The sequence below is a fragment of the Corynebacterium sp. HMSC063G05 genome, from assembly GCF_001810555.1.
Taxonomy (GTDB): domain Bacteria; phylum Actinomycetota; class Actinomycetes; order Mycobacteriales; family Mycobacteriaceae; genus Corynebacterium; species Corynebacterium jeikeium_D.
The window spans coordinates 115344-230686 of record NZ_KV801865.1 but is presented as its reverse complement, the minus strand read 5'-3'; the positions used below and the strand labels follow the sequence as shown (position 1 = coordinate 230686).

Genomic DNA, 115343 nt, shown 5'->3' with positions numbered 1-115343 from the left:
CAAAACGGTACCCGCGCCAAAGCCGTGCGCTATTTGCCGGCAATTTTCACCGCATGGAATCAGTTGCGCAAAAGCCCGCCACAAATCACCGCAACTATCGACGGCACGGAGTTTGGCCGTGATCTCGCAATGGCCGTGGTGTCCAACTCCAATCCCTGGACATTCCTCGGCGACCTCCCCATCGTCACCAACCCCACTGTGTCCCTACGCAGAGGCCTGGGCTTTTATGGCTTCACTTCCCTGAGGGGAGTGACGGGACTTGTCGCCGCAGCCAATTTGGCCGGTTTCTTCACCCGACTGCGTTCCCCCTTCCACGTCGAAGCCCGCGAACGACGCGTCGACAACGCCCAGCACATCGAGCTCACCGCTACTGCCCCACTTCGTCTCCAGTTGGACGGCGAGTACATCAATCAGTGTGAGTCCCTCAACATCCGTGTTAAGCAAGGCGCTATCAGTTTTGTGGCGCGTGCCGACGATTACACCGAGGACCAGTTCACCAAGAAAGTCGCTACCCGCCCCGTGGACGAGCGCTTGCTCGTTGTGGTGACCAAAAAGGTCATGGATCGCACACGCCGACTGTTCAGTACTAGCCAAAAGACCGAGACAAACCCGACTTAAGCTGCAACTGTTTACTGACAAGCCAACAAAAATGCGCCATACACCCTCACTACTGCAATTACCAAAACTAAAATCACCCCCACAAGGGGCTAGTTTTGACCTGGCGTTTTAACCAAAACTTCACTTTTCTGTGAGGTTTGGCACTTTTATTCATTTTGCTCTTTACGAACCGCCCCAGTCGTGAAAACATGTAAATCGTCAGCGAGACAGGCACGCAGTTCACTGGTTGTGTAACCATGCAAGTCTCGCCTTTTTAGGCGCAAACTCTTTGGTGAGTCCCCACTACCTTTCACGTCGTATAGGCGATGGAACAGGTGGCCCCTCCCAAGATGCCTAATACCCCTGGGCAACCGGGAATGAACCCCAACCTTCGTTGAGATACGGCGATTTGTCGTGTCTGACGAAATCCATTTCCGGAGCTGCCTTCCCGCAAGGAAATTTAACCCTGCCCTCACCCGGGGCTCGTAATGTTTTAGGAGTTTGTCATGGATTGGCGTCACAAGGCCGTTTGTCGTGAAGAGGATCCGGAGCTGTTCTTCCCGGTCGGTAACTCCGGCCCGGCCCTCGCCCAGATTGCTAAGGCCAAGGTCGTTTGCAACCGTTGCCCTGTTACTGCTCAGTGCCTGGCCTGGGCACTTGAGACCGGCCAGGATGCAGGTGTCTGGGGCGGCATGAGCGAGGATGAGCGTCGCGCACTGAAGCGCCGTCGCAACCGCGGCCGCACCCGTCGCACTCGCACCAGCACCACGGTCTAATTAAAGGACTTACCCTCGTACCGTGTAATCTATACCGGTTGATACCTGTTTAACCCGATAGAAAGAGAGCCCAGCTATGAGCAAGCGTGGCCGTAAGCGCAAGGACCGCCGTAAGAACAAGGCTAACCACGGCAAGCGTCCGAACAGCTAAGTTGCCCTTAGTTGCAGCAGTCTTAGCCATCACCGGCTAAGACATCTCACTCCACTCCAGCACAACTCGGTATTGCACCGAGGGACGGGGTGGAGTTTTTTATGCCTCCAGCGGATACCTCAACGGGTAGCAGATTTGAAAGTGACTAGGTTTATGACACATGAATTGAATTCACCCGCGGTTTTTTGTCATAAACCTAGTCACTTTCAACACCTTTTCGATGCCTCGTCGATACCGCATCCTCGCTTTCCGGATTAACGATCCGCCGGAACCTTACCAGCGAGTTTGGAGCCCAAACCCCACCGGAGTAACGTCTGAAAATAGAGCTTTTACAGCAGCTCCAGCTAGGTTGCTCGAAAGCAATGGGGCTATAGCTCAGTTGGTAGAGCGTCGCGTTCGCAATGCGAAGGTCAGGGGTTCGATTCCCCTTAGCTCCACAAATAGCTCCACAAAAATATCCCAGGCCACATCACCGTGACCTGGGATTTTCCCATTACGCATTACCGCATTACCGTATTACGCAACATCGCATTAAGCATCAAAGGAATACGCGCCAAAAGATGACGCACCAAAACCTAGCCGCCAGCAGCTACTTGCGGTACTCCACCCGCGTATAGGACACACGAATCCGAGTGGTAATGCGCTGACGGAGGTCCTCAGGGGCAGGTTGCTGGCAGCACCGGCGCAGCAGCCGTCGTATAGCTTGCTCGGAACCGAACTCTTCCAAGCACTGAGGGCATTTGTGAATGTGTTCCTCGAGAAAGCGGCGTTCCTCCGAATCACACTCTCCATCCAAAAATGCGTGTAGGCGCGAGTGGACATCCTGACAGAAAGCATCTTCACAGGCGTGCCCGCGCTCTGGCGTCTGCTCCATATCTTGGCTCGACTCTCGGCTCATCGCGGAGAATCTCCCTTCTCTTCTTTCAAGAATCCACGTTCCACGGCTACGTTGTGCAACGCGTCTCGGAGCTGTTTTCTTCCACGGTGGAGCCGACTCATCACAGTTCCGATGGGCGTGCCCATGATTTCGGCGATTTCCTTGTAGGGCAATCCCTCGACATCGGCGTAGTAGACCACCATCCGGTAGTCCTCTTTGAGGCTCATCAAAGCGTCACGAATTTCCTCGTCAGGAAGCTTTTCCAGCGCTTCAACCTCAGCAGAGCGCAGCCCTATCGAAGTGTGCGACGCGGTTTCCGCGATCTGTGAATCCGTGATGTCATCGGTGGCGTACTCGGCAGGACGACGCTGCGCCTTGCGGTAGTTGTTGATGTACGCATTCGTCAGAATGCGGTAGAGCCACGCTTTCAGATTCGTGCCCGGTTTGTAGGAGCGGAAGCCCTGAAAAGCCTTGATATAGGTCTCCTGCACCAGGTCTTCGGCATCGGCGGGGTTGCGCGTCATCCGCAGCGCCGCTCCATAGAGCTGATCCAAAAGCGGCATGGCGTCACGCTCAAAGCGCTGCGCAAGCTCCTCATCCGACTCATCAGTCCGGATGGCCGATGTTCCTGTCTGATCACCTGACATGCTACCTATCCTAAAACATCCGCACCCACGAGTCGGCCAGACCCCCGTCACCAGGCATTTCGTCGCGTAGCTGCACTGGTGTGCAACGATGGGAAATTATGTCGAAGAAGTCCGCCAAGAAATCCGCTGCCGCCACCCCGGCAATCGCCGTCTGTCAGAACGCCGGAATCGACTTCCACGTTCACCAATTCCCCCACGGCAGCGACAACTTCGGCGAAGAGGCCGCCTCTTGGCTACTAGAGCATCTCGGAGTCGAGCCCGAACGCATCTTCAAAACTCTCATTATCGAGCTATCCGGCAAACGCACTGGGCTGGCCATCGCCGTCGTCCCCGCCACCGGAATGCTCAACCTCAAGGCCGCTGCCGCGGCTGTCGGGGCTTCCAAGGCCACGATGGCCGACCCCCATGACGCGTCACTTGCCACCGGCTACGTTCCCGGCGGCATCTCCCCGCTTGGCGGTCGCCGCAAGCTCCCCACCGTCATTGATGAGACAGCCACTCTCGCCGACACTGTGTTTGTCTCCGGTGGTCGCCGCGGGTGGGACATCGAACTGTCACCCGCTGATCTGGTTTCGCTTTGCGACGCCACGGTCGCCGACATCGCCCGCTAACCCTGCGGCTACTCCTGCAACCTCCCCGCTGATACGGCCTTAAAACAGCTCCTCGTTGTGGCCGGGTGCTGCTCCATCGGGCCCATTCAGCAGGTGCGGCCCTTCATTCGCAACATTGCCGACGGCACGGTTGACCGGTCGGATGGTCAGCTTGTCCACCACTTCTGCGCTGGTCATGCCAACATCTCCGTCTGCTGCCCAGGCCGAGAGATCCAACCAGTCACTGACTTCGTCGTCGGCAAGCACGCGCGGCATACGATGATGAAGATCCGCGAGCTGTCCCACGGCGTCGGTGGTGAGAATTGTGGCGGAAACGATATCGCCCCAGCGCGCCCACAGCCCCGCGACGGTGAAAAGCGGTGCGTCATCGCCGAAGCTGACGAAGTAGGGCTGGCGATTCTTCCACTCATACCAACCGTTCATGGGGATTGCGCAGGGCAGGCCATCCCGGAAAGTCGGTTTGGACTGCCAGGTTTCCGCACGAGCATTGAAGAAAGGTGTTGTTGGCACTTCGCGGGCCCACTGCGGAATTAAACCCCAGCGCACGGTGGCAGCAATGGTTCCTGTGCGGCCGGGGTGCTCGCGGGCAAGAGCAACTATTGGCATGGTCGGTCCGATGTTGTAGCGGGAGGTGGGCAACGGGCCGTCGGCACGCACGGGCGCCAAACCGGGAATCTCAGCCGTGGTGCTGAGCAGTTCTTCGGCGACTGTGAAATTGACGAAACGACCACACATACCAACTGATTGTGCCGTTGACTCCCCCTCTAGTCGAGGTATGGAGTGAAAGTGTTCCATAATTGGTTGTGTGTGTTCCCAAAATCAGAATTGGTCCGCCCCTACTGTAAGTGTCGACGGTGCCGAGGCCGGTCGACAGCCTTTTAGCGCCACGGTGCAGATTGCCGGCTCGAAGTCGATTACGAACCGTGCCCTTGTCATCGCGGCGATATCTTCGACACCATCGGTTATCCATGGTGCTCTGCGCTCTCGCGATACCGATCTTATGATTCGCGCACTGCAGGCCCTGGGAACTGACATCAGTGCCGACTCGACATATTCGGGTGCCCCGAACCACACGCTCCGCGTCACTCCACGCATGCTTCGCGGTGGTGTCGTGGAATGTGGTCTCGCAGGTACGGTTATGCGCTTCGTGCCACCTATCGCAGCTCTTGCGCAGGGGTCGGTGTTCTTCGAAGGCGACGTAGAAGCCAAGGCTCGCCCGATGTCGGCCGTGCTGGATGCCCTGCGCAGCCTCGGTGTGAACATCGCGGGCAATGGGCTTCCCTTCACGGTCAATCCGCAGGGTCCGAATCAGGGCAACCGCCTCGGTGACTCGGTCCAGGAGCAGGATCTGCCGGACATCGGCGGCGAAGTGGAAATTGACGCTTCGGCTTCGAGCCAGTTCGTCTCTGGTCTGTTGCTGTCAGCACCGCGCTACGGCCGTGGCCTGGTACTTCGCCCGACCGGTGAGATTCCTTCCCGCCCGCACATTGACATGACCCTGGACATGCTTCGCGAGGCCGGTGTGCAGGTCGAGGAGACCACGGCCGACACACCTGAGGGACCACGCACAACGTTCACCATTCACCCGACCGAAATGATGGGTCGTACTTGGCAGGTCGAACCCGACCTGTCTAACGCCGCCGCTTTCCTGGCCGCTGCGGCTGTCACTGGTGGCAGCGTCACCGTGCCCGACTGGCCAGAGCACACCACGCAGCCGGGCGACCGCATCCGCGAGATCCTCACCGCTATGGGCGCTACCGTGACGTTGAACCGTCTCGAGAGTGACCGCACCAGCCTCACCGTCGTGGGCCCAAAGCCGTCGGAGCTGCGCGGAATCACGATGGACATGTCCGAGATTGGCGAGCTGACCCCCACCGTCGCGGCCATCGCCGCCTTGGCCACTACCCGCACCGAGCTGACGGGTATCGCACACCTGCGCGGTCACGAGACCAACCGTCTCGCCGCGCTCACCACGGAAATCAACCGTCTCGGCGGTCGCGCCACCGAGCTTGACGACGGCATTGCGATCGACCCCGTTCCGCTCCACGGTGGTCTCTGGCACAGCTACGCCGACCATCGAATGGCCACCGCTGGTGCCATTGTTGGTCTGCGCACGGAGGGCGTGGAAGTCGAAAATATCGGTACCACTGCTAAGACCATGCCTGGATTCGATCTGCGCTGGCTGGAGATGCTCGGACTGGCCTCCCCCAGCCCTAGTTCGTTGGAAAAGTCAGTCGAAGCTCGACTTGATGGTGTGGACAACGGAACCGAGGCAGGGAAATAACAGTGGCGGCACGCAGGCGTGGACGGCAATGGGACGAGTCCGATGTACGCATCCGCCCCGGTAAAGGGTCGCGGCCACGGACGAAGGATCGCCCCCGCCACGCCGATGCCCACTGGGGCATGGTGGTGACCAAGGATCGTGGTCGTTGGGGTGTAGTCCTCGATAACAACCCTGATGTTGCAGTGACATGCATGCGTGCCCGCGAGCTCGGCCGCACCAATATCGTTGTCGGTGACCGTGTCGGTGTCGTAGGCGATGTCAGCGGCCGTGCGGGCACACTGGCCCGCATCGTCAAGCTGGCAGAGCGCAGCACGGTTTTGCGTCGCACCGCCGATGACAATGACCCGTATGAGCGCATCGTCGTGGCCAATGCCAGCCTGCTGCTCATTGTGTGCGCAGTCGCCGATCCTGAACCTCGCACCGGTTTTGTCGAACGCGCGCTGGTCGCGGCCTACGCCGGCGGTGTCCGCCCCGTGCTCTGTCTGACTAAATCCGATTTGGCCGACCCAGAGGAATTTGCCGGGGAGTTCTCGGCACTCGGAGTGGATGTCGTTGTCTGCGGTATCAACGATGACTTGGCTCCCTTGTCAGAGCTCATCGATGTCCCCGGACGAGTGACAGCTTTGGTTGGGCATTCCGGTGTGGGGAAATCGACCCTTGTCAACCGGATTGTTCCTGAAGCCAACCGTGAGACCGGCGAAGTTAGTGGTGTGGGTAAGGGCCGCCATACCTCCACGCAGTCGGTGGCGCTGATGCTGCCGTCGGAAAGCGAAGACAGCGCGACGTCGTGGATTATTGATACCCCGGGCATTCGTTCCTTTGGTCTGGCTCATGTGACACCGGAGACGCTGCTGGCGGCGTTTCCAGATATCCAGGCAGCGACAGATGAATGCCCACGTGGTTGCACCCATTTGGGGCCGCCCGCGGATCCAGAGTGCGCCCTCGACAAGCTGGAGGGAGTTCAGCACCGTCGAGCGATGGCCGTGCGTCGCCTGTTGAGCGCCATCAGCGACAACGAGGATTGGGAGCTGGACATTGAAAGAGACTAGCCACACCGATTCTGTGGAGACGCCCGCTGAAGCCTCGGCTGGAGCTGAGGCGGACAACGCGGGCTCCGGTCTCTACCCCGCTCCCGGCAGTTGGATTCGGCTGTGTATCTACACGCTTATCGTGGGTCTTGCGACAGGACTCGGCGCAGCCGGCCTCGCACTAATAATGCACGGCATCGAGTACGCGGTCTACGGGCAGCACGAGGGTGACGTAGCGGTCGTAACCGATGGCACCACTGGTTTACAGCGCTTTGTCGGAATTGTGTTGGCGGGGCTGATTGCAGGACCAATCTGGGCAGCTCTTCGCACAAAGGCGAAGCCTGTTGAAAGCGTTGAAGCGGGCATGCACGGCCGCCCCATGCCTGTGTGGTCAACTCTTGTCAATGTGTTTTTGCAGATGGCGACCGTCGCTGCAGGTGCATCCATGGGACGCGAGAATGCCCCGCGTGAGCTCGGTGCAATGGTGGCCTCGCAGATGTCGCATCGACTGCGCATCGATCCGCTACACCGCCGTATTCTGGTCGCAGCAGCAGCCGGTGCCGGCCTGGGGGCGATTTATCACATCCCGTTGGCTGGAGCGGTTTTCTCGTTGGAGATTCTGCTGGGCTCACTGAGCATTACCGCGGTGATGGTGGTGCTGGCGTGTTCAGCCATCGCCACGGTGACGTCGGGCATCGTGGTCGGCAGTAGCCCGCTCTACAGCCCAATAAATCTCTCGGACGGCTGGGGCAACCTCGGGGCAGCACTGCTCATCGGTGTTATCTGCGGTGCCATCGGCTACGCATTTCGCATTCTCAGCTCGCGGATGTCGGACACAGCACCGACTGGCTGGCACTCTGCCTGGGCCATCCCCCTCGCATTCACACTGGTTGGTGTGATTTCACTGTGGGTTCCAGAAGTGTTGGGCAATGGCCGTATCGCTGCGACCACAGTTCTCATGGATCGCCCGCTGCTGGGTTTTGCAGTCATCCTGCTGATTGCGAAAGCTGTCGCGGTTCTCGTTACTTTCCGTTCGGGGGCCGTCGGTGGGCTCTTGACTCCCGGCTTTGCCCTTGGCGCGCTCAGCGGTTTCATCGTCGGCTGCTTCGTACAGCCATTGATGCCCTCAGTTCCGCTGAGCGACTTTGCGATTCTCGGCGCGGCGGCCTTCCTGTCGGCGTCCATGGCAGCTCCACTTTTCGCACTGATCGTGACAGTGGAGTTTACCGGCCAGAATTCCTCGGCTTACTTAGCGCTCTTCCTCGCTGGTGCAACTGCGACGCTGACCGTGACCATGATTCGCGCCTGGCTGCGGCTGCCCCACAAGCAATCAATGCCATGGAACCGCGAACCGGCAGTCGCGGCTGCGGTCCGCAAGCGGGTCGAGGACTAACCGCGCGCAGCAGTGTGCGTCGAGCGACCTGTGTAGGCCCGGACAATTTCCCGGACACCTGGGCGAAGACGGCGGAGCATTCGCAGGCCCGTCGCTAAGCCCTTGCGTTGCGGGGAACTGGACTGGAGCTCCGCTTCAACCTGCGGATATTTCTTGAACGCCGCCTCCGAACGTACCTCTGGGGCGTTGTCCGGGTCAGCGACTAAGAAGCGATCCGGCAGCGACAACTTCAGCAGCGTGCGCTGGACCTGGAAGAACTGCTTCGGGAACGACCCCGTGTTGTATGGCAGGTCGTATTCCCGGCAGATCTGCTGAACCTGCTTCGAAATCTGCGCGAGCCTGTTGGATGGCATGTCCGGGAACAGGTGGTGCTCAATCTGGTAATTCAGATTTCCCGAGAGCACCGACAGCGCCAGCCCACCGTGGAAGTTCGCCGAGCCCAGCATTTGGCGCAAATACCACTCGCTCTTGTCCTCGGTGTTGTACTGCTCCTTGGTGAAAGTCTCGGCATCATCCGGGAAGTGTCCGCAGAAGATGACGGCGTAGGCCCACAGATTACGGGCTAGGTTGGCCATCATGTTCGCAAACGCCACTTCGCGGTAACGCGAACCCGCCATCGCGGGGAAGAGAACGTAGTCTTTGAGCACCTGGCGCCCCGACTTGTTGAGCACCTCCATGAGCTGCGGTCGGGCCTCATCCCAGGATTTCTTACCTGCGAACACGCGCCCGAGCTCGACGTCGTAGAAGGCCACTGCCCATTGGAAAAGGCTGGCCAACACCACGTTTGTCACCGGCTGCAGCAGCGTCGATGGCTTCCAACGGCGGTCACGAGTCACCCGGAGAATGCCGTATCCCACATCGTTGTCCATACCGAGCACGTTGGTGTACTTGTGGTGGACAAAGTTGTGGGAGTGCTTCCACCCGCTGGATGGGCAGGAATTGTCCCACTCCCAGGTGGCCGAGTGAATCTCGGGGTCATTCATCCAGTCCCACTGACCGTGCATGGTGTTGTGTCCGATTTCGAGGTTTTCCAAAATCTTTGCCAGCCCCAGCGCTGAGGCACCCGCCCATTTGAAACCCCAGTGCGCGGTGTTCTTCCACGACTTCGGCAGCATCCCTAATTTGTTTAAGGCCATGCCTGCCGTCGGCACCATCAGCAGACCTCGACCAGTCACCTCAAGGGTGCGCTGAATGCGGATGAGCGTGCGGATGTAGCGAGCATCCTTCTGTCCCAGCGAATCGCGGTGTTGCTTTTCGATTTCCTCAAACCGACGCCCAATCTCTGCGACGTCTTCTTCGCTCAAGTGCGCATACGATGCGATATCGGAAATTGCCATGGGAAGGGTCCCAACTCCTTTAGGTAGTTTCTCCTGGTTAATGCAGGTTGAGATAGATGTGGGGCGAACTTACAGTTCGATACGCGCGTGCCCCGCCGGCGCACAGACGCACGTTCGGACCCGCTCCCCCGCCACAAACGTCGCACCGGTGCGGATGTCCCGTGCTGCGCCGTCGGAGAGCTGCTGCACACACGTCGCACAAATTCCCATCCGACAGCCGTACGGCAGGTCAACCCCGACGCTCTCTGCCGCCTCCAGGATGGTGGTTGCACCGTCTACGCCGATATCGCCTCGGCTGCCGAAACTCACCGTGCCGCCGATCTCCCCCGCCGCCGAGCGGTCAACGGTGAAACGTTCCGTCCGCAGCCCGGGAAACTCCGGCTCAAGGTTTTTCAGCAGTTCAACCGGACCACAGGCATAGGCGCTTGCCGACGATGCCAGCGCTCCAAAGTCAGCAATGATGTCGGTAACCGCCGCAGCGTCAATCCGCGGCTGCGTCTCCGTATTCCGGGCATGCAGGCGATACTTCAACGCGCTAGTAGCACTGCGCTGTTCCAGCTCGCGAAGCTCATTGACAAACACAGCTTCTGCCTCGCCGCGGTAGGAGTGAATGTGCTCGACTTCCACTGAGGCATTGCGAGCTGAAAGATCACGCAGCATGGAAATCACCGGAGTTACGCCGGAGCCTGCGGTAACAAACGCAATGCGGGCTGGGAGCGGCTCCGGAAGATGGAAATCCCCAGCCGGGGCAGCCAGGCGGACGACAGTACCCGGCTTGACATTGGCGACGAGGTGTTGGGACACGTAGCCGTCGTTGAGCGCACGGATGTTGATAGTCAGCAGCCCGTCATGAGGCCGCGGCGCATTTGTCAGCGAGTAGGAACGCCACAGGTATTTCCCCTTGACCTCTACGCCAAGTCCGATGAACTGGCCTGGCTTGAAGTCTGTTGGCATCCCCCAACCCGGACGGATTATCAACTCTGCTGAAGTAGGAGATGTGGGATTGATGGCCTCAATCTGACCGCGCAGCTCGCGACTTGACCACAGCGGATTTAGCAAATGCGTGTAATCATCGGGCAAAAGTGGCGTGGATAAATGCTTGAATACCCGGGAAACTTTGGTCTTAAGCCCCATTTTTGGCCCTCCTGACTGTCACGGGCGAACAAGTAATAACGCTGTTCATCAGTAGGCATGCCCCACCCGATTCATTATTACGTGTCCGTAGGTTACTTAGACGTAGACTACGGAGCGGTAAGTTATTGGTCAAGAGAAACAAATGATTTTGACACAAATAGCGAAATTGTCATTACCCCCACTCCCGTGCGAAACACCCCCTTTGACATGGAGCTTATCCACACAAAACAATCCCGTCTTTTATACCCCCACTGAAAACACTTGTGCCATACAAAAAAGGGGCTGGGTTCCTAAACCCAGTCCCCTTCTTTAACGCCGAGCACGCGCTACTACAGGAAGTCGACCACCATGCCGAGCTCAGCTACGTCGTACCACGCCAGCGGGATCTCCAGCGCATCGCCGACAGTGAGCTCCGCATCCTCGTCACCGAGATCTGCCTTATCGACGGCATCAATCGCAGCCTCAACCTTGCTTTCCGCCTCTTCCACATCAATGTGGAGAGCTGCAACGTCGGCAAGCGAAATTGGGCCGCCGACCTTAACCACAGCATCTCCCATATCCGACTGCGGCTCCGCCTCCACATCAACGGAAATGACCACTCGACGGTGCGGGAACTTCTCTTCTGCGGCATCGAGCAGACGGAGCGACGCACGCGCAGCCTCATCAAAGGCTACGTCTGCCAGTTCCTCATCATCGCCCTCAGTAAAGAAATCGCGCAGCGCTTCAGTGACAGCAAAGCCCCAACCACCGCGGGCGTGGAAGAGCTCATCCTCCTTAAGCGCCTCAAGCATGGAGAAAGTCGCTGGGATATAGACGCGCATTAGAACTCGCCCTCGAGACCCAGCAGACCGGCAATCTCGACCACTGCGCGGTCGAACTGCTGATAGAAGACTCCCACCATGCCGTTAGAGACGGCCGCATGGATGTTCTCAATCGAATCATCTACCAACACGCAGTCCCGTGCCGGCAGTTCAATAGCCGCAGCGGCTGCATTAAAAGCCTCTGCCGAAGGCTTCTCATGGCCAATTCCACCAGAGAGCACAACTGCGTCTACCAGGCCCTCATCTTCGAGCTTGCGAATCGGATCCGCCGATGGGCCACCTGGGTCATTCGACAGGACTGCCAGGCCAACACCATTTGCACGCGCCTCTACCAGCAAATTACGCCAACGTGCCTGGTCTTCATCCGTGCCGTCAAGGACACCACAGTAATCGATAATCATTCCGCGCATGGCCTGTAGTTTATCGCATGACCTGCACGTTTGCCTTTTTTCCAGTTCAGCGTGTTAATTGGCTGTTCGTTACGCCCATTTGTAGACGACCAGAACGGCCTTGACGGAAACCGATAGGACCATTAACAGCGAAACACTCAGCCCATTTCGCGACTGCGCCTTCTCCACAATCCCCCCACGCCGGCCGTGAATTCCCCTTCACAAGCTGCACACTTAAAGCACTTGTAGGACAATGGTCTTCAGCAAGGGGGAACTTGCCAATGGAGAGTTTTTAGGGGGATTAATCCATGGCACCAACGTCTCACGTACCAAAATCTCAGACACCGATGCCTTACGCGCTGTCGCACGCCGCTGAGCACCGCTCCAGTGGCAGGGAATCCATTGAACCGGCAACGGGCTTTTCGCTTCTCCACACAATTCAACTCGGCCAGTCAGCTAATGCCGCCGCCTCTCAAACCGCAAAAGTGGCACCGACCTACAGCGGATGCTCGGCTGCCACCGGAGCCGCTGTCATGACGGCATTACCGCCCGTCGCGGCCGCTCCTGCTGCAAAAAAGACGCCGCAAACACCGCACGTCGTCCAGCACTGTGAACAGAATCTGAGACAGGAGCTTGGCACGATTACTCGCCGCGTCTTCGACATCATCGCGGGTCGCAGGCGAGTCAACGATCTACGTCGCATCAATATCGACCCGATTATTCACGCTGCGATACTCACGCTGTCGAAAAACACCAGCCTCAAGGGTGTCGCGTTGCAATCCTTTCACGCCAGCGCTTCCGCGGACAGCAAGAAGGTCGAGTTCCTGGGTAGTTGCCGTGTCGGTCCGCGCGTTCGCGCGTTCACGGGCACTTTCCGCCGCGGAACAGCAAAAACGCGGCCATGGACCATGACCGCGTTTCGGGTGCTTTAGTGCTTAGCGACGGCGCTTGCGAGCCGCCTTCCGACGCTGCGCTCGGTTGCCCTCAGACTCTTGATCCACGCGCTGCTGCTCTGCACTGCCGTCCTCGCTGGGGCCGGAGTAAGTCATCTGCTGATTTTGCTCAGCAGCTTCCGTTGGCAGAGCTGGAGCCTGGTTCTCCTGCCCCTCGGCGTTTTCCACTGCGGGCATAACCTGCTTACGGATCAGGAACAACTGACGAACCGATTCTTCCTTGATGCCGTCCATCATCGCGGTGAACATGTCGTAGCCCTCACGCTGGTACTCCACCAGCGGGTCAGCCTGGGCCATGGCGCGCAAGCCAATGCCCTCCTTGAGGTAGTCCATCTCGTAGAGGTGCTCGCGCCACTTCTGGTCCATGACGTTCAGGATGGTGAAGCGCTCGATGTTGCGCATCTGGTCGTCGCCGCCAATTGCGGAGACCGCATCCTCAAGCTGGTCGTAGCTGGCCGAGATGTCCGTGTGCAGAGCCTTGGACAGCTCATCGGCCGAGAGGTCACCTGGGGTACCGAAGTCAGAGCCATCAATAAGCTCTTGCGCCGTAAACGTCGGGCTGTAGAGCTGCTCAAGGGCATTCCACAGCTCGTCGAGGTCCCAATCCTCCACGTAACCGTCAGCGGTGGCACCGTTGACATACGCATCGACGACGTCGTCCTGCATGTCACGGACCTGAGTCTTCAAATCCTCACCTTCGAGGATGCGACGGCGCTCAGCGTAGATGACCTTACGCTGCTGGTTCATAACCTCGTCATACTTCAGAACATTCTTACGGATTTCGAAGTTCTGGCTTTCCACCTGAGCCTGAACGCTCTTAATGGAGTTGGAAACAACCTTGGAGTCAATAGGAACGTCATCCGGGACATTCAGAGTGTTCATCAGCGCTTCCATGCGCTGACCGTTGAAGCGAACCATGAGATCATCGCGCATGGACAGGTAAAAGCGGGTAACGCCCGGGTCACCCTGACGACCGGTACGACCACGCAACTGGTTGTCAATGCGGCGTGACTCATGACGCTCAGTACCCAGGACGTAGAGGCCACCGGCCTCACGTACCTTGTCAGCTTCTTCCTTCGACTGCTGACGAACACGCTCAATCTCAGCGTCCCACGCCTCTTCGTACTCTTCCGGAGTTTCCACCGGGTCCAGACCACGAGAGCGCAGATTCAGGTCAGCGATAATGTCCGGGTTACCGCCCAGCACGATGTCAGTACCACGACCGGCCATGTTAGTTGCCACGGTAACGCCTCCGAGACGACCCGCCACTGCGACAATCTCAGCTTCCTTCTCGTGGTGCTTAGCGTTCAGCACAGAGTGAGGAATACCTTCGCGCTGCAGGAGCTTGGAAAGGTACTCGGATTTCTCGACTGACGTCGTACCAACGAGAACTGGCTGCCCCTTTTCATGGCATTCGCGGATGTCTTCGACAACAGCGGCGAACTTTGCCTCCTGCGTCTTGTAAATCAGGTCGGGCAGATCCTCACGCTGCTTCGGGCGATTCGGCGGAATCGCCATGACATTCAGCTTGTAAATCTGGTGCAGCTCAGCCGCTTCAGTCTCAGCCGTACCGGTCATACCGGACAGCTTGTCGTAGAGGCGGAAGTAGTTCTGGAGCGTAACGGTTGCCAGCGTCTGGTTCTCGTTTTTAATCTCCACCCCTTCCTTGGCCTCAATTGCCTGGTGCATGCCCTCGTTATAGCGACGGCCTGCCAGCACGCGACCGGTGAACTCATCAACGATGAGAATCTCACCATTACGGATAATGTAATCCTTGTCGCGGGTGAACAGCTCCTTGGCCTTCAGGGCATTGTTCAGGTAACTGACCAGCGAAGAGTTTTCCGGAGCATACAGGTTGGCAATGCCCAGCTGATCCTCAACGAATTCAACACCCTCTTCACGAATACCGATGGTGCGCTTTCGCTCATCGACTTCGTAGTGAATATCGCGCTTCATACGCGGCACAATCTTGGAGAACGCCAGGTACCAGTGCGGATCGCCATCTGCCGGACCGGAAATGATTAACGGAGTACGGGCCTCGTCAATCAGAATCGAGTCAACCTCATCGACGATGGCGAAGTGGTGCCCACGCTGCACCAAATCGTCGAGCGAATGCGCCATGTTATCGCGCAGGTAGTCAAAGCCGAACTCGTTGTTCGTGCCGTAGGTGATGTCGGCAGCATAGGCCTTGCGGCGCTGATCCGGGCTGAGCTCAGAGAGAATCACGGAAGTCTCAAGCCCCAGGAAGCGGTGGACTCGACCCATCCACTCCGCGTCACGCTTAGCCAGGTAGTCATTAACCGTAACGACATGAACGCCCTTGCCTGCCAACGCATTGAGGTATGCGGGCAGCACACAGGTCAGGGTCTTACCTTCACCAGTACCCATCTCGGCAACGTTGCCGAAGTGCAGTGCCGCACCGCCCATAACCTGGACGCGGTAGTGCTTCTGCCCCAGCACGCGCCAGGATGCCTCGCGCGCCGTGGCGAAAGCATCCAGAAGCAAATCGTCTACATCGGCACCGTCAGCCAGCTGCTTCTTAAACTCCTCGGTCTTGGCACGGAGTTCATCGTCTGAAAGAGCTGCGTACTCGTCTTCCTTGGCGATGACCTGATCTGCAATATTGCCAAGCCTCTTGACAGCGCGGCCTTCACCAATGCGGAGCAACTTGCTGAGCGAAAACACTAAATTGGGACCTTTCCGGCCGATTCACGTCGAACTTTAATGTGCAACGGTTGATTATACGACGAACCCGCCTTCCCTTCTAAGAGAAGACGGGCTCATGTGAGCAATTACTTACCAATACACAGCTCTGCGCGGTATTGCGTGCTCTTTTTGGTGAAGACTTACTTCTCGTCTTCGTCTGCCAGCTCAATCAGACCGTAGTCGTATGCGTGACGACGGTAGACCACGGACGGACGAGAGGTTGCCTCGTTAACGAAGAGGTAGAAGTCGTGACCGACGAGCTCCATCTCAGACAGAGCATCTTCCACCGTCATCGGAGTTGCGGAGTGCTGCTTGGTACGCACAACCTGGCCCGGGGTCACGTCCTCAACCAGATCCTCGTACGGATCAGCCTTTTCCGGAGCCGCTGCCTCAGCCTCTGCAACCAGCGAAGCAGTTGCCTCGCCGACGGACATCGGTGCACGGTGGCCAGAACGGCTAATCTTGCGGCGAGCCTTCACCTTACGCAGGGAGCGCTCCATCTTGCCCAGAGCAGACTCCAGTGCAGCGTAGAAGCTATCTTCCTTGGCTTCCGCACGAGCCAGGTGACCCTTGCCAGTAGCGGTGATCTGAATACGGTCAGAGCGGTCTGCACGGCGCGGATTCGGCTCGTGCTGGAGCTCCACGTGGAAGAAGGTCAAAGTCGGGTCGAGGCGCTCAATCTTCGCCAGCTTCGCCTTAACACGATCTGCGAAGTGCTCTGGAACCTCAACATTGCGCCCGGTGATGGTCACCTGAGCGTTCGGGCTGAGTACCTCGTTGTTGTCAGCAGGTGTGGACACTTGCTACCTACCTCCCGGTATGGCCACCGCCCTTCCGTGAGCGGGATTACTCACGGCGTCTACGGTGACGAGTCTTTCTGCACCCCCAGGATACAGTTCCGGGGGTAACCAATGCCACGTTCCCCTCGTTTATTTTTCGCTTGCCGACGACACCCCCTGCGTCTACGCCCGGGCGAGCACCAACACCATGTCGATGCGAATCCCCAATGACGCTGCCACCAACTCGGTTTCCGCTGCAGTGGCACCAGTGGTGGCCACATCATCAACCAGAATCACTGTCGCCTGGGTACACCGTTGTCGCAGCTTGTCACTAATTCCGTGCTTGAATTGCGTCAGCGGCACAATGTGGCCAGAAAGGTTTCGTCTGCGTTGAGAAGCCCCAAGCTCCGCGGAATCCCGCGTGCGCCCACCAATGCGCACCAGGGGCAATACCGAACTAGAGGGGAGCTGACTGCAGGCAAAGTCGCAGGCAACTGTTACCGGATCCCCACCCCGTTGTCGACGGGATGACAATCTTGTCGGCGCGGGAATCAAAATGACGGGGGTAATTTCCGGGGGCATTATATGGCCGTCTGAGGCCAGTCTTCGTACCGCAGCGGCGAACACGGCCCCCATGATTCGTCTGGCTTCACCACTGCCCCGTTCTTTGGCCGACAAAATGAGATGTCTCCTCGCACCCGAGTACGGACCGCAGGTCCACGCTGCTGCGCGTAACGCAGCCCGCGGTGAAAACCGCACTGGAGGTTGCTGAAGATCGTCCTTGCAATCGCGACACAGCGTCCCGGAGCAGCCGCACACCGGACAGGTTTCCGGTATCACGAGGCCGATTGCGTCGCGAGTGACGTCGTAAAGCGCGCGCAGTAATTCCTGCGATGTCCTCCCCTGCGCCATTGATCCCCTCCCCGATTTGCGCTTATTCCACAGACACCGGAGCCATTCGACCACGCGCACCCGGAACCTGGCGCCAGAACTGCTGCTGCCCCTCGCTGGAGATCAGCTCCATAACACCGGTGGCATCTAATGCGTAACGCTTCGACGAGGTCGCGGTAACCACAGGAATTGGCGGTGTCAGGTTGAGCTTCGGCAGAACAGAGCTGGTCGCACCGTCCGGGAAGGCGCTCCACATCGGGGTGTCCCCGCTGTAACCGCCCACCGTGACCGTTTGATTCGGCGACCACGTCAGCGACACCGGGGAAACGTTTTCAGGGAGCGGCAGAGCACGCGGGTGCGTCAACTTCCACGGTTTATCGTCATGCCTTTCGATGGTGGCGATATAGACTTCACCAGCGATAATCATCGCTACCTGCGTGCCTGAAGAATCGACGCGGAATTCAGAAATACCGGCGCTCGGGCGCCCCGTGCCTGCGCCGCCGTCAAGAAGGTGATTGAGCTCAGAGGTATCAACCTCCTCCTGCTGAATCCGAGATGACGTCGACTGCCGAACCAGGCGTACGACGGTTGTACCGTCCTTCACTGTCCAGACCGCCTCGGCGTCTGGAGACCATGTCGGACGGGTGAGACTCTCGCCAGTCAGCACAGGAACCGGCTGATCTTGTATTCCGCCGAGCATCAATGTGGACTCCCCGAGGTCATACGACCCAGCACGACCATCCACGGCCGAGCGGAACACGGCGGCAATGAGCTCGCTGCCATTGGGGTTGGTGCCCACTGCCGCGGAGAACACCGCGGTGCTGCCGCTGGCGGTCCAGCCGCGTCCCACAGGTGTGGCGTGGCCGTCAGCGATCTCGTAGATACCGCTGCGGTCGACCGTCCGTAACGGTGCGTTATCAGCCGGTAGATGATTCGGGTCGTAGAGCTGGATTGTGTCGGTGTCCTTCGTCCACGGCTCGTCGTGGCTGGCAACTAGTGGTTCGCCGTCGGCCATGAGGATCCACGGACCACGGAAATCTGCCGAGTCGAGAGTCCAGATAATCTGCGCCGCGAGCATGACACGCAGTTCCTCGGAAACATCACCCAATCCGGTGATTTCGACCCTGCGACCGTCCGCGTTGGACACAGGTCCTGCTTCCACCGCAATTGAGGCATTGGGCTTGAGCACGGTGGTGACGCCCGGCCGCAGTGGTGCTGATGGGCCGTTCTTCAGCTTCGTCAACAGATTGGTCGCGCCATCGGTGACGCCACGATAGAGCCAACGACGATCTGTGACCAAATGATTACCCGCCGGATCGAGGAAATAGATATTGCGAGGCACATTGTTTTCCAGGAATGCCTGACGCTCCATGACAACACCGTCGGGCAGCGAGGAAATGCGCCACTGCCCATCCGAACCAAGCTTCATCTCCACGGTTTCCTCATAGTCACCGGACTGGGGCTCATACGCACCATCAGTACCGAATTGACCAACGCTGCGACCTCGGGCAACGAAGGACTGTCGCGATCCTCCTTCATCCCTCTGGGCGATGAGGTTGACACCGTCGAGAATGCGGGCACTATCCTGCGGTTTCCAACTGGCCGCAAGTTCCGGGGTCATGAAGGCACGCATAGCTTGAAAATCATCAACCGGATGCGCGGCCGCGGCGAAAAAGTCGCGCAGGACAATGTCTGCATTGACATTCGGTCGTGGCTGAGGAACTTCAATACGAACTTGGGGCGGCTCAAACGGACGCAGCACCTGGGGGCTGGTGTTTCTCGGAATGGTGGTACATCCTGCGGCCGTGCCCAAAATGATCACTGAGCTAAGCGCCACTGTCTTACGCAGGACGCGACGAGCCTTTGACTGTTGCTGCGCCGTCATTTAAATATCCTCCTCTCGTGCCTGTCGGGATTCGCTATCGCTAGTCGGCTGCCCCTTACCCTGATCCTGGCTCTTGACTTGCGGTGCAATCGAATCCGATTCCAACTCCCGTGCACCAATTTCCTGCTGATGCGGAATCTGATCGGGCAGCGGCGGAACTTCCAGGCCGAGCGGATGCTCACCGAAGCTCGCATCAGGCTCCAGTGGCACAGTCAGGCGGAAACAGCTACCGACCGTCGGCACGCCAAATGCCTCCAGTTCCCCACCATGCAATTGTGCGTCCTCACGCGCGATCGCCAAGCCAAGTCCGGTCCCGCCGGTGCGTCGGACACGCGAGGGGTCAGCGCGCCAGAACCGGTTAAACACCAGCTCTTGCTGTTCCGGCTTTAGCCCCACACCGTGGTCAACGACCGTAAACGAGACCGCGGAATTGCTCGCCCGCACTGTGACATCCACCGGATTGCCCTCACTGTGGTCAACAGCGTTGGCCATAAGGTTGCGTAGCACGCGCTCGATACGACGCGAGTCGACTGTTGCCATTACCGGTTCATCGGGCAGGTGGAAGCGGATGGGTGTACCGGTCTCCTTAGCCACGACCGTTACCTGCTGATAGGCAGCATCCACGCAGCGACGGACATCGACCTTTTCTGCGGACAGATCAGCAACGCCGGCATCGTGGCGTGAGATCTCAAGCAGGTCATTGAGAAGCATCTCAAAACGCTCAAGCTCCTCATTCATCAGCTCAGCTGCGCGGCGAGTCGCCGGATCGAGGTCCTCAGCGCCGTCAGCAATAAGGTCGGCGGCCATACGCACCGTGGTCAGAGGCGTCCTCAACTCATGCGAGACATCGGAGGTGAACTGTCGCTGCAGACTGCCGTATTCCTCCAGCTGTCTAATCTGCGTCGACAGCGATTCGGCCATCTTGTTAAAGCTCATGGCCAGTCGCGCCATGTCATCTTCACCCTGCACGACCATGCGTTCGCGCAAGTGGCCGTCGGCAAAGCGCTGGGCAATCTGGGCGGCGGAACGCACTGGTGTCGTCACCTGATTGGAGAAGAACCAAGTAATACCGCCGAGAAGCGCCATGATGATTACTGTCGCACCGGCGAGGAGACCACGAACCAACTTAATAGTCGATTCCTCTGCAGCCATAGAGGTGACCAGATAGAGCTCGAGCCCATCAACCGAGGTAGAAGTAGGGCTACCGATAATTAACGCCGAGTACGTATCGCCGCGGTTATCAGTGACTTGGCGTACCTGATACGCAATTTGCCCTTGTCGGACTACTTCATGCAATCGTTCTGGAACATCGGCCTTAATCGGCGATGAAGCCAACACCGTGCCTCGTGGCACCGGCGCCACGAGCAGCGGTTCATAACTTGTCAGTGGCGCAGCACCGGAACCGGCTGCACGGTTCACAAGGGCATCGCGCCCCACGTTGAGAAGAGCTTGCAGCTCGTTGGACGAAGAGTTCTCAATCGCCTGCTCCACCACCGCGCGAGCACGGTCAATTTCCTCGTCGGCAGCGGTAACCTTTGCGTCGATAAGCCGCTGGGTAACAATAGTCGCCAGCGCGAAACCGAGTACCGCAATCACCATCGCGCTCAGTACCACCACAGAGGTCAGAATGCGCGCTTGGATAGACGTGCGCCAGAGCGTAACCGCCCAGGTCACTCCCCTGTTGGTGAAGTCTCGAAGCTTCGTTATTAATCGACGCAAGAATCGGCTCCCACTAAAGCTGACTGACCTTGATTAGTCACCCGTCTTGTACCCGACACCGCGGACGGTCAGCACAATCTGGGGGTTTTCCGGATCCAATTCAATCTTCGAGCGCAGACGCTGAACGTGAACGTTGACGAGTCGGGTATCCGAGGTGTGCTGATATCCCCAGACCTTTTCCAACAACTCATCACGGGAAAAGACCTGCTTCGGACGGGAAGCAAGAGTGTGCAATAGGTCAAACTCCAACGGGGTCAGAGAAATCTCCTTGCCATCGCGGAACACGGCGTGACCGGGCACGTCGATAGTCAGGTCGCCGACCTCGAGGGTCTCACTCGGGCTGTCCTCTTGACGACGCAGCCGAGCGCGCACACGCGCCACGAGCTCCTTCGGCTTAAAGGGCTTCGTGACATAGTCATCCGCACCGGATTCCAGGCCGAGGACCACATCGACCGTGTCGGTCTTCGCAGTCAACATGATGATCGGCACCGCCGATGTCTCTCGCACAGTGCGACAGACATCGACACCACCCATGCCCGGCAACATGAGATCCAGCAGAATCAAATCTGGATTCTCCCGCTCTGCTGCCTTGACAGCTTCGAGGCCATCGTCGACTACTACTGTGTCGAAGCCCTCGCGCTCCATCACCATCGTGAGCATTTCGGCGATGGCCGGATCATCATCAACAACCAGGATTTTTGAGCTCATGCGTCATATTCTAAACGTAAAGCTATCTAGTTCTGTAGTTTCCGGTTGAGGTGGCTAGCGCAGGCGTGCACTGATCCATTCCACAAGACGGTCCGCCCCATCATCCCCCGTAAGCATCAACCATGGTGACTGCCACGAGCCCCCCGCGAACTTCTGGTACGCCGCCAGCGTGCGCTCCTGCAAACCCGAGTCCTTTTCGTAGGTATCCCTAGTTCGCTGCACATCAGCGGCTTCCCGATTGCGTGCGCGGTCGGCTGCCACTCCCACCGACGTGGCCAGACAGACCTGAACGTCGGGAAGCGGAAGCTGGAAATCTCCGAATTCGGTCTTCTCAATCCACTCAACGATCGCCGAATCCTGTGTGCGAGCCAGGGAGTAGGCCGCGTTGGACGCGACGTAGCGGTCGATAATCAGAACATCGTTCTCGCGCGCTGCATCAACAATCGCTTGACGACGTTCTTTGCGGTCCAGAGCGAACAGGAGTGCCATTGCCCAGGCGGAGTCCGCAGTGTCGCCGAGCTGACCGTGCAAGGCTTGATCGGCGAAATCAGCGAAGATTGTCTGCCGGTACGCCGGAAAGGTCATCGATGAAACGGAGTGCCCTTGACTTCGGAGTTGATTGGTAACAGCTGTGACAAGCGTGTTCTTGCCAGCACCGTCGATTCCTTCGACTGCGATAATCAAATTTTTCTCCTCGCACACATGGCTACGGCCTAGCCTTGCTTAGAACTAGTAGCGGTAGTGCTCTGGCTTATACGGGCCCTCGACATCAACGCCGATGTATTCGGCCTGTTCCTTGGACAGCCGGGTGAGCTCGCCGCCAAGTGCCTCGACGTGAATGCGAGCGACCTTCTCATCCAGAATCTTCGGCAGACGATGGACAGAGTTGTCGTACTTATCACCGTTGCAGTAGAGCTCAATCTGCGCGATCGTCTGGTCGGCGAAGGAGTTCGACATTACGAAGGACGGATGTCCGGTGGCATTGCCCAGGTTGAGCAAACGCCCCTCGGAAAGCACGATCAGAGAGCGCTCTTCGCCGTCTGCATGCGGAAAGATGTACTCGGTGACCTGCGGCTTGATCTCCACACGACGGACATCATCGCGATGGTGCAGGCTATGCATGTCAATCTCGTTGTCGAAGTGCCCGATGTTGCCCAGCAGCGCGTGGTTCTTCATCTGCTGCATGTGCTCGAAAGTAATGACGTCCTTGTTGCCTGTGGCGGTGATGACAATGTCGACATCTGCGATGACGCTCTCAGTAGCGACAACGTCGAAACCGTCCATCAATGCCTGCAATGCGTTAATCGGGTCGGCCTCGGTGACCTGAACGCGAGCGCCCTGGCCAGCCAGTGCCTCTGCGCATCCCTTACCCACGTCACCGTAGCCACAGACCAGTACGTTCTTGCCGCCAACCAGCATGTCGGTACCGCGGTTGATGCCGTCCAGAAGGCTGTGACGGGTGCCGTACTTGTTATCGAACTTGGACTTGGTGACCGCATCGTTGACGTTCATGGCCGGGAATGGCAGCACTCCCTGCTCTGCGAAGTGGTAGAGGCGGTGGACACCAGTGGTGGTCTCCTCTGTGACACCCTTGACCGACTCTGCAATTCGGTGCCAACGGCCGGCATCCTTCTCCAGGCTGGCGCGAAGCATGTCCTTGAAGGCAATAAACTCATCCGAATCCGACTCTTCTGCAGGCGGCACCAGGCCAGCATCCTCGAATTCCATGCCCTTAATGACAGCCATGGTGGCGTCGCCGCCGTCGTCCAGAATCATGTTGGCATCTTCATCGCCCCAGTCGAAGATGCGGTCGAGGCACCACCAGTACTCTTCCAGTGTCTCGCCCTTCCAAGCGAAAACCGGAACACCCTGCGGGTCCTCCGGAGTGCCGTTTCGCCCAACGACGACTGCCGCAGCGGCCTCATCCTGAGTGGAGAAGATGTTGCACGAGGCCCAGCGGACCTGTGCGCCCAGCGCCGTCAACGTCTCGATGAGCACTGCGGTTTGAACCGTCATGTGAATGGAGCCGGAAATACGGGCACCGGCCAGTGGCTGCTGCTCCGCGTACTCTTCGCGCAGCGCCATTAGACCTGGCATCTCGTGCTCAGCCAGACGAATCTGGTGACGACCGGCCTCAGCCAGGGAGAGGTCTGCAACCTTGAAATCAATGTTCTTCGAGGACATGTAACGCTTTCTCTAGATTCTTTGACGTGAGATTCTTCTTAAAGAATTACTACTGGGGACGCGAGAGTTACTCTACCGCTTCGACGCAGTTTTCCAGCGCCGCCTGGTCAGACTCACTGAGTTCCCCCAGAAGACTATCGAAGACCTCGGATGCGATAGCCAACGCATCTTCCTCGCTGCCGTGCGCCTCGGAGATTCCCTCCCGGATGAAGCTGTAGTCCTCCACAATGTCACCGCCGCTAAATGGCGCACCATTCCAAATTGCAATGATCACAGCCGCCGCGAGTGCGCATGCTTTCTCATCGCTATTTTCGGAATCCACCCCAATGCGGCCAGCATCAATCAATGCACCAACACGATCCTGTGAGTCGAGATCCTGAACCTCATCGAAGAGTTCAATGACCGAATCGCTACCAAAAATCTCAGTATCCCAGATGGACATGATAGGTGGCCACGCTCCTTTCGCGCTTCGAACCAATAGCCAGTTTTCGCCTATCGACGAGCGCTTTCCAAAGAGCGCTTTTCGACGAGCCCACGGTAATCTGGCCGCCGACCTAAAAGCTGTCGCCTGCACGTACCGCTAGCCGGAAAACCGCATGTGGCCTTACCGAAGTTCTACCCGACTTTTCGTCACTTTTACAGTTCGAGAGACATATTTAATCCCTTCAACACAATTTTCACCCTAGAGAGAAGATAACGGGCATGTTAAGTTAGTTCCCAGACCTCGTAATGCAACTGTTATCTTTTTCGTTACAGGGCGACCTCACGCATGACACGAAAGGAGTACCTACCATGGTGAAGAAGGCTTTTGGAGCTCTTCTGCTTGCAGCCCTTCCCCTGAGCGCTTCGCTCGTAGGCTGCTCCGATAGCAATGCCGCCAAGGGTGCAAATCCGGAAAACGCCGGCTCTCAGTCGGAAATGGAGACCTCTGCTCCACTGCCTCCAGTTCCTAGTGATGCCGAGCTGCAGCAGACCACTGAACCGAATTCAGATTCCTCGCTGACTGAGACGAACGACAGTCTAGTATCTCGTCCGACCACGTCATCGAGCACCGAGATCGTTGAGGATCCGTACCTGCCACCGCAGGCGTACATCCCCCCGACTTCCACAAGCTCAAGTGCGACAACTCCGACGTCGACGACATCGACACCTCCGACGACCACGGAGACCACAGAGCCCACCTCTGACGACGTTTCTTCGCCGACGCCCAGCAAGCCGGTGCCACTGCTACCGGAAGATAACTCGGAAAAGCCGAACGACAGTCTTCCGGAAGGCGATGGTGGTGCAGCAGCTGAGCCGAAGCCGCCTTCATCGCAGGCGCAGTCCCAGTCGGGTACGCAAACCACAACTCCGTCCGAGACTCCTCAGAAGACTCCTTCGAAGGAGCCGACATCCCCGAAGGAGCCGACACCTCCGAAGGACCAGACCCCTTCGACGGAGAAGGACACCACTGGCGGCAATGGGGCTAGCAATAGCAAGATTTCCCCAATCCCGGAAAAGCCGAAGGACTCCGGATTCCTGGGAAATCTCTTCGATAACGACGAGGACTAACCCACCCGCGGGACGGTCGCGACAAAGACGGTTGCCCCGTCTTGGCGCGCAGTCAGCTCAATATCGACTGCGTCGACAGCCGGAACCCAGGCCGCATGGCCGCTGGGAACCTCAACCACGGAGTCGTCGTGACGCAACGCCACCGTGCCCGCTGTAGACAACACAACCGTGGCGGATTCTTCGTCGAGCAGAACATGTTCGCCCGGCTCCAGATCCCGCGAACGAAGGCGAAACTCGCGCACCGGCGCGTCATAGTCATTCCAGCCATCATCGGTCAGCCGCGACTGCAGCACCGGATCTGGCAGCGGTCGGAAAGAGAGCACGCGCAGTAGCTCCACGACATCGACGTGCTTAGAGGTCAGCCCTCCGCGCAGCACGTTGTCGGAGTTGGCCATGATTTCCACGCCCATGCCATTGAGGTAAGCATGCAGCTGTCCAGCACCAAGGTAGATGGCTTCGCCCGGCTGTAAGCGAAGGCGATTAAGCAGCATCGACCCCAGGACTCCCGGGTCCCCCGGATACTTTCGAGCCAATTCGCAAGTGGTCTCGGCTACTCGCGAGAACTCCTCGTCATCGCCACTGTAATCCGCGCACTTGGCAGCCACGGCCTCGACCAGCTCATCGAGGACATCCTGGGGCAACGTCAACCACGTTGTAAACAATGCCCGCAGAGCACTCTCGTCATCGGCGGCATCGAGCAGTCCCATGTAATGGTCGAGCTCCGGTACCGCCAGCGTCGCGAGCAACTCCTTCGTGCGCTCCACCGGGCGGAATCCGGCCAACGCGTCGAAGGTAGTCAGGGCGACAATAAGTTCCGGCTTGTGGTTGTTGTCCCGGTAATTTCGGAAATGTGCAGTGGCCGGAATGCCCTCCGCATTTTCGCGTGCAAATCCCTCCTGAGCTTCTGCCAAGGTGGGGTGTGCCTGCAGCGATAACGGCTCATCGGCTGCGAGCAGCTTCAACAGGAACGGCAGCCTGCCGTTGTCGGTGTCAATTGCATATCCGAGCGCAGCTGCCGGATCCTGCGCAATGAGCTCATCCAGCGGCGTGCCGGCCACCGTGGCCGATGCCAGTGCATGCGCACCAAACCACAGTTCCGCCCAGGGCTTCGATGTGGGAGCGTCCGCACCGGTGATTCTCGCCAAATGTGTACGAGACCCCCAGGGGTACGACTGCAGCACGGGGTCCAACAGCTCCATGCCCGTATCACTCCTCTAATAGTCACTTCTGGCGCGAGCACGCCAATCTCACCGAAGGCCCAAAAGCCTTCGGTGACACCCGGCGATTACGCAGAAAACGCCGCAATCGCACCAACTCTGGCTGCAGCAACACATACTTCAACCAATGGATGATGAGTCTCCGCATCGAGCGCAGGGCACTCCACACGAGCCCATCCAACCTCGCCGTAGTGGTCCCGGTAGTGGCCCACATTGTTCGGCGCAGCTAAAACAATCGCCCCCAACGGTAGCACTGTCGCCCCTTCATCCCCACCATCAATAAACGGGTCATAGAAAATATCGCGGCTTTCCTGGGGTTCTGCAGCGAGCAACGCGCCCACACTAAGAGACAATTCGCTTATCGACGACGCTGCCGAGACCACGCCTGCCTCAAGCATCTGTAACGATGCCAGTTCCGCTACCGGCGCCAGCGCCGAGGTCGTCGACACTGCAAGCATTCTGCGGCCTGCCACCCACTGCGCTACCTGCCGCGCGGGGTTAACTGTTTCATCTCGCTGCGGAGCACAGGCGGCAATATCGGCGTCCACCGCATCAGCGACTTCCTCCACTACCCCGGCCGGAGCCAGGGTGGTGGCACCGCATTCGGTGAGCGCGCTGGCGATGGCACCGACATAGGCGGTAAAGGACGCGGACTCCGCCATCGCCGGGCGCGGAACCACAACCGTATCGGGGCTACCGGCGGCACGCAGTGGCCCTTCACCGGGATCCACCACGACCGTGGCAGCACCTCGCCTATCAGCTTCAGCCAGAGCTGCCCCCAGTGGGCTGCCGGGGTTGTCGTCACAGACGATGACCAAGTCGAGGGCACCGACATAACTGGGCAACTGATGCGCAATTACCACCGGACAGCGGATATCGTCGGCAAGCGCGCGCACGGATTCGGCAGCGAGCTGCGCCCGACGATTTCCCACGAGGATGACCGCACTGCGCGGCAGTGAAAGTTGAGCAAACGCACCCCCGCGAGTCGCGGAAGCAGCAGCTCTGAGACCTGCACCGGCAGTGGCCATACGATAGAACAGGGCCTCTTGGCGCGGGTTATGGGAGGAGTCGAATGACGAGGTCATACTCCCAAGCATGCCTGAAAACGGGCGCGTGGGGTTGATTAACCGCGGATGATGCCGAGAACTTCGTCGACAAGAGCGTCGACCTCAGCACGCGTCGGAGCCTCGACGTTCAGACGCAGCAGCGGCTCCGTATTGGAGGCCCGGACGTTGAACCACGCCTTGGAGTCCGCCAGCTCAATGGTCAGCCCATCCATCCAGTCCGAGGACTCCGTGCGATCGGCAAACGCGGCCTCGATTTCCTTCTGCTTGGCCTGCTGCTCCTCGGCACTACCCAGGCGGGAGTTAATCTCACCGGAGGCCTCGTAGCGGTTGTACTCGGCCATGAATTCACTCAGCGGCTTATCCTGCTCGGCCAGTGCGGCCAGGACATGCATGGCAGCCAGCATGCCGGAGTCTGCGTTGAAGAATTCCTTGAAGTAGTAGTGCGCTGAATGCTCGCCACCAAAAACAGCACTGTGCTCGGCCATTTGCGCCTTAATAAAGGAGTGCCCAACACGGGTACGAACCGGGGTTCCGCCGTTTTCCACAATCATCTCCGGCACGACGTGCGATGTGATCAGGTTATGGATGATAGCCGCGCCCGGGTTCTGCTCCAGGTAGCGGGTGGTCACCAACGCACAGATGGCCGATGGGCTGACCGGGTTGCCCTTCTCGTCGACGACGAAGCAGCGGTCAGCGTCGCCATCGAAGGCAATACCGATGTCTGCGCCCTGCTCCACCGTAAACTTCTGTAGGTCAACGAGGTTGGCGGGCTCCAATGGGTTGGCTTCGTGATTCGGGAAGTTGCCGTCGAGCTCAAAGTAGAGGTCAGCAACATCCATGTCTTCCCCGAGCACTGCCGGGACTGTCAGTCCCCCCATACCGTTACCGGCATCGACTGCGATCTTCAGGCGACGGCCAGAGCGGATGTCGACCAGCCCATGGAGGAACGCCGCGTAATCCTGCAGAACATCCTCGTGATCAATTTCGCCCGGAGTGCCGGTGTACTCCGGGATTCCGTCGACAAGCAGATCCTTAATCTGAGCAAGCCCTGTCTCCTGCCCGATCGGGCGGGCGAGCGAACGGCACATCTTGATGCCGTTGTATTCAGCTGGGTTGTGGCTGGCAGTGAACATCGCGCCCGGGCATTCCTTTACTCCGGAGGCGAAATACAGCTCGTCCGTAGAGGTCAGGCCGAGCAGGGTGACGTTGAGCCCCTGCGCTGCCGCGCCGTCGGCGAAACTAGCCGCCAACTCCGGTGAGGACTCACGCATATCGTGGCCAACTACGGCACGTGTTGCGCCCTCTGAACGCATGATGTGTCCGAAGGCGGCGCCGATGGCTCCGACAAGGTCCGCGTCGATGCCCTCACCGACAACACCGCGCACGTCATAGGCCTTGATGACAGCATCCAAATCGGAACGATTGTAAGTGCCCACGAAAAACCTCTCTGGGTAAGTATCAGTTTTGTGAAAAATGATACTAGCCACAGAGAGGCTCTCACAAAGAAATGCCGCGGCAAGATGGCATGAGCTGGGGCACGGCGCCCGGCCCGTTAGTCGTCCGAATCCTCCGGATCGCGAACTACATGCAGGTGACCGCGCGCGGATTTCCGCGTCGACGGGTGACGACTGGAATCAATCTTGTAGGTCTGAGGACGGTTGTCGACCTCATCCCGCAGCACCAGGCCAGTCGCGTTGCGGCCAGCTTCACGGACGGCTTCCGCCAGTGCGGTCAAATCATCATCGTCCTGGGCGGGCGTCGGCACGTCGTAACGCACGAGCTCCCACCCCAGCGGTGCGGTGATAGAACGCGCGTGCTTCTCACAGAGATCCCAGCTATGCGGTTCGGACGCGGCGGCGAGCGGACCCACCACAGCCGTCGACTCCGCGTAGGCATACGTCAACGTAGCTACGGCAGGTTTGCCACAGCCGGGCCGGCAACAACGTCTAAAAACACTCACGGCATCAAAGTCTAGACCCTAACTTTAAGTTTCGATAGTTTTTCTCCCACTCGGGCGTTTTTCGCTTTCCGACGCTCCCCCGGGGCACCCCAGCCTTACCCAGTAAACCTGCGACATGGCCGGAAGCTGGCCTCACCCACGTTGACGATCCGACCGATTAAGCTCAACAAATATGAATTCATCGGCTTATACTCCGCGCTCTTTGCGACGCTCACTGCGACGCGGTCGCGGACCTCGGGGACCTCTGTTGCCGCCGGAGGTACCCCGCTGGAAGAGCCGTTCAGAAGCTTTTGACCAGGCGGTTATTGACGCCTACGCCCCATTGGATCAGCGCTGGTCCCGACAACTGTCACACCTGGACATCGCCATCGACACGATTCCTCGCATGCAGTTACGCCCGGACATGTATTTCCCGGAAGAGATTGTCGCTGACGGACCTATACCGCTGGGACGGCTTATCCCCGCTGGCATTGACCGCGTAGGCAACCCCACCCGCCCCTGCGTAGTAGTGTTCCGCCGCCCCATTGAGCGCCGTGTCTCGGGCCGAGTGGAACTCGACCAGATGCTGCAATATGTACTGACCCGCCTGGTAGCGGTATATCTGGGCATTGACCCGGTTGAGGTGGACCCTAGTTTCAACGAGAACTTCCTGTAGAAAGCTTTCTCCTAAGGAGCTCCCTAGAGACCGGGTTAATAGACAAACAGTGTGTGATTCTCAAGATAGTAACTGGTCAGGCCCCATAAATTACCGGCTGCACGCGTAAATATGGGCTGCAAATGTGAAACTGTGTGAGTTTATGACACTTTCAGGCCATTTTTCGGGCGATTTTTGTCATAAACGCAGTCAGTAACTCGCATTAAGAACTAAGCGACAAAAGGGCCCACCCAGCGACATGCTGAGCGGACATATTTTCGTCTATTAACCCTAGAGAGCAGGAAAAACTCGTTCACCGAAAAATCCCCCAGGGTATTACCCAAGGGGAAACTGCGAGGTCGAGCGAAGGATAAAATACAGACCCGGCTGCCCTAGCCAATCTGCCGCTTCAAACGGCGGCGCTCACGCTCAGAGAGGCCACCCCAAATGCCGAAGCGCTCATCATGCTCGAGAGCAAACTCCAGGCATTCATCTCGCACACCACAAGCACGACAAATACGCTTTGCTTCGCGAGTGGATCCACCCTTCTCAGGGAAGAAAGCTTCTGGATCGGTCTGGGCACACAGAGCTTGCTCCTGCCAGTCCTGATCGACGGCTTCAAACAACCCCGAAAGGTCATCTGCCCACTCTGTCAACGGCCGAGGCTGGTTTTCAGAGGAGCTATCATTCACAGCGATGTCACCCGCATTCGTCTCACTATCCACAGCAGAGCCGCCATCAAACATGCTGGACTTTTCCATGCCGAGGGCCTCCTGATGGTTGTTGCTGCGGGTCTTTAAATTGGGCTTAGTGTGCGAAACACACATTTGTGATTACACACGTGTAACCCACCATCGGTCAAGCCGAATAGAGAATTTGCCCCAATACTTTTCATTGCCCCTGAAGCCCCTCCCCCCGCGTTGGGGATTAAGTTCAGGTTGAAGGATGGCGCCCGAACCCTAAACCTGCCACCTGAACTCAATCACATTCGCCACATGCCTCTCACCAGCAACTTTGACGACACTTCGGCAACTCTAATCAGATATTGCCGACAAAAGTCTGACACGCCGAAGGCTGCAGACTAGACATCCGTCGAAAAACGTACTCCGTGATCGGGGATCTGGACGCCCGGCCACACACGGATACCGTTGATCAATTCACAGCGAGCACCAACGACGGCACCCTCGCCGATAATGGCATCACTGATGACCGTTCGCGGGCCGATATCGGCGCCATCGGCAATCACAGAGCGCTCGATCACAGCACCGGCACCGATGCGTGCGCCGTCGAAGATCACCGATTGATCAATCCGAGCTCCCGCACCAATCTCCGCCCCACGGCCGACAACAGAGCCACCGTAGAGAAGAGCACCGCCACCGACCGACGCAGATTCGTCGACAAGCGCTTCGCCGTGCTTACCCTCTAGAAGTGGTGACGGCGCGATACCGCGGACCAAATCGGAGGAGCCGCGGACGAAGTCACCCGGAGTCCCCATGTCACGCCAGTAGGCGTAATCAACGTGACCGTAGACGTTCATACCGCGGTCAAGCAGCGCTGGGAAGATTTCACGCTCAACGCTGATGGGGCGACCAGCCGGAATCGACTCGATAATCTCGCGGCGGAACACGTAGATACCGGCATTAATCTGATCGGTCGGCGGATCCTGGGTCTTCTCCAGGAACTCCAGGACGCGCCCATCCTCATCGGTCGGAACACAGCCGAACGCGCGTGGATCCGGCACACGGACGAGGTGCATCGTGACGTCCGCATCCTTCTCCGCGTGGGTGCCCAACACCGCGCGCAAGTCGGTACCGCCGAGGACATCGCCATTGAAAATCATTGCGGTGTCATAGCGCAGCTTGTCTAGGACGTTTCGGATACCGCCACCGGTACCCAGCGGCTCAGCCTCAAAGACGTATTCAATTTCGAGACCCAAATCCGAACCGTCGCCGAAGTGTTCTTCAAATACTTCAGCTCGGTAGGAGGTGCCCAATACCACGTGCTTCATACCTGCTGCACGAATGCGGCCAAGCAGATGCTCCAGGAATGGATGCCCTGCCGTGGGCAGCATCGGCTTCGGCGTATTCACGGTAAGGGGACGCAAACGCGTACCTTGCCCGCCAACCAGAATGACAGCGTCAGTCTGTTCAGCCAACGTGGCTCCCGCCTGCTGTGCAGCATCCGCTCCCGGCTGGAAGGCGGAGCCATGCCCAGCACTCGGACGAACTTCGGTAGTCATGAAATCGGTAACTTTCTTCGATGGATCATTCCAACAGTTAATTAATTCCTACGCTTTTTGACCGCGATTATGACTTTGCCACGCAGGAACAGCCCCAAACGCAATGCCAGTCGCACAGGTGCCAGCGCCGGCCCCGGCAGGCGATCTGACATAAAACGGTATGCCGACTCGTGATGGGCCTTTACGGTAATTTCCGGGTGCTTACTGGCAGAATGTCCCTGCGCGTGACGTATCTCTGCACGGGGACAGAAAACATTGCTCCAACCGGCCTTGCCCAGTCGGTCACCCAAATCCACGTCCTCCATGTACATGAAGTAGCGGGTATCAAAGCCATCAATCTGGTCGAACGCATCCCACCGCAGCAGCAGGCATGCGCCCGACAACCATCCCGCCGATCGCTCACGATCCATATCCGTGTCATCCCGGTAGTGACGTGAGAAAGGGTTAGTAGGCCAGATATCGGCAAGCAGCGCGTGTCCGATACCGCTGACAAGTTTAGGAACCGCGCGTGCCGACGGGTACACGCTGCCATCCGCCTCGCGAATCAGCGGACCAATCGCTCCAGCTTTGGGATTGCGCTGCGCGCATTCCAACAGAACATCGATTGCGCCAGGGGCAAACACCACGTCAGGGTTGACCAGCATGACGTAATCAGGATTGATTTCACCAGCACGGCGAGCCCGCCCCAGCTCCGCAATGCCACGGTTGGCGGCCGCGCCATAGCCAATGTTGCCGCCGGTGCGCAGAAGCTGAACATCCGCTCCGGTCTCCTTGGCCCGAGCTTCTTCCTTCTCCACGGAACCATCCGTCGAGCCGTTGTCGGCCATAATCAGACGCGTGGAGGCACTGGCGGCGGGGCCCAGCGAATCCACCAGCTTGCTCAGGTGCTCACCGGGCGAAAAGGTCACGGTGACCACACCGAGCGGAAGCTGCGAGGGTTGCGGGGAATTCGAGGTTTCAATCACAAACCTAGACCCTAGGTCAGGACTGCTCGCAAAGTGTCCTGCCACTCCGGAAGTGCATGTAGACCTACCTCACTCCATGCCGAACCATCCAACACGGACCAGGCCGGACGTGGGGCCGGACGTGGGAACTCACTGCTGGTACAAGCCACCACACGCTGCGGATCGTGACCGGTGAGCCGAAACACTTCGCGAGCCACCTCGAACCATGTCGCCTCACCGCTGCCCGTGACATGGAAGGTGCCGGTCGGTGCGCTGCTCGGTTCAGACAACACACGTTCGGACAACTCCCAGATAGCCCCGGCGAGATCACCAACAAAGGTGGGGTTACCGTGCTGATCGTCAACGACCTTAATAATTGCCGGGTTGCCCTGGTCGTCAGTCGCCGTCTCTGCCAGACGAATCATCGTGGAAACGAAGTCCTTGGCCTCCGGCTGTGTGGGCCCCGACCAGACCCACGCCGTGCGCAAAATAGCGAAACGCGCACCCGAATCATGCACATTACTCTCCCCCACTAACTTGGTACGTCCGTACATAGTCCGAGGCGCGGTGAAATCATCAACTCGCAGCGCTCGACGCTGCCCCGTCATCTCATCGATTGCTACATCACCAAAGACATAGTCGGTGGAGATGTGAATGAGATACGCGTCTTCCTTTTTCGCCCGAGCCGCCAAGTACTTCGGTCCAAGTGCATTGATAAGGTGCGCCGAACCGGGATCGGATTCTGCGCCATCGACATCGGTCGCCGCTGCCGCGTTAATGATGATGTCGACGTCGTCAAGCAGAGGCGTTGCCTCCACAGCAGCCGAATCAGTGATATCCAACTGTGCCCGAGTGAGAGCGCGCACCTCAACATCGGCGGCAAAAGGATCACACTGAAGCGCAGTACCCAGCTGTCCCGCCGCACCAGTTATGGCGACAATGGGACGCCGCGAGTTGCTGTGGGTTGGTCCAGGAGTGGCGAAATGCGAGACTGAAATTTCGGACATATTCTTCTTTATCACTATCGTAGATACGATTGACACTGTGTTGAGGTGTAACCGGATACGGATTGACACTGTGTTGAGGTGCAACCGCACACGGTTGGACGGTTAAGGTTTATGTAGTTTCCGCAGCCGCTTACTGCCCTCCACGATGTGTGGAATGCCCACGCAGACATGCAGCACAAATTATATTTTCGAAAAACGGTTTAAGAGGAGCCCCGGTTTGAGCAGCCACACGCCACGCGCGCGTCACGCACGCGATATTCAAGCGCCACCGTCCTCTGCAGAGAGTACAGCCCAAGCTTGGCCGCCGATGCTGCGCAATGCGCTTGTGCTGCTCTCAGCCATTATCCTGGTTATTTCCGCAGTTGGCTGGTGGACACTTGGTAGGACCACCGACAACTTGGGTTCGGGTGGCGACTTCGGTCTAGGCAGTGAGAAGGACGGTGCAACCGATATTCTGCTCGTCGGCTCCGACTCCCGCACCGATGCCCAGGGCAACCCGCTGACTCCGGAAGAAGTTGAGCTTCTGCGTGCCGGCGACGAAGAAGCCACGAATACAGACACGATTATTGTGATTCGTGTTCCTGCCGATGGTTCTTCAGCGACGGCAATTTCCATTCCGCGCGATACCTATGTCCACACCAATCGTCTAGGCAACACAAAGATTAATGGTGTCTACGGCAACACAAAGCAAATGGTGGAAGAGGAACTCGCAGGAAGCGGGGCCTCGCCGGAAGATATTGAGCGTCGCTCGACTGAGGCCGGGCGCAGAGCTCTGATTGAAACCATTAGCGACCTCAGCGGTATCACCGTTGACCACTACGCAGAAGTTGGCCTGCTCGGCTTCGTCCTGCTCACCGACGCCATCGGCGGTGTCGATGTATGTCTGAATGAGGCTGTCTACGACGAGTTCTCGGGTGCAGATTTCCCAGCGGGCTCACAGACGTTGAAGGGTGCCGACGCGCTCTCATTCGTCCGCCAGCGCCACGGCCTGCCCCGCGGTGACCTCGACCGAATTACTCGCCAGCAGGTCTTCATGGCCTCGTTCACCAATAAGCTGCTCGGCGCTGGCACGCTGTCTAATCCCGCGAAGCTGTCTGAACTGGGCAACGCCGTCCAGCGCTCGGTGGTGCTCGACGACAACTGGGATGTCACCGGATTTGCCACCCAGATGCAGGGCCTCAGTGGTGGCAACGTGAAGTTTGAAACTATCCCGGTGACCTCGATTGACGGTGTCGGTGACTATGGCGAGTCGGTGGTCACAATCGATAAGGGCCAGGTTCACAAGTACTTCGAGACCCTGCTGGGCACCAAGGAAGAAAAAGCTCCGGCGAAGGAAGAAGACGAAAAGAAGGCTGACCCCAACGCGGCTGAAACTACAGTCAGCGTTTACAACGCCACAGGCATTGAAGGTTTGGCCAGCGGTGTCTCAGGCTTCTTAACGGAAAAGGGCTACACCCAGGGAGAGGTCGGCAACGCTGAGTTCGCCGGCGTTGCCTCCAGCCAGATCAATGCGGCTGACCCAGAGGATCCGGCAGCGCAGGCCATCTCTGAAGCACTCGGTGGCGTACCGATTGTCCACGATCCATACCTCGATCCGCACCACATCTCAGTGACAATTGCCGGTGACTACGAAGGCCCGGGATTGACATCAGAGGGAATGGCCGCTGATTCGGGCGACGGTGCCGAACCCGCGCCTGAAGTCGAAGATGGTTCCAATGGCGATGTCATCGGCCAGGAAGGCGGGGCAATTCCGCAGGAAGATCGCCCCGCTATCGACGCCGCCGGCGTGACCTGCGTGAACTAGGCCCGTCCCTTCGGGGAGACCTCAGCGACATGTTCGATGAGGTTATATTCCTCAATTGCGGCCAAGGCCTCCTTGGCCTCCTGTTCGTCCAGCACGTTCATGATGAACCCGTTCTGGACGAACACCCAATCACCTGCCACCAGCTCAGGCACGTACATTGCCGAGCATTGCCGCTTCTGCCCCGCCATATCCACCGTCGCCATCGGCAATGGACCATCGGCGATTGCCAAAACCCGGGCAGGAATTCCAAGACACATCGTGTTACTTCGTCCTCTCCACTACAGTCGGGGCGTCCGCCGAACCAGGGCTATCCGTTGTTATATTGTCCGCAGGTGCACCGGCATGTTCCTGCATCGTGAATGTCATCACTCCCGCAGGTACCGAACTACACGGTAGGCACGGATCAGCGGCCCAAATCGACTTCTCGACCCCCGCAGTCTCCCCGCCACCGCACAGCTGCTCGGTAAGCATACGCGTCAGCCAGGGTTCATTCTGCGCAGTCGGTGTCATAATCTGACAATCCGTAATGATGCCGTCAGCTCCTGCCGTATAACGATGCACTAACAGCCCACGTGGCCCGTCAATCATCCCGACACCGCTGCGAGGTTCTTCAAAGTCAGCATTCTCAATCGCCGTCGCAGCATTCGGATTGCACACATGGTCGCCGAGCAGCTCCCCGTCGGCAAGCACCCGCTTCGCCCAGGCCACGGTGTCGGCGAGAAGCTGGCGTTGGGCGTCGCGTGGGCTGATTCCACGCTTATCGACGACAACCTGCCTGGAGACCGGCCCCACCCGGTAAAAATCTGCCCGCTGACCTTCACAACCATCCTTGCCCAGCTCCTTCGAGGCATCAAACACCGGCCTGGGAGCGGCATCGCCCGGACGGGATTCCCGAACACGTGTAGGCCAATCAGCAGCCGGGAAAATCTGCGCTGCGGTATCGGTGTCGTGCCGCGCGACTGCCAGGTAATTTCCCAGCGGAGCAAGTTCACCGTCAGCGTCGACGACTGCGACGTCGAGACCGTCAAAAGTATCCGTCCAAGCACCAGAAGCATCGGGGGCGGCAAGAAGCTCCACTTCCTTGATTACCGCCGTCTCAGCCAGCGCCTCCAGAGCACTTTCGGCCTCAGAAACAAGCGTCTTATCCACTGCCGCGCGCACACCGCCGGGGACGGCGACATCCGGGAAGTGCGACGGTGCCCCCGCTGCACGCATCAGAGCTTTTCCCGCACGCTTCATTGCCCGCGCCCCCTCGCGGTCGGCGGCCACAAACTTGGTCGCTAGATTATCCAAGGTCGACCCGGCCGCCAGCAGCTCTCGAATCAACTGTGCGGTGCGGGGAATATCGGAAATCCCGTAGAGGTCCTCCACCGCCCGTACACCTGCAAGATGATGCACAACCGGGCACAGGCCACACAGCCGCTTGGTGATATCTGGCACATCTAATGCCTGCTTGCCCACGAGCATCCCGTCGATACGCGGCAGCCCTGAAAGGTCGAAGGACACCTGTGTGATGGCGCCGTTGTCATCGCGATAGACATCCAGTCGTGCCTCGAATGGGTCAACAAGCTCATCGAGCTGGATGTGCTGGGTAACCGGAACGGATTTGGATGACATGGTCCGCCTGCGCCTCCTTCGCGCTGAGTGCTTCGCCATAATGGTATCTGTGCATGAGCTTGGATTGTTGACCAGCGTGGTGGAAAAGATTGCCGAGGTCTGCCCGGGACGTACCGTGACAAAGGTGTCAATGCGTGTGGGCGACCGCTCCGGGGTCGTCTACGATTCCCTCATCGCCGCATGGCCTGTGGCCAGTGCCGCGACGCAGTGTGAGGGCGCCGAGTTAGATGCCGAGCTCATTGTCTCGACGGTCTACTGCCCCACCTGCGAGGCTGAGCATGAAATTGATGAATTCTATGCTCTAACCTGCCCTGTCTGCGGCACCCCAACTGCGGATTTGCGGCACGGCCGCGAGTTTGAAATCTCCAGTATTGAGGTCAGCGCTGAGGGCGAGGGTTAGACGTCACTGTCGCGCTCGTCGGCAAGCCAGCTGTCGATGAGCTCGCGCGCAACCTCAGTCGCCTCCTCAATGCCGCCAAGTGCCGTGTTGCTGAGCCCCACCACCATGTCGGCAGACTCGTAGACCACTCCCACCACACCGACGCGCTCAGGCTCCTGCCCCAGCAGTCGCGCCGCGGTGAGCAAATCCAGCAAGCCGACCTGATGCGCGGACAGCTTTGCCGCCAATAGTCTAGGGATCTGGTCACCGACGAGCTTGACGACGGTACCGGGATCCCCCGGACCAGCGAGAGCGTCGAGCAACAATAGGTTCTTGGCCTCCTGCACGATGGGCAGCAACTCCATACCGCAGGTGCCACCATCGATGTAGGCAACCGCACCCGTCCATTCGTCCCCTCGCCCGGCGAGGTTCGCAGGATCATCGAGGTTGGAGGGCGACCAGACCAGATGCGCAGAATCCCCGGCCTGCGTTGTCTGCCCCATGCCTGCAGATTCCAGTTCTGGGGCAAGGCGCCTCAGCAGCTCGAGACCAATGCCGTCGTCGCCCATGACGGGGTTGCCGATGCCAAGAACCGTCACCAACGGAGTGCCAGCATCAGCACCGGTGACTGCGTCGGACACCTTATCGTTACCCAATGATCTCCTATCCAATGCGTGGAGAGTCAACCGGTTGCGTGCCGCGCGGTAGCCAGACAGAGCCACCAATCATCGAGGACAGACCACCGTGGTTGTGTACCGCATCAGAGCGGATAACCAGGTAGACGTGAATGATGGCGAAGAGCCAAATCAGGTACATGATGATTGTGTGAATCAGGCGGAAGTAGCCGATGCCAATCCAGTGCGTGGGCATAGCCAACAGCTGGAAGAACCAGTTGGACTGGTCCATCATCGCGTATAGCGACAAACCTGTGAGCATCTGGATGAAACACATCGCGTAAATGCCGGTGTACGCCAGCTGCTGCAGCGGATTGTGTGCGAAGTAGAACGGCCCTTCCTTGCGCAGGAAGAGGTAGTACTGCATCGTGTGCCAGAGGTCTTTAACATCCTGCTTGTTATAAATCGGCCATAGCGCACGCCATCGTGTTTGTCGGTCGTGGGTAACAAACAGCAGAATGACACGCCATAGCCCCACCGCGATCCATAGGAATCCGGCTAAGAAGTGCGCGAAACGGACATATCCCATCGCGAATCCCGCGGCCGAGCCGTCATAGGTGCGCTCAGTCAAATAGGGCTGCATGATGTACCAGCCAGTAAAGGTCATCACCAACATCAGCGCCAGGTTCAACCAATGTTGAACGCGCAGCGCCCATCCCCACAGGTGAACCTCGACCCACGAACCGGAGCCCTTCTTGTTCTCCGCAATGGCCTCGTCGAGTTTCCGCAGCCCCATTGCCACGAATCCTTCGAAGATGAACTCTCCGATGATATTTCCGTCTTTGTCAATGGGCGCAAGCGCGACGCCCATGCTGCGGTGCCCGCGACCATGATGCATGTTCGCGTTACGACGAAGTAGAACGCCTTCCTCACGGGACATCGTGGATGCCTCAACGACCGCATTCAATTCACCGCGCATGATGGCGACATCGACCGTTTGATCCGCAATGTTGAGGCCGTGCACCTTGGCAATGGAGTAACGGCGGTCAGGCGTCGCCGGGTCGTAGGAATCCGGGGTCAGTTTCATCAGTGGCGTGCCGTCGAGGTGGAAAAGATCGTCACGACGACGACGCAAGCTGACCTTTAGCGCAAGGTCGACAGGATCGCGGGAGTCGTCCGGGACAATTGCTGCGGCCTGAATGACCTCGGATGGCGACAACCAGTGGCTGGTGTGTGCGTCAATAACCGCAATAACCAGGGGGTTGCCCTTGGAATCTTTTAGTCGCAGTTCCGGATTTTCACTCACTGGGGGTGTCATGCCGTCGTCACCTTAAACATTTCCTGACCAGCCGGATCCAAAATGTGGACTGCGCAGGCCATACATGGATCGAAGGAATGAATCGTGCGAAGTGGTTCAAGCGGCTGCTCGGGATCAACCAGCGGATGTGTGCCATCGCCAGCCAGCGCGTGCTCGTATGGGCCAAGCTGCCCCTTCGAGTCACGGCCACCGGCCAGCCACGTGGTGGGAACCACGGCTTGGTAGTTGGTCACCTTGCCATTTTCAATTTTGACCCAGTGGCTGAGCATGCCACGAGCGACCTCGAGGAAGCCCACGCCCTGGCACTTTTCCGGCCACGTGGTCGGCTCCCAACGGCTGTTGTCGAAGACATCGATGTCGCCGTTCTTCAGGGCCTCAACGAACTCCGGGAAAATGTGATCTGCCAAGTAATTGGCGGTGGTCACAGACTCCACAGCACGTGCGTAGGTGCGTCCCGCAGTGGAGTTCATCTGCTCAATGCGCAGGTCGAGCTTATCCATGACCTCGTCGACCAGGCGCATTGTCTCCGGCTCCTTCTGCAGGTATGCCAACAGCACACGAGCAACCGGGCCAACTTGAACAGCGCGACCGTCGTAACGCGGCGCCTTCGACCAGGTGTACTTTTCATTGTCCGACAACCACTCGTACGGCGGCTTCGGGCCGGTGTAGTTCACAGTTGTTTCGCCGTCATACGGCTTGAGGCCGACATCATCGCCGGCTTCCTGCGTATACCAGGCGGAGTTGATGAATTCCTCGATCTTTTCCGGCTGGAATGGGTGGAGCTTGGTGTAGTCACCGTCGAGAATGACACCGGGCTTGATGTCTGGATGCACGGTCTGGACACGGGACTTAGCCGGGTCGCCGGAGTAAGTGGCGCCGGCCATGCCTACCGCCAGGAAGCTGTCGGAGGAGCGACCGATGTCGAAGTAGTCCTTGTAAACGCTCATGATGGCGACTGCATCTGGGTAGAAGCAGTCATTGACGAACTCCACAATCTCGTCGATCCAGGACTTGATCTGATCAATGCCGACTTGGTTGACCGTCTCAGAGCGTTCCGGGTCGATGGAGCACGCCATGCCTCCGACCAGGAAGTTCGGGTGTGGATTCTTACCGCCGAAGACGGTGTTAATGCGGATGATAGAGCGCTGGAAAGCCAAGGCGTCGAGGTAGTGCGACACTGCCATCAGGTTGGCCTCAGGCGGCAAGCGGTAGTCCTCATGTCCCCAGTAGCCGCCGGTGAAGATGGACAGCTGGCCGGAGTCCACAATGCCCTGCACGGTCTCCTTGACCCGGGCGAAGGTTTCTTCGTTGTTGCCCTTCCACGTCGAGCCGATCGACTGCGCGAACTCAACGGTCTTCTTCGGATCTGCCTCGAGAGCCTTCGTGACATCAATCCAGTCCAGACCGTGAAGATGGTAGAAGTGCACGACGTGGTCGTGAATCTCCTGCGAGCCAATCACCAGGTCGCGAATACGACGTGCCTGCGGGGGCGGTGTCGAGCCAATGGCATCTTCGACAGCGGCAATGGACGCCACCGAGTGAGTACCCGTGCACACACCACAGATACGACCAACGAATGCCCAGACATCGCGAGGATCGCGGTTTTTCACAATGGTTTCGATACCGCGGAACTGAGTAGTCTCACTCCACGCGGTTTTGATCTGGTCTCCCTCGCGTTCCAGCTCAATGCGAAGGTGTCCCTCGATTCGGGTAATCGGGTCGATTACAACTTTTTCCGTAGCCATGTCCTATGCCCCCTTAGTTGTCCTTCGAATCGGATGCTGTCTCGCTCTGCGTGCCTGGTGCGTTTGAAGGAAGGTCGACCATCGGTGGCTTCCGGCCTTCCACACCACCAAACGCAGCCAACACCTTTTCTTCGCCGTTGGAGCGCCTTATCTTCAGTTCCTTCACCAGTGTGAGTCCGCCATGGACCGCGGCACCTGCGGCAGTGGCAGCCAGCAGTCCAACGCCGACCGTGTTCACGCTGGACTCCACTCCAATACCCGGGATTCCCGGCAGCTTGTCGTAGAACGGAGTGAACTGGTCGAAGAAGTCCTTCTCAGTACAGCCAATACATGGGTGACCAGCACCAATTGGCCAACCGGACTTAAGGTTCCACTGCACGATTGGGCATGGGCTAAACGTGGATGGCCCCTTACAGCCGACCTCGTAAAGGCACCAGCCGTTTCGTGCGCCTTCGTCGTCGAAGGTTTTCACGAACTGACCGGCATCGTAATGCGCGCGACGCGGGCAGGAGTCGTGAATACGCTGGTCATAGGCAAACTTTGGCCGCCCCTCAGCGTCGACCTCCGGTGTCTTGCCATAAGTGAGTACGTACGTCAGGGTGGCCGTAATCACCTCACCAATCGGCGGACAACCAGAGACGTTAATCACCGGCTTGTCCTTGATAATCTCATCGACACCCTTGGCACCGGTCGGATTCGGCTTAGCAGCCTGGACAGAACCCCAGACTGCGCAGGCACCAACGGCCAGGATTGCCGTGGCCTTCTCAGCAGCCTCGAGCAGCACCTGTTCTGCCGACTTACCGCCAATGGTGCAGTACGCACCGTTCTCGCCGGTCGGAATCGAGCCATTGACCACCAGAATGTGATCCTCGGCATTCATGTCGTCCAAAGCCTTTTCAGCCGCATGCCCGGACGGTGCCATGAGCAGCTCGTTGTAGTCCATCGAAACCAGGTTCAGCACCACATCTTCAGCAGTGGTGCCTCCGGAACGCAATACGGATTCCATACATCCGGTACATTCCTGCAACTGCAGCCAAGCCACCTTCGGCTTCTTTACAGCCGAGAGCTTATCTGCGATTTCCTCCGCCGAGGGAGTCAGTGACTGCGCCGCAGCCTCACCGACATTCGGAGTTCCGGCGGCAAAAATTGCCGCCATAGTGCCACAAAACTTCATGAAACTGCGCCGTGAGACACCAGCTCTAGCGAGGTTTTCGCCGAGGGTCCCTTCCTGCCAATTCGCGCCACTAATCATTTTTTCGCTGCGCCTTCTGCTTAGTTATTAGGAATATTGGTTTCGAGGTTTTACAACTACCAAGGCCCATTGCCTATACATGGCCAAGTATAGCGACCTAAGAACAACCTGAATAATGGTGCTGCGCTGCGGTTATAACAAAATAATATGCAAGATAAATGTTGCGTAAATATAGCTCCAGGTACAGGTAGTGAACGTGAAAAACCGCCGCAGATTACAGCGGGATATCACCTATCCCCCACTAAGGTGGAGCGAAGCGAGGGGGGGGGTAACGGGGCCGTCGTCAAGCATGCCGTGACGCCCCCATTGCTTCACGACGGCCCCCGGCGCGCGCTTAATCAACCAGCGCAGGGTTGACCCAACGGAGCCATTCGTCGATGCCCTCCCCGGTCTTAGCGGAGACCTCAATCACCTTCACGCCTGGATTGACCTTTTCCAGGTTGGCGCGGAAGAGCTCCATGTCGAAGTCAAGGTACGGGGCAAGGTCCATCTTGTTGATAACCACCACCTGTACAGAGCGGAACATCACCGGGTACTTGACCGGCTTATCCTCCCCCTCGGTGATGGAGTAGACCATTGCCTTGCGAGTCTCGCCGACCTCAAACTCAGCCGGACAGACAAGGTTTCCCACATTTTCAATCATGACCAGGTCAAGCGTGGCCAAATCCAGCCCCTCGAGCGCGCGGGAGACCATCGGGGCGTCCAAGTGGCATTCACCACCGAATCCGTTGCCCGTGTTCAGCAGCGAAATCTGTGCCCCGTAACCCTCCAGGCGGTCGGCATCGAGAGCCGTCTCAATATCACCCTCGATAATGCCGACGCGCAGCTTTCCCTGCGCAGCCGCCAGTGTCTTCTCCAACAGCGCAGTCTTGCCTGAGCCCGGGGAGCTCATCAGGTTGATGGCTTCCACGCCATGTTCAGCAAGCAGCTCGCGATTATGCTCCGCGCGATGGTCGTTTTCGCTGAAGATGTCCTCGAGGATGGTCACGCGTTCCACGCCGGTTTCATAACCCGAATGGTCGCCGTGGCTAGTGTCATCGGGATCGGCGAGATGAACGTGGTCATGGCCGTGATGGTGGTCATGGTCGTGGTCATGATGATGGTGGTGATGGTGGTGTGCGTCATCGCCGTCATGCCGGTGGAAACGTCCCATGATAAAACCGTCTTTCCTACTTGTGCGTGTCGACGTCGATGTCGACGATTGTGAACTCTTCCCCCGAGATTACGCGTCCTGGCTTTCCGCACGTGGGGCACAGCAGGCCATCGAGTGGCCCCACCTGTTCGCGATGCCCGTGCGCGCATTCGACAACCGCAGGTACCCAGTCAATATCCAATTTCGCGTCCCCCAAACCGGTATCGTGACTGACGAAATCCCACGCGTATGAAAGGGTTTCTGGCACAACCTGCCGTAGAGCGCCTATCCGCAGGTGCACAGTGCGTACAGTTCGACCTTCGGCTGCTCTCGTGACAACCTTCGCTAACTGCATGCTCAACGCTACTTCGTGCACAATCTCCAAACTAGCAGTGCGAACGGACCCGAGCCGCTTACGTAAAGTTGAATGCATGGAAAAGGCAGGCGCGACCGGGGCGGGGATGGGTACGAGTATTCAACGCATTCGCTGGCGTATCGAAGGTATCGTCCAGGGGGTCGGATTCCGCCCTTTTGTCGCCACCATCGCCCGGCGCGCGGGTCTCGTCGGCTTCTGTGGCAACGATGAGCAGGGCGTATTCATCGAGGTAGAAGGCCCACCGGACGCCCTCGCTGCCTTACGCAGCCAGCTTTTCACCGAACTGCCGGCGCTTGCCCGCATCATCAATCACTCCGCCGAGCACATCGCGACACTGGGCCATGAGCGCGAGTTCACCATCGTGCCCTCTCGCCACAGCTACTCCGGCCGCGCACTGCTTCCGCCCGACACTGCACTGTGCCCGGACTGCCGCCGTGAGTTTTTCGACCCTACCAACCCGCGCTACCTCTACCCTTTCATCTCCTGCACCAACTGCGGACCGCGCCTGTCCATCATCACTGAACTGCCCTACGACCGCCCGCGCACCACTATGGCGGCCTTTCCGATGTGCACCCCGTGCGAGCGCGAGTACACCGACCCCACCGACCGCCGCTATCACGCTCAGCCAATCAGCTGCTTCGACTGTGGCCCGCGTCTGAGCTGGCACGATGCAGGCGGCACCGCCACCGCCACCTCCCGCGAGGAGGTTCTCGCGCTCTTTCGTCGCGCACACGCACTGCTTGACGACGGCGCCCTGCTCGCCGTCAAAGGTATTGGTGGTTTTCACCTGGTCTGCGATGCCACCAATGACGCTGCCTGCGAGAAACTACGGATGCGCAAACGTCGACCCGACAAACCGTTAGCGGTAATGGCCCCCACTGTTGACACCGCTGCCCAACTGGTTGAGTTAACTGAGCAGGAGAAGCGTTTCCTCGACTCCCCTGAGGCACCGATTGTGATTGCACCGAAGCAGCGGTCGGGGCCGCTTTCCAATCTCATCGCACCGGGCCTCGACAGCTTCGGGATTATGCTTCCGTACTCAGGCATTCACCTGCTGCTTTGCGATCGCCCGCTCGTGGTCACCAGCGGCAACCTCAGTGGCGAGCCCGTCTGTACCGACAATGCCGACGCGCTGAAGAAGCTCGGTCACATCGCCGACGCTTTCATCCTCCACGACCGCGAAATCCACGTACCCGTTGAAGATTCGGTTTTCATCGGCACCGCCCCATCGCGCCGGTCCCGCGGCTTCGCTCCCGTCCCCGTTTCAATCACGCCCACCGATTCTCGTAGCCACACTGGCCCTGGCCCTGGCACTGGCCCTGGCCCTGGCACCAGCGCCCGGAGCACGTCCCAACCCACCATTTTCGCGACCGGCGGAGAGCTGAAGAACACTTTCGCTATCGCGCATGGGGACCTCGCTCACGTCTCTGCGCACATTGGCGACATGGGTTCGTGGGCCAGCCAGAAGGCCTACCAGAGAGCAGTTGACCAGCTCCTTTCCATGCGCGATGCGACCCCGAAAATTGTCGTCTGCGATCTTCATCCGGGCTACGCCACTACCACCTTCGCCGAACGCTTCGCCGCCGAGCACGACATCGAACTCCTCGCAGTTCAGCACCACTTCGCACACGCGCTCTCCCTACTCGCGGAGCACCGTCTCCTCTCCCCCAATGCGGGTCGCGCCGTCGTCGCCACCCTCGACGGCACCGGCTACGGCACTGATGGCACCATCTGGGGCGGCGAGATCCTCACGCTCAGTCGCAGTTCCGCAAACTGGGAACGCACCTGGCACTGCCCATCTTTCCCGTTGGTCGGCGGCGATCGTGCCGTCACACACCCGTGGAGGCTCGCCCTCGGTCTCACTCACGCATGGGAGCTTGACGACGACCACCTCCTGCGCAATCTCTCCAACGAGCGCGAAGTAGCCCTGGTTAAAAGCCAGTTGGCGACGGGAGTTGGCACAGTGCAAACTTCTTCTCTCGGCCGCATATTCGATGCCGCCGCAGCACTGCTGCTTCCTCGCTGGCGCGGTGGCGGAGCCATCAGCTACGAGGCGCAAGCGGCCATGGAGTTGGAGGCAGCGGCGACTCGCTACGTGAGGTCACATGCGGAAGCGCTTGGAGCGGTCAGTTCAGAGACCAAGCCAGTGCCCTTCCAGGACGTCATTCGGGAGGCGGTAGCTTCGCCTGACGCTGAGCAGGCCGCATTTGTGTTTCACGGTGGGGTCGCGGGTGTCGTCGGCAAGCGATTGGTGCAGGCTGCGGAGGAAGCCGGCACCGATGTTGTCGGCGTCAGCGGGGGTTGCGCGAATAATGCGCTGTTGATGGAGCTGCTGCGGCGCGAAGTTGCAGCTGAGGGCATTACTCTGTTGCAGCATCAAATTGTGCCGCCGGGCGATGGCGGATTGAGTCTTGGTCAGGCGGTGGCCGGCCGCCTGCTGGCGGCAACGGGCATGGATGTCTAGCAGATGCGCGGCAGCGGGTCGCCGACCAACATGTCCACCATGCGGGTGCCACCGAATCCGGTGACCAGTACCACGGAAGCGGCGGGCTCGTCCTCGATGGAGCCGATATCACAAGCCTCGGAAGCCCCGGCTGCGTGGAGTGCACTGAGCGCTGCCTCGGATTGCTCGGCGGGGACAACGGCGACGAAGGTACCTTCATTGGCGACGTAGAGCGGATCGATGCCAAGCATGTCACAGGCGCCACGGGTCATGTCACGGACTGCAATGGATTCGTCGTCAAGCACGACACCAAGACCGGTGCCACGGGCGAGCTCGTTGGCGACCGTGCCGAGGCCGCCGCGGGTGGCATCGCGCATCCAGCGAGTGCCGGGGGCAGCTTCAAGTAGTGCCTCGACCAGGCCGTTGACGGCACGGGTATCGGACTCGATAGGCGCGGCCAGAGCCAAGTCGCCGCGGGCGAGCATGACGGCCATGCCGTGATCGGCGATTGGACCGGAGACGAGGATGCGGTCTCCGGCCTCGATGTTTGCGTAGACAGATCCTTCCGTAGCGGCACCGGCGTAGTCGCCGCGGACCACGCCCACCCCGGCCGTGGTGATGTAGACCTGGTCACCTGCGCCCTTCGGCACAACCTTGGTGTCGCCGGCGACGATGCTCACCCCTGCGGCATCGGCAGCGACGCGCATACTCGCCACAATGCGGCGCAGAGTCGCAATCTCCAGCCCCTCTTCCAGAATGAACGATGCGGTCAGCGCCAGGGGCCTGGCTCCAGCTACCGCTAGATCGTTAATCGTGCCGTTGACGGCCAAATCCCCGATGTTGCCGCCCGGGAACTCGATGGGATTGACCACATAGGAGTCGGTGGACATTGCCAACCGCGCCCCACCATGTGCAGAAGCTGCCGCAGCCTCGACGACGGCTTCGGCAGCGAACAGCCCGGAGTCGCCACCCTGCCCTAAAATTTCATTGCCATAGGCGTCGAAAAAGACCTGTTCAACCAGAGCTGCGGAGGCCTTTCCACCGGAGCCGTGTTGCAAGGTGACGTAGTCGTCGAGAAGCCTGAACGGACGTGCCCGAACGCGACCAATATTGGTGTTTACCTTGGCTTCGTTGGTGTTCAGACGATTCTTCGGCTGCATGCTCACTATCCCTAACTTCACAGCTGGTGGCGGACAAAACTGCTTACGTCACTCGTCCTTCGAAAACGAGGTTCGCTGCCTCTGATGGTAGTCTCGATAAGTATTGCAAACGAGGAGAAGCGTATGTGTCTTGGTGTCCCTGCCGTCATCACAGAAGTCCACGATGCTGCCCGTGCAACAGTGGAAATTGGTGGCGTCGCACGCATGATTTCCACCGATTTACTTGTTGACGAGAACCTCACCGCCGGTGACTGGGTTCTCGTACATGTCGGTTTCGCCATGAGCAAGATCGACGAGGAAGAAGCCAGACTTTCGCTCCAGCAAATCAAACAGCTAGGCGGCGACACTTACGAGGATGAGCTGGAATCCTTCTCATCGTCACAGATCAACTGAGGGGCTGGACGGCACCATGAAATACGTTGACGAATTCCGCGATCCCGCCGCTGCGAAGAAGCTGCTCGCACGCATTGAACGCGAGGCCACCAAGCTGGAGAAGCCCATCGCGCTGATGGAAGTCTGTGGCGGGCACACGCACACCATTTACCGTTACGGCTTGGAAAACCTCCTACCCGAAAACATCGAGCTGATCCACGGGCCCGGCTGCCCCGTCTGCGTCATCCCCATGGGTCGCGTCGACGATGCCATTTGGCTGGCACAGCAGGAAGACGTCATTTTCACGACCTTCGGCGACATGATGCGCGTGCCGGGGTCCGAAACGTCGCTGATGCAGGCACGTGCGCGCGGCGCCGATGTGCGCTTTGTCTACTCGCCTCTCGACGCGCTGAAGATCGCCACCGATAACCCCGATAAGCAGGTCGTTTTCTTCGCCGTTGGGTTTGAGACAACCGCCCCGTCGACTGCCGTGACCATTGAGGCCGCGCGCCGGCAGGGAGTGGAAAACTTCTCCGGATTTTCCAACCACGTACTCATCGAGCCGCCACTGCGCGCCATCGTCAACGGCGGCGAAACCAAGGTCGATGGTTTCATCGGCCCAGGTCACGTGGCTACAACCACCGGCACGGACGCCTTTGAGTTCCTGCCGCGCGAGTTCAATCTGCCAGTGGCTGTCACCGGTTTTGAGCCATTGGATGTGCTCCAGGCCGTCGTCATGCTGCTAGATCAATTCGTCAGCGGCGACGTTGCTGCCGGTAAGTCGCGGGTGGACAACCAGTACGCGCGCGTTGTGCGCTCCTCCGGCAACACCACCGCGCAGAAACTTATGGACCGCGTCTTTTCCCTCCGCGACACCTTCGAGTGGCGTGGTCTCGGCTGGATTGAAAACTCCGGCCTCGGCATCTCTGAGGAATACGCAGCATTCGACGCCGAGCGCCGTTTCCAGGTGCCGGGGCGCCGTATCCCAGACCCCGTGACCTGCGAATGCGGATCTGTGCTCACCGGCCACATCAAGCCGTGGCAATGCGCGGTCTTCGGCACCGCCTGCACCCCGGCAACCCCCATCGGCACCTGCATGGTCTCTCCCGAAGGCGCTTGTGCTGCGTACTACAACTTCGGCCGTATCGACCGGAAGGTCACCGAGAACCTGGCGAAATCCCGTCGCTAGTTACTCCGTAATTCCCGCACGCGCGAGCGCTGCCACCGCTTGCTTTACGACGGGCGCGTCAATCATCTCGCCATCGAGCTGGAAGGCGCCAGTGTGCGTACCTGCGTAATCGACAATCTTCCGGGCGCGGGCGAGCGTTGCGTCCGACGGCTTATATGCCTTGCGCACCGGCGGCACCATGGCCGGGTGGATGCAGGCCGTAGCCAAGAAACCACAGCCCACGGCATCGAGAGCCTCTAGATACTGGCCGCGCTCATCGCGAAAGTCGGTATGAACGGCATCAATGGCGGCAATACCCGCTGCAGCTGCATGCACCTGAACGAGTGCACGAGCCAATCGCTGCGGATCGCGGTAATGGCGACGAGGGTTTTCATCCACACTCTGACGCGAGGACGCCCCACCGAGTTCGGCGGTCAGGTCTTCGGCACCCCAGAACAGACCCACAACGTCCGGGTGCGTGGCAATCTGCTGGATATTAATCATGGCCTGCGGGGTTTCAATCATCGCGATGATCTTCAACCCTCCGAGCTCTGCGGGGATGGAGTCTCGAATCTTGGGCACCATGACGATGTCGTAATCACATGCACGGGCAAAGGCGACATCCTCCGCGAAGGTCGGAGTCCCGGGACCGGTGATCCGAAGAATAGTCGTCTCCGGGTCGAGCGGATTGTTGATGATGTTCGCACGTGCCTGCTCGTGATTGTCAACGGCAGCGCCGTCTTCCAGGTCAATGATGACCATGTCCGATCGTTCAGCAGCTTTCTGGAAACGTTCCGGACGGTCAGCCGGGGCGAAGAGTAGCGCCGGGCCAGAGGGAAGCCAAGGGAAGGTCTGTTCACCATCGAGGGAGCTAAAGCCTGTCATAGCTCCTAACCTAATTGAAAACTCGAATCACCTTCGCGCAGGGGCTCCCCCAGGAGACAACAAAACCCGCGTTGTGGCATCCATAGAGTGGAAACCACAACGCGGGCTTGCTGAGTTTTTCAGCCTTTCGCGATTAGTCGCGGTACAGCAGCAGCGCATCGCCCTGACCGCCGCCACCGCACAGGGACACACCAGCGCGACCCGAACCGCGACGGTTCAGCTCCATCGCAGCGGTCAGAGTCAGGCGGGCACCAGAGCAGCCAATCGGATGGCCGAGGGCAATCGCGCCACCGTGGATGTTGGTCTTCTCCAGCGGGTAGTCCAGCTCACGCAGGGACTTGACGGCCACCGCACCAAATGCCTCGTTGATCTCGATGAAGTCGAGCTCCTGCGCGTCCCACTCAGCGCGACGCAGGGCCTCCTTCAAAGAGTCCGCAGGCTGAGCGTGCAGGGAGTTATCCGGACCTGCGGTCTGGCCAGCCTTGCCCACAACTGCGAGGTAGTCCAGTCCGTGCTTTTCTGCGTAAGCACGCGATGCCAGCACAACTGCTGCGGCACCGTCGGAAATCGGCGAGGAGTTACCGGCAGTGATGGTGCCGTTTTCCTTCAGGAAGACCGGGCGCAGCTTAGCCAGGGTCTCCACCGTGGTCTCCGGGCGAATGCCCTGGTCGGTGTCGACAACTACCGGGTCACCCTTGCGCTGCGGAATCTCGATTGGAGCGATTTCCTGCGCGAAAATACCGTCTTCCTGCGCCTTAGCCGCACGCTGGTGAGAAGCGGCCGCAACCTCGTCCTGCTGCTCGCGGCTAATGCCGAGGTCGCTGTTCGGACCGTCGGTAAGCGTACCCATGGACACACCATCGAAGGAGTCGACCAGACCGTCGCGCTCCAAGGTGTCCTCCAGCTTCAGCGCACCGAAGGACTTGCCCTGACGAACACCGCGTGCAACGTGCGGAGCGTGCGTCATGGACTCCTGACCACCTGCAACAACGACGTCTGCATCACCGAGACGAATCAAGCGAGCGGCGTGAATGACCGCGTTTAGGCCCGAGAGGCAGACTTTGTTAACGATCTCAGCGGTCGTATTCCATGGCAGACCTGCCTTAATGGCGACCTGTCGGGCCGGGTTCTGGCCAGCACCTGCGAGAATCACCTGGCCCAGAACGACGTGCTGAACCTCTTCCGGGGCAACGCCGGAACGCTGGACAGCGTGCTTGACAGCATGTGCGCCGAGTTCAACGGAAGTAAGCGGTGCCAGCTGGCCGAGCAGCTTGCCCTGCGGGGTGCGGGCACCGGCGAGGATAACGACATCATTCGGGCTGGGAGCTGGAAGGTTACTCATGGATGGATTCTCCTAAGTCAAATCTGATGAGTGTGGACTGACCATGATTGCTGCGTATTTAATTCTCGAGGTCAACCACGTATGCGGCTTCGGTGTTGGCCTCGATATCGGCCAGCGTCACCCCAGGTGCCAGCCTGCGTAGCACCAGGTGATCATCAGCGACATCGAAGCTTCCCAGGTTGCTAATAATCCTTTTCACTACTTTTGCACCTGTGAGGGGCAGTTCGCAGGCTTTTACCAATTTTGGTTTGCCATCTTTGGAAACGTGATCGGTCAAAACCACCACTCGAGGGGTACCAGCGACTAAGTCCATCGCGCCGCCCATGCCCTTTACCATCTTTCCCGGAATCATCCAGTTGGCCAGGTCACCGCACTGGCTAACCTCCATTGCACCCAACACGGCCATTTTCACAGCACCGCCGCGAATCATGCCGAAGCTGGTGGCGGAGTCGAAGATTGCCGCGCCCGGCACCAATGTCACGGTCTGCTTACCCGCATTGATAAGGTCGGCGTCCTCTTCACCTTCATATGGGAAGGCGCCCATTCCCAAAATTCCGTTTTCACTCTGCAGCAGAACACGCACACCTTCGGGAATATGGTTTGCCACCAGTGTCGGAATGCCGATACCCAGATTCACATAGTCGCCATCGCGCAGCTCTTCGGCGGCCTGCTGTGCCATCTCGTCACGGCTCCAGCCCTTGTCCATAATTGTCTTCGCAGGTGCCATTTAAATCTCCTCCCCTGCTGCCGCGTCACCGGCATCGTGGCTGGAATCGGTATTGCGTTGCCGAGTTGTGCGCTTTTCAATGAGCTTCTCGCGGCCGTCACCGCGGACGATGTGCTGGATATGCACACCCGGAGTCATCACCAGATCCGGGTCGATCTCACCGCGGCCAAGCAAGTGCTCCACCTCCGCAACGGTCACCCTGCCGGATGCTGCACACAGTGGGTTGAAGTTCTGCGCGGTCCGGCGATAGACAAGGTTGCCGTCGATATCGCCGTGGTAGGCGTGCACCAGGCCAATGTCGGCAACGATGCCACGCTCCTGCACGTAGGTCTGCCCGTCGAAGTCGGCGTGGGGCTTGCCCTCTGCAACGAGCGTGCCGACGCCGGTTGCGGTGTAGAACGCCGGAATACCTGCGCCCCCTGCGCGAAGCCGCTCAGCCAGAGTTCCCTGAGGGGTGAACTCCACCTCGATTTCTCCTTCGAGGTACTGGCGGGCAAACTCCTTGTTCTCGCCGACGTAGGAGGCCACTACCTTTGCCACCTGTTTGTTCTCCAACAGAATGCCGAGCCCAGTACCGTCAATGCCCATGTTGTTGGACACGATGGTGAGGTCTTTTGCCCCGGAGTCGCGCACGCCTTCGATGAGGGTATATGGCACACCACACAGGCCAAAGCCGCCAACTGCCAGGGTCATTCCATCAGTGACAAGGCCTGCGACAAGCTCACGGCCGGTCTGATCAGTTGTTTTTGACATTCTTCTACACCCAGCCCAGGATTCGCGGAGCCATCTCACGCATCTCGACCTTGCGGACCTTGCCCGACGCGGTCATCGGGAACTCCTCGACGACGTGGACGTAGCGCGGAATCTTGTGACGCGACAGCTTGCCGTGGGCAAAGGCCGCCACATCGTCAGCGGTGAAGTCTTCCACATCGTCGTGCAGAATTACCCATGCCATAATCTCTTCGCCGTACTTGTCATCCGGCACACCGATGACCTGCGCATCGACGACAGCCGGGTGGGTGAACAGGAACTCTTCAATTTCGCGCGGGTAGATGTTCTCACCGCCACGGATGAGCATGTCCTTAATACGTCCGGTGATGGACAGGTAGCCCTCGTCGTCAAGCACACCCAAGTCGCCGGTGTGCATCCAACCGTCGGCGTCGATGGCCTCGGCGGTCTTTTCCGGGTGCTCCCAGTACTCCTTCATAACGGAGTAACCGCGAACGACAACCTCGCCCTGTTCGCCTCGCGGCAGCGTCTCACCCGTTTCTTCACAAATGATGCGGGCTTCCAAGTGCGGCATAATCTGGCCGACGGTGTTGACGCGCTTTTCCAGAGGAGAATCTGCGCGGGTCTGGAAGGACACCGGCGAGGTCTCCGTCATGCCGTAACAGATGGCAATCTCGCGCATATTGAGTTTATCCATCACATCACGCATGGTCTTCGACGGGCACGAGGTACCTGCCATCACTCCTGTGCGCAGGAGCGACAGGTCGTAGGGGGATCCGTATTCCTCCTGATCATGAGCTTCTTCAAGCTCATTGATGAACATCGTCGGCACGCCGTAGAGGCTGGTGGCCTTGGCCGAGTGCACAGCCTTGAGTGTTTCACGCGCCTTAAACGACGGGGCCGGGATGACAATAGCGGCACCGTGGGTGAAGGCGGCGAAGGTGCCAATCACCATGCCGAAGGTATGGAAGAACGGCACCGGCACGCAGATGCGGTCGGTCTCGGTGTAGCCCAATAGCTCACCGATGAAGTATCCATTGTTCAGCAGGTTGCGGTGCGTTAGCGTAGCGCCCTTGGGAAAGCCTGTCGTGCCTGAGGTGAACTGGATGTTGATCGGATCATCCGGTTTCAGCTGGGAGGTGTACTCGCTCAGGTCGTCGATTTCGCTGTGCATGTGCTCGTACCATTCGGACGAACCGAAGTAAATGACCTTGTCCAAGCGCACACCGCGCTGCTTGGAGGCCTCGATCAGCATAGTTCGGTAATCGGAGTCCTTGTAGCGGCGAGCGGCAAACACCATACGCACACCTGCCTTTTCCAGCACGTAGTTCAGCTCGTGCTGGCGGTAAGCCGGGTTGATGTTGACCAGCACCAGGCCGATGTGGTGGCAGGCGTACTGCACCACGGTCCACTCCCAGCGGTTTGTGGACCAAATGCCGATGCGGTCTCCTGGACGGTAGCCCTCCCGGATGAAAGCGCTGGCCAGGCGCAGAACTCGGTTGTAGAAACGCTCAAAGGTAAAGGAGACATCCGCGTAGACGTCAACGACGGCGTCGCGGGAAGGGAATTTCTCCACAATCGCACGCAGATTCTCACCGAGGGTCTCATCGCGAAGTGGAGCGGCACCTTGCTCGACACCGGCGCCGAACACGTGGCTCATCTTGTTGCCATCGGCATCGACAACATCCTTGCCGTATGGTGCCGGCACAGTGGTGAAGCCCTCCGGCAGCTTCGAAGGATCAGCAGTGCGCTGTTCTGCGTGGTTCTTCAATGTCGCGGTCATGGGGAGATCTCCTTGGTTTAAGTGACTCCGCAGAGTGCAGAGTGTGTGAGAGGAAAATGTGTTCTTTAGGGGGATAAATCAGTGGTCGTTACCGGCTGTGGGACTAACCGGTTACAGCAGCTCGCCGAGCAATGGCTTCTGCTTGACGGAAGAGCGGCGCATCCACCATCTGGCCGTCAAAGCTGAAGGCACCGGTGTTCTCTTCCGCTTCCGCCAAGAGCCGACGCGCCCAGTCAATCTCCTCGTCGCTGGGGCGGTAAGCCTGGCGGATTGTCGGGACCTGACCGGGGTGGATACAGACGGTGGCGGCAAATCCCAACGCAGCGGCATCTGCGGCCTCCGCAGCTAGCCCATTTGCGTCGGAGATATTGACGTAGATGGAATCCAGACTGGCCTTACCGTGCGCCGCTGCAGCCAGGTGAACGTGGCTGCGGGTATGTACCGCCACACTGCGGTAGCTACCCGCATGGATACGGCCCGGCGCGAGTGCAGCCTCTGCTTCGCTAAAGCGTGATGACGTTCCCGCCAATCCCGCCACCAGGTCCTCTGCGCCCCAGAACAGTGCAACGACACCATCGGCCTGCGCCAGCTCTTCGGCGCGCATGACCCCAAGCGGAGTTTCAATAAGGGCAATGACCTGGGTCTTCTCCCCCAGTGCCGCTACCAACTCATCCACTTGCTGAGCCGAGGAAGCCTTGGGCAGCATCACCTGGCGGAAAGCGGTGCCACGCAGCATGTCAATATCCGCTGCGTAGTCCTCAACCTCCGGTGGATTGACACGCACAATCGTGCGGGCCGGGTCGAGGTCACAGGAGGCGATATCCTCGCGGGCAGCCTCACGGTTTTCTGCGCGACAGCCGTCCTCCAGGTCCAGAATCACCATGTCGGCACGGTCAGCAGCTTTAGCGAATCGTTCCGGCCTGTCTGCCGGCGCAAACAGAATTGCAGGGCCCAGCGGCTGCCAGGATTTATGCGTAGACATGAGCCACTCACTTCCCCGCTGAAGCTGCGTTCTCGGAGCCGTCGTCAAGCGAAGTCGGTGCGCATTGGACGAGCGTGGACCGGACGGCGCGGCAGACGATCGTGCCGTCCTGATTGCGACCGATGTGCTCGAGCTCGACAATGCCCTGGTTGGGGCGAGACTTGGACCGACGCTTGTTACGGCAGACGGTCTCTGCATACAGGGTGTCGCCGTGGAACATCGGTGCGGGAAACGCCACTTCGGTGAAGCCGAGGTTGGCGACGATGGTGCCGAGCGTCAGCTGCCCGACGGACAGCCCGACAACCGTCGACAGCGTCCACATGGAGTTGACCAGACGCTCGCCGCCGAATCCCGGCTGCTGGCTCGACCAGTGCGCATCCAGATGCAGTGGCTGGGTGTTCATGGTCAGCGTCGTGAAGAGGACGTCATCGGTTTCAGTGACGGTTCGCCCCGGACGGTGCAGGTAGCGCGCGCCGACCTCGTACTCTTCGAACCACAGTCCGCGCTGGACGACGTCGTGGGTGACTTCGGTTGCGTTGTTGTCAGCCATTTTTACAGCCCCAATCCACGTGCGATCAGCATGAGCTGAACTTCGGTGGTGCCCTCGCCAATCTCCAGAATCTTGGAGTCGCGGTAGTGACGTGCCACGCGGTACTCGTTCATGAATCCGTAGCCACCGAAAATCTGTGTCGCGTCGCGCGCGTTGTCCATCGCTGCCTCGGAGGCGATCATCTTGGCGATGTACGCTTCACGACGGAAATCTGCGCCCGCGGCCATCTTTGCGGCTGCGTCGTACCACGCCATGCGTGCGGCATGCGCACGCGCTTCCATTCGTGCGATCTTGAAGGAAACAGCCTGATACTCGCCAATTGCACGGCCCATGGACTGACGTTCCTTGGCGTGACGGACCGACTCATCGACACAGCCCTGGGCGGCACCGGTGGCAAGCGCTGCAATCGCGACTCGGCCCTCCGCCAAGATGGACAGGAAGTTAGCGAAGCCGCGTCCACGGGTGCCCAGCAGGTTCTCCTGGGGGACGCGGACATCGGTGAAGGTCAGTGGGTGGGTGTCGGAGGCATTCCAACCGACCTTGTCGTAAGCCGGTTCCGCGACAAAGCCCTCCGTGCCACTCGGGACGATGATGGTAGAAATCTCCTTCTTTCCATCGTCCTTCTGGCCGGTGACTGCGGTGACAGTAACCAGCGAAGTAATATCCGTGCCGGAGTTGGTGATGAACTGCTTGGCACCGTTGATGACGAAATCATCGCCGTCTTCACGGGCGTTGGTGCGGGTGGCACCGGCGTCGGAACCTGCATCCGGCTCGGTGAGACCAAAACCGGCGAGCTTCTTACCAGCAGTCAGCTCGGGCAGGTAGGTCTCCTTCTGCTTGTCATTGCCGAAGTGGAAGATCGGCATGGCACCTAGGCCAACGCCCGCTTCCAGGGTGATAGCGACCGACTGATCGACCTTAGCCAGCTCCTCCAGAGCGATACCGAAGGACAGGTAGTCGCCGCCCATGCCACCGACTTCCTCAGGGAATGGCAGACCGAACAGGCCCATTTCTCCCATCTGCGAGACAATCTCGTACGGGAAGGTGTGGTTGCGGTCGTGCTCGGCGGAAACCGGATCGACAACTTCGTTGGCAAATTCGCGAACTACTTTCTGCAGTTCCACGTATTCGTCGTCGAGGATGGCGGTTGCAATCTTGGTGCTTTCGGACATGATGAGTGCTCCTTAAAGATTTTGTAGGTGTAGGACCTGATTGGTGCGTTTTGTGTGGGCTTTTATTCTTCGGCTTCGGCCACGGTGATGACGGCCAGCTGCTGGTCACCGGCGACCTGATCGCCCGGCGCGACGGTGAAGCTAACCTCACCTGCAATTTCGGCAGTGAGAGTGTGCTCCATCTTCATGGCCTCCATGACCAACAGAGCCTCACCAGCTTCGACGCGGGCTCCCTCCTCCACCGCCAACGCGATAATCGCGCCGGGCATCGGAGCTTGGATGACGCCAGAGCCGCCTGCATCGGCTTCGGCACCGGTGGTGACTACCTCGGTGCGGGGCAATACCCAGGTGCCGTGGGCACCGGCGACGACGTACTCTTCGTGGTTCGCCGACCCCGCATTGTCGATGGTCTCGACCAGGAAGTGCTGTGCGACTCCGTCGCGGACGATGCGCAGATGTTCCCCGTCGCGAAAGACCGAAACTTTGTAATTTCGCGGTTCTGGAACGTCGATATCTTCGTTCTCCGCTTCGGCCGACAGACCTGCGACTACGTCACCGACAACGACGTCAGCACTCGCCGGGGTGCCCACAATCGAGATCAGACGCGAGTCCTCCCCTGCCCCAAAGCGAATGCGCTGCGCGGCAGGCGCACTGGCACGCCAGCCATCCGGGGTCAGCCACGGTGAGTCGGTGGCTTGTTCAAAGCGGGAAGTCAGCCAGTCCATCGCAGCGGCGAGGTAGACATCGTCCGGTGTTTCGGAGGTGGCGAAGCCTTCCGCCACGCGGTCGAGCAGACCGGTATCAAGATCGCCGGCGCGAACCTCGGGGACGTTCAGCAGGTAGCGACAAAAGTCGATATTGACTCCGACACCTGCGACAACGGTGTCTCCGAGCGCTCGGTCCAACCGCTCGAGCGCCTGCTCACGGTTTTCCCCATGGGAGATGATCTTCATCAACATCGGGTCATAGAGAGATGAGACCTCGGAACCGTCGACAATGCCGGAATCCACCCGGATTCCCGCCCCGCTCGGCTCGACGACACGTGTGACCGTGCCACCGGTGGGCAGGAATCCCGCCGCCGGGTCTTCGGCATACACGCGAGCTTCAATCGAGTGACCGGTGAGAGTTACATCTTCCTGAGCAACCGGCAGTGGGCGTCCCGAGGCAATGTCAACCTGCAGCGCCACCAGATCCAGGCCGGTGACCTGCTCAGTCACGGGGTGCTCAACCTGCAGGCGCGTATTCATCTCCATGAAGAAGAACGACGACGGGTCCTTCGCCGGCACAATGAACTCCACCGTGCCCGCGCCGACGTAGCCGACCGAGCGGGCCGCGTCACAGGCCGCTTCACCAATTGCGCTGCGCGTTTCCTCATCCAGCAGAGGGCTCGGTGCTTCCTCGATGACCTTCTGATGGCGTCGCTGCAGCGAGCACTCACGCTCGCCCAAGTGGATTACATTGCCGTGTTTATCTGCGAGAATCTGCACCTCGATATGCCGCGGGGTGTCGACGAAGTGCTCGATGAACAGGGAGTCATCGCCGAAGGCACCCGCCGCTTCACGACGGGCCGTCGCGAGCGCAGCCGGCAGGTCAGCAGCGTTTTCCACGCGGTGCATCCCCTTGCCGCCACCGCCTGCCGACGGCTTAATCAGTACCGGAAAGCCAATCGATGGGGCTGCCTCAATGAGGTCCTCGTCGCTAAGCCCGGGGCGAGACAGACCCGGCACGGTGGGAACATCGCGGGCTTCGACGGCAGCGCGGGCGGAGATTTTGTCACCCATGGTGTTGATGGCACTGGCCGGTGGGCCAATGAATTCAATACCTGCTTCCTCACAGGCGGTCGCGAAGTCTGCGTTTTCAGACAGAAAGCCGTAACCGGGGTGGATTCCGTCTGCGTCGCAGCGGCGAGCGGCATCGATAATCTTGTCGATAACCAGGTAGGACTCACGTGCCGGAGATGGGCCAATGTGGATGGCCATATCCGCCATGCGGACGTGAGGGGCGTCGGCATCGGCATCCGAGTAGACCGCGACGGAGCGAATTCCGTTGTCACGAAGGGTTCGAATAATGCGGCAGGCAATCTCCCCGCGGTTTGCGACCAATACGGTACTCAGGCTGCCGCCAGCTGCGTGGGGCTGCGTGTTGTGCGCTGTCATGTGCCCTGTGTTTCCTTTCCAGAAAATGCGGTGTCGAGAGTTTTTAGCTGGTTACTACATGCGGAAGACGCCGAAGCCCTGTTCATCCAGGGGCGCGCCACTTGCCACATCGAGGGCCATGCCAAGAATTCGGCGGGTATCTGCGGGATCGATGACACCGTCATCCCACAGGCGAGCCGATGAGTAATAGCAGTGCGACTGGCGCTCAAACTGCTCGCGGATCGGAGCTTCAAACTCCTCCTGCTCTTCCTGCGACCAGCTCTCACCTGAGCGTTCAATCTGGTTGCGACGAACCGTCGACAGCGTCATCGCCGCCTGTGGACCGCCCATGACGGAAATGCGAGCATTCGGCCACATCCAGAGGAAGCGCGGCGAATATGCGCGACCGCACATGGAGTAGTTGCCGGCGCCGAAGGCACCACCGATGACTACGGTGAACTTGGGCACGCGGGTGGTAGCCACGGCGTTGACCATCTTGGCGCCGTGCTTTGCGATACCGCCGGCCTCGTATTCGCGACCAACCATGAAGCCCGTGGTGTTCTGCAGGAATACCAGTGGGATGCCGCGCTGATCACACAGCTCGATGAAGTGCGCGCCCTTCTGCGCAGATTCCGCGAAGAGAATGCCGTTGTTGGCGATAATGCCGACGCGGTGGCCGTGGATGCGGGCGAAAGCAGTGACCAGGGTCGTACCAAATTCGGCCTTAAACTCCTGGTATTGACCTCCATCCACAATAATTTCAATAACCTCGTGAACGTCGTAAGGCACTTTGGCATCGACGGGGACGACATCGTAAAGATCGGTCTGGTTGCGAGTCGGCGAGACGGTGGATTCTGTGTCCCACGGAACTTCCGGGTCCTTGGGGAGCGTTGCGACGATATCGCGGACACGACGCAGTGCGTCGGCATCGTTAACCGCGAGGTGGTCAGTAACGCCGGAGGTCTTGGAGTGCAGTTCGCCGCCACCGAGTTCCTCTGGTGTGACATCTTCACCAGTTGCAGCCTTAACCAGTGGCGGGCCTGCCAGGAAGATGGTGCCCTGGTTTTTCACAATGACCGCTTCATCGCTCATCGCCGGCACATAGGCGCCACCGGCGGTACAGGATCCCATCACGGCGGCAATCTGCGGAATCCCGCGAGCGGAAAGGTTGGCCTGGTTGTAGAAAATGCGACCGAAATGATCGCGATCAGGGAAAACTTCATCCTGGTTGAGAAGCATGGCCCCGCCGGAGTCGACCAGGTAAATGCACGGCAAGTGGTTAAGGCTGGCAATCTCCTGTGCGCGCAGGTGCTTCTTGACAGTCAACGGGTAGTACGTTCCGCCGGAAACGGTTGCGTCATTGGCTACAACCAGGCAGCGACGACCTTCGATGATGCCAATGCCGGCGATGACGCCAGCAGCCGGAACCTTGCCGCCATACATTTCGTGGGCCGCTAGCGGTGCGACCTCAAGGAAAGGGCTGCCGGGGTCAAGCAGTTGGTTGATGCGCTGACGTGGCAGCAGCTTACCGCGGGAAATATGGCGAGCACGGGCACGTTCGGAACCACCGCGTGCTGTTGTGCTAAGCAGCTCTTTGAGCTCTGCGACGAGCTCTTCGTGGCGCTGTCGGTTGGTCAATGCTGGAGCGTGAGTCATGGGCGAAATACTTTCCGTTAATGACTATTAACTTTCTTGACGAAAAGATTAATGTGACCCCAGTCACCTCACAACAAATTTTGTTTCTTAGACCACACTTTCACCCCCGGAAGTCTTTTATGCAGCTTGAAATACACACCTCTCCCCGAGGTCGCAACATGTTTCCAATAGAGATTTATGTTTCCCCTAGAAATCTGTTTCGGGGGTGAATTCAACTGAATGTGAGCGCCCTGCACCGCACAACAAAGCCGCCTGACCTCACACTGCTGAGCACAGTGAGGCCAGACGGCAGAAGAATGAATACGGATTATTGGTTGTTAATGCCCAGCGCAGCGAGGGCCATCTCAAAGGCATTTTCCCTTGTCGCCTCGGGGCCCGCCCATTTGAGCACATGCCTGGAAGAGTTAATCAACCCAGCGGTGAGCTGGACTTTAAGCTGCGCCTCGTCGGAGGTGAGTTCGGGCTGTAGTTCACGCAGAGCGTCCACCCATAAGACCATGTAAAGACGCTGCAAGGAACGCACTTTTGCGCTCTGCTCTGGCGCCAGATTTCCCCCTTCGCGCTCTTGGACACGAATGCGATCGGGCTCCGTGACTGCAAAATGCACGTGATGCGCAAGGAGGCCCCGAAGAGTCTCCTCTGGCTCCCAATCATTGCTCTTTGCTCGATCGAGAACTGCTCGCGCACCATCGACAAGTCGGATAGAAATATCGATGAGGATCTGCGCCAACAGCTCTTCCTTGCCGCTGAAGTAACGGTAAAGAGCTGGGCCAGAAATGCCGACAGCGGAGCCAACATCCTCCAACCGAGTCTGATGAAACCCTCGGTCGGCCAGGATCGCAGCAGCAGCGGAGAGAATCTCTGCTTCTCGACGCCGTCGCGCTTCGGTTCTACGTGACATAAGCCCTTATGTTAAACGCATTGGAGCCATTTCGTCTGCATAATTATCACCAGCGCCTGCCCTCAGCGTGTGTTCACATAGACCACGGCTCGACAACAGACACACATCCTCGCCCACAGGTCCCCACACGTCCGGGTAGAGAAAAACCGCCGAGGTGACAGTTAGCACCGCGGCGGTTAGCCCCTAATCCAGTAAGGAATTAGTGGAAGAAGTGACGAGTACCTGTCATGTACATGGTGACGCCAGCTTCCTTGGCAGCAGCTATGACCTCTTCGTCACGGATGGAACCACCTGGCTGGACAACTGCCTTCACACCGGCATCAATCAGGACCTGCAGACCGTCAGCGAACGGGAAGAAGGCATCGGACGCAGCGTAGGCCCCCTGAGTACGGTTTTCTCCGTCGGCAAGCGTATTTGCGCGCTCAACGGCGAGCTTTGCGGAGTCCACGCGGTTGACCTGGCCCATGCCGACGCCGACGGTGGCGTTGTTCTTGGACAGCAGGATGGCGTTGGACTTCACAGCGCGGACGGAGCGCCATGCAAACTCGAGCTCAGCCAGCTCTTCAGCATTCAATGCCTCGCCGGTGGCCAGCTCCCAGTTCTCCGGCTTATCACCCTCTGCCTGGTAAGTATCCGGATCCTGGGTGAGCAGACCACCCGAGATAAACTTGTTCTCGGTGGTCGGTGCTTCGTACTCGGCGACGAGAATACGCAGATTCTTCTTGGCCTTCAGCACCTCAACGGCACCGTCTTCGTAGGACGGAGCGACGATGACCTCGGTGAAGATGTCCTTGACCTGTTCGGCCATCTCAACGGAGACCTCGCGGTTGACGGCAATGACACCGCCGAATGCGGACATCGGGTCACATGCGTGAGCTGCGCGGTGAGCTGCGGCGATGGACTCATCCGAGACTGCGATGCCGCACGGGTTAGCGTGCTTGATGATTGCCACACACGGGCGCTCGTGATCCCAGGCGGCACGCCATGCGGCGTCGGCATCCTGGTAGTTGTTGTACGACATCTCCTTGCCGTTCAGCTGCTTGGCGTTTGCCAGCCCCTTGGTACCAATGCGGGTCAGAGTTGCCGACTGGTGAGAGTTCTCGCCGTAGCGCAGCGGAGTCGGAGTGGATCCCTCAGCGCCACCGAGCTGCTCAACAAACCAGTTGGACACAGCTGCGTCGTAATCAGCGGTGTGCAGGAATGCGTCGCGAGCGAACTCACGGCGCTGCTCGAGGGTGAAGCCGCCTTCCTTCACGGCGGTAGCGACATCGCCGTAACGAGCCGGGTCGACGACGATGGCAACCGACGGGTGGTTCTTCGCCGCAGCGCGAACCATCGACGGGCCTCCAATGTCGATCTGCTCCACGCATTCGTCGTAGGAAGCGCCCGAGGCAACGGTCTCCCGGAACGGGTACAGGTTAACGACAACGAGCTGGAAAGCCTCCACACCGAGCTCCTTCAGCTGAGCCAGGTGGTCTTCCTTGCGGGTATCAGCCAGAATGCCGGCGTGAACACGCGGGTGCAGCGTCTTCACGCGGCCCTCGAGGCACTCCGGGAAACCAGTGAGATCCTCAACCGGGGTCACAGGCACGCCAGCTGCAGCAATCTTGCCAGCCGTGGAACCGGTGGAAACGATTTCCACGCCAGCCTCGTGCAGGTCGCGAGCCAGCTCCTCGAGCCCAGTCTTGTCGTAGACGCTAATCAGAGCGCGCTTGATCGGTTTACGCTGCGTGTTGTCGTTGGTCATTTCAGATAAGCCTTTCGTCCGTCACGCTCAATTCCGTGATCGGCAATCGAGTGCAATACATCAACCAGGAGTCGGCGTTCGACAACCTTGATTCGTTCGTGCAGGGTCTCCACCGTGTCGTCGTCCTCGACGGCCACTGGCTGTTGCGCCAGAATCGGCCCGGTGTCCACTCCATTATCAACGATATGCACGGTCGTGCCAGTGACCTTCACCCCGTAGTCAAGTGCATCCGGTACCGCACGCGCCCCTGGGAAGGACGGCAGCAGCGCTGGGTGCGTATTAATGATGCGATTGCTGTAGGCCTCCACAAATGATGGCCCCAGAATGCGCATGAAACCCGCCGAGACAACGATATCCGGCGAAAAACTGTTCACGGCCTCTAAAACACGAATATCCCAACCTTCTCGGTCCTTCTTTGCCTCAGCATCGAAAGGCACCCGAAAAGTTGGGATATTGAGGTTTTGAGCCCTCTCCAGCGCCGGACAATCCTTGTCCGAACCAACCGCGACAATCTGAACCTTTTCAGCGTCCAGCAGTTCCAGCATCGACTGCAAAAGGGAGCCCAGGCCAGAGGCCAGGACTACGATGCGGAGCTGCTTGCTGGAGGAATTATTGTGCGAAATTTCTGCGACGGGCTGTGCTTCAGTCACGGCGTTTAGCTTACCCAGCCCGGCAGAGACCCCAAATTCCGCTCCCCCTAAGTTGGCTTAGCTCTTTTGGCTTGACGACGGTTCCCCGTCGCCGCCTTCCTCCGAGTCTTCGGTGTCCTCATCGGATTCGTCCTCGTCGGTCGCATCTACTTCGCCCGATGCTTCTCCGCCTGCGGCGCTTTCTGAATCCTCTTCAGAGTCGTCCGATTCCTCAGCGTCTTCTGAAGTGTCTTCAGACTCAGCACCGGACTCTGATTCCTCCTCTGTGTCGGACTCGGCTTCGTCTTCGGAGGTCGCTTCATCTTCGGAGGTCGCTACGACTTCCCCGTCGACAATCTCCTCCGACTCCTCCGAACCGCTCCCGTCATTGTCGGACTTATCGGCGTCGCCGGCATCCTCAGCCTCAGCATGACCGTTTCCATCTCCCGCAGGCTTCGGCGGGAACTTCTCGGCGGCCACTTCCGAGACTCCCTTGTCCCTACCAAGTGACGGCACACCGGTCATCGCAACAACCACGATGGCCCCCGGAACAACCAGCCACATCGAGCCGAGCAGTCCAGTCAGCCACCAGGAGGCACCGGCCCACCCAAAGATGCCAACCTCACCGCCGAGCAGCCAAGCCAGCCCCATGAGGAAGATGATCGACCACACGGCAGCGAGAACGACGACCAGGTAGGGCTGCTTCGGTGCAGATTTCTTCAGGAATGCCACGACGCGCCAAGCCGCAACGGCTGGCGGTAGCACAATCAGCACTCCGAAAGCCCAGTGCACCAGCGACTGAGGCATGGCAGCCAAAATCGGCAGCGGTGGCAGCTGAGCCGGGTGCACTGCGAACAGCCCAGCCTCCGCTGGCCCAAACGTCGATTTTCCGCCCACCAGCACACCGACAGCACCGAAGGCCACATTTGGCAGGTACAGCAGCGAGAGGCCGCTGACCGCAACACTTTCACCGACGGTATCCGTGATTGCAAATGTCTCTGCCAGCAACTCTCGATGCCAAATCAGCGAAACGAGTGTCACCACAACACCGGCCAGCCACAGCCATGCCACGTAGCTGCCCGCCAGACGGGCCGACCCGAGCAACCACTCCGGCAGCTTCCGGCGCAGCAGTAGTGCACGCAGCAACCGCTGCCCCATTCCCAGCACCAAGGCCACGAGATTTACAAGCAGCGCGGCTGCAATCGCAAGGCCGAAACTAGGGGTCTGAACGCGGGGAAACACCTTCGACGCGTCGTAAAGCATGAGCCACGCGATGATGGTGAGAACAATGGGCGTGCCCAGATACGCGCCGACCAACGCGCGGACATCCTTGATGCTGATGCGGTCAGCGACTTCGCGGCGTACACGCCAGGCGATGAACAACACCATCAGCACCGCGGGCAGTGCTGGTGTGAGCCCCAGCGTCGTGCCGTTAAAACGGAACGGCGCGAGGTTAAAGATCATCCACATCGACGCGATACTCGCTGGAAGCGGAGACATTCCAGCGCCACTGACGATGACGCCAATCAGAGCTACCGAGATGATGAACAGCAATACGACGCCGTAAGAACCGGCAACAGACAGCCCAAACCGGCGTGTACGAGGCGAGTTAATGAAACGACGGAACCCCGAGGGACGCCCCTTGCGTGACGACGTTCCGGAGCCCCCCGCTTTCATCTTCGTCGTGGCGGCTCGATTGCTGTCGGCACCGACGCTGCGCGCACCGCCAGTCTGACCGGCCTGCGTATTCTGCCATGCGCGGGCAGTGCGCTCGCTGCGGACGCTACGGGAACCCCCGCCGCTGCCACCGGCACCGGTGCGGCTTCGCCGATTTCGATCGCTACCGGAGGAACCTCTCCGCGAATCCGCGCCTTTCACAGTGACATCGTCCTTCCCGCGTCTAATCATTGACAGCTGATTGCCCACCTATATAGATAGGGTGCCACGCAAGGGTGCGTCACAGCCATGGCCATATAGTGCCATACATACAACGCCTCTTTGTTTAGGCATTGCAGAGTCTAATTTGAAGGTACGGATCCCAGGACGGACGGTATCCGTTGAGTCCGATCTCCTTTTGCCCCCTCTCCCCCCCCAAAGTGGCTTCACCTTTGGTTTCCATTTGTCAACGCCGATGGGTTACTTTTTGCCACCCCCGCGACCACACCCTTAGTTCACCCGGAAACTACTTGCCGATCCCCCTACCCAGCCCCTCGATTAAGGGGCATCCGCCATAAATCCCCTGGCAACACACCGGTTGCGCTTCACCGGATCCGTGATACAAGACAACAGCCCCACGGCCACAGCACGGCCCTATTGAACTGAAACTGACGAATCAGCGAACAAGTTCTCTAAAAACAAGTTGCTTGCCCTATATCGAACCGTTATTATCGCAGAAGTTAGATAACAGTTGGGTTACAAAGAGTTTCGTTGGCAGGGAGATTGAAGTGACGTTTTTCAATGCTCGTCGCGGAGGCGGAAAGCACCGCAAGGTAGAGGTTTCCGCAACTTCTCGCGCAGCACTGGTCGCACTGTCCGCATCGACGATCGCTTCCTCCAACGCGGTCGCCCACGCAGCTGAGACCGAGAATAAGGCTCCGGAGAACTCAGCTTCGACTCAGACCCGCGCTGCTCAGCCGAAGAACAACGCTCCGATGGTGCTGGCCTCCAGCTCCTTCAATCCGAGCACTAACCTCAGCGACCACCTCGCTACGGCGTTGCAGTACAACCAGGAGCGCGTTGCTCGCGACCAGGCTGCCCGCGCTCCGAAACTCTCCATCCCGACCGTGGGGCTGCTGACCTCACCGTTCGGCTCACGCTGGGGAACCTTCCACTACGGTGTCGACCTGGCTAACGTCACCAACACCCCAATCATGTCCGTCATGGACGGCACTGTTATCGATGCAGGCCCGGCTCAGGGCTACGGCCAGTGGATTCGCGTTCGCCATGACGACGGCTCTGTTTCCGTCTACGGCCACATCGAGTCCATCTACGTTGCTGTCGGAGAAGCTGTCCGAGCTGGTCAGGTCATCGCCGGTATGGGCAACCGCGGCTTCTCCACCGGTACGCACCTCCACTTCGAGATCCACCCGGATGGCACCACTCCGGTCGACCCGGTGACCTGGTTCATCCAGCGTGGTCTGAACCTGAACTAATCAGGTATCGGCACAGGTACGAGCAAGCCTGGCCGCTCTGCGAAGGCCCTACCTGTGCACCGGCCCCTGTTTGACCGCGGCTGCAAGCCTCCCCTGATTAATTTTTTCAGAAACCGGCATCGCCGCCGGTACTGGGGCTTTACTCTTGACACATGGCAGAGACTCAAACATTCCGCATGTGGAAGAAGTTGGCTGCGACTCCAGTCGTCGGCAAGCGTCTATTTTCCTTAACCGCCGCATTGACGGCGCCATATTTCCGCACAATCTGTCCCAAGCTAGAGACGATGCAGCCTGGACTGGCGGTAGCGCGCATGCCCGCTTGGTGGGGCGTGCGTAATCACATTAAGTCCGTGCATGCGATTGCTGCGTGTAACCTCGCTGAATTCGCGATGGGCATGCTCTGTGAGGCCAGCGTACCGACAACGCATCGCTGGGTTCCAAAGGGCATGACGACGAACTACAAGCGCATCTCCGTTGGTGGCCTGACGGCTGTGGCCAAGGCTGAGTTGCCGGACTTCTCCACCATCACACCGGAGACTGGTGGGGTAGATTTTCCCGTCCACATCGTGCTGACCGATGCCAACGGCACCGAAGTACAAGATGCCACCATCAACTGCTGGGTGACAGCGAAGAAGCCTAAGTAGCCTCCACGCGATAGTGGCACGTGCACGGCCGCGGGTAGGGACGGCCAGTCGGGCGGTGGTTGTTCTTTTACAACTTCTCCATGGGCACGCCGCCGATAAGCATCATGCGGACCTTACCTGCGGATCCAAAGTCAATCATCGCAGTTGCCCGGGGCGCGGCCCCTTGGACCTCAAGCACAGTGCCTAAGCCGTACTTGTCGTGAACAACCTTGTCACCGGGCTCTAGGTGCAAGACCTGATTCTTCTTTCGGGATGACGCACCAGAGTTAGAGGATCCACCAGAGCCGAAGCCCGAGCTGGAACCGAAGCCCGACGAGGCACCATGGCCACGACCAAACGCGCTGCCCGCGCCGTAGCCACCAGAACCAAAACCACCAGAACCGGCGCCCCAGCTGCGAGCCGGAGCCTCGCGCAGCCAATCGATCAGGTCGCTTGGGACTTCCCCCAGGAAACGTGAAGGCGGATTATTCTGCGGCGAACCCCACGAGGACCGAGTCACAGCTCGCGTGAGATACAGCTGCTTGCGAGCTCGGGTAATACCCACATAGGCCAGACGTCGCTCTTCAGCCAGCTCCTTCGGATCGCCCAGGGCGCGCAGGTGCGGGAACAGTCCGTCTTCCCAGCCAATGAGAAATACCACCGGAAACTCCAGGCCCTTAGCCGTATGTAGCGTCATCAACGTCACTACACCGGTGTCATCATCCGGAATCTGATCCGCATCGGCCACCAGAGAAACTCGCTCGAGGAATGCCTGCAGACTTCCCGGTTCCGCTTCCCCATCGTTGTCGAAGTCGGCCGCGAAATCACGCGCGAGGTCATTCGCGATTCCAGATTCCACCTCGGACTCGCCACTAGTATCAGCACCGCTTTCAGCATCAGCTGCAGCGCCAGAGCCTTCATTTACATCAGCGCTAATATCCACCGACGACATCATCCGCGCCTCTGCAGAGAACTCCCGCGCAACGCTGACGAGCTCATTGAGGTTGTCCAGGCGCGTGGCATCTTGCGGATCATTGGAGCGCTCGAGCTCCGACTTGTACCCACTGCGATCAATAATCGCGTTGACCAAATCACCGATATCGGCCAGTTCACCGGATGCCATATCCGCCGCCAAGCCATCAATCATCTCGACGAACGCCGCCATCGCGTTTCGACTCCGCGCCGCCACCGCCGGAACCTTACCCTCCGCTACGGCACGTAGCGCCGTGCCGAACGAGCACCTCTCGTCCTCGGCATAGAGCGACACATGAGCCACCGCACGGTCACCGATTCCGCGGCGCGGCGTATTGATAATGCGACGCAGCGAAACATCATCGTCGAAGTTCTCAATAACGCGCAGGTAGGCGACAATATCGCGTACTTCCTTACGCTCATAGAACCTGGTGCCACCAACCACCGTGTACGGAACGCCCATACGAATGAAGACATCCTCTAGCGCACGGGAGGAATTATTGGTGCGGTAGAAAATCGCCACATCTGAATACGAGTACGGCCCGTAGTCGACCAATTGCTCAATCTCGTTAGCGATAAACCGAGCCTCATCGTGCTCATTGTCCGCCACGTAGCCCTTGATCTTGCCGCCCTCACCGAGATCGGTCCACAGCTTCTTCTCCCGGCGGTTCTCATTGCGCGCAATCAACGCATTGGCCGCCGACAGAATCGTCTGCGTCGAGCGATAGTTTTGCTCCAGCAGAATCGACGTGGCCTCCGGATAGTCCTTCTCAAACTCCTCAATATTGCGAATAGTCGCACCACGGAAGGCATAAATGGACTGGTCCGAATCGCCCACCACACACAGCTCACTCGGAGGCACATCTCCACCGGGCTTGCCGACGAGCGTCGAGACCAAAACATACTGCGCATGGTTGGTGTCCTGGTATTCGTCCACCAACACATGCCGGAAACGGCGACGGTAATACTCTGCAACCTGCGGGTGATTGGTGAAAATCCGAACGACCTCACCGATTAGATCGTCAAAGTCCACGGCATTAGCCGCCCGTAGCCTGGTCTGGTACTCCAGGTAAACCCGTGCAACGACGTCATCAAAAGGATTGCGCGTCGTCGACGCGTCCGCGAGGGCCTTCTCCGGGTCAATCAACTCATTCTTGAGATTGGAGATACGCGACGAGAGCACGCGGCCGGTGAACTTCTTGGCATCTAGGTCCATGTCCTTAGCGATAATGGACAGCAAACGCCGGGAGTCGTCCGAATCATAAATAGAGAAATTGGAATTAAGCCCCGGTACTAGCGCATGCTGCATGCGCAGTATGCGCACACACATGGAGTGGAACGTGGACACCCACATACGCCGCGCCTGGTCACCGACCAGTCCCGCCACACGCTCGCGCATCTCGGCTGCGGCCTTATTGGTAAAGGTAATAGCCAAAATTTGGCTTGGCAGGACCCCACGCGCACCGATCAGGTATGCAATCCTGCGCGTCAGCACAGATGTCTTTCCTGAACCCGCTCCAGCCACAATCAACAGTGGTGAACCAATGTGCTCCACTGCTTGGCGCTGCTGCGGATTAAGCCCCTCTAGCAGCGACTCTGAATCAAAACTGGGCTCGAAGCCACCGCCAAAACCGCCGCCAAAGCTGGCAGCGTCACTCGGTGCGCTATTGCTACCAGCGCTGGCGAAGTGGCCGAACCCACCACGGCCAGGCGTAGCACCGCCCGCCTCACCGTGGTTCGAACCAGCATGGCTATCGCCACTACGTCCATCGTCAGCATTGAAGGACCCGAACAGCATTCCAGTTTCATTTCCCATGATGGCTACTACAGTAGCCGAGCCCCCGGATTGGACTGTTCGAATCCTTTGGCACAATAAGAACTATGAGCGAAAACCCTGCGGACACTCGCGCCGCACACACCGACAACACCGACGGCGCCGAGCACAGCCAGCAGGCGGCGGCAGTATCCCCTTTTGAAGTCCGCACCCCCACCGGTACCGATGACCCGTTGAGCTCCGCGGAGATCGAACAGTACCGCAAGGAAATCAACCGCCTTGACGGGCTGATTATCGATGCCATTCAACGCCGCACCGCAATCAGTAAGGCCGTCGGCAAAACCCGCCTGGGATCTGGCGGCACGCGTCTCGTGCACGGCAGAGAGGTGCAGATCATCAACGAGTTCCGCGACGCACTTGGCCCAGAGGGCCCGGCAATCGCGTCGGCGCTGCTGCGCATGGGACGCGGTCGCCTGGGCTAACCCTCGCCAGCTACCTGTCCTGCTAGCCTTCCAGGGAAATCAGCTTTTCCTCTAGGAACTCATTGATACCGGTGAAGCCGCCCTCACGGCCAAGACCGGACTGCTTGACACCACCGAACGGCGCCGACGGGTCCGACAGCGAGCCCTTATTGACCGCAACCATGCCGGACTCCAATGCCTCTGCCGCACCAAGTGCCTTGGTCAGGTTCTCACTGAACACATACGCCGCCAGACCAAAGATCGTGTCATTTGCCTGCTCAATCGCGTGCTCATCGTCCGTGAAGGTTGTCACTGCAACCACCGGACCGAAAATCTCTTCGCGGACAATATCCGCATCCTCGGGCACATCGGTCAGAACTGTGGGCTCGAAGAAGTAGCCGTCGGAAAGCGCGCCGCCGAGATCTGGGATCTTGCCGCCGCACTCTACTTTCGCACCGCGCTTGACCGCATCGTCAACCAGATCACGAACCTTTTCCTGTTGATCACGCAGCGCGAGTGGCCCAAGGTCCGTCGCCGGATCGGTACCCTCGCCCAACTTCAGCTCCGCAAAACGCTTGACGACGCCTTCGACGAACGCATCCTTCTTGGATTCATGAACAATAAAGCGATTCGGGGCGATACACACCTGGCCGCCATTGCGGAGCTTGGCGTCACTGACTGCCTGCACAGCCTTATCAACATCACCATCAGAGAGAATGACAAACGGAGCATTCCCGCCGAGCTCAAGGGAAACTTTCATCGAAGTTTCCGCGGCCTTCGCAGCGAGCATCTGGCCAACTTCGGTGGAACCGGTGAAGGTGAACTTGCGCAGGCGGTCATCGGAAAGCAGGGCTGAGACATTGGATGAGTGCCCCGTCGGCAACACGGAAACGACACCTGCGGGAACACCGGCCTCGACAAGAAGTTTGCCCAGGTAGAGCATGGTCAGCGGAGTCTTGGACGCGGGCTTAATAATGACCGGGCAACCGGCGGCCAGTGCCGGGGCAATCTTGCGAGTCCCCATAGCCAGCGGGAAATTCCACGGCGTAATAGCCAAAGCCGGGCCGACCGGCTGCTTAATCACCGCGACGCGCGAGGTCCCGCTCGGAGAAATTCGGTAATCGCCGGAGATACGCACGGCCTCCTCAGCGAACCAACGAAAAAACTCGCCACCGTAGCCGACCTCAGCCTTGGAATCCGGCAACGCACGGCCCATTTCCAGGGACTGCAGCTGGGCCAACTTGTCTGCATCCCGACGGATGAGTTCAAAAGCGCGGTAAAGAATCTCGCTGCGCTTGCGGGGCGGGGTTGCCTTCCACTCCTTCTGAGCTGCGACGGCGTCGTCAAGCGCCTGCCTGGCGTCCTCCTCTGTGGCGGAAGCGACCTGGACCAGCGGCTTATCTGTCGCGGGGTTAACGACATCGAAGGTCTCGCCATTCGACGCGGGACGGAACTCGCCGCCGAGGAGAAGGCCTGTGGGGACGTCTTTGAGGATGTTGTCGTAATCAGGGGTGAAATCAGTCATATTTTCCAGGGTAGGTGCCTTTGCTGAAGCGGGCTAGGGGCTCGTAGATGGCGGATAGCCGATGGATGGTCGGTGCATAGGCGAAGCATAGGCACCGCGGAATCTAGTTGCTGGCAGATTGCGGTCACGCCTGGTCGCATCCTGCCGCCCGGCGAGAGCGCCAAAACGTAACTAGTCTGGGGATGTATAAAGTGCATTTCGTCAAAAATCACCTGGGAGCAGGAATGACTGTAGATATCACTGGAACCGAGCAGTGGGCTCAGCTGGCTAAGCGCGTGGACAATGTTCGCGCCACCTCGCTGCGTGAGCTCTTCACAAATGAAGAAGGCCGCGCTGAGAAGCTGACTTTCGATGCTGGCACTCTCCACGTTGACCTCTCCAAGAACTTGATGTGCCTCGACGGTTTTGCCGAGCTGGTTGAACTTGCTCGCGCCGCTGGTATCGAGGAAGCACGCGAAAAGATGTTCCGCGGTGACAAGATCAACACCACTGAAAACCGCTCCGTGCTGCACACAGCGCTGCGCCTGCCAGCAGAGGAGAATTTGACCGTCGGCGACCAGGATGTCGCTGCCGACGTGCATGAGGTGCTCGGCCGCATGCGCGACTTTGCTCGCAGCCTCCGCAGTGGAGACTGGCTGGGATACACGGGTCACACCATTAAGACTGTGGTCAACATCGGCATCGGTGGCTCCGACTTGGGCCCGGCAATGGTGACCAAGGCGCTGCGCACCTACGCCACTGCCGGCATTGATGCCCGCTTCGTCTCCAACGTTGACCCGTCTGATCTGCAGGCAGTTCTGGATGAGGTCGATCCGGAGTCCACGCTGTTTATCGTCGCTTCCAAGACCTTCACCACTCAGGAGACGCTCTCCAACGCTCACGCAGCTCGCCGCTGGCTTATCCAGCAGCTGGGTAGCGAAGAAGCCGTCGCCAAGCACTTCGTTGCCGTTTCCACGAATGCCGAAAAGGTCGCCGAATTCGGCATCGACACTGAGAACATGTTTGGCTTCTGGGACTGGGTCGGCGGCCGCTACTCCGTCGACTCCGCCATCGGCCTGTCCATCATGGCCGTCGTTGGTCCGATGGACTTCATGCGCTTCCTGCAGGGCTTCCGCGCAATGGATGAGCACTTCCTCAACGCTCCGCTGGAGCAGAACGTGCCAGTGCTGATGGGCATGCTGAACGTCTGGTACTCAAACTTCCTCGACGCTCAGTCGCATGCCGTGCTACCCTACTCTGAAGACCTCTCCCGGTTCCCGGCGTACCTTCAACAGCTCACCATGGAATCGAACGGTAAATCCGTGCGTACCGACGGCAAGAGGGTGGACTACAACACCGGAGAAATCTTCTGGGGTGAGCCGGGAACGAACGGCCAGCACGCTTTCTTCCAGCTCCTTCACCAGGGAACTCGCCTGGTTCCGGCTGATTTCATCGGCTTTGCCCGTCCACGCCAGGATCTGCCGACGGCATCCGGCGAAGGTTCTATGCACGACCTGCTGATGAGTAACTTCTTCGCACAGACCAAGGTGCTGGCCTTCGGTAAGACCGCAGAAGAAATTCGCGCAGAGGGCGTTGACGAGGAACTCGTAGAGCACAAGGTCATGCCTGGTAACCGTCCGACCACGACCATCATGGCCGAGGAACTGACCCCGGACGCTGTGGGTGCACTGATTGCACTCTACGAGCACATCACCTTCGTCGAGGGCATTGTTTGGGGCTTGAACTCCTTCGACCAGTGGGGTGTCGAGTTGGGCAAGCAGCAGGCCGGCGACCTGCTGCCTGCGGTCACTGGTGAAGTAGCACCGGATTCTGGCGATGCTTCCACCGATGCGCTGCTGACGTGGTACCGCGACAAGCGCTAACGGCCCTGAGATAGCTGGCTAACTAGCTAACAGCCCGCCCTCGGCTTCTCGCTGCGGGCGGGCTGTTGTTATTTGTATCCCTCTAAATCTTCACCGCATAGCCGTCCACACGGTAGCCCTTCACAATGTCCTTGCCGAATGGGAAGCAGGTCACCGGAATCATCTTGACGTTGGCCACCGCCAGTGGAATTCCAACGATGGTGACAGCCTGCGCCGCCGCAGTCATGATGTGACCGATGGCCAGCCACAGACCGGCGATGAGGAACCAGATTACATTCATCACACCGGCGCTAACGGCACCGACCGCGCCCCGTCCGGAACGCTCCACCACGGAGCGTCCGAACGGCCACAGTGCATAAGAAGCCATGCGGAACGAGGCCACGCCAGCGGGAATTGTGACAATCAAAATACAGGCAAGAACGCCGAAGAAAATGTAGCCCAAAGCAAGCCACAGGCCACCGAACAACAGCCAAATGATATTCAGCAAGGTCTTCATGCCACTTAAGTGTAGTCAGGATGCGTAGTGGGCACCTGGAGTTAGCGCAGCTCACCTAACGCCTGCGCAAAGTGAGGCATTAAGCCCATAGGGCCACTCGGTTGCGGTGAGGATGGGGCGCGGCATCCCGTCGCAAAGCGGGGTTGGGAAAAAGTGAATAGTATCTAAGTCATGTCTGCCTACATTGAAGATGATGTTCTTGCCTATCGACTTGCCGTGGGCGCCAGTGAAATTCTCAAGGGTGTCCGCAACGTAGGCCTGCTGCGTGGCCGCATTCTGGGAGATGCCGGCGACGCACTGGCACAGGAGTGGATTGCCCGCGTACTGGAGCAGCACCGTCCGGACGACGGACTGCTGTCGGAGGAAGCCGCGGATAACCGTGAGCGCCTGGACTCAAAGCGGGTGTGGATTATTGACCCACTCGATGGCACGCGTGAGTTCGCTTCGGGCCGCCAGGACTGGGCAGTTCATGTCGCTCTGGTAGAGGACGGTCAGCCGACCCACGCTGCTGTTGGTCTGCCGGATCACGGCCAGGTTTTCCACACGGGTGAGGCCAAGGCTGTCCAGGGGCCGTGTGCGGGCAAGATTGTCGTATCGCGTACTCGCCCACCGGCTGTGGCGAAGTACGTCGCTGACAAGCTGGGCATGGAGCTGGTAGAGATGGGCTCCGCTGGTGCGAAGGCAATGCACGTACTGCTCGGTGACTACGACGCCTACATCCACGACGGTGGTCAGTACGAGTGGGACTCGGCAGCGCCGGTTGGCGTCGCTAAGTCCGCAGGACTTTTCGTCAGCCGCCTAGACGGCTCCGCGCCGACCTACAATAATGTCGATACTTTCCTGCCGGATATGCTGTTCTGCCGACCGGACCTGTCGGAGGAGATTCTGGCAGCGGTGAAGGAATTCAAGAATCAAGAGCAGAAGTAGGTAAGCTAGGGCGGCTATGACCGACTCCACTGACATCACGACACAGGCTCATCAGGGCATTCAGACTCCGTACGAGGATTTGCTGCGCGAAATTCTCGCTGACGGAGCAGCTAAATCAGACCGCACAGGCACGGGCACTCGCTCAGTGTTCGGCCGCCAGCTGCGCTTTGATCTGAGCGAGGGCTTCCCACTGATCACCACTAAGAAGGTGCACCTGAAGTCCATCGTGTACGAGCTGCTGTGGTTCCTCCGCGGCGATTCAAACGTCCAGTGGCTCCAGGACCGCGGAGTGACTATTTGGGACGAGTGGGCAGACGACAACGGCGACCTCGGCCCGGTCTATGGCGTGCAATGGCGCTCCTGGCCCACTCCGGATGGGCACCACATCGACCAGATTGCACAGGCGCTGGAGACTTTGAAGTCCAACCCGGATAGCCGCCGCAACATCGTCAGCGCCTGGAATGTCTCCGAGATTTCCAATATGGCGCTGCCACCATGCCATCTGCTGTTCCAGTTCTACGTCGCAGATGGCAAGCTCAGCTGCCAGCTCTACCAGCGCAGCGCGGACATGTTCCTGGGCGTACCATTTAACATCGCTTCCTATGCACTGTTGACGCACATGATGGCGCAGCAGGCGGGCTTGGACGTTGGTGAGTTCATCTGGACCGGTGGTGATTGCCACATCTACGACAACCACATTGAACAGTGCGAACTGCAGGTCTCCCGTGAGCCACGCCCCTACCCCACGCTGAAGCTTCGGAAGGCCGACAGCATTTTCGACTACGCTTACGAGGACATCGAGGTCATCGGCTACGACCCGCATCCTCTGATTCGCGGTCAGGTGGCTGTCTAAGTCAGCGAAAGGTGAGTGTAAACATGAACGAGTCCACCGCTTCCACCAGCGCAAGGCCCCCGTTTGTAGGGATGATTTGGGCGCAGTCTCGGGCCGGCATTATCGGCGACGGCGCGACTATGCCCTGGCATCTGCCTGAAGATCTTCAGCATTTCAAAACAACGACGATGGGCGCACCGGTCATCATGGGGCGTCGCACGTGGGACTCGCTGAATCCCAAGTTCCGTCCACTCCCGGGTCGTCGAAACATCGTCCTTTCGCGCTCCGTGTCCGATTTCCCCGGCGCTGAATCCGCAGCCAGCCTCGAAGCGGCACTCGCAGCCGTCGCCGACGAGCCCGCAGCATGGATTCTCGGGGGCGGACGTGTCTATCGCGATGCACTTTCGCTTGCCGACGAATGCGTGGTCACCGACATTGATACTGATGTCAATGTCCCGGTACCGGTCATGGCTCCCGACCTCTACGACTGGGTTCGTGTCGAGGATGGCCCGTGGCAGACGTCAACGACCGGCCTACGCTACCGCTTCTGCACGTGGCGGCGTCTAGAGGATTAGCTTCCTTTAAAAGCCTCGGAAGGAAAGCCTCCGAAGAGCATCTGGGAAGGGTTCCGAGCAAGGCTCTGAGGTGGGGCTACTGCCCGGCGGACGTATTGCGCAATGGAATATCGGCCTTGGTCCGCGCGTTGGACTAAGTATGACTGATGTGAAGACTCCACAGACCACCGAACACGTGACCATTTACGCTGCGGCCTGGTGCCCTTTCTGCCAGAACCTCATTGCTGGCCTGAAGGAAAACGGCACTCCGTTTGAGGCTTGGGACGTCGAAAAGCACGACGACCTTTCGAAGTGGGTTGAGTCCGTCAATGACGGCAACCGCGTTGTGCCGACTGTGCTGTACTCCGATGGCGAGCACGCCACGAATCCGTCTGTGGAGGAAGTCACCGCTAAGTACGCTGAACTCTCCAGCAAGTAAGCGCAGCATAAGCGCATCGGTACGTTCTTATTGCACAGCCAAAAAGCCGAGCCCCACTTTCGGGGCTCGGCTTGTTTTATTTACGAGTGCGGCCGGTCATGCTGCCAGTCGCGATACCAGCATTAGTCCAGATCGTCGTGTGCCATCAGCTGACGAGCAGCCTCAGTAATCGAGCCAGACAGCGACGGGTAGACAGAGAAGGAGCTTGCCAGGTCATCGACGGTGAGCTGGTTGGAGACACACACAGCAATTGGCAGAATCAGCTCCGAGGCGGTCGGAGCGACCACCACACCACCGATAATCATGCCGGAATTCTTACGGCAGAACAGCTTGACGAAGCCGTGGCGCAGCGAGCGCATCTTCGCACGCGGGTTACCTGCCAGCGGGAAAACCTCAACACGAGCGGAGACCTCACCGGACTCAATCTGAGCCTGGGAGACACCAACAGTCGCAATCTCCGGGCGGGTGAACACTGCCGAGGAAACGGTGCGCAGGCGAATTGGCGAAACACCTTCACCGAGGGCGTGGTACATCGCAATACGACCCTGCATAGCTGCAACGGAAGCCAGCGGGAACAAGTCGGTGCAGTCACCGGCAGCGTAGATACCCGGCACGTTGGTGCGGGAAACACGGTCAACGTGAATGTGGCCAGACGGGGTCATTTTCACACCACTTGCGTCCAGACCCATATCCGCAGTGTTCGGAATCGATCCGACGGTCATCAACGCGTGGGAGCCGAAGACCTCACGGCCGTCGGAAGTGACGACGCGAACGCCGCCGTCCTCAGTGCGTTCGACAAGATCACAGCGGGCGTTCTTCACAACGTCCACACCGCGCTCCAGCAGGACCTCCTCCAGGGCATCTGCAGCGTCAGCATCCTCGTGCGGCAGGATGCGGTCACGCGAAGCGACCATGGTGACCTTGACGCCCAACTCGGTGAACGAGGATACGAACTCAGCACCGGTAACACCAGAACCGACCACAATGAGGTGCTCTGGCAGCTCCTCCAGTTCGTAAACCTGACGCCAGGTCAAAATACGGTCACCATCAGGAATCGCACCCGGCAGAATACGTGGGGACGCACCGGTGCTGACCAGCACCAGGTCGGCTTCAAGAGTGACCTCGCCGCCCTCGAGCAAGTCGACGGTGACGTAGTGAGTTACACGGCCCGGGTCGTGGTCATCGAGGCGACCGCGGCCCTGCAGCATCTTGATGCCCTCACGCTCCATCTGCGCGCGAACATCGTCGGACTGCTGCTGAGCCAGGCGCTTAACGCGCTCGTTGACCGCAGTGAAGTCGATTTTGCGCTGGGAAAAGTCCGGACGCAGACCCATCTCGTCCGCACGACGCATATCGGTACGAACGCCCGTCGCCGCGATGAAGGCCTTAGAGGGAACGCAATCCCACAGGACGGAAGAACCGCCCATCCCGGCATCCTCAACCACAGTGACTTCAGCACCGTACTTGGCGCCAACCAGCGCTGCTTCGTAGCCGGCTGGGCCGCCGCCAATGATTACGATCCTCTGTGCCACAAATCCTCCAAAGTTGCCGTGGATATCACAATGTAACTACCGCGGGAGGCATTTTCCCCGCTTTGCCCCCATAGTCTAACGGACAGTCATGGTTGACTGCGCGCCGTCCTCATAGCGAGCAACAATGCCAGCGAAGAGTTTCACACCAACGCCCAGGCAACGCTCGTCCACGATTAGGTCATCTCGGTGCAAATCGTGCTTGTCTCCACGACCGGACCAGCAGCCCAGACGAGCCATCGCGCCCGGGACATGCTCGAGATACCAACCGAAGTCCTCGCCACCGGACGACTGTGGGGCCTGAATGACAGCATTCTCGTCCACTCGTCGCACCGCTTCCGCAATCAGGGCGGTGCAGTATTCGTCGTTAAGCACAGGCGGCACGCCACGCTCGTAGTTGATGGTGCAATCAGCGCCGGTCGGGGCGAGGACCTGTTCAATCAGTTCACGCACCAGTGGATCGATGTCGCGCCAGGTCTTGATGTCCGCGGTGCGCAGGGTGCCGCTGACGCTGCCTTCCGACGGAATCGCGTTGTGTGCATACCCGGAGTGAACGGAGCCGAACGTGAGCACGGTGCCAGTGCGTGGGTCGACGCGTCGTGACAGCAAGCCCGGCAAATCTACAATCAATTTACCCAGCGCATAGACAACATCGGCCGTCATCTGCGGACGGGAAGTATGCCCGCCCGGGCCATGCACCTGAATCTCCAACGTGTCGGCCGCAGAGGTGATGGCACCTGTTCGAACGCCGACGTGACCGACGCGCAGCTTCGGCTCACAGTGGACGGCAAAAATACGCTCAACGCCATTGAGCGCACCGGCAGCGATAACCTCGGGTGCACCGCCAACCATGACCTCCTCGGCGGGTTGGAAAATGAAACGCAGCGGCGTCGGCAACGTGTGCTTCTCGTGGTACTCAGCCATAGCCAGAGCCGTCGCGAGCGTAATCGTGGTGTGAAAATCATGCCCGCAGGCGTGCATGACGCCATCGTTGGTGCTGGCAAACTCCAGCCCCGTGGTCTCTGTAATTGGAAGCGCGTCTATATCGCCGCGGAAAGCGAGACGCCCCGGCAATTCACCTCCGGCTTCGCTACCGGCGAGTTCATCTTCACCAATGTCGACCATCAAGCCGGTGTTGGGAAACAGCACTGGTTTCAGCCCTGCAGCACGCAGCTTCTCCTCCACAAAAGCCGTGGTGGCGTGCTCCATGTGAGATAGCTCTGGGTGCGCATGAAGATGCCGCCGCCACTCGAGAATCTCGTTCGCGTGCTCGGCCCACCAGTGCTTAATAAACTCCTCAATCACAATTCTCCAGTGTAAGCGCTCCACCGACAGGCCGTAACAAGAGGCCTACCGACGACTGCGCCAGCGACAGCAGTGGCCGGCAAGCGTTTGAATATCAGCGCCAGACGTACACATGACCAGGGGCCACTTCTTTCACTTTGACCCCTTCAATTATCAGATGTTTCACATTTTGAGGAAGTCTGCGATGATATTAGGCATGTCCGGCAATGGCACACCTAAGTCTCTCAGCATCCCCATCATCATCGTGGCCACCGCACTCGTGGTCGTCATCGGCATCGCCATCGGCCTGTCGCTGAACAATAGTGATGAGCCCCAGCGTCCGGAGGTCCCCTCCTCCTCGCAGCCGACGTCGCCCAGTTCGACACCGCCGTCCTCGACGAGTTCGACTTCTACGAGCAAGACGACCACCACGACGACAACTACGTCGAAGTCCTCCGAGACGTCGTCAAGCACGCCGAGCACTTCGACATCGTCCTCGTCGTCAAGCACGCCGAGCACCACGTCTTCGCCATCCACGACGACGAGCTCTGAGCCGACAACAGCTCCGGAGGGACAGGACTTCGGCACTGGCCGCTCCGACTTGGACGGCCTGGGCTTCGTGGGCAGCTCCGCACGCTGCGACAACGGTGACCGCGCCTTTGCTGTTATCGCCGCTGAACAGGGAATTAAGGCTGCTGCTTGTGAGACGCGCTCCGGCGAGAAGTACTACCGCTCGGATACACCACAGGGTTCCGGATCGATGGACATCATCGTCGATGAGGGCGACCGCGTTGTTGCACAAAACGGCTCGTACAAGTACCAGATGTCCCCCGACGGAGTTCTTGTGACCAAGGACAACGAGGTCGTCAAGAAGTACGCGGCAGAAGCCTGGGGAACTGCCTAAGAGATTAATTTAAAGATCAATGTTGCGGGGACCGTAGAGACGGTCGCCCGCATCTCCCAACCCCGGCACAATGTAGGCATCCTCGTTAAGATCCGGGTCCACCACAGTGGTGACAAGACGCACCGGGAAACCGGATTCCTTCAAGGCGTCGACACCCTGCTGTGCAGAAATGATGCACACGGCCGTGATGTTGTCCGCTCCGCGATCCGCCAACAGCTTCAGGGCATGCAGCAGTGAACCGCCGGTTGCCAGCATCGGGTCGACCAGGAAGACAGTGCGCCCGGACAGATCCTCCGGCAGCGCCTCGAGGTACGGCACCGGCTCATGAGTTTCCTCATTACGAGCCAAGCCAATAAAGCCCACCTGCGCATCCGGAATCATCGACAGCGACGGATCGATCATGCCAAGCCCCGCACGAATGACGGGAACAATAATCGGCGGATCCTGCAGACGGTAACCCGGCGCGGTAGTGATTGGGGTCTGAACATCGAAGTTATCGACGGGCAGCTCCCGGCTTGCCTCGTAAATCAGCATTGCGCCCAGATCGGCGAGTGCCGCACGGAAGCCCGCGTTATCAGTGCGCGCGTCGCGCAGAATGGTCAAACGTGACTGTGCCAAGGGATGGTTGACAACGGTAATCTCCATGCCTTCCAAAATACATTGCTTTGCTTTTGCCGCTCTGGTGCCGGCATCGCAAGTTTCTGAAAACGCGTTCCCAAAAAAGATGGAACCGAATCGGCCTTTTTCGCGCCTAACAATACGAGGGCTTTTTACTGCGCCCCATTTGCGTAAGCCCGCTTACTACCAAACCACTTGCCGCTCAGCCGCCGTCCGAACCCCGCTAGCCGTTCAGCCACAGCACTGAGTGTTGAACCACACGCGAATTTCCTAGAGAGGCCGTCAACATTGTCCCGTCCATCACCACACAGTTCCCACAGCCAATCGTTTCTCTCTCCGACCACTAGCGGGAATGACTCAGTCTTTACGCTGGCGCCAGAGCTTATTTCTGCCGATGCCACGCGCCTTGACGCGTTGTCGCAGCAGGTCAGCGGCGCTGACTTGGGCATCAGCGCACTGCTCTCGCTTGGCGACGTCCCGTTTGCTGGGCCCTTCTGTCACGCTGCAGCCACTGCTCTACAGCGCCAGCATGAGCATGTAGCTGAGCTGAATGAGTACGGCACCAGCGCTGCTCGTGCACTGAACGCTCTTGTCTCTGCGGTGTCCACTGCTGAAGATGCCGGCGCATATGCGCTGCAGTCCATCTCACCGAAAATGGGAGCCGTTGCAACTCGCGGAATGGGCGGTGCGTGATGCTTCCCACCAATCTACTTACGGAGGTCCCCACCGCGATTGCACAACAGCTAAGTCCTGCCATCGCACCCGCACTGGCAGGACTTGCCGGGGCCGCAATACCCGCCGCGAGTACCGCCTGGCGCTCAGTGGCAGATTCCGTTGACCGCAACTGGGGCGATGGTGCTGGTTCCGGAGCAGGGGCCGCGGGAACAAGTCTCAAACGGGCTGCAAATGCGGCAGCCGACTTGGAAACTCGCGCCGGAACCATTGACAGTGACATTGCCAAGGGGCTGGCCTCAGTAATGTCAGCGGCCACTGATTTGGCCCGGATCGCCATGGATTTTGTCACTTCCGCCATGGGCTCGTTGACTGCGACGGCTGCGGGGCCCGCTGGTCTCGCCGCGACCGGCGCCAGCCTAGCCTCAGCGGCCAGTTCCGCGATCTCCCAGGCCATTGCGCGGCTCATGAAACTAGAGCAAGAACTGCGACCTCTGGTGCAGTCGCTGATACAGCAAGCGAGTACCGCGGTGGACACCCCTACCCCACCTCACTCGGCACAGTTGGAGGCCCCAGGTACCACTCAAGCCGCCCTCGCTTCTACGTCTACGAACACCCCAGGATCGGCTAGCGCTACCGACGCTGCAGATGGTTCGGAGGCGTCGTCCGATTCGGGCAGCGCGCCGGTACCTGCGGATGCTGGAGCTGGCGCGCCCACACCAGAGGCCCAAGCTGCGGTGAAGGCTGCACTGAGTGCCGTCGGAACGCCCTATGGTTGGGGCGGAAATACTCCGGGGCAGGCGCTCGATTGTTCAGGCTTAACGCACTGGGCCTACGGGCAAGCTGGTGTTGATATTCCCCGCACGGCAGAAGCACAGGCCGTCGGCAGACAGGTGAGCCAGGATGAACTGCTACCTGGCGATCTTGCAGTGTGGGACGGCCATGTCGCCATGGTCATCGGTGACGGAAAGATGGTCGAAGCGGGCGATCCGGTGCAGGTAAACCCCGTGCGTACGACCAACATCGGCATGCCGTTTAAGGGGTTCTACCGTCCGACCGGATAGTGCGGTGGGTATCTGCGTCGTAAAACTTCTAAGATAGGAATACGCAAACTTGCCACCCGTGGGGGCGCTGCAGGTATGACAATTTTTGAGTTTTAATAATCACCGACAAGCAGAAGGGCTGCGACGAAAACTATGGCCAGGAAAGGCATCGTTCCTATCGAACTCGAGCTGACCTCGGGCACCTTTTACACGTTGTGGGCTCCAAGCTGGCGTGAGGGTGGCTCCGAGTGGCAGGCTCTGCTCGGCCGCGGTGATGACATCTATTTGTTCTCATCGGCGGCAAAGCTCCTGGCTTTCCTACAGTCGGATGCTCCTCACGACTTCACGCAGCACCCCAGCTGGCGCAACTTCAACCAGCAGCTACCGGGAGCTGCCATCGCGGCGCCACGCCACCGCTATGACCTGATTGGGCTGCCAGAGATTCTGGCCGGCCGGGCCGACTACGACCATGTTTCGCGCGCAGATCGCATTCTTGCCATCACTCGCGCGATTGGTGCAATCGCGGATCTCACTCCGATCAACCAGATGTTCGCCTCTCACTCTGTCCTGGCTGCCACACAAAATGGTGCTGATCACTTCCAGGGCAGTGGCGCCGCTCAGTGGTCGGCTATCGGCAATGTCATCTTGACCAACTGGGACAATTGCATTGACGCTATCGACGCCATCGGCGCAAATACTCCGAGCATCGATGAAGAGTCTGAAACCGCTGCTGCAGCCGCATTAAAGGAAGCGGAGGCCGCGGAGCGTGAGCGTCGTGAAGCAGCGGAGAAGAAGCGCGAAGAGGAAAAGAAGTCCGCAGAGGAGACCGCCGGCGATCCGTACGACCAGACGGTGTGGGCCAACGCTGGCATCGACCCGATCAAGATCTCCATCGCTGGCCGCACGCTCTACACCTTGCGTTGTTACATGGGGCGTCGCCCGCTATTCCTGGGCAGCGCCGGTGAGATTCACACGTTCTCACAGCCCCGCACGATGGTGCGTTGGCTGCTGGAGCACAAGCATCACGACATGTCGGCGCTGACGACGTGGGACGAAATCATCACCGCCGCCAACGCAGGTGAGCTAGAGGCCGTGGTGCACGAGGACAATGAGTACTCGTTTACCGGCCTGGCCGAGGACATTGAAAAGGGCCCGAACGCCGTGGACACCGCCCAGCTCGCCCGCGCGTACGAGCTACTCGCAGACGCCGCTGACTGGGCTGGCGATGATGCCGTGAACGAGGTACTGGCGGGCAACCAGCAGCTGCAGTGGCTGCTGAACTTCCTGCTGGACACCGGCGAGCTGTCCGAGCCAGTGCCGCCTTACGACGATGAGGCTGAGGGCTGGAGGCAGCTGGAGAAGGACTTGGCCGCTCGGTTCACGACCAAGATCTAGCTCCTCCCAGCAAAGCTGGCCGGCGCTGGCTAGTCCAGCGTCAGGTTCAGCTCATCTTCGGCACCGAAACCCGCACCGTTGACATCAGTCTCGATGTCTTCGTCGCTGTTGTCGATAAGCTGCAGGTAAGCGGGGTAAATAATGGTGTCCATGATGTGCTCGCGGGTCGGCAGATCCACGAATGCATTGTTTAGCGCATTCGAGGTCAGTTCGAACAGCTCGCTGTAGCCGTAACCGAAGTTCTCCACCAACTCCATGCACTCCCGGGTCATGGAAGTCGCACCAATCAGACGGTTATCCGTGTTGACCGTGCAGGCGAAACTCATATCGTCGAGAAGCGAGAACGGGTGATCCGCAACACTGTCACAAACACCAGTCTGAACGTTGGAGGTCGGGCAGATTTCCAGCGGAATCTGGCGGTCACGAATAGCGGAGGCAACCTCCTGGCATTCGATGCCCTCGAGGGAAGCACCGAAGTCCTCGTAGATGCGTACGCCGTGACCCAGGCGGCGAGCACCTTGCACGACAGCATCCTGCAACGAATCGACACCGGCGTCTTCACCTGCGTGAATGGTGACCGGAATGAGGTTTTCCCGCAGCATGGTGAATGCTTCGGCATGGTTAGCCGGTGGGAAGCCGTTTTCCGGTCCAGCGATGTCAAAACCGACAACGTACCCGTCGGAGTTCTTCCCGTAGTTGTCGATGACCAGCTGTGCGACTTCCTTGGAATTGTCATTCTGGCGCATCGCACAGACCAGCAGACGTGCGGTGATGTGCTTTCCCTCAGCGGCGGCATGGGCTTCACCCTGCGCCAGGCCTTCGACCAGTGCGTCGATGACAGCCTGCATATCCAGGCCCTTTTCCAAATGGTTTTCCGGAGCCAGGCGCAGCTCAGCGTAGACGACGTTGTCGGCGGCCAGATCCTCGACGGCCTCACGCGCAACGCGCGTCAGCGACTCAGCGGTCTGCATGACGGCGCAGGTGTGCGCGAAGGCGGTCAGGTAGCTCGGCAACGAGCCAGAGTTGCCGGTGTCAATGAACCACTTCTCCAGTTCATCCACGTCGGTGGTGGGCAACTGATCGGTGTAACCGCAGTCCGCGGCCAGGTCGATAACGGTCTGCGGGCGCAGGCCGCCATCGAGGTGATCGTGAAGCAGTACCTTGGGCAGGCTGGCGACAACCTTGCGCATCTCATCGAGATTCGATGCCGAAGACTGTGTGTCCAGAGACTGAGCATCACTGTGCAAAGAATTAGTCATAATGGCCAGACTATCGGTACTGTGCCCTCCGCTTCTACTTCACTGCCGGTGAATCGTAATTCTGCTTTGTACAAAGGCTTCCGCTCCCCCGTTTTCCCCCATCCACACACGACGAATACGTCATTTCGGGTGACGTTTTACTACCCTTATTTCATCATGTTTCCCTCTCGCCGCTTCTCATCTGCCGTTACGCTGCTAGCTACCAGCGCTCTGCTTCTGCCGAGCACCGCCCCCGCAGCCATGGCGCAGAGCACCTCGCTTACCGACGACGCCCCGATTGTCGGTCCCGCACCTGATATCCGTGACACGGAGGGCTGCCCCTACAAGACCCTTCCACCAGCACCAGTGGATTCCTCTGAGGTTCCGGCTCCCGGCGAAACATCTCCCGCTCCACTTCCGGTTCCTCAAAAGCCGGCTGGAGGTAGCAAGATGTCCGCCTGCGGCATTGTCAGCGGTGAGGGGTTTGACGTTCCGAAGGACCTCTCCGCCTCTGCATGGACGGTGTTCGATTTGAAATCCGGCGATGTCCTTGCGGCGAAGGACCCGCACGGCCGCTACCGTCCGGCATCAATTATTAAGGTGCTGCTGGCGATGGAGGCAATCGAGAATTTGAAGCTCGACACCCCAGTCAAGGCGACCTTCGAGGACGCGAACATGGAGGGCTCTCGTGTCGGCATCGTCGAGGACGTGAACTACTCGGTAGAAACGCTCCTGACTGGTCTGTTGCTTAACTCCGGCAACGACACCGGCCACGCCTTGGCTCGCGAACTTGGTGGCATGGATAAGACCACAGAGAAGGTCAATGCCCTGGCAAAGAAGTTGGGGGCGACGGATACGCGAGTGGTCAACCCGACTGGTCTCGATGCTCCGGGACAGATGACGTCGGCATACGACATGTCACTGTTCTTCCAGCACGCATTCAACAATGAGACCTATCGCAAGCTCTCGGCCACCCGCCTGGCCACCATCCCCGGAGACAAGGCTCTCGAGGTCGATGACTTCGAAATCGCCAACGACAATCAGCTGATTGCCCAGGACTACCCCGGCGCCCTTGGAGGCAAGACTGGTTTTACCGACGATGCCCGTCACACCTTCGCTGGGGTGGCTGAGCGCGATGGCCGTCGTCTCGGCGTCATCGTTCTCGACGTCACTGTGGAGGATTCACCGCGCCCCTGGGAGCAGGCGGCATCGCTTCTCGACGCCGGCTTCGCGGCACCGCAGGACAGCTCTGTCGGTGTCCTCGAAGCGGAAGCGACTGAGGATAAGTTGGTAGAAAAATTGCCCGATATCCTGGACAACGAGTCAACAGGAACCGGGCTAAAAATTACTGTCAGCGCTGCCATCGTAGGTGTCATCGCATTGATTGCGATGGTCACCTACCGCTTCGGCAGACGCGATCGCGGCTAATTATTTCGAACCGAGCAGGCGGTTCAATCCGGACGGGTTGGCCGCTTCCGCACGGACGTTAATGACAGCAGGAGCAGGTGCATCCAGCTCCTCGTCGGCAAGCGCTTCTTCGGTCGTCGCCGTCCAGGCGGTGGCGTACATAGTGATGCGCCAGATGAGGTAGAAAACGACCATCAAACCGATGACCGGACCGAAAACTGCACCGGCCGGGTTCGACAGGGCGTTGGAGAAGAAAACGCTACCGAGCTGCTTGACAACCTCAAGGCCAATCGCACCGATAATCGCACCCTTTGCCGCAGAGCGGAACGGGGCGCCCCCGCGCGGCAGGAAAGCGAGCATCCAGAAGAACAGCAGCCAGTTGGCAACGAGACCAATGGCGATGGCAATCAATCCCGCAATAATTGTGATTCCCGGGACATGAGCCAGACCAATCTTGTCCAGCAGGGACTGGGTCAGTCCGGAAGAGCCGGCTGCGGTGACAGCGAAGGTCAGCAGGATCATAACCAGCATGCCCAGCAGACGCAGCAGGTCGCGAACCTTTCCCACCACGAAGTTGCTAGCGCCCAGCGGGCGCTTCCACAGCTGTGTCACTGCGTTGGAGAGGTTGCCCATCCAACCAAGACCCGACCACAGGGTGGCAATGAAACCGACGGTGAAGACGCCACCTGCCTGATCGATCGCGCCTTCGATAATTGCGTTGATGGTGTCGCCCATCGACCCATCGATGGAGTCGGTGATAGCGGACTGGATTTGCTCAAGCAGCTGCTCATTGCCACGCAGCACAAGCGCGAGGATGGCAAATGCCGTCATGATTAGGGGGAAAATCGACAGCACGGAGAAGTACGTGACAGCGGCGGCAAAAAAGTTACCGCCCTGCTCGGAGTAGCGCTCCTGCATCCGCATAACGTGATCGAACCACGCCCACTTTTCGCGGAGGCGGTCGATTGCGCTCGGTTCATCGGCGTGTACACGCTCGATGCCATAGCGGTCCGTTCTCTTCGGATCTTTTTGAGTAGAGGTTGCCATGTCCCCTACCTTAACGTGCCAGCTTTCGGTACGGAGACTGAAGCGCAGAGTCTACAGCTGAATTAACGGTTGGCGGCCTTCAGGAACCCGACTCGCTCGTACACATCTGCAAGTGTCTTGGCGGCAACTTCACGGGCACGGTCAGCGCCTTCGGCCAGGATCCGTTCCAACTCACCGCGATCAGCCATGAGCTCCTCATAGCGAGCACGCAGTGGCGTGGTGAATGCTTCCAGCGCATCTGCGGTATCAGCCTTCAGCTGGCCGTAGCCTGCGCCTTCGTAGCCGGCAACGAGCTCGTCGACAGGCTTGTCGGTCAACGCCGACTGAATGACCAGCAGGTTGGATACGCCCGGCTTGTTCTCACGGTCGAAACGAATTTCGCCATCGTTGTCGGTAACGGCCGAGCGAATGCGCTTGGCAGAGACCTTTGGGTCGTCCAACAGATTAATAATGCCCTTCGGGTTTGCACCCGACTTGCTCATCTTCGAGGTCGGACCCTGCAAGTCATAAATCTTGGCGGAGCCTTCCATGATGTGCGGATCCGGCACAACGAACGTTTTCTTGTAGCGGGAGTTGAAGCGCTGCGCCAGGTTACGCGTCAGCTCGAGGTGCTGGCGTTGGTCCTCGCCCACCGGCACCAGCTGTGGGCGGTAGAGCAGAATGTCGGCGGCCATCAGCATCGGGTACGCAAACAAACCAGCGGAGGTGTGTTCCGCGCCCTGACGAGAGGACTTGTCCTTAAACTGCGTCATACGGCTGGCTTCACCAAAGCCAGTCAAGCAGGTCAGCACCCATCCGAGCTCCGCGTGCTCGGGCACATGCGACTGCACGAACAGCACCGACTTCTCCGGATCAATACCAAGTGCAATCAGCTGTGCGGCACCTGCGATAGTGCGCTGACGCAGCTCCTTCGGATTCTGCTCGACAGTGATGGCGTGCAGGTCTGGAATGAAGTAGTAAGCGTCGAAGTCATCCTGCAGATTAATCCAGTTCTTCAATGCTCCCAGGTAGTTGCCCAGGTGGTAGGAATCTGCGGTCGGCTGAATGCCGGACAGAACGCGCTGCTTACGAGCACTCGGTGCAGGATTAGTTGCTTCAGGACCCTTGCTTTCACTCATAGCCAATAAGTTTAGCGCGAGCTTCATAGTGGAGAGTCGGCGACGTACCCATTTCGACGACATCGCAGGCTTTACAGGAACGCCAATCCTTAATATCCGGTCTTTAAATCGACGTCGACTACCGGGAAAGCGACCACCAAAAACTAGTCCTGACGGCCCTTGTACCCTTGCTCCACAAGCATTCGATCGGATAGCAATTTGACGGTTCGCGCTGCAGCGGCTGGCGATTCCTCGGGGTACAGTGCGCGCACCAGCGTGACAGCCGGGCGGATGCCGTGTTCAGAGAGAACACGTCGAACACGCTCGCGCTCCCCCTGGGTCAACTCCAGTGGAGCTACGGGAGGCCTGCGGGTGTAGGACACGACCATGACGACTCCCAGCAGAACAATGAGTCCGAGGGAAATCCACAGTGGCCACGCGTAGGCAAAAGACAGCACGATAAACGCAACGATGACACCGGAAGTCACGACCACCGGGACATTGACAGCAGTACCAGGATCGTTCTGCAGGCTCCGTGCGATGGCTTCCAAATCGGCCATCTGGTGCCGCTTGTTATCTCTCTCGCCGTTTTTCACTGTGAATGTCCTCTCCTTTCCGGGTCCGCACCGAGCTCGCTTCAAGTCTCGCGCAAATTCGCGCTTGGGCTTTACAGCAGCTGAAGTCCCATCAGCCCTTCTTCAAATCTTAGGCGCTCGCGTCCCAAGTGCCGAACTAACCCACAGGTATTATTGGACTAATTCAATTCTCTTATCCGTCAGGAGTCCCATGCTCGCTGCCATTGCGGTTGCCGTCTTCATCCTGCTGATCCCAGGCACAGTTCTCGGTTGGGTCAGTGGGCTACGTCCCACGCTCGCGTTGGCATCTGCCGGCCCATTAACGATGGGTGTGATCGGTTTTTCCGCATGGTCGTCTCACGCGCTTGGGCTGGATTACACCTGGCTCTTCGTGGCCGGCATGTGGGCATGGTTCTGTGCCATTGGCTATCTGGTGCGCAGATTCATCCCCCGGGCAACGCCCGAAGACGGCTTCGATTCCGGCGTTGTCACCGCGATGATTGTCGCCGGGGTCACGGTAGTCGGCTCGATGCGCGCCATGCTCGTGCTTAACGACGTCCCCGGTGGCCCCGGCGCTATCCGCGAGGCCTGGGATATGCTCTGGCATACCAACTTCCTCCGGTTCATTGACGAGCATGCAATAGCCTCGCCCACCGCGGCCGGTGACCTGATGAATCAGGAGACCGGAGCCGAAATGTTCTACCCCACCGGCTGGCATGCCGTGGCGGGGCTGCTGCCCGGCTCGGTTTTCCTCGATTCCAACGTGTTTGCGTTCTTGGCCCCGGCGCTGCTTCTGCCCGCAGCAACTGCGGTGCTAGCCCGCACCGCAGTTGGCCCTAAGTGGGCGGCCTATGCCGGTCCCGCAGCTGCCGTCGCGACGCTGATGCTTCCGGAGATTTGGGTGGCTCTTTGGCGCACATCCTCCATGCCGTATCTGCTCGCGGTGGCCACTTTGCCGATCGCTGCGGCTTTGACCATGCGGGGCTATATTGTCCCCGCTACGCTTGCCCTGGTCGGCACGTTTATCACCCACCCGGCCGGCGCAATTGCTGCTGTGCTCTTTGTTGGCTTGTGGTTGATCACCCAACCGAGTGTCAGTGGCCTCGCTCGCACACTAATTATCGGAGCGCTCTCACTGGTGATGACTCTCCCGGCAGCATTGTCCGCTAGCGGGCAAGGTGAATCCGTTGCGGGCTTTACCGGCCAAATTGAGATTTCCCGCTCCGAATCACTGTGGCGGACTCTTATCGGGTTTTCCCGCTATGCTGACGAGCCCATCTTTTCCCAGACTGTTCTGGTTCTTGTGCTCATCGGCCTGGTGGTGGCGCTGGTCTCTCGCCTACCAGACAGCCCGTGGGCGCCGTGGCCGGCACTGGCTTTCGGGCTGCTCTTTGTGGTGTCCGATAGTGCGCAGTCCCGTTGGGATGAGCCGTTCGGCACCTATCTGAAGTTTATTGGCACTTTCTTCTACGACATGCCGTACCGTATGCAGGCGGTTATGGGAATTCTGCGCGCAGTGCTGGTCGGCTACGCAGTCGCGGCTGCCGTTGTCGCGATTGTGGCTGCGGCGCAGTGGATCGTCGCAAAGCGAAATCAGCCGGTCAAGTCGTGGAATCCTGCGCTGGCGATGGGGCTCGTAGCGGCACTGGCGATTGTGCCTGCGACCTGGGTGAGTGGGCCTGCTCAGCGCGAGGCAATTCGTGGAAGTTTCGGAAGCACGTTTGTGACCGCTGCGGACATGGAAGCTATTGATTGGCTGTCCGAGCAGCCGCATGCGTTTGAGGGGCATATCCTCAATGACCGTCGTGACGGTTCTGCGTGGATGTACGCCATCGCTGGACTGCCGACGCTGTTCCGCCATTTCTCCTTCTCCGACAAAACTGCCGAGGCAAGCAAGAAGCTGCCGACAAACGTTGACTTGCTGGGCTCACATCCGGAATTCGATGCCATGGCGAAAAAACTGGGCGTGCATTACATCATTAGTTCTCCGCCAGGTGTGAACACGGATGGCACGGAGGCGCTGTCGATGCGTTCCTGGGCATGGCACGCGCCGGGGCTCACGCCCGTGTATCACGACGGTTCTGTGATGATTTTCGCGGTCAACAAGATGTTTTCACCTGAAGAGTTGCACGCTGTTGTCAACAGTTCCCCACACCGCCCGGCGCGCCCCAATCCGCTGTGGATGCCTCCGCGCCAGCCGATCGTCCCCTCCCCCGACGAGGCTGTCGATCCGCTCGCCGGCGCGCGCATCACCGTCGACTCTCGCCGCGAGGCCATCGAGGCTATCAACGCCGACCTGCCTCGCGCGCTGCGTTTGAGTGGGGATACTTCCGCTCACATCGACAGCATCGTGCAACGTGCCAACGAGAAGCTCCGTCAGCGCGGCGCAATCGTTGGCGCGCATTCGCTTGCCGACGGCACGGAGAGCGCAGCCACCGTAATTGTCGGTCGCTCATCAGAGGACCAGACCCTTTCTGGGGATAACATCGGCGATCGTGGCTTTTCGGTATCCGCTGTGGTGAAGTCTCTCGAACCTGAGGACGATGCTCCTGCCGATTGGCAGTTGGCGGCGGGTGTGCGTGACGGAATGGTGTTCCGAGGTTTCAATCCGCACAGCAGTTACAGCACAAACGGGGTGCCAACAGAGTTTCGTACCGGTCTGGCGCCGGCAGTGGCGGTGAACCAGAGTTCGCGGTCGCATGCGCCGACGGTTGCGCTATCGCTGGGAGCGGTGGGCGCTGAAAAACTCACCCGCGATTTGGCCGACCCGGCTATGCAGGACAAATGGGCCGACGCCATCGTTGACGGCATCGCCTCGATGTTGCGGCAGAACCGGCATCTCGTAACTGCTCCCGAGCCGGAGTTGATCCCAGAGTTCGCTGACGTCGGAGCACACTAGTCCACTCGGGGTTAGGCGTATGCCGGGTTTAGGCGTACTCCACGATCACCGGCGCGTGGTCCGTCCAGCGAAGGTCGTAGGCGGCAGGCTTATCCACTACCGAGCTGACGGCACGCTTGAGCATTGGTTCGGTTACCGCCTGGTAGTCGATGCGCCAGCCGGCATCGGTATCGAACGCCTTACCGCGGTAGGTCCACCAGGACCAGGGGCCGTCGGCCTCTGGGTGCAGACGGCGAGTGACATCAAACCACACCGGATCTGCATTGAGCTTCGGGGCCTCCCACACAGAACCATCGGAGAAGGCACCGGATTCCAGCTCCTTTTCGCTGGCCTGAACCTGCGAATCCTGGGGAACCTCATCGGGCCAGCAGCCGAAGACCGAGTCCATCCAGGCACGCTCCTGCGGTAGGAAACCGCTCTTGCGGCGGTTGGTCTTCCAGTTCTTCAAATCCTGTTCGCGGTGGCAGATGTTCCAGTCGCCGCCGATGACTGCGTGGTGACCGTCGCGCCCCTTGGCACCCAGTTCCGCCAGGTAGTCGGAGAAGGCATCGAGGAAGCGGTACTTCTCATCCTGCTTCTCGCTCAGGGCAGCACCAGAGGGCAGGTAGAGGCTGGCAATCTGGACATCCACATCCAGGCCGGTGTCCGCTGCCGGGGCAATACCACTGATAAACCGACCGGATTCTTCGAACTCCTCGGAGCCGATGCCCACCTGGACGTCGTTAAGCGGAAAGCGCGAGAGAATGCCCACGCCGGCGCGCCCCTTTGCACCCAGGTTTTCAGCGCCGACCCAATGCCATCCGGCATCAAAAGCGGGCGCGAGGGCCTTGCGTGCCTGGTCGTCGGTGGCGCGGACTTCCTGCAACAAAACGACATCGGAACTGGTGTGCTTCAACCACTCCAGCAATCCCAGGTTGGTTTCGCTGCGCTCCTTGACGGCGGCGCGGATGCCGTTGACATTGATTGTCGCGATTGTAAGGCTCATGCCCTCATACGTTACCTATGCGTGCACTACGCCTTGAAGACCCCTAGCGCAGTTCGATGCGCTCAGCCTTCTTCGCCTGTGAGCGGCGGTAAAGAACAATGGTCGGCAGAGCGATGAAGATAGCCAACATCGCCAACGTCGCGCCGCCCAAAGCCGGTGCGCGGTAGCCATAACCGGACGCAATGACCCAACCACCGAGCGCCGCTCCAAAGGCGTTGGCCATGTTCAATGCGGCCTGGTTGAGAGCTGCCGCCAGCGTCTGTGCGCGACCGGCGACATCCATCAGACGGGTCTGCAGATTTGGCACCAATACCGATCCCAGCAGACCGATAAGGAGGAAGTTGATCGTGCCCAGCACAGCATTCTGTGAGGTGAAGTAGAAGACGCTGAGCATGATTACCATCAGCACCAGCGCAACCATGATGCCCCACTCCCCGATGCGGTCGGAGAGCCAGCCACCGATGTAAGTACCGACAACCATGCCGATGCCGTAGGCCATCAGCACAATCCAGATGTGGTTTTCGCTCATGCCCGCTTCGCGAGTCATGGTCCAGGTGATGTAGGTGTAAACCGCGAACATGCCGCCGAAACCAACGGTGCCGATTGCGACGGTCAGCAGCACCTGCGGTGTCACCAGAGCCGAGAGCTCATCCATCGGACGTGTCTTCGGCATGCGGTTCATATGCGGCACGGCGAACCACAGCGAAACAAATGCAATCAGCCCGATGACCGCGACAAACGCGAAGGCGCTGCGCCAACCGTAAATCTGTCCCAGCACCTGCGCGGCCGGCACACCAATCACAGTCGCCACCGACAACCCCACGCCCGACAGAGCCACCATCTTGCCGCGCTGTCCCGGCTTAGCCAGGGAGGCAGCCACCAGCGCCGCCACCGAGAAATACGCACCGTGCGGCAAACCGGCAATGAAGCGGGAGACCATGACAGCTTCGAAAGACCCCAGTGTGCCTGCCCATACCGTGGCACCATTGCCGATGGTAAATGCCGCCATCAGCAGCAGGAGCATGCGCCTGCGCGGAATCGAGCCGGTCAGCACGGTAATTAGGGGTGCGCCCACGACAACACCGAGTGCGTACATCGAAATCATGCGCCCTGCGGCATCCTCATCACGTCCGAAGGCATCAGCGATGTAAGGCAGCAGGCCCATGGCCACAAACTCGGTAACGCCGATGCCGAATGCACCGACCGACAGAGCCACAATCACCAAGATTCGGCGTAGATCAGAGATGTCGTCCTGCACCGGAACAGGACGGCGATGCGAGCTAAACGCTCCCACACGACGTGCACGCGGTTTGTGATCGTCGTTGTGGGTTGTTACTTCGCTTGACGACGTCATTGCGACCGTCTCCTTTTCTCTTCTTACGCCAGTTGGTGGGCTCTCAGTTCCCCTCGATTTTCGACCCAAGACGGGCTCGCAAAACCGTGAGGGGAGCCGCAAGGGAAAAATGAGACTCTACTCCGCAACACAAAAATTTCGCTATTTAATCCGCCTGTTCCCCGGGTATTTGTGCGCGGAATAACATCTGCGGCCATTAGTGGAAGTCGCTCACTCAAGTTCTTCCCAATGCATTTTGTAATCGGCATTGTTTGCCGAGGACTACGAATTCCCTTCGAGCGTGACGGACTTCCTACCATCGAGCGCTCCGGGTCTTCGATGCTGCCGTACTAGCTACCGGGTAAATTGTTTTAAAAGATATTTCGAACTGCAATACCGATAGGATCTTGATTCACTATGGGCGACCGCTATAACCTCTACGAGTCTCTGACGCTGGATAGCGAAGCCAGCACCGAAGAGCTCCATGCAAATCTTTCTAATCAACTCTCCGAACTGCGAGATGCTGGCGTCTCGGAGTACTCCGGCGAGTTCCAGGAGAAGCTCACTGCGCTGCAAGTGCTTGGCGATGAGGGACGTCGTCGCGAATACGACGCTTTGCTGGCCGATGAGAACGCCACCATCACCATTGCGACGCTGCGCGGGCTGGCAAATCGCCCGGCACCCACTGCGCAGGAATCCTCGTTCCAGACGCAAACCCAACAAGCACAGTGGTCCGCCCCAACTCAAACCAGTCCTGCGACAGTAACCACCACGGTGACCACGGATGTACCACCGCTGCCTGCAAACGCCACACTGCAGAACATGTGGCAGCGCATGCCACTCATCCCCCGAATCACTACCGGCTTGGTCGGTTTTTCAACTCTGATTGGCATCATCGCAGTTCTGTACGCAATCACGCTCGGCATCCAGGGCGCCAACGATCTCGGCAGCCTAGAGTCATCGTTGGGTGATTCTTGGGATGACATCGGCTACATTATGGGCGCTGCAGCCGCCCTCGTTCTTGTTCCAGTCCTCTTACTGATGGGAATGATGCTTGTCACCTTGACCGCATACTGGATTCACTCCATCCTCCGCGGTGAAGACTCGACGGCACCAATCTTTTTCTGCGTCACCGTGGCACCACTGGCGTTGGCTATGACCATCATCCCCCTCCTGTTCTTGAGCTCCTGGGTGGATGTAGTCCTCTTCCTCGCAGGTGCCATGCTGATCGCGGCTTGCGTTCTTATGTTCCTCAAGGACATGCGCGCATGGTTCCGCGGCCAGAAACTGGTCAGGACTACCCAGTCGGCCCCGGGGCAGGGCTATGCTCCGCAGTACCCACAGTCTCAGAACACTCAGGGCTACCAGTTCGGCCAGAACAATCCTCCGAACAATACACAGAACTAAATAGGCTGCCCTGAACAACCGCGCCGGCGTGCACGACACCCCAGCGCGGTTTTTCGTATTTGAAGGGTTTGAGCGCGGGGGCCGTCGTAAAGCGAAAAATGGAATGAAAAGCGGCGAATAAGCGACAAATAATTGCGCATTTCGTGACTTACCTCACATAATTGCGTTATTCATATCACTATCACTGTTTTTGCGCTATGCCCCGACACAACCCAAGATTCAAAACTGGGTTATCGTGGAACAAAACAGATAGGAGACATGAATTATGGCGACAATTATTTGGACCCGTACTGACGAAGCCCCTCTGCTGGCGAGCTACTCGCTGAAGCCAATCGTGGAGGCATTTGCAAGCCAGGCTGGTGTCAATGTTGAAACCCGCGACATCTCCCTCGCAGGCCGCATTCTGGCTCAGTTCCCGGAGCGTCTTTCGGACGAACAGAAGGTAGAGGATGCGCTGGCAGCCCTGGGCAAGCTGGTCAAGGAGCCGGACGCCAACATCATCAAGCTGCCGAATATCTCTGCATCCGTCCCGCAGATTAAGCGCGCTGTCGCAGAGCTGCAGGAAAAGGGCTATGACATTCCGAAGTACAAGTCGCAGCCGGAAGGCGACGAGGAGACCGCCGACCGCGCCAAGTTCGACAAGGTCAAGGGCTCTGCCGTTAACCCGGTACTGCGTGAGGGCAACTCCGACCGCCGCGCTCCGGAGCCGGTGAAGAACTACGCCCGCAAGCACCCGCACCGCATGGGCGCTTGGTCTGCAGACTCCAAGACCAACGTCGCCACCATGGCCTCCAACGACTTCCGCCACAACGAGAAGTCCGTTGTCATGCCGGAAGATGACAAGCTGACCTACCAGCTCGAGGCTAACGACGGCCAGATCATCACCCTGAAGAAGGACATGCCGGTCCTCAAGGGCGAGATTATTGACGGCACGGGCATGAACGTCCACATCCTGGACAACTTCCTGCGCGCTCAGATTCGTCGCGCACAGCGCGAGAACATCCTGTTCTCCGTCCACTTGAAGGCCACCATGATGAAGGTCTCCGACCCGCTGATCTTCGGCGAGGTTGTCAAGGCCTTCCTGCCATCTGTTTTCCCGAAGTTCGAGTCCAAGCTGGCTGCCGCCAACCTGACTCCGGACAACGGCCTGGGCGCCATGCTCGATGGTCTACACAAGCTTGACGACGCTACTGCGGCGGCCGTCAAGTCCGCTATCGAGAAGGACCTGAAGGAAGGTCCGGCCCTTTACATGGTCAACTCCGATAAGGGCATCACCAACCTCCACGTTCCGTCTGACGTCATCGTTGACGCTTCCATGCCGGCCCTGATCCGCAACGGCGGCAAGGGCTGGGGTCCGGATGGTGAGGAGCGCGACACCCTCGCAGTCATCCCGGACTCCTCCTACGCAGGCGTCTACCAGGCTGTTATCGAGGACTGCCGCGCCAATGGCGCTTTCGACCCGGCCACCATGGGCTCTGTCCCGAACGTCGGCCTGATGGCTCAGAAGGCTGAGGAGTACGGCTCCCACGACAAGACTTTCCAGATTCCGGTTGACGGTGTCCTGCAGGTCATCAACTCCGCTGGCGAGGTTCTGATTGAGCACCACGTCGCCGAGGGTGACATCTGGCGCTCCTGCCAGACCAAGGACGCCCCAATCCGCGACTGGGTGAAGCTGGCCGTTAACCGCGCTCGTATCACTGGCGACCCTGCAGTGTTCTGGCTGGACCCGCAGCGTGCGCACGACAACAACCTGATCAGCAAGGTCAACGAGTACCTGGCAGACCACGACACCGAGGGTCTGGATATCCGCATCATGGATCCGGTGTCCGCTACCAAGTTCTCCCTCGAGCGCATCCGCCGCGGCGAGAACACCATTTCCGTAACCGGTAACGTTCTGCGTGACTACCTCACCGACCTGTTCCCGATCATGGAGCTGGGCACCTCCGCCAAGATGCTGTCGGTCGTGCCGCTGATGGCCGGGGGCGGCCTGTTCGAGACCGGTGCAGGCGGTTCCGCACCGAAGCACGTCCAGCAGGTTCAGGAAGAAAACCACCTGCGCTGGGACTCCCTGGGCGAGTTCCTGGCACTGGCCGAGTCCCTGCGCTACGCCGCTGAGCATGACGACGACCCACGTCCACGCGTCCTGGCTGAGGCCCTGGATAAGGCAACCGCTACCCTGCTCGACGAGGGCAAGTCGCCGTCCCGCAAGGCTGGCGAAATCGACAACCGCGGCTCCCACTTCTACCTGGCTCTCTACTGGGCACAGGAGCTGGCCAAGCAGGACGAGAACTCCGAGCTGAAGGAAGTTTTCGCACCGGTCGCTAAGGCTCTCACGGAGAAGGAAGAGTCCATCGCCAAGACCCTGATTGATGCTCAGGGTTCCCCAGCTGATCTGGGTGGCTACTTCCTGCCGGACGATGAGAAGACCTCCGCAGTTATGCGTCCGTCCGCTGAGTTCAACGAGATCATCGACGGTCTGAAGAAGTAGGACTAGCTGCTTGCTCCTGGCTGGTCTGGCTGACCTGGTTGGCCCAGGCTGGTCTAGGCCGACCTAGGCTGACCGCCGGTTTCGGGCGATAGCCCCTCGCTCATGTTGCATTTGATGCACATGGCGCGAGGGGCTTTTTCTATGCCCTGACTTCCGTAACGGTCTTGACAGTACCCAGTGCTTTTCGGCGCTTTACGGTACCCTTCGCCCATACTCAGTCCCCTGTTTGGCTCACCTCGACACTCGGCACCGCAGCGCCCGATGCCCCGGCACCGCAGTGCCTCACCCCATGAGTTACTGACTACCTTTATGACACTTTTGTCCAAAAAATTGCCTTCAAACTGTCATAAAGGTAGGCACTAACTCCTTCGGCAAACCGCCACCCGTCGAACACCACTCGCCACGCACCACCCACCACCCACCACGCGCCACCCACGCCCCCATATACAGCAGCCTCCACCCCCCCCCCACAACCGACCACGCCCCAGAACTAATCAAACCAATCCGTACTAAGCGGGCTATAGCACTCTCGACACAGATACACACACCCTCTTACCTTGGGTTTTTCCAAAACTTTGCAATAGACAGCTTGGTTCACTATTGTTTGTAAGCAACGTTTTGAACGACCTCAAAAAAACCGCAAGGAAGTATCTGAAATGACCACCAAGTACGACAACAGCAACGCCGCCAACTGGGGCCTGTCCACTCGCGCTATTCACGCCGGCTTCGCTCCGGACGCACAGACCTCCGCGCGCAACCTGCCGATTTACAACACCTCCTCCTACGTCTTCGATTCCGCTGAGCACGCTGCCAACCGCTTCAACCTCTCGGATGCAGGCCCGATTTACTCCCGCCTGACCAACCCGACTGTGGATGCCGTCGAGCAGCGCATCGCCAGCCTCGAAGGCGGCGTCGCTGCCGTACTGTTCTCCTCCGGCCAGGCAGCTGAGACCGCTGCTGTCCTCACCCTGGCTCGTGCAGGCGACCACTTCGTCGTTTCGCCACGCCTCTACGGCGGTACTGAGACCCTGTTCAAGGTCACCCTGCCGCGCCTTGGCATCGACTGCACTTTCGTCGAGAACCCGGATGACCCGGAGTCCTGGCAGGCAGCAGTTCAGGACAACACCGTCGGTTTCTACGGTGAGTCCATCGCCAACCCTCAGATCGACGTCCTCGATATCCCGGCCATCGCCGAGGTTGCACACCGCAACAACGTTCCGCTGATTGTCGACAACACGGTTCCGACCCCGGCCCTGCTGCGCCCGCTCGAGCACGGTGCTGACGTCGTGGTTTCCTCCACCACCAAGTTCCTGACTGGTAACGGCTCCTCCCTTGGCGGTGTCATCGTCGACGGTGGCAAGTTCGACTGGACTCAGACCCGCAACGGCCGTTCCATCTTCCCGAACTTCACCGAGGCCGACGAGGCTTACCACGGCCTGAAGTTCGCCGACCTGGGCGCCCCGGCCTTCGCACTGCGTGCTCGCGCTGGCATTCTCCGCGACACCGGCGCTGCCCCGGCTCCGTTCAACGCTTGGGTTCTGGCTCAGGGCCTCGACACCCTGGCTCTGCGCATCGAGCGCCACAATGAGAACGCCAAGGCTGTCGCTGAGTTCCTCGAGAACCACCCGCTGGTCGCCAAGGTCAACTACGCTGGCCTGCCGAGCTCCCCGTGGTACGAGACCCTGACCAAGCTGGGCCTTTCCGGTGCCAGCGGCGTGCTTTCCTTCGACCTGAAGGACGCCGACACCGCCAAGGCGTGGAAGTTCATTGACGCTCTGAAGCTGCACTCCAACGTCGCCAACATCGGTGATGTCCGCTCGCTGGTTGTCCACCCGGCCACCACCACTCACTCCCAGTCCGATGAGGAGGGTCTGACCCGCGCCGGCATTTCCCAGGCCACCGTGCGTCTCTCCGTCGGTATCGAGAACATCGATGACATCATCGCCGATCTCGAGAGCGGCTTCGCAGCACTCGCGTAGACCGTTTGTACACAGACACAGAACGGACTAAGTAGTCTATAAGGCATGAGCTTTTCCCCATCTACCCCGGCCGCCCTCCCACCCGAGGGCGAGCCGGGGCGTGTCTTTATCGGCGATGTCACAACCGAGGCTGGCGCGGTCATCCCCGACGTCACTGTCGAGTTCGAACGCTGGGGTCGGCTTAACGACGACTGCTCGAATGTCATCCTCCTCGAGCACGCTCTAACCGGCGACGCCCACGCTTCCGGCCCCTCGGATGAGTACCACCCGACTGCGGGTTGGTGGAACGGGATGATTGGCTCTGCCCGCGCACTGGATACCGACGAGTACTGCATTATCTGCACCAACGTCATCGGTGGCTGTCGCGGTACAACCGGCCCTTCCAGTCCACATCCGGACGACGGCAAGCCCTGGGGCTCTCGCTTCCCCGCAATCTCCGTGCGCGACACGGTGACGGTGGAGCACCTGGCGCTGCAAGAACTGGGAATTTCCCGCCTCCAAGCTGTCATTGGTGGCTCCCTGGGTGGGGCTCGCGCACTTGAATGGTCACTGATGCACCCGGATTTCGTCGGCAAGGCATTGGTGATGTGTGTCGGCGCACGTGCGTCTGCTTGGCAGATTGGTATTCAGTCTGCGCAGATTCAATTCATTGAGTCCGATCCCGATTGGCATGGCGGCGACTACTACGACCGCGGTGTGACTCCGGCCCGAGGTCTGGGTTTTGCACGCAGGGTCGCGCATTTGACGTACCGTGGCGAGCTGGAGATGGATGACCGCTTTGGCGCGGCAGCGCAGCCCGGTGAGGATCCGTTGGGCGCGATGCGCACGGAAGATCGATTCCAGGTAGAAAGCTACTTGGATCATCAGGCGAAGAAGCTGGCTCAGCGTTTCGATGCCGGCTCGTATGTCGTGCTCACCGATACCTTGAATCGGCACAATATTGGCCGTGGTCGCGGTGGCCTCAACGAGGCGCTGCACTCGTCAACCGTGCCGACCATGGTTGCCGGTGTGGACACAGACATTCTCTACCCCTTCCACCAGCAGGAGCACCTCGCCCGCAATCTGGGCAACTGCTTGGGGCTAGAAAAGATTGAATCCGCCGTGGGGCACGACGGATTCTTGACGGAGTTCGAACGAGTGGATTCGATTGTGCGTAATTTCCTCGCCCGCGATGTCAGCTAATGTCAGCTAGCTTCCCAGCGCATCCACGCTGACTGCAAGGAATACGATTCCCATCCCGATTATGGAGCAAAACCATAGGTCAAAGGCCCGGGATCGCACAGAGAACACACCTAAAATGCTGTCCGGCAGGTACTGCCTAGCCACGCCGAGCAGCATCATTGTGCTTCCCAGCATGAATGTGGCACGTCGCCACCGCTCCAGCCCCAGGAACACAACGAAGGCGGACATGCCGAAAAAGAGCGCGCCGTAAATCGTATACTGCACCCACATTGGCCACGATGCCCCCGGCGGCGGGGTCTTCGGGCTGTGCGGGTTCAGCATTGGATCCGGCAGATCTTCCCGCCGGGCACGCTGCGCAATTTCCCTTTTCGACACGAGTTGTTCCTCCTGGCTGGCTAGGCCAGACCAGCGAGCTTTTCAGCGCGCTCGACGACATTGCGTACGAGGAAAGCGCGAGTCAGTGGGCCGACACCACCTGGGTTCGGGGATACGTAACCGGCAATGTCCCAGACGTCATCAGCAACGTCACCGGCCAGCTTGCCGTCGACACGCGAAACTCCCACGTCGAGTACAGCAGCGCCAGGCTTGACCATGTCTGCAGTAAGCATATGAGCGACACCAGCGGCTGCGATGATGACATCAGCCTGACGGGTTTCAGCGGCCAAGTCCTTGGTGCCGGTGTGACATAGCGTCACGGTGGAGTTCTCGCTGCGGCGAGTGAGCATCAGGCCGATTGGGCGACCAACGGTGACACCGCGGCCGATAACAACAACCTTGGCACCGTTGAGCTCGACGCCGAAGCGTCGCAGCAGGTGGATACAGCCGTTTGGAGTACACGGCAGTGGTGCTGGCTCATTGAGGACCAGCTTGCCCAGGTTTACCGGGTGGAGGCCATCGGCATCCTTCTCCGGATCGATGAGCCCCAGAATACGGTTTTCATCCAGGTGCTTCGGCAGTGGCAACTGAACAATGTAGCCTGTGCACTCCGGGCTTTCATTCAGCTCGGTGATTACTGCCTCGAGCTCTTCCTGCGTGGTGTCAGCCGGAAGGTCACGGCGGATAGAGGCGATACCAATCTGCTCACAGTCGCGATGCTTCATCTTGACGTAAGAGTGGCTGCCTGGGTCATCACCAACCAACACGGTGGCCAGCCCCGGGGTGTAGCCGGCTTCCATCAAACGCTCAACGCGCTTTTCCAGGTCTTCAAAGATTTCGTCTCGGTAGAGTTTGCCATCAAGCTTTGTCGCTGCCATGGCATTTATCTTAGGCACAGGAGCGAATAATGCCCAGAAACGCCCCGTAACCGCCCTCGCCTTGGCCCTATTTACCGCCCACAAAGCCCTGCTGACGCCAGACTTCATAAGCAGCCACTGCTGCGGCGTTGGAAAGGTTCATGCTGCGACGAGCTGGCAGCATCGGAATTCGGATTAATTGTGTAATTCGCGGATCATCGAGCACTGACTGTTCCAACCCGGTTGGCTCCGGGCCAAAGAGCAGTACATCGGTATTCGTGTACTCAATATCGGTGTGCCAAGTGTCAGCGTGAGCGGTGAAAGCAAAGATGCGGCACCCTTGGCTGGCAAAGGTCTCCAACGCTTGATCGATGGAATCGTGAATACGCACATCAGCCAGGTCATGGTAATCCAGCCCGGCGCGACGCAGATTCTTGTCATCGAAGTTGAACCCCAATGGCTTGGCCAGATGCAGCATAGCTCCAGAGCCCGCACACATGCGGATAGCGTTTCCGGTGTTCGGCGGGATGACAGGCCGGTCAAAAAGCACGTGGCAGGTGTGGCTCGTAATCCAGTCTGTGGAGTTGGTTGGCTCGGCGTTCGTTGGCTCGGTCGTGGCGCTATTCATTTCTTCCGTCAGTTCTTTTCCGCTGCTTCTTTTACTGCTCGTTGTTGGTTTCTGCTGCCGCTGTCGTGGCAGGCGCCGCATCGCACACACCGTGCTCGGTGAAAAACGCGATGATGGTCTCACCGATTAGCGCTCGGCTCCTCGGCTTCGAGAACTTATGGCCCTCTCCCTCGACCACTAGAAAATCGGTGGGCACGCCGTATGCGTCCATGGCGTTGCGCATCTGACCGGACTCTCGCGGAGGCACGTTGGTATCCCACTCGCCGTGGATAAAGAGAGTTGGAACCTTCATTTCCTCCGCACGGTGCAGCGGCGAGATATCGCGCAGAAGCTCAGCATCCTGGTACGGGTAGCCGTATCGGGGGAACGCGGCCTGCGCCAACCAGGGCTCGGTGGATTGGTAGTAGGTTTCAAAACTTGTCATTCCGCAGGCATCGACGATGGCCGCAAACTGATCCGGGTACCATGCCGAGGCCAACAGCGACATGAAGCCACCGTAGGATCGCCCGCCCAGAGCAATGCGTTCTGGGTCCGCCAACCCGGCATCAACGAGGAAGGAACGCGCCGCTGCGATATCCGCAATAGCGGCAAAGCGCCCATAGCGGTCGCCCGCGTGCTCGAATGACCTACCGGACCCTGAGGAACCGCGCACATTAGGAGTGAACACCACGAAGCCCGCCTCCACAATGCTGGCTAGAACATCGTGGTGGATGGGTTTCGCCTGCAGTTCTGGTCCGCCGTGGATGTGGATGAAAGCCGGCGGTAGTGCGCTTCCGGAAACGTCATTAGAACTATTGCGCACCGACTCCGGAAGGTAGAGCCAACCAGACAGTTCCAACCCATCGCGGGAGACAAAGTAGACCAGCTCTGGAGCCGGCATGGTCTCCAGATTCTTCTCTTCCAGAGCCAAAATCCGTTCGGTGCGTTCCATATCCAATGGCTCAATGACACCACCGATATTGCGCAGAATCTCCACCGTTGGCGCAAGGCCTGGCCCTTCTACTGTCAGGGAGATCAGCTCACCGTCCCCGGAGATTGACAGCTCGCGCGCAACCATGCCCGGCAATTCCACATTGCGGCGCACCATCACCCGCATGTCGTCAGTCTGCGGGTGAAGGCCAAGGGTTAGCACCTCGAGCGTGCTGACCCCACCGCTATTCCACAGCACAGCCGCGGTGGAGGAATCCTCACTAATGACGAATTCTTCGACGTCTTGATCCGGATTGCCAATGAACTCCTCGACATCAACTTCGATGCCAATCTTCATATCCAAAATCTCCGCTGCGGTCGATTCCGCTGTACGCGGCTCCGTGGTGCTGATACCGCTGTCGGGAGTAATACCCAGGCGCAGGATGCGACGCTGTTCCGCGCCATGATCTGAGAGCACGAATGCGGTCAGCTTCTCCTGCCCCGGATGCGCCAATAAGACACCGACATCCGTGGTAGAGCCAGGATCGGATGGCAACAGCGGCTGCCACTGCTGCCCCGGCCCGACTAGTAGTAACTCCCGGTGGCCTCGCGGTCCCACCCGCACGAGGCCAAACCCACCTTCAGCCGCTACCAGCTGGCTGTCAGTGCGTTTATCAATGACCTCATACTTTGAGTCCGTCGGGTTGACCAAACGCGCATAGTTAATACCCTGGGCATCGACCGCGTTCATCGCTAGGAGATCGTTATCCCATTCCACCAGTGTGGCGCGCATATCCGCATCCATACGCAGGGGGCGGGCACCGTCGACCTCCGGATCGGTGGATACCAGCCAGGTCTGCAAACGCTCCGTACCGTACGGAGAGACCTCGCAGGCAATCCACTTTCCATCCGGAGAGTGCAGCACCCTGGTAACCGGGCCTTCCACCGGCAGTTTCACGGGGCGCTCCGCCCCTAGCCCCTCCGGAGTAATCTCCTGCTGTACCGCACGCGGGTAGCCGCTATCGCGGACAATAAAGGCGATTGCACTCCCATCCGGTGCTAACGAGGATTCATAGGTCTGGCGCATGACAATCCATTCTAGTAGTCAGCGAAAATCTCTACTTCGACCTGCCACCACCGGCTGCCCCAGAGCCTCGGACATATCCACCAGACGATCGGCCACGATTGTCACCGCACCAGAGGCTGTCTGCGCGATACCGCGCACCACCATCGCCCGCGAATTCACCGCTACCGGCCGAAAACGATTCCACAGCCCCGGTGTACACAGCACATTCACCAGCCCAGTTTCGTCCTCCATTCCCAAAAATGTCACTCCGCCAGCTGTCCCTGGACGTTGCCTATGTGTCACGACTCCCGCCACTTCTACTCGTGTTCCGTCGGGCACTGCTTTCAGTTCTGCCGCAGGCACCACTCCACGTTCCTGCAGGTCTGCCCGCAACGCGGCCACCGGGTACTGCCCCGGGGTCACTCCCGTTGCCATCAAATCGGCAGCTGCCAGCTCAAACTCCGTCATGCCGGGCAACGCCGGTGCGTCGGCAAGCGTGAGCCCCGGCAGCATGCCCTCACTTTCCGTCGCCGCCACGCCCGCCGCCCACAGTGCTTGACGACGGTCAATCCCCAGCGACCCAAGTGCTCCTGCGCGCGCCAGTGCTTCCATGTGCCCAACACCCAGCCGAGCTCTGCGGGCGACATCTGCTGCGTTGACAAATGGCCGCGCTGCGACGATACGTTCCGCCACGTCATTGCCCACACCGGCAATGGCACCGATCCCCAAACGAATACGACCATCGATGACGCTGGCTTCCACGCCTGAAACTGCGATATCCGGACCATCGCAGCCGATACCGTGCCGGCGGGCATCGGCAATCAACGACTGCGGAGAGTAAAACCCCATGGGCTGAGCACGGAGCAACGCTACACAGAACTCCGCCGGATAGTGGTACTTAAACCAGGCCGAGAAATACACCAAGGAGGCAAACGACTGCGCGTGTGATTCAGGGAAACCGTAGGCGGCAAAGGCCACTATCTTGTTCCACAGTTGTTCCCCAATATCCGCATCAATGCCACTGGTGCGCTCCAGCCCAGCCAGAAAACGGGCATGGAGCGCTTCCATTTTGGCCACTGAGCGCTTCGACCCCATAGCGCGGCGCAGCGAGTCCGCTTCCGCCCCGCTGAAATCCGCCGCATCGACGGCCATTTGCATCAGCTGCTCTTGAAATAGCGGAATGCCCAGTGTCTTCCCGAGAGACTTCTCCAACACCGGATGCTCATAGGTCACCGGTTCGAGTCCATTTCGGCGGCGAATGTAGGGGTGCACGCTACCGCCTTGAATGGGGCCTGGGCGAATGAGTGCCACCTCCACCACCAGATCAAAGAACTCCCTCGGCTTCAGTCGGGGCAAGGTGGCCAGCTGCGCGCGCGATTCCACCTGAAACACGCCCACCGCGTCCGCGCGTGCCAACATCTCGTAAACCTCCGGTTCAGCGACATCTATTTCCCACAGGTTCACTCGGCGCCCATGCTGTTCATAGACCAAGTCAATGCAATGGTGGATGGCCTCCAGCATTCCGAGGCCAAGCAGGTCGAACTTCACCAGTCCCGCTGCCGCACAGTCATCCTTATCCCACTGCACTACTGAGCGCCCCTCCATGCGTGCCCATTCCACTGGCACGACATCCGCAATCGGCCGATCACAAATCACCATTCCGCCAGAGTGAATGCCTAAATGACGAGGCTGCCCACGAAGCTGCTCCGCCAGTTTTCGCACCGGCTCCGGCGGACACGCTTCCCGGTCTCTGACCCACGCATCGATAACGCCCGGCGAGTATCCCAACACCCGCGCCGCATCGCGCAATGCGCCGCGCCGCCGGTAGGTAATGACATTGGCTACCTGCGCGGCATTGTCACGACCATACTTTTCATAGACGTATTGGATAACCTCTTCCCTACGACCAGACTCGATGTCTACATCAATATCCGGCGGACCATCCCGTTCTGGCGACAAAAACCTCTCGAACAACAGCCCGGCACTAATGGGGTCAACATTGGTGATCCCCAGCGCAAAACACACCACCGAGTTAGCGGCCGAACCGCGCCCCTGCGCCAGAATTCCCGCCCGGCGACAGAACTCACAGATGTCGTGCACGATGAGGAAGTAGCCCGGAAAGCCCAACTCTCGAATCACAGTCAGCTCATGTTCTAACTGCGCCCACGCCCGCGCTTGCACGGAGCCGTCCCCAGCTCCATCGACCGGACCATACCGCCGCCGTGCCCCCGCACGGGCAATTTCCCGCAGCCAGGAGTCCTCATCGTGGCCCTCTGGCACTTCCCAGCGAGGCAACTCAGGCGCAATGAGGTCAAGCGTAAAAGCACACTCACCTGCAATGTCCTGTGTTGACCGCAGCACCTGCACCCCCAGATACCGTGTTGCCGCCGCTAGCTCCTCCCACGAACGCAACCAAGCTCCGCCTGCCGGCTCCAGTCGTGACTCGAACCCGCCTAAGTCCTCTCTCACAGCAAGAGCCTGTTTAGCCCCAGCCAACCGGCTTGTCGCAGGCGAAGCTGACGTCGCAGCAGAGGAAACCACCTCCCGCAGGCCATACTTCACAGCTGCGGCTGAAATAGCTTCCGCGTCATCGGCCGCCTGCGCGGTGGGGCTCACGCGGTGTTCGAGTGCCACATTCTCCGCACCGAAGGCCGCAATGAGCTCTTCCAAGTCGCCGACCCAGCTGACGTCGGCAAGCACCTGCCAGAAACCACCTGCGGCCTCCCCTAACTCTGGCAGCGAGGGATAGCGGACGACGGACTTCTCCCCTGCCGACATATGCGCATCACACAGCGTGTGGCTCAGGCGCCGATAGCCCTCGGGCCCCCGCCCCAGCACTGTGAGGGGCCGCTGCGGAAGCCCCAGCTCCGCGCCGATGATTGTGGCGATACCAGCCTCCGCTGCAGCCTCGGCAAAACGAGCGATTCCATAGAAACCATCGCGATCTGCGAGCCCCAACACGTTTAACCCCAAACGCGCAGCCTCGGACACCAATTCTTCCGGATCCGATGCGCCATGCAGGAATGAATAGCTCGAACGACAGTGCAATTCCGCCTTAATATCCGCAGGCGAAAATGACACGCCACCTCCGCCACTAACACCGCTTTCCGGAGCTTCAAAAGCCCCAACGATGGAATCTGACAGCTGCCCCCGCCAGCCATTGAAGCTGCCATTAGGCTGTAGTTTTCCTGAAAATTTACCCGATAGAATACGCTCAATCCGCGACCAGCTCAGTGGCCGACCGGACTGCTCCGACTGTCCGTCCGAGATGTTTTCCATGCCATGAACATTAACCCACCCTACGGACTGCATTCAAACGTATTTTCGATTAGTATGTGCATTAAGCGCCACCCCCGGGACGCATCCGTAAGTCACACCTCAGCCACGTTCGACTGTTTAGGCTGAAGTTGAATTTTCAGCACTACCTGGGCAAGTGCTAGCCTTAACCCCAGAATTAAAGACAGCTTGGTCTAGTTCTGCCTTAAAACTTCAGCTAACAAATCCCATTAAATAAGGAGACCCCTCGATGAACCTCAAGCGTTTTTCCGCCGGTGTACTTACTGTCGCGTTCGCCGCAACCGGCCTTACCGCCTGTGGCAGCTCGGATGACGCCATTCGTATCGGCACCACGGATGCCGGCAAGAAGGCCTGGACCGTTTTCGAGCAGAAGGCTTCTGAACAGGGCATCGATCTGGATGTTCAGCCCTTCTCCGACTACCAGACCCCGAACCGTGCACTCGATGAGGGCCAGCTCGACGTCAATCTCTTCCAGCACATCAAGTTCTTGGCTGAGTACAACGTCGGCGCTAAGTCGGACCTGACTCCGATTGGCTCGAGCGAAATTGTCCCGCTGGCTCTGTTCTGGAAGGACCACAAGTCGGTTGATGAGCTGGAGAAGGGCACCGAGGTCGTCATCCCGAACGACCCGTCCAACCAGGGCCGCGCTATTAACGTGCTGGTTCAGGCTGGCCTGCTGAAGCTGAAGCAGGATGACCTGCTGACCCCGTCCCCTGCTGACATCGATAAGGAAGCTTCCAAGGTCACGGTTCTGCCGGTGGATGCCGCTCAGACTCCGGCCGCCTACGGTGAGGGCAAGCCTGCCATTATCAATAACTCCTTCCTGGACCGCGCTGGCATCGACCCGAACACCGCCATCTTCCAGGATGACCCGAACTCCACGGAGGCAGAGCCGTACATCAACGTCTTTGTCACCAAGGCTGAAAATGCTGACAACCCGAAGTACGCGGAGCTCTCCAAGATCTGGCACTCCAAGGAGGTCCAGGACGCAGTCGCTGAGGACTCCAAGGGCACCTCGGTTCCGGTTGACCGTTCGGCTAAGGAGCTGCAGGACATTCTGGATCGCGTCGAAGAGCAGCAGCGCGAGCAGAACTAACGCCACTGCCACCTAAGCACCGCCCAACACCAGGGAACACAGACCAAGGGGCACTGATTCACTCGTGACCAACAAGGGAACGAAGCTCGAATTCCGCGAGCTGAACAAGCAATTCGGCGACGTCACCGCGCTCGCCGACATCAACCTAACCGTTGAACCCGGCGAAATCCTCGGCGTCATCGGTTATTCCGGCGCTGGTAAATCAACGCTCATCCGTATGATTAACGGCCTGGAAAAGCCAACCTCCGGGCAGGTTTTGCTAGATGACACCGACATCGTCGGCATCTCCGAGCGCCAGCTACGGGGTCTGCGCCGCAATATCGGCATGATCTTCCAGCACTTCAACCTCTTCCATTCGCGCAACGCGATTCGCAACGTTGAATACCCGCTGGAACTGGCCGGGATGCCGAAGGCCAAGCGCCGCGCTCGCGCCCAGGAGCTGTTGGAGTTTGTCGGCCTCGGCGACAAAGCGGAGTCCTTCCCAGAGCAGCTCTCGGGTGGACAGAAGCAGCGTGTCGGCATCGCCCGTGCGCTCGCCACCGAACCGACGCTCCTGCTTGCCGACGAAGCCACCTCGGCACTCGACCCGGAAACTACTTCCGGTGTCCTGGATCTGCTGCGTCGCATCAATCGCGAAATGGGCGTCACTATCGTGCTGATTACCCATGACATGTCGGTTGTACGCGGTATCGCTGACCGCATGGCCATCATGGAAAATGGTCACATCGTCGAAACCGGTACGGTCCACGAGGTCTTCGCCAATCCCAAGACTGAGGTTGGCCGCCGCTTCGCCACCACCGCACTGCGCGATGTTCCAATTGGCCGTGAACGCGATTCGGTGAATCAGTCTGCCGAGAGCGCAGCGGCTCGCCTGATCACCATCACTATCAATGACGGTGTTGACCTCGGTGCTCTAGCACAGGCCACTAGTGCCCACGGTGTCGCCGCCTCGGTGGCACACGGTGCAGTCGCCAATGTGCAGGCGAAGTCCTACGGTCGCCTTACTTTGCGGTTGACTCCGCTGACAGGTGATTCCGCCTCGGATTCCTCTGATTTCGATGCCGCCATTGCTGCCATTTCCGAACTGACACAGGTAGAGGAGCTTGCATCATGATCGGTCTCTTAAACTCTCTGCCATCGGTGAGTGGCAAGGACACCAACTGGGAGAGCCTCGGCCCAATGCTGGGCGAGGCATTCGGCCAGACGCTCTACATGGTCTGTGTCGCCATGCTGATTGGTGGTGTTGCAGGTCTGGCAATCGGCGTGCTGCTCTACACCACCCGCGACGGTGGCGTGTTGCGCAACAAGTTTGTCTACCAGGTCCTCAATGTCCTGATTAACTTTGTTCGCCCAATCCCGTTCATCATCTTGGTTACGGCCATCGGCCCACTGACAAAGAACGTGGTCGGCACCACGATCGGCACCGAAGCCGCGGTGTTCGTCATGTCGATTGCCGCCACATTCGCCATCGCGCGACTGGTGGAGCAGAACTTGATGTCCATCGACCCCGGCGTGATTGAGGCCGCCCGTGCGATGGGCGCAAGTCCGTGGCGCATCATCCGTACGGTCGTCGTGCCGGAGGCACTGGGCCCACTGGTACTTGGCTACACCTTCGCATTCATCGCCGTGGTCGACATGTCGGCTATGGCCGGCTACATCGGCGGCGGCGGACTGGGCAACTTCGCAATCACCTACGGCTACCAGGCATTCGACTGGAACGTCACTCTGGTGACAACCCTGGTCATCATCTTCATCGTCCAGTTGGCGCAGATCTTCGGCAACTGGCTCTCCAAGAAGATTATGCGCAGGTAGCCGCACACATTAGCTAGCCATTAGCTAGCGGCGGGTTACTTCGACCGCAGCCCAGCCCTTCTTTGGCCCTGGAGCATCACCGCAGGAAGACACAACACCTTCTGTGGTGATTTTCTCCAGGGCCACTTCGTATTCCACGACCTTGTCGCGGTCGCTGGGGCCGTCGTAAAGCACGACGACCGCAGTCGTACCGTCGACGTCAACGCGTGCGACGTCGTCTACGCCCCACGTATCTGCTTGACGACGCACAGCCAACTCGGCTGCCTGCCCCTGCGGGGTGTAGATACCACGGCCGCGGCAGCCCTCTGCATGCACGATGCCCCGCTGAGCGTCTTCGATAACCCCCTTGGCGTCCACCGCACTCAGACGTCCAAAGCTGTAATTCCATGGCAGCAGTACGCTAGCCGGCGCAAAGCGGTGCCCCTTAGAGTGGGAAGTTTCCCACACGACCTCTGGGTAGAGGTTGTGCATCGCCGCAGCGAGCGGGCGACCTTTAATCGCACAGCAACGATCGCGCTTACCGTGCGTACAGATGAGAAACAGTGGATGGTCTAGACGAGTGGCCCCCTCGGTGGGCTGTCCAAGCCGGATATCCAGAGTCATCAGGCCTTTAACATCGGCAACCATGCGATGTTCGAGGAAAACCTCAGAGCCATCCGCTGACTCGCAATGCGCGATATAGACGTTAACGCCATCACACGGCTGCTGGCCGATTCGGCCTGGTTTGCGAATTAGCTGCAACGCGCCACCGCGCTCAGATAACCAGGCTTCTACCTGACCGATGATCTCTGCTCCCCATACCCCGCCGTCAAAAATATCGTGAGACCAACCGAGTTGGTGCTCCAACGCAATAAAGAGCTTTCCGGCTTTTGCAGTACCGGGAAGCGGCTCAGCCATCTGAGCGGAACAGGTGGTATCAAATTTGGCCTGGCTCATACACCTAAGCGTAATTGAGTGCCTCTGCGATTGGGTCTTAGGTCGCAGCGTTCACCCCTGTTTTATTACTATTGTGCAACACTTTGACAACAAATAACTTTGACCTCGACTTTTGCAGTTCAACTTGTTGAAATTCCGCAACTGCGCACATACCGTCGGACGTATGAATACGAAATCGCTGGATGCTTCGCGCACTCGTACCCGTATCGCGGCATCCCTGTGCCTCGCATTGGGTCTAGCTCTCGGTGCCTGCTCCTCTGACTCCTCCTCAGACTCGGCTGCTGCACTGTCTATGAAAACTGACTCAACCGCTGGCACCTCCGATTTGTCGAGCAGCTCTAGCAGCTCCACTAGCTCGTCTGCGGCGGCGCAGACCACCATGGATGACGATGCTGCTCCGGAGGGCGATTTCAATAGCTCTTCTGCAGAAGCTGCTCCTTCCGATGGCGCTTACTTGGGTATTCAAGATGTCCGCGTCGGTTCCCACGACGGTTATGACCGTATTGTCTTTGAACTCACCGGCGAGGGCACACCGGGATACTTCGTCCGTTACGAGGATGT

101 protein-coding genes and 1 tRNA gene (2 of these 102 cut by a window edge) are annotated in these 115343 nt (G+C 59.1%); 38 read left to right on the top strand and 64 right to left on the bottom strand.

Annotated features, from left to right (window positions below):
- The 4 genes from HMPREF2751_RS10300 to HMPREF2751_RS10290 form a co-directional block, all read left to right on the top strand.
- Nucleotides 1-618, top strand: partial view of a diacylglycerol/lipid kinase family protein gene (locus HMPREF2751_RS10300; protein WP_246823228.1) — the 3' portion only. Its footprint begins 489 nt before the window's first position; 618 of the gene's 1107 nt are visible here — the last part of the coding sequence; the start codon falls outside the window, past its left edge; it ends in the stop codon at nucleotides 616-618.
- A gap of 485 nt (nucleotides 619-1103) precedes the next feature.
- On the top strand, nucleotides 1104-1373 hold the full coding sequence (locus HMPREF2751_RS10295; protein ID WP_016422223.1) for a WhiB family transcriptional regulator: 270 nt from the start codon (nucleotides 1104-1106) through the stop codon (nucleotides 1371-1373).
- A 76-nt stretch (nucleotides 1374-1449) separates the two neighbouring features.
- Complete coding sequence (locus tag HMPREF2751_RS11050; protein ID WP_014300525.1) at nucleotides 1450-1524, top strand: 50S ribosomal protein bL37; 75 nt, start codon at nucleotides 1450-1452, stop codon at nucleotides 1522-1524.
- 364 nt (nucleotides 1525-1888) lie between these two features.
- Nucleotides 1889-1961: transfer RNA gene (locus HMPREF2751_RS10290), tRNA-Ala, on the top strand.
- Between the two features lie 152 nt (nucleotides 1962-2113).
- Here HMPREF2751_RS10290 and rsrA read toward each other — a convergent pair.
- On the bottom strand, nucleotides 2114-2398 hold the full coding sequence (gene rsrA, locus HMPREF2751_RS10285) for a mycothiol system anti-sigma-R factor (protein WP_070595982.1): 285 nt from the start codon (nucleotides 2396-2398) through the stop codon (nucleotides 2114-2116).
- Nucleotides 2399-2418: 20 nt separating this feature from the next.
- Nucleotides 2419-3048 (bottom strand): sigma-70 family RNA polymerase sigma factor, encoded by a 630-nt coding sequence (locus HMPREF2751_RS10280; protein ID WP_016422221.1) that lies wholly within the window; start codon nucleotides 3046-3048, stop codon nucleotides 2419-2421.
- Between the two features lie 98 nt (nucleotides 3049-3146).
- Here HMPREF2751_RS10280 and ybaK point away from each other — a divergent pair, with 98 nt between their 5' ends.
- Complete coding sequence (gene ybaK, locus HMPREF2751_RS10275; protein ID WP_049193314.1) at nucleotides 3147-3659, top strand: Cys-tRNA(Pro) deacylase; 513 nt, start codon at nucleotides 3147-3149, stop codon at nucleotides 3657-3659.
- Between the two features lie 39 nt (nucleotides 3660-3698).
- Here ybaK and HMPREF2751_RS10270 read toward each other — a convergent pair whose 3' ends face one another.
- Nucleotides 3699-4394, bottom strand: coding sequence for an SOS response-associated peptidase (locus HMPREF2751_RS10270; protein ID WP_069359461.1), 696 nt, complete (start codon nucleotides 4392-4394; stop codon nucleotides 3699-3701).
- A 70-nt stretch (nucleotides 4395-4464) separates the two neighbouring features.
- Between HMPREF2751_RS10270 and aroA the strand changes: the two genes are divergently transcribed.
- From aroA to HMPREF2751_RS10255, 3 genes are read left to right on the top strand one after another with little or no spacing between them, the layout of a single operon-like run.
- A complete protein-coding gene (gene aroA, locus HMPREF2751_RS10265) occupies nucleotides 4465-5943 on the top strand; it encodes a 3-phosphoshikimate 1-carboxyvinyltransferase (RefSeq protein WP_070595967.1) in 1479 nt (492 codons plus the stop codon).
- 2 nt (nucleotides 5944-5945) lie between these two features.
- Nucleotides 5946-6992, top strand: coding sequence for a ribosome small subunit-dependent GTPase A (gene rsgA, locus HMPREF2751_RS10260; protein ID WP_016422217.1), 1047 nt, complete (start codon nucleotides 5946-5948; stop codon nucleotides 6990-6992).
- Nucleotides 6979-8364, top strand: a complete 1386-nt coding sequence (locus HMPREF2751_RS10255; protein ID WP_070595966.1) for a chloride channel protein — start codon at nucleotides 6979-6981, stop codon at nucleotides 8362-8364. The genes rsgA and HMPREF2751_RS10255 overlap by 14 nt, the downstream gene beginning before the upstream one ends.
- Here the strand turns inward: HMPREF2751_RS10255 and HMPREF2751_RS10250 are convergent.
- The 4 genes from HMPREF2751_RS10250 to HMPREF2751_RS10235 form a co-directional block, all read right to left on the bottom strand.
- On the bottom strand, nucleotides 8361-9701 hold the full coding sequence (locus HMPREF2751_RS10250; RefSeq protein ID WP_070595965.1) for a fatty acid desaturase family protein: 1341 nt from the start codon (nucleotides 9699-9701) through the stop codon (nucleotides 8361-8363). The genes HMPREF2751_RS10255 and HMPREF2751_RS10250 overlap by 4 nt on opposite strands.
- A gap of 69 nt (nucleotides 9702-9770) precedes the next feature.
- Nucleotides 9771-10835 carry a flavin reductase family protein gene (locus HMPREF2751_RS10245; protein WP_070595964.1) on the bottom strand — a complete coding sequence of 355 codons (1065 nt, stop codon included), beginning with the start codon at nucleotides 10833-10835 and terminating at the stop codon, nucleotides 9771-9773.
- 329 nt (nucleotides 10836-11164) lie between these two features.
- On the bottom strand, nucleotides 11165-11656 hold the full coding sequence (locus HMPREF2751_RS10240) for a DUF6912 family protein (protein WP_049172814.1): 492 nt from the start codon (nucleotides 11654-11656) through the stop codon (nucleotides 11165-11167).
- Complete coding sequence (locus HMPREF2751_RS10235) at nucleotides 11656-12066, bottom strand: HAD-IA family hydrolase (RefSeq protein WP_070595963.1); 411 nt, start codon at nucleotides 12064-12066, stop codon at nucleotides 11656-11658. Before HMPREF2751_RS10235 ends, HMPREF2751_RS10240 begins: the two co-directional genes overlap by 1 nt.
- A 287-nt stretch (nucleotides 12067-12353) precedes the next feature.
- Here HMPREF2751_RS10235 and HMPREF2751_RS10230 point away from each other — a divergent pair, with 287 nt between their 5' ends.
- Nucleotides 12354-12977, top strand: a complete 624-nt coding sequence (locus HMPREF2751_RS10230; RefSeq protein WP_070595962.1) for a hypothetical protein — start codon at nucleotides 12354-12356, stop codon at nucleotides 12975-12977.
- A 3-nt stretch (nucleotides 12978-12980) separates the two neighbouring features.
- Here HMPREF2751_RS10230 and secA read toward each other — a convergent pair whose 3' ends face one another.
- The 8 genes from secA to HMPREF2751_RS10185 form a co-directional block, all read right to left on the bottom strand.
- Nucleotides 12981-15683, bottom strand: coding sequence for a preprotein translocase subunit SecA (gene secA, locus HMPREF2751_RS10225; RefSeq protein WP_049193304.1), 2703 nt, complete (start codon nucleotides 15681-15683; stop codon nucleotides 12981-12983).
- 161 nt (nucleotides 15684-15844) lie between these two features.
- Nucleotides 15845-16504, bottom strand: coding sequence for a ribosome hibernation-promoting factor, HPF/YfiA family (hpf, locus tag HMPREF2751_RS10220; protein ID WP_016422210.1), 660 nt, complete (start codon nucleotides 16502-16504; stop codon nucleotides 15845-15847).
- A 913-nt stretch (nucleotides 16505-17417) separates the two neighbouring features.
- The gene (locus tag HMPREF2751_RS10210) at nucleotides 17418-19259 is read right to left on the bottom strand and encodes an LpqB family beta-propeller domain-containing protein (protein WP_049193303.1); all 1842 of its coding nucleotides are present in this window, start codon (nucleotides 19257-19259) and stop codon (nucleotides 17418-17420) included.
- Nucleotides 19260-20933: an MtrAB system histidine kinase MtrB gene (mtrB, locus tag HMPREF2751_RS10205; RefSeq protein ID WP_070595961.1), complete on the bottom strand. Its 1674-nt coding sequence runs from the start codon at nucleotides 20931-20933 to the stop codon at nucleotides 19260-19262. It lies immediately after the preceding gene.
- A 78-nt stretch (nucleotides 20934-21011) separates the two neighbouring features.
- A complete protein-coding gene (gene mtrA / locus HMPREF2751_RS10200; protein WP_048731669.1) occupies nucleotides 21012-21686 on the bottom strand; it encodes an MtrAB system response regulator MtrA in 675 nt (224 codons plus the stop codon).
- 54 nt (nucleotides 21687-21740) lie between these two features.
- On the bottom strand, nucleotides 21741-22370 hold the full coding sequence (locus HMPREF2751_RS10195) for a dTMP kinase (protein ID WP_069359479.1): 630 nt from the start codon (nucleotides 22368-22370) through the stop codon (nucleotides 21741-21743).
- 45 nt (nucleotides 22371-22415) lie between these two features.
- Entirely contained in the window at nucleotides 22416-23870 is a 1455-nt protein-coding gene (gene ahcY / locus HMPREF2751_RS10190; RefSeq protein ID WP_069359453.1) for an adenosylhomocysteinase, read from the bottom strand.
- A 67-nt stretch (nucleotides 23871-23937) separates the two neighbouring features.
- Nucleotides 23938-24312 (bottom strand): DUF4259 domain-containing protein, encoded by a 375-nt coding sequence (locus HMPREF2751_RS10185; protein WP_038627901.1) that lies wholly within the window; start codon nucleotides 24310-24312, stop codon nucleotides 23938-23940.
- Between the two features lie 350 nt (nucleotides 24313-24662).
- Here HMPREF2751_RS10185 and HMPREF2751_RS10180 point away from each other — a divergent pair, with 350 nt between their 5' ends.
- The gene (locus tag HMPREF2751_RS10180) at nucleotides 24663-25421 is read left to right on the top strand and encodes a hypothetical protein (RefSeq protein WP_069359452.1); all 759 of its coding nucleotides are present in this window, start codon (nucleotides 24663-24665) and stop codon (nucleotides 25419-25421) included.
- Here the strand turns inward: HMPREF2751_RS10180 and manA are convergent.
- The 4 genes from manA to HMPREF2751_RS10160 form a co-directional block, all read right to left on the bottom strand.
- Nucleotides 25418-26620, bottom strand: a complete 1203-nt coding sequence (gene manA / locus HMPREF2751_RS10175; RefSeq protein ID WP_049172794.1) for a mannose-6-phosphate isomerase, class I — start codon at nucleotides 26618-26620, stop codon at nucleotides 25418-25420. The genes HMPREF2751_RS10180 and manA overlap by 4 nt on opposite strands.
- Before the next feature lie 86 nt (nucleotides 26621-26706).
- Nucleotides 26707-27723: a hypothetical protein gene (locus HMPREF2751_RS10170; protein ID WP_049172792.1), complete on the bottom strand. Its 1017-nt coding sequence runs from the start codon at nucleotides 27721-27723 to the stop codon at nucleotides 26707-26709.
- Nucleotides 27724-27761: 38 nt separating this feature from the next.
- Nucleotides 27762-29141: a phosphomannomutase/phosphoglucomutase gene (locus HMPREF2751_RS10165; RefSeq protein ID WP_083304444.1), complete on the bottom strand. Its 1380-nt coding sequence runs from the start codon at nucleotides 29139-29141 to the stop codon at nucleotides 27762-27764.
- A 116-nt stretch (nucleotides 29142-29257) separates the two neighbouring features.
- Nucleotides 29258-29665 (bottom strand): DUF3499 domain-containing protein, encoded by a 408-nt coding sequence (locus HMPREF2751_RS10160; protein ID WP_005509890.1) that lies wholly within the window; start codon nucleotides 29663-29665, stop codon nucleotides 29258-29260.
- A gap of 172 nt (nucleotides 29666-29837) precedes the next feature.
- On the opposite strand from HMPREF2751_RS10160, the gene HMPREF2751_RS10155 reads away from it, so the two are divergent.
- A complete protein-coding gene (locus HMPREF2751_RS10155) occupies nucleotides 29838-30320 on the top strand; it encodes a metallopeptidase family protein (RefSeq protein ID WP_070595960.1) in 483 nt (160 codons plus the stop codon).
- Nucleotides 30321-30691: 371 nt separating this feature from the next.
- On the opposite strand, the gene HMPREF2751_RS10150 is transcribed toward HMPREF2751_RS10155, so the two are convergent.
- The 4 genes from HMPREF2751_RS10150 to rfbD all read right to left on the bottom strand — a co-directional run bounded on the left by HMPREF2751_RS10150 (nucleotide 30692) and on the right by rfbD (nucleotide 34489).
- The gene (locus HMPREF2751_RS10150; protein WP_005510060.1) at nucleotides 30692-31060 is read right to left on the bottom strand and encodes a WhiB family transcriptional regulator; all 369 of its coding nucleotides are present in this window, start codon (nucleotides 31058-31060) and stop codon (nucleotides 30692-30694) included.
- Between the two features lie 320 nt (nucleotides 31061-31380).
- Nucleotides 31381-32538 (bottom strand): mannose-1-phosphate guanylyltransferase, encoded by a 1158-nt coding sequence (locus HMPREF2751_RS10145; protein WP_048731655.1) that lies wholly within the window; start codon nucleotides 32536-32538, stop codon nucleotides 31381-31383.
- A gap of 41 nt (nucleotides 32539-32579) precedes the next feature.
- A complete protein-coding gene (locus HMPREF2751_RS10140) occupies nucleotides 32580-33503 on the bottom strand; it encodes a glycosyltransferase family 2 protein (protein WP_069359449.1) in 924 nt (307 codons plus the stop codon).
- An 11-nt stretch (nucleotides 33504-33514) separates the two neighbouring features.
- Nucleotides 33515-34489 (bottom strand): dTDP-4-dehydrorhamnose reductase, encoded by a 975-nt coding sequence (gene rfbD, locus HMPREF2751_RS10135; RefSeq protein WP_016422193.1) that lies wholly within the window; start codon nucleotides 34487-34489, stop codon nucleotides 33515-33517.
- A 217-nt stretch (nucleotides 34490-34706) separates the two neighbouring features.
- Here rfbD and HMPREF2751_RS10130 point away from each other — a divergent pair, with 217 nt between their 5' ends.
- Nucleotides 34707-36293, top strand: coding sequence for an LCP family protein (locus tag HMPREF2751_RS10130; protein WP_048731647.1), 1587 nt, complete (start codon nucleotides 34707-34709; stop codon nucleotides 36291-36293).
- Here HMPREF2751_RS10130 and HMPREF2751_RS10125 read toward each other — a convergent pair.
- On the bottom strand, nucleotides 36290-36550 hold the full coding sequence (locus HMPREF2751_RS10125) for a HypC/HybG/HupF family hydrogenase formation chaperone (protein ID WP_016422191.1): 261 nt from the start codon (nucleotides 36548-36550) through the stop codon (nucleotides 36290-36292). The two genes, HMPREF2751_RS10130 and HMPREF2751_RS10125, sit on opposite strands and share 4 nt — an antisense overlap.
- A 4-nt stretch (nucleotides 36551-36554) precedes the next feature.
- A complete protein-coding gene (locus tag HMPREF2751_RS10120) occupies nucleotides 36555-37910 on the bottom strand; it encodes a nickel-dependent hydrogenase large subunit (RefSeq protein ID WP_069359447.1) in 1356 nt (451 codons plus the stop codon).
- Between the two features lie 40 nt (nucleotides 37911-37950).
- On the opposite strand from HMPREF2751_RS10120, the gene HMPREF2751_RS10115 reads away from it, so the two are divergent.
- The gene (locus HMPREF2751_RS10115) at nucleotides 37951-38310 is read left to right on the top strand and encodes a hydrogenase maturation nickel metallochaperone HypA/HybF (protein ID WP_172954599.1); all 360 of its coding nucleotides are present in this window, start codon (nucleotides 37951-37953) and stop codon (nucleotides 38308-38310) included.
- Here the strand turns inward: HMPREF2751_RS10115 and HMPREF2751_RS10110 are convergent.
- From HMPREF2751_RS10110 to HMPREF2751_RS10085, 6 genes are all read right to left on the bottom strand, one after another.
- Nucleotides 38307-38891 (bottom strand): hydrogenase maturation protease, encoded by a 585-nt coding sequence (locus tag HMPREF2751_RS10110; protein ID WP_049191165.1) that lies wholly within the window; start codon nucleotides 38889-38891, stop codon nucleotides 38307-38309. The two genes, HMPREF2751_RS10115 and HMPREF2751_RS10110, sit on opposite strands and share 4 nt — an antisense overlap.
- A 61-nt stretch (nucleotides 38892-38952) precedes the next feature.
- Nucleotides 38953-40221, bottom strand: coding sequence for a Ni/Fe-hydrogenase, b-type cytochrome subunit (cybH, locus tag HMPREF2751_RS10105; protein ID WP_016422187.1), 1269 nt, complete (start codon nucleotides 40219-40221; stop codon nucleotides 38953-38955).
- The gene (locus HMPREF2751_RS10100) at nucleotides 40218-41966 is read right to left on the bottom strand and encodes a nickel-dependent hydrogenase large subunit (RefSeq protein ID WP_049193295.1); all 1749 of its coding nucleotides are present in this window, start codon (nucleotides 41964-41966) and stop codon (nucleotides 40218-40220) included. Before HMPREF2751_RS10100 ends, cybH begins: the two co-directional genes overlap by 4 nt.
- Before the next feature lie 13 nt (nucleotides 41967-41979).
- On the bottom strand, nucleotides 41980-43218 hold the full coding sequence (locus HMPREF2751_RS10095; protein WP_016422185.1) for a hydrogenase small subunit: 1239 nt from the start codon (nucleotides 43216-43218) through the stop codon (nucleotides 41980-41982).
- 334 nt (nucleotides 43219-43552) lie between these two features.
- On the bottom strand, nucleotides 43553-44371 hold the full coding sequence (gene hypB / locus HMPREF2751_RS10090; protein ID WP_070566216.1) for a hydrogenase nickel incorporation protein HypB: 819 nt from the start codon (nucleotides 44369-44371) through the stop codon (nucleotides 43553-43555).
- Between the two features lie 16 nt (nucleotides 44372-44387).
- The gene (locus HMPREF2751_RS10085; RefSeq protein ID WP_246816251.1) at nucleotides 44388-44705 is read right to left on the bottom strand and encodes a hydrogenase maturation nickel metallochaperone HypA; all 318 of its coding nucleotides are present in this window, start codon (nucleotides 44703-44705) and stop codon (nucleotides 44388-44390) included.
- 76 nt (nucleotides 44706-44781) lie between these two features.
- Between HMPREF2751_RS10085 and HMPREF2751_RS10080 the strand changes: the two genes are divergently transcribed.
- Nucleotides 44782-47190 carry a carbamoyltransferase HypF gene (locus HMPREF2751_RS10080; protein ID WP_083304443.1) on the top strand — a complete coding sequence of 803 codons (2409 nt, stop codon included), beginning with the start codon at nucleotides 44782-44784 and terminating at the stop codon, nucleotides 47188-47190.
- On the opposite strand, the gene hypE is transcribed toward HMPREF2751_RS10080, so the two are convergent.
- Nucleotides 47187-48329, bottom strand: a complete 1143-nt coding sequence (gene hypE, locus HMPREF2751_RS10075; protein WP_070595957.1) for a hydrogenase expression/formation protein HypE — start codon at nucleotides 48327-48329, stop codon at nucleotides 47187-47189. The genes HMPREF2751_RS10080 and hypE overlap by 4 nt on opposite strands.
- Before the next feature lie 123 nt (nucleotides 48330-48452).
- Here hypE and HMPREF2751_RS10070 point away from each other — a divergent pair, with 123 nt between their 5' ends.
- On the top strand, nucleotides 48453-48722 hold the full coding sequence (locus HMPREF2751_RS10070) for a HypC/HybG/HupF family hydrogenase formation chaperone (protein WP_049172773.1): 270 nt from the start codon (nucleotides 48453-48455) through the stop codon (nucleotides 48720-48722).
- Nucleotides 48723-48738: 16 nt separating this feature from the next.
- Entirely contained in the window at nucleotides 48739-49890 is a 1152-nt protein-coding gene (gene hypD, locus HMPREF2751_RS10065) for a hydrogenase formation protein HypD (RefSeq protein ID WP_070595956.1), read from the top strand.
- On the opposite strand, the gene HMPREF2751_RS10060 is transcribed toward hypD, so the two are convergent.
- From HMPREF2751_RS10060 to HMPREF2751_RS09995, 14 genes are all read right to left on the bottom strand, one after another.
- The gene (locus tag HMPREF2751_RS10060; RefSeq protein WP_070595955.1) at nucleotides 49891-50754 is read right to left on the bottom strand and encodes an HpcH/HpaI aldolase/citrate lyase family protein; all 864 of its coding nucleotides are present in this window, start codon (nucleotides 50752-50754) and stop codon (nucleotides 49891-49893) included.
- A gap of 133 nt (nucleotides 50755-50887) precedes the next feature.
- The gene (locus HMPREF2751_RS10055; protein WP_038627863.1) at nucleotides 50888-52096 is read right to left on the bottom strand and encodes an acetyl-CoA C-acetyltransferase; all 1209 of its coding nucleotides are present in this window, start codon (nucleotides 52094-52096) and stop codon (nucleotides 50888-50890) included.
- 58 nt (nucleotides 52097-52154) lie between these two features.
- Nucleotides 52155-52823 carry a CoA transferase subunit B gene (locus HMPREF2751_RS10050; RefSeq protein ID WP_005509864.1) on the bottom strand — a complete coding sequence of 223 codons (669 nt, stop codon included), beginning with the start codon at nucleotides 52821-52823 and terminating at the stop codon, nucleotides 52155-52157.
- Nucleotides 52824-53576, bottom strand: a complete 753-nt coding sequence (locus tag HMPREF2751_RS10045; protein ID WP_049172764.1) for a CoA transferase subunit A — start codon at nucleotides 53574-53576, stop codon at nucleotides 52824-52826. It lies immediately after the preceding gene.
- 4 nt (nucleotides 53577-53580) lie between these two features.
- Entirely contained in the window at nucleotides 53581-55335 is a 1755-nt protein-coding gene (locus HMPREF2751_RS10040; RefSeq protein ID WP_048731620.1) for an AMP-binding protein, read from the bottom strand.
- 103 nt (nucleotides 55336-55438) lie between these two features.
- Nucleotides 55439-56317, bottom strand: coding sequence for an HpcH/HpaI aldolase/citrate lyase family protein (locus HMPREF2751_RS10035; RefSeq protein ID WP_070595954.1), 879 nt, complete (start codon nucleotides 56315-56317; stop codon nucleotides 55439-55441).
- Between the two features lie 7 nt (nucleotides 56318-56324).
- Nucleotides 56325-56867 carry a MaoC family dehydratase gene (locus tag HMPREF2751_RS10030; protein ID WP_049172760.1) on the bottom strand — a complete coding sequence of 181 codons (543 nt, stop codon included), beginning with the start codon at nucleotides 56865-56867 and terminating at the stop codon, nucleotides 56325-56327.
- A 2-nt stretch (nucleotides 56868-56869) separates the two neighbouring features.
- Entirely contained in the window at nucleotides 56870-58039 is a 1170-nt protein-coding gene (locus tag HMPREF2751_RS10025; protein ID WP_049193284.1) for an acyl-CoA dehydrogenase family protein, read from the bottom strand.
- A gap of 62 nt (nucleotides 58040-58101) precedes the next feature.
- Nucleotides 58102-60195 carry an acetyl-CoA carboxylase biotin carboxylase subunit gene (locus HMPREF2751_RS10020; protein ID WP_049172756.1) on the bottom strand — a complete coding sequence of 698 codons (2094 nt, stop codon included), beginning with the start codon at nucleotides 60193-60195 and terminating at the stop codon, nucleotides 58102-58104.
- A gap of 54 nt (nucleotides 60196-60249) precedes the next feature.
- A complete protein-coding gene (locus HMPREF2751_RS10015) occupies nucleotides 60250-61830 on the bottom strand; it encodes a carboxyl transferase domain-containing protein (RefSeq protein WP_049172754.1) in 1581 nt (526 codons plus the stop codon).
- 307 nt (nucleotides 61831-62137) lie between these two features.
- Complete coding sequence (locus tag HMPREF2751_RS10010) at nucleotides 62138-62731, bottom strand: TetR/AcrR family transcriptional regulator (RefSeq protein ID WP_016422168.1); 594 nt, start codon at nucleotides 62729-62731, stop codon at nucleotides 62138-62140.
- Nucleotides 62732-62930: 199 nt separating this feature from the next.
- Entirely contained in the window at nucleotides 62931-64478 is a 1548-nt protein-coding gene (gene purH / locus HMPREF2751_RS10005) for a bifunctional phosphoribosylaminoimidazolecarboxamide formyltransferase/IMP cyclohydrolase (RefSeq protein ID WP_016422167.1), read from the bottom strand.
- The gene (gene purN, locus HMPREF2751_RS10000; RefSeq protein ID WP_016422166.1) at nucleotides 64475-65128 is read right to left on the bottom strand and encodes a phosphoribosylglycinamide formyltransferase; all 654 of its coding nucleotides are present in this window, start codon (nucleotides 65126-65128) and stop codon (nucleotides 64475-64477) included. The genes purH and purN overlap by 4 nt, the downstream gene beginning before the upstream one ends.
- 57 nt (nucleotides 65129-65185) lie before the next feature.
- Nucleotides 65186-67015, bottom strand: a complete 1830-nt coding sequence (locus tag HMPREF2751_RS09995) for a cell division protein PerM (RefSeq protein ID WP_016422165.1) — start codon at nucleotides 67013-67015, stop codon at nucleotides 65186-65188.
- A gap of 536 nt (nucleotides 67016-67551) precedes the next feature.
- Between HMPREF2751_RS09995 and HMPREF2751_RS09990 the strand changes: the two genes are divergently transcribed.
- Both HMPREF2751_RS09990 and HMPREF2751_RS09985 read left to right on the top strand, forming a co-directional pair.
- Complete coding sequence (locus HMPREF2751_RS09990; RefSeq protein WP_016422164.1) at nucleotides 67552-68259, top strand: M23 family metallopeptidase; 708 nt, start codon at nucleotides 67552-67554, stop codon at nucleotides 68257-68259.
- Between the two features lie 152 nt (nucleotides 68260-68411).
- On the top strand, nucleotides 68412-68903 hold the full coding sequence (locus tag HMPREF2751_RS09985; protein ID WP_038627827.1) for a hotdog fold domain-containing protein: 492 nt from the start codon (nucleotides 68412-68414) through the stop codon (nucleotides 68901-68903).
- A gap of 67 nt (nucleotides 68904-68970) precedes the next feature.
- Here HMPREF2751_RS09985 and HMPREF2751_RS09980 read toward each other — a convergent pair whose 3' ends face one another.
- A complete protein-coding gene (locus HMPREF2751_RS09980; protein ID WP_016422162.1) occupies nucleotides 68971-71670 on the bottom strand; it encodes a UvrD-helicase domain-containing protein in 2700 nt (899 codons plus the stop codon).
- Between the two features lie 65 nt (nucleotides 71671-71735).
- Here HMPREF2751_RS09980 and HMPREF2751_RS09975 point away from each other — a divergent pair, with 65 nt between their 5' ends.
- Nucleotides 71736-72110 (top strand): chorismate mutase, encoded by a 375-nt coding sequence (locus tag HMPREF2751_RS09975; protein WP_049171980.1) that lies wholly within the window; start codon nucleotides 71736-71738, stop codon nucleotides 72108-72110.
- Between the two features lie 22 nt (nucleotides 72111-72132).
- On the opposite strand, the gene HMPREF2751_RS09970 is transcribed toward HMPREF2751_RS09975, so the two are convergent.
- The gene (locus tag HMPREF2751_RS09970) at nucleotides 72133-73614 is read right to left on the bottom strand and encodes an NAD-dependent succinate-semialdehyde dehydrogenase (protein ID WP_070595953.1); all 1482 of its coding nucleotides are present in this window, start codon (nucleotides 73612-73614) and stop codon (nucleotides 72133-72135) included.
- Nucleotides 73615-73838: 224 nt separating this feature from the next.
- Between HMPREF2751_RS09970 and pgi the strand changes: the two genes are divergently transcribed.
- Nucleotides 73839-75476 (top strand): glucose-6-phosphate isomerase, encoded by a 1638-nt coding sequence (gene pgi, locus HMPREF2751_RS09965; RefSeq protein WP_049171977.1) that lies wholly within the window; start codon nucleotides 73839-73841, stop codon nucleotides 75474-75476.
- A gap of 82 nt (nucleotides 75477-75558) precedes the next feature.
- Here the strand turns inward: pgi and HMPREF2751_RS09960 are convergent, their stop codons facing one another.
- On the bottom strand, nucleotides 75559-75972 hold the full coding sequence (locus tag HMPREF2751_RS09960) for a YccF domain-containing protein (RefSeq protein WP_049171975.1): 414 nt from the start codon (nucleotides 75970-75972) through the stop codon (nucleotides 75559-75561).
- A gap of 171 nt (nucleotides 75973-76143) precedes the next feature.
- Between HMPREF2751_RS09960 and HMPREF2751_RS09955 the strand changes: the two genes are divergently transcribed.
- From HMPREF2751_RS09955 to HMPREF2751_RS09940, 4 genes are all read left to right on the top strand, one after another.
- Nucleotides 76144-76899, top strand: a complete 756-nt coding sequence (locus HMPREF2751_RS09955) for a 3'(2'),5'-bisphosphate nucleotidase CysQ (RefSeq protein WP_049171974.1) — start codon at nucleotides 76144-76146, stop codon at nucleotides 76897-76899.
- A 16-nt stretch (nucleotides 76900-76915) separates the two neighbouring features.
- Nucleotides 76916-77752: a thymidylate synthase gene (locus tag HMPREF2751_RS09950; protein WP_049171972.1), complete on the top strand. Its 837-nt coding sequence runs from the start codon at nucleotides 76916-76918 to the stop codon at nucleotides 77750-77752.
- Nucleotides 77753-77775: 23 nt separating this feature from the next.
- Nucleotides 77776-78306, top strand: a complete 531-nt coding sequence (locus HMPREF2751_RS09945) for a dihydrofolate reductase (RefSeq protein WP_049171970.1) — start codon at nucleotides 77776-77778, stop codon at nucleotides 78304-78306.
- Nucleotides 78307-78445: 139 nt separating this feature from the next.
- Nucleotides 78446-78724, top strand: a complete 279-nt coding sequence (locus tag HMPREF2751_RS09940) for a mycoredoxin (protein WP_038627805.1) — start codon at nucleotides 78446-78448, stop codon at nucleotides 78722-78724.
- 122 nt (nucleotides 78725-78846) lie between these two features.
- Here the strand turns inward: HMPREF2751_RS09940 and HMPREF2751_RS09935 are convergent, their stop codons facing one another.
- Together HMPREF2751_RS09935 and HMPREF2751_RS09930 are read right to left on the bottom strand one after the other, a co-directional pair.
- Entirely contained in the window at nucleotides 78847-80256 is a 1410-nt protein-coding gene (locus HMPREF2751_RS09935) for an NAD(P)H-quinone dehydrogenase (protein WP_049193280.1), read from the bottom strand.
- 75 nt (nucleotides 80257-80331) lie between these two features.
- Nucleotides 80332-81558 (bottom strand): M20 family metallopeptidase, encoded by a 1227-nt coding sequence (locus tag HMPREF2751_RS09930; RefSeq protein ID WP_070595952.1) that lies wholly within the window; start codon nucleotides 81556-81558, stop codon nucleotides 80332-80334.
- A gap of 196 nt (nucleotides 81559-81754) precedes the next feature.
- On the opposite strand from HMPREF2751_RS09930, the gene HMPREF2751_RS10785 reads away from it, so the two are divergent.
- Nucleotides 81755-82441, top strand: coding sequence for a hypothetical protein (locus HMPREF2751_RS10785; RefSeq protein ID WP_141747466.1), 687 nt, complete (start codon nucleotides 81755-81757; stop codon nucleotides 82439-82441).
- A gap of 9 nt (nucleotides 82442-82450) precedes the next feature.
- On the opposite strand, the gene upp is transcribed toward HMPREF2751_RS10785, so the two are convergent.
- Complete coding sequence (upp, locus tag HMPREF2751_RS09915) at nucleotides 82451-83086, bottom strand: uracil phosphoribosyltransferase (protein ID WP_049171962.1); 636 nt, start codon at nucleotides 83084-83086, stop codon at nucleotides 82451-82453.
- A gap of 261 nt (nucleotides 83087-83347) precedes the next feature.
- On the opposite strand from upp, the gene HMPREF2751_RS09910 reads away from it, so the two are divergent.
- The 3 genes from HMPREF2751_RS09910 to HMPREF2751_RS09900 all read left to right on the top strand — a co-directional run bounded on the left by HMPREF2751_RS09910 (nucleotide 83348) and on the right by HMPREF2751_RS09900 (nucleotide 86169).
- On the top strand, nucleotides 83348-83752 hold the full coding sequence (locus HMPREF2751_RS09910) for a hypothetical protein (protein ID WP_070429820.1): 405 nt from the start codon (nucleotides 83348-83350) through the stop codon (nucleotides 83750-83752).
- On the top strand, nucleotides 83752-84795 hold the full coding sequence (locus tag HMPREF2751_RS09905; protein WP_049171958.1) for a C40 family peptidase: 1044 nt from the start codon (nucleotides 83752-83754) through the stop codon (nucleotides 84793-84795). The genes HMPREF2751_RS09910 and HMPREF2751_RS09905 overlap by 1 nt, the downstream gene beginning before the upstream one ends.
- A gap of 132 nt (nucleotides 84796-84927) precedes the next feature.
- Entirely contained in the window at nucleotides 84928-86169 is a 1242-nt protein-coding gene (locus tag HMPREF2751_RS09900) for a hypothetical protein (protein WP_049171956.1), read from the top strand.
- 29 nt (nucleotides 86170-86198) lie between these two features.
- Here the strand turns inward: HMPREF2751_RS09900 and HMPREF2751_RS09895 are convergent, their stop codons facing one another.
- Nucleotides 86199-87428 carry an adenosine deaminase gene (locus HMPREF2751_RS09895; RefSeq protein ID WP_016422148.1) on the bottom strand — a complete coding sequence of 410 codons (1230 nt, stop codon included), beginning with the start codon at nucleotides 87426-87428 and terminating at the stop codon, nucleotides 86199-86201.
- Between the two features lie 156 nt (nucleotides 87429-87584).
- Between HMPREF2751_RS09895 and HMPREF2751_RS09890 the strand changes: the two genes are divergently transcribed.
- Nucleotides 87585-88835 carry a D-alanyl-D-alanine carboxypeptidase family protein gene (locus HMPREF2751_RS09890; RefSeq protein WP_187269913.1) on the top strand — a complete coding sequence of 417 codons (1251 nt, stop codon included), beginning with the start codon at nucleotides 87585-87587 and terminating at the stop codon, nucleotides 88833-88835.
- Here the strand turns inward: HMPREF2751_RS09890 and HMPREF2751_RS09885 are convergent, their stop codons facing one another.
- The 3 genes from HMPREF2751_RS09885 to HMPREF2751_RS09875 form a co-directional block, all read right to left on the bottom strand.
- Nucleotides 88836-89861 carry a YhjD/YihY/BrkB family envelope integrity protein gene (locus tag HMPREF2751_RS09885; RefSeq protein WP_016422146.1) on the bottom strand — a complete coding sequence of 342 codons (1026 nt, stop codon included), beginning with the start codon at nucleotides 89859-89861 and terminating at the stop codon, nucleotides 88836-88838. It lies immediately after the preceding gene.
- Between the two features lie 62 nt (nucleotides 89862-89923).
- A complete protein-coding gene (gene trpS, locus HMPREF2751_RS09880; protein WP_038627786.1) occupies nucleotides 89924-90979 on the bottom strand; it encodes a tryptophan--tRNA ligase in 1056 nt (351 codons plus the stop codon).
- 143 nt (nucleotides 90980-91122) lie between these two features.
- On the bottom strand, nucleotides 91123-91554 hold the full coding sequence (locus HMPREF2751_RS09875; protein ID WP_070560858.1) for a hypothetical protein: 432 nt from the start codon (nucleotides 91552-91554) through the stop codon (nucleotides 91123-91125).
- 190 nt (nucleotides 91555-91744) lie between these two features.
- Here HMPREF2751_RS09875 and HMPREF2751_RS09870 point away from each other — a divergent pair, with 190 nt between their 5' ends.
- Nucleotides 91745-94432, top strand: a complete 2688-nt coding sequence (locus tag HMPREF2751_RS09870) for a DUF6541 family protein (RefSeq protein ID WP_070595950.1) — start codon at nucleotides 91745-91747, stop codon at nucleotides 94430-94432.
- A 28-nt stretch (nucleotides 94433-94460) separates the two neighbouring features.
- Here HMPREF2751_RS09870 and HMPREF2751_RS09865 read toward each other — a convergent pair whose 3' ends face one another.
- Nucleotides 94461-95417: an exodeoxyribonuclease III gene (locus HMPREF2751_RS09865; RefSeq protein ID WP_049171950.1), complete on the bottom strand. Its 957-nt coding sequence runs from the start codon at nucleotides 95415-95417 to the stop codon at nucleotides 94461-94463.
- 43 nt (nucleotides 95418-95460) lie between these two features.
- Nucleotides 95461-96771 (bottom strand): MFS transporter, encoded by a 1311-nt coding sequence (locus tag HMPREF2751_RS09860; protein WP_070595949.1) that lies wholly within the window; start codon nucleotides 96769-96771, stop codon nucleotides 95461-95463.
- Nucleotides 96772-97167: 396 nt separating this feature from the next.
- Here HMPREF2751_RS09860 and HMPREF2751_RS09855 point away from each other — a divergent pair, with 396 nt between their 5' ends.
- From HMPREF2751_RS09855 to HMPREF2751_RS09840, 4 genes are all read left to right on the top strand, one after another.
- Complete coding sequence (locus HMPREF2751_RS09855) at nucleotides 97168-98157, top strand: hypothetical protein (RefSeq protein WP_049171948.1); 990 nt, start codon at nucleotides 97168-97170, stop codon at nucleotides 98155-98157.
- A 265-nt stretch (nucleotides 98158-98422) separates the two neighbouring features.
- Nucleotides 98423-100645 (top strand): NADP-dependent isocitrate dehydrogenase, encoded by a 2223-nt coding sequence (locus HMPREF2751_RS09850; protein ID WP_070545703.1) that lies wholly within the window; start codon nucleotides 98423-98425, stop codon nucleotides 100643-100645.
- Between the two features lie 656 nt (nucleotides 100646-101301).
- Nucleotides 101302-102624 carry an O-acetylhomoserine/O-acetylserine sulfhydrylase gene (locus HMPREF2751_RS09845; protein ID WP_070595948.1) on the top strand — a complete coding sequence of 441 codons (1323 nt, stop codon included), beginning with the start codon at nucleotides 101302-101304 and terminating at the stop codon, nucleotides 102622-102624.
- A 45-nt stretch (nucleotides 102625-102669) separates the two neighbouring features.
- Nucleotides 102670-103806: a homoserine O-acetyltransferase MetX gene (locus HMPREF2751_RS09840; RefSeq protein ID WP_070595947.1), complete on the top strand. Its 1137-nt coding sequence runs from the start codon at nucleotides 102670-102672 to the stop codon at nucleotides 103804-103806.
- A 6-nt stretch (nucleotides 103807-103812) separates the two neighbouring features.
- On the opposite strand, the gene HMPREF2751_RS09835 is transcribed toward HMPREF2751_RS09840, so the two are convergent.
- The 5 genes from HMPREF2751_RS09835 to HMPREF2751_RS09815 all read right to left on the bottom strand — a co-directional run bounded on the left by HMPREF2751_RS09835 (nucleotide 103813) and on the right by HMPREF2751_RS09815 (nucleotide 110920).
- Complete coding sequence (locus HMPREF2751_RS09835; protein ID WP_005510063.1) at nucleotides 103813-104181, bottom strand: DUF3017 domain-containing protein; 369 nt, start codon at nucleotides 104179-104181, stop codon at nucleotides 103813-103815.
- Nucleotides 104182-104201: 20 nt separating this feature from the next.
- Nucleotides 104202-105059, bottom strand: a complete 858-nt coding sequence (locus HMPREF2751_RS09830) for a bifunctional methylenetetrahydrofolate dehydrogenase/methenyltetrahydrofolate cyclohydrolase (RefSeq protein ID WP_049169923.1) — start codon at nucleotides 105057-105059, stop codon at nucleotides 104202-104204.
- Between the two features lie 67 nt (nucleotides 105060-105126).
- On the bottom strand, nucleotides 105127-105666 hold the full coding sequence (locus HMPREF2751_RS09825) for a tRNA (cytidine(34)-2'-O)-methyltransferase (RefSeq protein WP_049169925.1): 540 nt from the start codon (nucleotides 105664-105666) through the stop codon (nucleotides 105127-105129).
- A 31-nt stretch (nucleotides 105667-105697) separates the two neighbouring features.
- Nucleotides 105698-107662: an alpha/beta hydrolase family protein gene (locus HMPREF2751_RS09820; RefSeq protein WP_070595946.1), complete on the bottom strand. Its 1965-nt coding sequence runs from the start codon at nucleotides 107660-107662 to the stop codon at nucleotides 105698-105700.
- Between the two features lie 18 nt (nucleotides 107663-107680).
- The gene (locus tag HMPREF2751_RS09815) at nucleotides 107681-110920 is read right to left on the bottom strand and encodes an error-prone DNA polymerase (protein WP_070595979.1); all 3240 of its coding nucleotides are present in this window, start codon (nucleotides 110918-110920) and stop codon (nucleotides 107681-107683) included.
- A 247-nt stretch (nucleotides 110921-111167) separates the two neighbouring features.
- Between HMPREF2751_RS09815 and HMPREF2751_RS09810 the strand changes: the two genes are divergently transcribed.
- The 3 genes from HMPREF2751_RS09810 (at nucleotide 111168) to HMPREF2751_RS09800 (ending at nucleotide 113846) form a co-directional block, all read left to right on the top strand.
- Nucleotides 111168-112034 (top strand): MetQ/NlpA family ABC transporter substrate-binding protein, encoded by an 867-nt coding sequence (locus HMPREF2751_RS09810; protein WP_016422131.1) that lies wholly within the window; start codon nucleotides 111168-111170, stop codon nucleotides 112032-112034.
- A gap of 64 nt (nucleotides 112035-112098) precedes the next feature.
- Nucleotides 112099-113148, top strand: coding sequence for a methionine ABC transporter ATP-binding protein (locus HMPREF2751_RS09805; protein ID WP_070595945.1), 1050 nt, complete (start codon nucleotides 112099-112101; stop codon nucleotides 113146-113148).
- A gap of 65 nt (nucleotides 113149-113213) precedes the next feature.
- Nucleotides 113214-113846: a methionine ABC transporter permease gene (locus HMPREF2751_RS09800; protein WP_224433327.1), complete on the top strand. Its 633-nt coding sequence runs from the start codon at nucleotides 113214-113216 to the stop codon at nucleotides 113844-113846.
- A gap of 24 nt (nucleotides 113847-113870) precedes the next feature.
- On the opposite strand, the gene HMPREF2751_RS09795 is transcribed toward HMPREF2751_RS09800, so the two are convergent.
- The gene (locus HMPREF2751_RS09795) at nucleotides 113871-114782 is read right to left on the bottom strand and encodes a sucrase ferredoxin (RefSeq protein ID WP_070595944.1); all 912 of its coding nucleotides are present in this window, start codon (nucleotides 114780-114782) and stop codon (nucleotides 113871-113873) included.
- Nucleotides 114783-114945: 163 nt separating this feature from the next.
- Here HMPREF2751_RS09795 and HMPREF2751_RS09790 point away from each other — a divergent pair, with 163 nt between their 5' ends.
- Nucleotides 114946-115343: the 5' portion of an AMIN-like domain-containing (lipo)protein gene (locus HMPREF2751_RS09790; RefSeq protein WP_049190345.1), read on the top strand. The gene runs 283 nt beyond the window's last position; only the first 398 of its 681 coding nucleotides appear in the window; its start codon is at nucleotides 114946-114948; its stop codon lies beyond the right edge, outside the window.

Excerpts from the sequence above, each read along its gene's own strand:
- HMPREF2751_RS10295 (WP_016422223.1), top strand. The coding sequence starts at position 1,104 with ATGGATTGGCGTCACAAGGCCGTTTGTCGTGAAGAGGATCCGGAGCTG.
- rsrA (WP_070595982.1), bottom strand. The coding sequence starts at position 2,398 with ATGGAGCAGACGCCAGAGCGCGGGCACGCCTGTGAAGATGCTTTCTGT.
- HMPREF2751_RS10280 (WP_016422221.1), bottom strand. The coding sequence starts at position 3,048 with ATGTCAGGTGATCAGACAGGAACATCGGCCATCCGGACTGATGAGTCG.
- ybaK (WP_049193314.1), top strand. The coding sequence starts at position 3,147 with ATGTCGAAGAAGTCCGCCAAGAAATCCGCTGCCGCCACCCCGGCAATC.
- HMPREF2751_RS10270 (WP_069359461.1), bottom strand. The coding sequence starts at position 4,394 with ATGTGTGGTCGTTTCGTCAATTTCACAGTCGCCGAAGAACTGCTCAGC.
- HMPREF2751_RS10250 (WP_070595965.1), bottom strand. The coding sequence starts at position 9,701 with ATGGCAATTTCCGATATCGCATCGTATGCGCACTTGAGCGAAGAAGAC.
- HMPREF2751_RS10245 (WP_070595964.1), bottom strand. The coding sequence starts at position 10,835 with ATGGGGCTTAAGACCAAAGTTTCCCGGGTATTCAAGCATTTATCCACG.
- HMPREF2751_RS10240 (WP_049172814.1), bottom strand. The coding sequence starts at position 11,656 with ATGCGCGTCTATATCCCAGCGACTTTCTCCATGCTTGAGGCGCTTAAG.
- HMPREF2751_RS10235 (WP_070595963.1), bottom strand. The coding sequence starts at position 12,066 with ATGCGCGGAATGATTATCGATTACTGTGGTGTCCTTGACGGCACGGAT.
- HMPREF2751_RS10230 (WP_070595962.1), top strand. The coding sequence starts at position 12,354 with ATGGCACCAACGTCTCACGTACCAAAATCTCAGACACCGATGCCTTAC.
- HMPREF2751_RS10210 (WP_049193303.1), bottom strand. The coding sequence starts at position 19,259 with ATGACGGCGCAGCAACAGTCAAAGGCTCGTCGCGTCCTGCGTAAGACA.
- mtrA (WP_048731669.1), bottom strand. The coding sequence starts at position 21,686 with ATGAGCTCAAAAATCCTGGTTGTTGATGATGATCCGGCCATCGCCGAA.
- ahcY (WP_069359453.1), bottom strand. The coding sequence starts at position 23,870 with ATGTCCTCGAAGAACATTGATTTCAAGGTTGCAGACCTCTCCCTGGCT.
- HMPREF2751_RS10185 (WP_038627901.1), bottom strand. The coding sequence starts at position 24,312 with ATGTCCATCTGGGATACTGAGATTTTTGGTAGCGATTCGGTCATTGAA.
- HMPREF2751_RS10180 (WP_069359452.1), top strand. The coding sequence starts at position 24,663 with ATGGTGAAGAAGGCTTTTGGAGCTCTTCTGCTTGCAGCCCTTCCCCTG.
- manA (WP_049172794.1), bottom strand. The coding sequence starts at position 26,620 with ATGGAGCTGTTGGACCCCGTGCTGCAGTCGTACCCCTGGGGGTCTCGT.
- HMPREF2751_RS10170 (WP_049172792.1), bottom strand. The coding sequence starts at position 27,723 with ATGACCTCGTCATTCGACTCCTCCCATAACCCGCGCCAAGAGGCCCTG.
- HMPREF2751_RS10155 (WP_070595960.1), top strand. The coding sequence starts at position 29,838 with ATGAATTCATCGGCTTATACTCCGCGCTCTTTGCGACGCTCACTGCGA.
- HMPREF2751_RS10150 (WP_005510060.1), bottom strand. The coding sequence starts at position 31,060 with ATGGAAAAGTCCAGCATGTTTGATGGCGGCTCTGCTGTGGATAGTGAG.
- HMPREF2751_RS10145 (WP_048731655.1), bottom strand. The coding sequence starts at position 32,538 with ATGACTACCGAAGTTCGTCCGAGTGCTGGGCATGGCTCCGCCTTCCAG.
- rfbD (WP_016422193.1), bottom strand. The coding sequence starts at position 34,489 with ATGTCCGAAATTTCAGTCTCGCATTTCGCCACTCCTGGACCAACCCAC.
- HMPREF2751_RS10125 (WP_016422191.1), bottom strand. The coding sequence starts at position 36,550 with ATGTGTCTTGGAATTCCTGCCCGGGTTTTGGCAATCGCCGATGGTCCA.
- HMPREF2751_RS10120 (WP_069359447.1), bottom strand. The coding sequence starts at position 37,910 with ATGTCATCCAAATCCGTTCCGGTTACCCAGCACATCCAGCTCGATGAG.
- HMPREF2751_RS10115 (WP_172954599.1), top strand. The coding sequence starts at position 37,951 with ATGGTATCTGTGCATGAGCTTGGATTGTTGACCAGCGTGGTGGAAAAG.
- cybH (WP_016422187.1), bottom strand. The coding sequence starts at position 40,221 with ATGACACCCCCAGTGAGTGAAAATCCGGAACTGCGACTAAAAGATTCC.
- HMPREF2751_RS10100 (WP_049193295.1), bottom strand. The coding sequence starts at position 41,966 with ATGGCTACGGAAAAAGTTGTAATCGACCCGATTACCCGAATCGAGGGA.
- HMPREF2751_RS10095 (WP_016422185.1), bottom strand. The coding sequence starts at position 43,218 with ATGATTAGTGGCGCGAATTGGCAGGAAGGGACCCTCGGCGAAAACCTC.
- hypB (WP_070566216.1), bottom strand. The coding sequence starts at position 44,371 with ATGGGACGTTTCCACCGGCATGACGGCGATGACGCACACCACCATCAC.
- HMPREF2751_RS10085 (WP_246816251.1), bottom strand. The coding sequence starts at position 44,705 with ATGCAGTTAGCGAAGGTTGTCACGAGAGCAGCCGAAGGTCGAACTGTA.
- HMPREF2751_RS10080 (WP_083304443.1), top strand. The coding sequence starts at position 44,782 with ATGGAAAAGGCAGGCGCGACCGGGGCGGGGATGGGTACGAGTATTCAA.
- hypE (WP_070595957.1), bottom strand. The coding sequence starts at position 48,329 with ATGCAGCCGAAGAATCGTCTGAACACCAACGAAGCCAAGGTAAACACC.
- HMPREF2751_RS10070 (WP_049172773.1), top strand. The coding sequence starts at position 48,453 with ATGTGTCTTGGTGTCCCTGCCGTCATCACAGAAGTCCACGATGCTGCC.
- hypD (WP_070595956.1), top strand. The coding sequence starts at position 48,739 with ATGAAATACGTTGACGAATTCCGCGATCCCGCCGCTGCGAAGAAGCTG.
- HMPREF2751_RS10060 (WP_070595955.1), bottom strand. The coding sequence starts at position 50,754 with ATGACAGGCTTTAGCTCCCTCGATGGTGAACAGACCTTCCCTTGGCTT.
- HMPREF2751_RS10055 (WP_038627863.1), bottom strand. The coding sequence starts at position 52,096 with ATGAGTAACCTTCCAGCTCCCAGCCCGAATGATGTCGTTATCCTCGCC.
- HMPREF2751_RS10050 (WP_005509864.1), bottom strand. The coding sequence starts at position 52,823 with ATGGCACCTGCGAAGACAATTATGGACAAGGGCTGGAGCCGTGACGAG.
- HMPREF2751_RS10045 (WP_049172764.1), bottom strand. The coding sequence starts at position 53,576 with ATGTCAAAAACAACTGATCAGACCGGCCGTGAGCTTGTCGCAGGCCTT.
- HMPREF2751_RS10040 (WP_048731620.1), bottom strand. The coding sequence starts at position 55,335 with ATGACCGCGACATTGAAGAACCACGCAGAACAGCGCACTGCTGATCCT.
- HMPREF2751_RS10035 (WP_070595954.1), bottom strand. The coding sequence starts at position 56,317 with ATGTCTACGCATAAATCCTGGCAGCCGCTGGGCCCTGCAATTCTGTTT.
- HMPREF2751_RS10030 (WP_049172760.1), bottom strand. The coding sequence starts at position 56,867 with ATGGCTGACAACAACGCAACCGAAGTCACCCACGACGTCGTCCAGCGC.
- HMPREF2751_RS10025 (WP_049193284.1), bottom strand. The coding sequence starts at position 58,039 with ATGTCCGAAAGCACCAAGATTGCAACCGCCATCCTCGACGACGAATAC.
- HMPREF2751_RS10020 (WP_049172756.1), bottom strand. The coding sequence starts at position 60,195 with ATGACAGCGCACAACACGCAGCCCCACGCAGCTGGCGGCAGCCTGAGT.
- HMPREF2751_RS10015 (WP_049172754.1), bottom strand. The coding sequence starts at position 61,830 with ATGACTCACGCTCCAGCATTGACCAACCGACAGCGCCACGAAGAGCTC.
- HMPREF2751_RS10010 (WP_016422168.1), bottom strand. The coding sequence starts at position 62,731 with ATGTCACGTAGAACCGAAGCGCGACGGCGTCGAGAAGCAGAGATTCTC.
- purH (WP_016422167.1), bottom strand. The coding sequence starts at position 64,478 with ATGACCAACGACAACACGCAGCGTAAACCGATCAAGCGCGCTCTGATT.
- HMPREF2751_RS09995 (WP_016422165.1), bottom strand. The coding sequence starts at position 67,015 with ATGATTAGACGCGGGAAGGACGATGTCACTGTGAAAGGCGCGGATTCG.
- HMPREF2751_RS09985 (WP_038627827.1), top strand. The coding sequence starts at position 68,412 with ATGGCAGAGACTCAAACATTCCGCATGTGGAAGAAGTTGGCTGCGACT.
- HMPREF2751_RS09980 (WP_016422162.1), bottom strand. The coding sequence starts at position 71,670 with ATGGGAAATGAAACTGGAATGCTGTTCGGGTCCTTCAATGCTGACGAT.
- HMPREF2751_RS09975 (WP_049171980.1), top strand. The coding sequence starts at position 71,736 with ATGAGCGAAAACCCTGCGGACACTCGCGCCGCACACACCGACAACACC.
- HMPREF2751_RS09970 (WP_070595953.1), bottom strand. The coding sequence starts at position 73,614 with ATGACTGATTTCACCCCTGATTACGACAACATCCTCAAAGACGTCCCC.
- pgi (WP_049171977.1), top strand. The coding sequence starts at position 73,839 with ATGACTGTAGATATCACTGGAACCGAGCAGTGGGCTCAGCTGGCTAAG.
- HMPREF2751_RS09960 (WP_049171975.1), bottom strand. The coding sequence starts at position 75,972 with ATGAAGACCTTGCTGAATATCATTTGGCTGTTGTTCGGTGGCCTGTGG.
- HMPREF2751_RS09955 (WP_049171974.1), top strand. The coding sequence starts at position 76,144 with ATGTCTGCCTACATTGAAGATGATGTTCTTGCCTATCGACTTGCCGTG.
- HMPREF2751_RS09950 (WP_049171972.1), top strand. The coding sequence starts at position 76,916 with ATGACCGACTCCACTGACATCACGACACAGGCTCATCAGGGCATTCAG.
- HMPREF2751_RS09945 (WP_049171970.1), top strand. The coding sequence starts at position 77,776 with ATGAACGAGTCCACCGCTTCCACCAGCGCAAGGCCCCCGTTTGTAGGG.
- HMPREF2751_RS09940 (WP_038627805.1), top strand. The coding sequence starts at position 78,446 with ATGACTGATGTGAAGACTCCACAGACCACCGAACACGTGACCATTTAC.
- HMPREF2751_RS10785 (WP_141747466.1), top strand. The coding sequence starts at position 81,755 with ATGTCCGGCAATGGCACACCTAAGTCTCTCAGCATCCCCATCATCATC.
- upp (WP_049171962.1), bottom strand. The coding sequence starts at position 83,086 with ATGGAGATTACCGTTGTCAACCATCCCTTGGCACAGTCACGTTTGACC.
- HMPREF2751_RS09905 (WP_049171958.1), top strand. The coding sequence starts at position 83,752 with ATGCTTCCCACCAATCTACTTACGGAGGTCCCCACCGCGATTGCACAA.
- HMPREF2751_RS09900 (WP_049171956.1), top strand. The coding sequence starts at position 84,928 with ATGGCCAGGAAAGGCATCGTTCCTATCGAACTCGAGCTGACCTCGGGC.
- HMPREF2751_RS09895 (WP_016422148.1), bottom strand. The coding sequence starts at position 87,428 with ATGACTAATTCTTTGCACAGTGATGCTCAGTCTCTGGACACACAGTCT.
- HMPREF2751_RS09890 (WP_187269913.1), top strand. The coding sequence starts at position 87,585 with ATGTTTCCCTCTCGCCGCTTCTCATCTGCCGTTACGCTGCTAGCTACC.
- HMPREF2751_RS09885 (WP_016422146.1), bottom strand. The coding sequence starts at position 89,861 with ATGGCAACCTCTACTCAAAAAGATCCGAAGAGAACGGACCGCTATGGC.
- trpS (WP_038627786.1), bottom strand. The coding sequence starts at position 90,979 with ATGAGTGAAAGCAAGGGTCCTGAAGCAACTAATCCTGCACCGAGTGCT.
- HMPREF2751_RS09870 (WP_070595950.1), top strand. The coding sequence starts at position 91,745 with ATGCTCGCTGCCATTGCGGTTGCCGTCTTCATCCTGCTGATCCCAGGC.
- HMPREF2751_RS09865 (WP_049171950.1), bottom strand. The coding sequence starts at position 95,417 with ATGAGCCTTACAATCGCGACAATCAATGTCAACGGCATCCGCGCCGCC.
- HMPREF2751_RS09860 (WP_070595949.1), bottom strand. The coding sequence starts at position 96,771 with ATGACGTCGTCAAGCGAAGTAACAACCCACAACGACGATCACAAACCG.
- HMPREF2751_RS09855 (WP_049171948.1), top strand. The coding sequence starts at position 97,168 with ATGGGCGACCGCTATAACCTCTACGAGTCTCTGACGCTGGATAGCGAA.
- HMPREF2751_RS09850 (WP_070545703.1), top strand. The coding sequence starts at position 98,423 with ATGGCGACAATTATTTGGACCCGTACTGACGAAGCCCCTCTGCTGGCG.
- HMPREF2751_RS09845 (WP_070595948.1), top strand. The coding sequence starts at position 101,302 with ATGACCACCAAGTACGACAACAGCAACGCCGCCAACTGGGGCCTGTCC.
- HMPREF2751_RS09840 (WP_070595947.1), top strand. The coding sequence starts at position 102,670 with ATGAGCTTTTCCCCATCTACCCCGGCCGCCCTCCCACCCGAGGGCGAG.
- HMPREF2751_RS09830 (WP_049169923.1), bottom strand. The coding sequence starts at position 105,059 with ATGGCAGCGACAAAGCTTGATGGCAAACTCTACCGAGACGAAATCTTT.
- HMPREF2751_RS09825 (WP_049169925.1), bottom strand. The coding sequence starts at position 105,666 with ATGAATAGCGCCACGACCGAGCCAACGAACGCCGAGCCAACCAACTCC.
- HMPREF2751_RS09820 (WP_070595946.1), bottom strand. The coding sequence starts at position 107,662 with ATGCGCCAGACCTATGAATCCTCGTTAGCACCGGATGGGAGTGCAATC.
- HMPREF2751_RS09815 (WP_070595979.1), bottom strand. The coding sequence starts at position 110,920 with ATGGAAAACATCTCGGACGGACAGTCGGAGCAGTCCGGTCGGCCACTG.
- HMPREF2751_RS09810 (WP_016422131.1), top strand. The coding sequence starts at position 111,168 with ATGAACCTCAAGCGTTTTTCCGCCGGTGTACTTACTGTCGCGTTCGCC.
- HMPREF2751_RS09800 (WP_224433327.1), top strand. The coding sequence starts at position 113,214 with ATGCTGGGCGAGGCATTCGGCCAGACGCTCTACATGGTCTGTGTCGCC.
- HMPREF2751_RS09795 (WP_070595944.1), bottom strand. The coding sequence starts at position 114,782 with ATGAGCCAGGCCAAATTTGATACCACCTGTTCCGCTCAGATGGCTGAG.